Annotated in this window: 91 protein-coding genes (1 of these 91 running past the window's edge); 38 read left to right on the forward strand and 53 right to left on the reverse strand. The window is 68.6% G+C overall.

The genetic code is table 11. The features are described from left to right. The 9 genes from AC0I8G_RS15765 to AC0I8G_RS15805 form a co-directional block, all read left to right on the forward strand. A protein-coding gene (locus AC0I8G_RS15765; protein ID WP_471730767.1) for an ATP-binding protein crosses the window boundary here: on the forward strand, positions 1-2766 show its 3' portion. 303 nt of this gene lie to the left of the window's left edge; only the last 2766 of its 3069 coding nucleotides appear in the window; the start codon falls outside the window, past its left edge; the stop codon is at positions 2764-2766. A 68-nt stretch (positions 2767-2834) separates the two neighbouring features. Continuing rightward, positions 2835-5069 carry a hypothetical protein gene (locus AC0I8G_RS15770; RefSeq protein ID WP_471730768.1) on the forward strand — a complete coding sequence of 745 codons (2235 nt, stop codon included), beginning with the start codon at positions 2835-2837 and terminating at the stop codon, positions 5067-5069. A gap of 3 nt (positions 5070-5072) precedes the next feature. After that, complete coding sequence (locus AC0I8G_RS15775; RefSeq protein ID WP_471730769.1) at positions 5073-6338, forward strand: C40 family peptidase; 1266 nt, start codon at positions 5073-5075, stop codon at positions 6336-6338. A gap of 283 nt (positions 6339-6621) precedes the next feature. After that, a complete protein-coding gene (locus AC0I8G_RS15780) occupies positions 6622-7605 on the forward strand; it encodes a hypothetical protein (protein WP_471730770.1) in 984 nt (327 codons plus the stop codon). Between the two features lie 139 nt (positions 7606-7744). After that, positions 7745-8335, forward strand: a complete 591-nt coding sequence (locus AC0I8G_RS15785; RefSeq protein WP_471730771.1) for a hypothetical protein — start codon at positions 7745-7747, stop codon at positions 8333-8335. A gap of 337 nt (positions 8336-8672) precedes the next feature. After that, positions 8673-10493 carry a UDP-glucose 4-epimerase gene (locus AC0I8G_RS15790; RefSeq protein WP_471730772.1) on the forward strand — a complete coding sequence of 607 codons (1821 nt, stop codon included), beginning with the start codon at positions 8673-8675 and terminating at the stop codon, positions 10491-10493. Positions 10494-10876: 383 nt separating this feature from the next. Beyond that, positions 10877-13678, forward strand: a complete 2802-nt coding sequence (locus AC0I8G_RS15795; RefSeq protein ID WP_471730773.1) for a P-loop NTPase family protein — start codon at positions 10877-10879, stop codon at positions 13676-13678. Between the two features lie 79 nt (positions 13679-13757). Beyond that, positions 13758-14084 carry a hypothetical protein gene (locus AC0I8G_RS15800; RefSeq protein WP_471730774.1) on the forward strand — a complete coding sequence of 109 codons (327 nt, stop codon included), beginning with the start codon at positions 13758-13760 and terminating at the stop codon, positions 14082-14084. A gap of 241 nt (positions 14085-14325) precedes the next feature. Continuing rightward, on the forward strand, positions 14326-16326 hold the full coding sequence (locus AC0I8G_RS15805) for a hypothetical protein (RefSeq protein ID WP_471730775.1): 2001 nt from the start codon (positions 14326-14328) through the stop codon (positions 16324-16326). A gap of 93 nt (positions 16327-16419) precedes the next feature. On the opposite strand, the gene AC0I8G_RS15810 is transcribed toward AC0I8G_RS15805, so the two are convergent. The 3 genes from AC0I8G_RS15810 to AC0I8G_RS15820 form a co-directional block, all read right to left on the reverse strand. After that, the gene (locus tag AC0I8G_RS15810) at positions 16420-16992 is read right to left on the reverse strand and encodes a hypothetical protein (RefSeq protein WP_471730776.1); all 573 of its coding nucleotides are present in this window, start codon (positions 16990-16992) and stop codon (positions 16420-16422) included. A gap of 1168 nt (positions 16993-18160) precedes the next feature. Beyond that, entirely contained in the window at positions 18161-18853 is a 693-nt protein-coding gene (locus tag AC0I8G_RS15815) for a hypothetical protein (protein WP_471730777.1), read from the reverse strand. 207 nt (positions 18854-19060) lie between these two features. Then, on the reverse strand, positions 19061-19531 hold the full coding sequence (locus AC0I8G_RS15820; protein WP_471730778.1) for a hypothetical protein: 471 nt from the start codon (positions 19529-19531) through the stop codon (positions 19061-19063). A 440-nt stretch (positions 19532-19971) separates the two neighbouring features. Here AC0I8G_RS15820 and AC0I8G_RS15825 point away from each other — a divergent pair, with 440 nt between their 5' ends. Continuing rightward, positions 19972-22356, forward strand: coding sequence for a chromosome partitioning ATPase (locus tag AC0I8G_RS15825; RefSeq protein ID WP_471730779.1), 2385 nt, complete (start codon positions 19972-19974; stop codon positions 22354-22356). A 747-nt stretch (positions 22357-23103) separates the two neighbouring features. Here the strand turns inward: AC0I8G_RS15825 and AC0I8G_RS15830 are convergent. The 4 genes from AC0I8G_RS15830 to AC0I8G_RS15845 form a co-directional block, all read right to left on the reverse strand. After that, positions 23104-23463 carry an oxygenase MpaB family protein gene (locus tag AC0I8G_RS15830; RefSeq protein ID WP_471730780.1) on the reverse strand — a complete coding sequence of 120 codons (360 nt, stop codon included), beginning with the start codon at positions 23461-23463 and terminating at the stop codon, positions 23104-23106. A 27-nt stretch (positions 23464-23490) separates the two neighbouring features. After that, positions 23491-23676, reverse strand: coding sequence for a hypothetical protein (locus AC0I8G_RS15835; RefSeq protein WP_471730781.1), 186 nt, complete (start codon positions 23674-23676; stop codon positions 23491-23493). Positions 23677-23906: 230 nt separating this feature from the next. Beyond that, on the reverse strand, positions 23907-25322 hold the full coding sequence (locus tag AC0I8G_RS15840; RefSeq protein ID WP_471730782.1) for a DUF6545 domain-containing protein: 1416 nt from the start codon (positions 25320-25322) through the stop codon (positions 23907-23909). Then, positions 25315-25962, reverse strand: coding sequence for a hypothetical protein (locus AC0I8G_RS15845; protein ID WP_471730783.1), 648 nt, complete (start codon positions 25960-25962; stop codon positions 25315-25317). Before AC0I8G_RS15845 ends, AC0I8G_RS15840 begins: the two co-directional genes overlap by 8 nt. A gap of 590 nt (positions 25963-26552) precedes the next feature. On the opposite strand from AC0I8G_RS15845, the gene AC0I8G_RS15850 reads away from it, so the two are divergent. From AC0I8G_RS15850 to AC0I8G_RS15885, 8 genes are all read left to right on the forward strand, one after another. After that, a complete protein-coding gene (locus tag AC0I8G_RS15850) occupies positions 26553-27287 on the forward strand; it encodes a helix-turn-helix domain-containing protein (RefSeq protein ID WP_471730784.1) in 735 nt (244 codons plus the stop codon). A gap of 173 nt (positions 27288-27460) precedes the next feature. Beyond that, positions 27461-28075 carry a hypothetical protein gene (locus AC0I8G_RS15855; protein WP_471730785.1) on the forward strand — a complete coding sequence of 205 codons (615 nt, stop codon included), beginning with the start codon at positions 27461-27463 and terminating at the stop codon, positions 28073-28075. Continuing rightward, positions 28059-29528 carry a hypothetical protein gene (locus AC0I8G_RS15860; RefSeq protein ID WP_471730786.1) on the forward strand — a complete coding sequence of 490 codons (1470 nt, stop codon included), beginning with the start codon at positions 28059-28061 and terminating at the stop codon, positions 29526-29528. Before AC0I8G_RS15855 ends, AC0I8G_RS15860 begins: the two co-directional genes overlap by 17 nt. Positions 29529-29600: 72 nt before the next feature. Further along, positions 29601-31109 (forward strand): NAD(P)/FAD-dependent oxidoreductase, encoded by a 1509-nt coding sequence (locus tag AC0I8G_RS15865; RefSeq protein WP_471730787.1) that lies wholly within the window; start codon positions 29601-29603, stop codon positions 31107-31109. A gap of 483 nt (positions 31110-31592) precedes the next feature. Further along, positions 31593-32267: a hypothetical protein gene (locus tag AC0I8G_RS15870; RefSeq protein WP_471730788.1), complete on the forward strand. Its 675-nt coding sequence runs from the start codon at positions 31593-31595 to the stop codon at positions 32265-32267. Positions 32268-32534: 267 nt separating this feature from the next. Next, positions 32535-33290 carry a hypothetical protein gene (locus AC0I8G_RS15875; RefSeq protein WP_471730789.1) on the forward strand — a complete coding sequence of 252 codons (756 nt, stop codon included), beginning with the start codon at positions 32535-32537 and terminating at the stop codon, positions 33288-33290. A 217-nt stretch (positions 33291-33507) separates the two neighbouring features. Beyond that, positions 33508-34197 (forward strand): hypothetical protein, encoded by a 690-nt coding sequence (locus tag AC0I8G_RS15880; protein WP_471730790.1) that lies wholly within the window; start codon positions 33508-33510, stop codon positions 34195-34197. Positions 34198-34719: 522 nt separating this feature from the next. Then, positions 34720-36108: a hypothetical protein gene (locus AC0I8G_RS15885; RefSeq protein WP_471730791.1), complete on the forward strand. Its 1389-nt coding sequence runs from the start codon at positions 34720-34722 to the stop codon at positions 36106-36108. A 216-nt stretch (positions 36109-36324) separates the two neighbouring features. Here AC0I8G_RS15885 and AC0I8G_RS15890 read toward each other — a convergent pair whose 3' ends face one another. Continuing rightward, complete coding sequence (locus tag AC0I8G_RS15890; protein ID WP_471730792.1) at positions 36325-37035, reverse strand: hypothetical protein; 711 nt, start codon at positions 37033-37035, stop codon at positions 36325-36327. A gap of 191 nt (positions 37036-37226) precedes the next feature. Here AC0I8G_RS15890 and AC0I8G_RS15895 point away from each other — a divergent pair, with 191 nt between their 5' ends. Continuing rightward, entirely contained in the window at positions 37227-37439 is a 213-nt protein-coding gene (locus AC0I8G_RS15895) for a hypothetical protein (protein ID WP_471730793.1), read from the forward strand. Between the two features lie 113 nt (positions 37440-37552). Here the strand turns inward: AC0I8G_RS15895 and AC0I8G_RS15900 are convergent, their stop codons facing one another. The 5 genes from AC0I8G_RS15900 to AC0I8G_RS15920 all read right to left on the reverse strand — a co-directional run bounded on the left by AC0I8G_RS15900 (position 37553) and on the right by AC0I8G_RS15920 (position 40246). Next, on the reverse strand, positions 37553-37960 hold the full coding sequence (locus AC0I8G_RS15900) for a hypothetical protein (protein WP_471730794.1): 408 nt from the start codon (positions 37958-37960) through the stop codon (positions 37553-37555). A gap of 264 nt (positions 37961-38224) precedes the next feature. Continuing rightward, positions 38225-38542: a transcriptional regulator gene (locus AC0I8G_RS15905; RefSeq protein ID WP_471730795.1), complete on the reverse strand. Its 318-nt coding sequence runs from the start codon at positions 38540-38542 to the stop codon at positions 38225-38227. 47 nt (positions 38543-38589) lie between these two features. After that, a complete protein-coding gene (locus AC0I8G_RS15910; protein ID WP_471730796.1) occupies positions 38590-39021 on the reverse strand; it encodes a hypothetical protein in 432 nt (143 codons plus the stop codon). Positions 39022-39048: 27 nt separating this feature from the next. Then, positions 39049-39510, reverse strand: a complete 462-nt coding sequence (locus AC0I8G_RS15915; protein ID WP_471730797.1) for a hypothetical protein — start codon at positions 39508-39510, stop codon at positions 39049-39051. A gap of 199 nt (positions 39511-39709) precedes the next feature. After that, positions 39710-40246 (reverse strand): GNAT family N-acetyltransferase, encoded by a 537-nt coding sequence (locus AC0I8G_RS15920; protein ID WP_471730798.1) that lies wholly within the window; start codon positions 40244-40246, stop codon positions 39710-39712. 335 nt (positions 40247-40581) lie between these two features. Between AC0I8G_RS15920 and AC0I8G_RS15925 the strand changes: the two genes are divergently transcribed. The 5 genes from AC0I8G_RS15925 (at position 40582) to AC0I8G_RS15945 (ending at position 47584) form a co-directional block, all read left to right on the forward strand. Next, positions 40582-41181 carry a hypothetical protein gene (locus AC0I8G_RS15925; RefSeq protein ID WP_471730799.1) on the forward strand — a complete coding sequence of 200 codons (600 nt, stop codon included), beginning with the start codon at positions 40582-40584 and terminating at the stop codon, positions 41179-41181. Between the two features lie 6 nt (positions 41182-41187). Continuing rightward, entirely contained in the window at positions 41188-45150 is a 3963-nt protein-coding gene (locus tag AC0I8G_RS15930; RefSeq protein ID WP_471730800.1) for a PHP domain-containing protein, read from the forward strand. A gap of 140 nt (positions 45151-45290) precedes the next feature. Beyond that, complete coding sequence (locus tag AC0I8G_RS15935) at positions 45291-46106, forward strand: hypothetical protein (RefSeq protein WP_471730801.1); 816 nt, start codon at positions 45291-45293, stop codon at positions 46104-46106. A 31-nt stretch (positions 46107-46137) separates the two neighbouring features. Beyond that, positions 46138-47052 (forward strand): hypothetical protein, encoded by a 915-nt coding sequence (locus tag AC0I8G_RS15940; protein ID WP_471730802.1) that lies wholly within the window; start codon positions 46138-46140, stop codon positions 47050-47052. Between the two features lie 232 nt (positions 47053-47284). Beyond that, on the forward strand, positions 47285-47584 hold the full coding sequence (locus tag AC0I8G_RS15945) for a hypothetical protein (protein ID WP_471730803.1): 300 nt from the start codon (positions 47285-47287) through the stop codon (positions 47582-47584). Between the two features lie 418 nt (positions 47585-48002). Here AC0I8G_RS15945 and AC0I8G_RS15950 read toward each other — a convergent pair whose 3' ends face one another. Further along, positions 48003-48401: a hypothetical protein gene (locus AC0I8G_RS15950; RefSeq protein ID WP_471730804.1), complete on the reverse strand. Its 399-nt coding sequence runs from the start codon at positions 48399-48401 to the stop codon at positions 48003-48005. Positions 48402-48463: 62 nt separating this feature from the next. Continuing rightward, the gene (locus tag AC0I8G_RS15955; protein ID WP_471730805.1) at positions 48464-48745 is read right to left on the reverse strand and encodes a hypothetical protein; all 282 of its coding nucleotides are present in this window, start codon (positions 48743-48745) and stop codon (positions 48464-48466) included. 271 nt (positions 48746-49016) lie between these two features. On the opposite strand from AC0I8G_RS15955, the gene AC0I8G_RS15960 reads away from it, so the two are divergent. Then, entirely contained in the window at positions 49017-49361 is a 345-nt protein-coding gene (locus AC0I8G_RS15960) for a hypothetical protein (protein ID WP_471730806.1), read from the forward strand. A 79-nt stretch (positions 49362-49440) separates the two neighbouring features. Beyond that, positions 49441-49668: a transposase gene (locus tag AC0I8G_RS15965; RefSeq protein WP_471730856.1), complete on the forward strand. Its 228-nt coding sequence runs from the start codon at positions 49441-49443 to the stop codon at positions 49666-49668. 91 nt (positions 49669-49759) lie between these two features. On the opposite strand, the gene AC0I8G_RS15970 is transcribed toward AC0I8G_RS15965, so the two are convergent. Together AC0I8G_RS15970 and AC0I8G_RS15975 are read right to left on the reverse strand one after the other, a co-directional pair. Beyond that, positions 49760-50056, reverse strand: coding sequence for a hypothetical protein (locus AC0I8G_RS15970; protein WP_471730807.1), 297 nt, complete (start codon positions 50054-50056; stop codon positions 49760-49762). Positions 50057-50223: 167 nt separating this feature from the next. Next, the gene (locus AC0I8G_RS15975; RefSeq protein WP_471730808.1) at positions 50224-50940 is read right to left on the reverse strand and encodes an SOS response-associated peptidase; all 717 of its coding nucleotides are present in this window, start codon (positions 50938-50940) and stop codon (positions 50224-50226) included. Between the two features lie 141 nt (positions 50941-51081). On the opposite strand from AC0I8G_RS15975, the gene AC0I8G_RS15980 reads away from it, so the two are divergent. Both AC0I8G_RS15980 and AC0I8G_RS15985 read left to right on the forward strand, forming a co-directional pair. Beyond that, the gene (locus AC0I8G_RS15980; RefSeq protein WP_471730809.1) at positions 51082-51318 is read left to right on the forward strand and encodes a hypothetical protein; all 237 of its coding nucleotides are present in this window, start codon (positions 51082-51084) and stop codon (positions 51316-51318) included. Positions 51319-51393: 75 nt separating this feature from the next. Continuing rightward, complete coding sequence (locus tag AC0I8G_RS15985; RefSeq protein WP_471730810.1) at positions 51394-51732, forward strand: hypothetical protein; 339 nt, start codon at positions 51394-51396, stop codon at positions 51730-51732. 55 nt (positions 51733-51787) lie between these two features. On the opposite strand, the gene AC0I8G_RS15990 is transcribed toward AC0I8G_RS15985, so the two are convergent. From AC0I8G_RS15990 to AC0I8G_RS16000, 3 genes are all read right to left on the reverse strand, one after another. Continuing rightward, a complete protein-coding gene (locus AC0I8G_RS15990) occupies positions 51788-53446 on the reverse strand; it encodes a TerD family protein (RefSeq protein WP_471730811.1) in 1659 nt (552 codons plus the stop codon). A gap of 92 nt (positions 53447-53538) precedes the next feature. Beyond that, a complete protein-coding gene (locus AC0I8G_RS15995; protein ID WP_471730812.1) occupies positions 53539-53706 on the reverse strand; it encodes a hypothetical protein in 168 nt (55 codons plus the stop codon). 78 nt (positions 53707-53784) lie between these two features. Continuing rightward, complete coding sequence (locus tag AC0I8G_RS16000) at positions 53785-54048, reverse strand: hypothetical protein (RefSeq protein WP_471730813.1); 264 nt, start codon at positions 54046-54048, stop codon at positions 53785-53787. Positions 54049-54145: 97 nt separating this feature from the next. Here AC0I8G_RS16000 and AC0I8G_RS16005 point away from each other — a divergent pair, with 97 nt between their 5' ends. Then, complete coding sequence (locus AC0I8G_RS16005; RefSeq protein ID WP_471730814.1) at positions 54146-54514, forward strand: hypothetical protein; 369 nt, start codon at positions 54146-54148, stop codon at positions 54512-54514. Positions 54515-55149: 635 nt separating this feature from the next. Here AC0I8G_RS16005 and AC0I8G_RS16010 read toward each other — a convergent pair. The 6 genes from AC0I8G_RS16010 to AC0I8G_RS16035 form a co-directional block, all read right to left on the reverse strand. Then, on the reverse strand, positions 55150-55737 hold the full coding sequence (locus AC0I8G_RS16010) for an HNH endonuclease family protein (protein ID WP_471730815.1): 588 nt from the start codon (positions 55735-55737) through the stop codon (positions 55150-55152). 251 nt (positions 55738-55988) lie between these two features. Beyond that, the gene (locus AC0I8G_RS16015; RefSeq protein WP_471730816.1) at positions 55989-56684 is read right to left on the reverse strand and encodes an HD domain-containing protein; all 696 of its coding nucleotides are present in this window, start codon (positions 56682-56684) and stop codon (positions 55989-55991) included. Between the two features lie 116 nt (positions 56685-56800). Beyond that, the gene (locus AC0I8G_RS16020; protein WP_471730817.1) at positions 56801-57388 is read right to left on the reverse strand and encodes a hypothetical protein; all 588 of its coding nucleotides are present in this window, start codon (positions 57386-57388) and stop codon (positions 56801-56803) included. Between the two features lie 97 nt (positions 57389-57485). Then, entirely contained in the window at positions 57486-58370 is an 885-nt protein-coding gene (locus AC0I8G_RS16025) for a hypothetical protein (protein WP_471730818.1), read from the reverse strand. Then, positions 58367-58978: a hypothetical protein gene (locus tag AC0I8G_RS16030; RefSeq protein ID WP_471730819.1), complete on the reverse strand. Its 612-nt coding sequence runs from the start codon at positions 58976-58978 to the stop codon at positions 58367-58369. Before AC0I8G_RS16030 ends, AC0I8G_RS16025 begins: the two co-directional genes overlap by 4 nt. A 462-nt stretch (positions 58979-59440) precedes the next feature. Then, a complete protein-coding gene (locus AC0I8G_RS16035) occupies positions 59441-60643 on the reverse strand; it encodes a DNA polymerase III subunit beta family protein (protein ID WP_471730820.1) in 1203 nt (400 codons plus the stop codon). A gap of 272 nt (positions 60644-60915) precedes the next feature. On the opposite strand from AC0I8G_RS16035, the gene AC0I8G_RS16040 reads away from it, so the two are divergent. After that, positions 60916-62109 carry a hypothetical protein gene (locus AC0I8G_RS16040; RefSeq protein WP_471730821.1) on the forward strand — a complete coding sequence of 398 codons (1194 nt, stop codon included), beginning with the start codon at positions 60916-60918 and terminating at the stop codon, positions 62107-62109. A gap of 145 nt (positions 62110-62254) precedes the next feature. Here the strand turns inward: AC0I8G_RS16040 and ligA are convergent, their stop codons facing one another. The 3 genes from ligA to AC0I8G_RS16055 form a co-directional block, all read right to left on the reverse strand. Further along, positions 62255-64372: an NAD-dependent DNA ligase LigA gene (gene ligA, locus AC0I8G_RS16045; protein ID WP_471730822.1), complete on the reverse strand. Its 2118-nt coding sequence runs from the start codon at positions 64370-64372 to the stop codon at positions 62255-62257. 117 nt (positions 64373-64489) lie between these two features. Then, positions 64490-65242, reverse strand: coding sequence for a hypothetical protein (locus tag AC0I8G_RS16050; protein ID WP_471730823.1), 753 nt, complete (start codon positions 65240-65242; stop codon positions 64490-64492). A 119-nt stretch (positions 65243-65361) separates the two neighbouring features. Then, entirely contained in the window at positions 65362-66744 is a 1383-nt protein-coding gene (locus tag AC0I8G_RS16055; protein ID WP_471730824.1) for an AAA family ATPase, read from the reverse strand. 337 nt (positions 66745-67081) lie between these two features. Between AC0I8G_RS16055 and AC0I8G_RS16060 the strand changes: the two genes are divergently transcribed. Continuing rightward, positions 67082-68131 carry an SMEK domain-containing protein gene (locus AC0I8G_RS16060; protein ID WP_471730825.1) on the forward strand — a complete coding sequence of 350 codons (1050 nt, stop codon included), beginning with the start codon at positions 67082-67084 and terminating at the stop codon, positions 68129-68131. Positions 68132-68222: 91 nt separating this feature from the next. Here AC0I8G_RS16060 and AC0I8G_RS16065 read toward each other — a convergent pair whose 3' ends face one another. The 6 genes from AC0I8G_RS16065 to AC0I8G_RS16090 form a co-directional block, all read right to left on the reverse strand. After that, a complete protein-coding gene (locus AC0I8G_RS16065) occupies positions 68223-69635 on the reverse strand; it encodes a hypothetical protein (RefSeq protein WP_471730826.1) in 1413 nt (470 codons plus the stop codon). Then, the gene (locus AC0I8G_RS16070) at positions 69632-70021 is read right to left on the reverse strand and encodes a hypothetical protein (protein WP_471730827.1); all 390 of its coding nucleotides are present in this window, start codon (positions 70019-70021) and stop codon (positions 69632-69634) included. The genes AC0I8G_RS16065 and AC0I8G_RS16070 overlap by 4 nt, the downstream gene beginning before the upstream one ends. A 64-nt stretch (positions 70022-70085) precedes the next feature. Then, entirely contained in the window at positions 70086-71636 is a 1551-nt protein-coding gene (locus AC0I8G_RS16075; protein ID WP_471730828.1) for a vWA domain-containing protein, read from the reverse strand. After that, positions 71633-72862: an AAA family ATPase gene (locus tag AC0I8G_RS16080; protein ID WP_471730829.1), complete on the reverse strand. Its 1230-nt coding sequence runs from the start codon at positions 72860-72862 to the stop codon at positions 71633-71635. The genes AC0I8G_RS16075 and AC0I8G_RS16080 overlap by 4 nt, the downstream gene beginning before the upstream one ends. 115 nt (positions 72863-72977) lie before the next feature. Next, positions 72978-73220, reverse strand: coding sequence for a hypothetical protein (locus AC0I8G_RS16085; protein ID WP_471730830.1), 243 nt, complete (start codon positions 73218-73220; stop codon positions 72978-72980). A 90-nt stretch (positions 73221-73310) separates the two neighbouring features. Next, complete coding sequence (locus AC0I8G_RS16090; protein WP_471730831.1) at positions 73311-73508, reverse strand: hypothetical protein; 198 nt, start codon at positions 73506-73508, stop codon at positions 73311-73313. Between the two features lie 324 nt (positions 73509-73832). Here AC0I8G_RS16090 and AC0I8G_RS16095 point away from each other — a divergent pair, with 324 nt between their 5' ends. Continuing rightward, positions 73833-74684, forward strand: coding sequence for a hypothetical protein (locus AC0I8G_RS16095; protein ID WP_471730832.1), 852 nt, complete (start codon positions 73833-73835; stop codon positions 74682-74684). A 532-nt stretch (positions 74685-75216) separates the two neighbouring features. Here AC0I8G_RS16095 and AC0I8G_RS16100 read toward each other — a convergent pair. The 5 genes from AC0I8G_RS16100 to AC0I8G_RS16120 form a co-directional block, all read right to left on the reverse strand. Continuing rightward, positions 75217-76275: a PDDEXK nuclease domain-containing protein gene (locus AC0I8G_RS16100; protein WP_471730833.1), complete on the reverse strand. Its 1059-nt coding sequence runs from the start codon at positions 76273-76275 to the stop codon at positions 75217-75219. Positions 76276-76524: 249 nt separating this feature from the next. Then, positions 76525-76752, reverse strand: a complete 228-nt coding sequence (locus AC0I8G_RS16105) for a DUF4193 family protein (protein WP_471730857.1) — start codon at positions 76750-76752, stop codon at positions 76525-76527. Positions 76753-76897: 145 nt separating this feature from the next. Continuing rightward, positions 76898-77653 (reverse strand): hypothetical protein, encoded by a 756-nt coding sequence (locus tag AC0I8G_RS16110; protein ID WP_471730834.1) that lies wholly within the window; start codon positions 77651-77653, stop codon positions 76898-76900. Continuing rightward, positions 77646-79325 carry a hypothetical protein gene (locus AC0I8G_RS16115; protein WP_471730835.1) on the reverse strand — a complete coding sequence of 560 codons (1680 nt, stop codon included), beginning with the start codon at positions 79323-79325 and terminating at the stop codon, positions 77646-77648. The genes AC0I8G_RS16110 and AC0I8G_RS16115 overlap by 8 nt, the downstream gene beginning before the upstream one ends. Next, positions 79322-79987 carry a hypothetical protein gene (locus AC0I8G_RS16120; protein WP_471730836.1) on the reverse strand — a complete coding sequence of 222 codons (666 nt, stop codon included), beginning with the start codon at positions 79985-79987 and terminating at the stop codon, positions 79322-79324. The genes AC0I8G_RS16115 and AC0I8G_RS16120 overlap by 4 nt, the downstream gene beginning before the upstream one ends. Before the next feature lie 543 nt (positions 79988-80530). On the opposite strand from AC0I8G_RS16120, the gene AC0I8G_RS16125 reads away from it, so the two are divergent. Then, the gene (locus AC0I8G_RS16125; protein WP_471730837.1) at positions 80531-80905 is read left to right on the forward strand and encodes an OB-fold nucleic acid binding domain-containing protein; all 375 of its coding nucleotides are present in this window, start codon (positions 80531-80533) and stop codon (positions 80903-80905) included. Positions 80906-80942: 37 nt separating this feature from the next. Here AC0I8G_RS16125 and AC0I8G_RS16130 read toward each other — a convergent pair whose 3' ends face one another. Together AC0I8G_RS16130 and AC0I8G_RS16135 are read right to left on the reverse strand one after the other, a co-directional pair. Next, entirely contained in the window at positions 80943-81509 is a 567-nt protein-coding gene (locus AC0I8G_RS16130; RefSeq protein ID WP_471730838.1) for an HAD domain-containing protein, read from the reverse strand. Between the two features lie 642 nt (positions 81510-82151). Further along, positions 82152-82460 carry a DUF4193 domain-containing protein gene (locus AC0I8G_RS16135; protein ID WP_471730839.1) on the reverse strand — a complete coding sequence of 103 codons (309 nt, stop codon included), beginning with the start codon at positions 82458-82460 and terminating at the stop codon, positions 82152-82154. Between the two features lie 328 nt (positions 82461-82788). Between AC0I8G_RS16135 and AC0I8G_RS16140 the strand changes: the two genes are divergently transcribed. Further along, positions 82789-83847, forward strand: a complete 1059-nt coding sequence (locus AC0I8G_RS16140) for a hypothetical protein (protein ID WP_471730840.1) — start codon at positions 82789-82791, stop codon at positions 83845-83847. Next, positions 83844-85589: a hypothetical protein gene (locus AC0I8G_RS16145; protein WP_471730841.1), complete on the forward strand. Its 1746-nt coding sequence runs from the start codon at positions 83844-83846 to the stop codon at positions 85587-85589. Before AC0I8G_RS16140 ends, AC0I8G_RS16145 begins: the two co-directional genes overlap by 4 nt. Positions 85590-85898: 309 nt before the next feature. Here the strand turns inward: AC0I8G_RS16145 and AC0I8G_RS16150 are convergent, their stop codons facing one another. The 7 genes from AC0I8G_RS16150 to AC0I8G_RS16180 form a co-directional block, all read right to left on the reverse strand. After that, positions 85899-86873, reverse strand: coding sequence for a DUF732 domain-containing protein (locus AC0I8G_RS16150; RefSeq protein WP_471730842.1), 975 nt, complete (start codon positions 86871-86873; stop codon positions 85899-85901). Between the two features lie 445 nt (positions 86874-87318). Beyond that, positions 87319-88410, reverse strand: a complete 1092-nt coding sequence (locus AC0I8G_RS16155) for an ABC transporter ATP-binding protein (protein WP_471730843.1) — start codon at positions 88408-88410, stop codon at positions 87319-87321. Then, a complete protein-coding gene (locus AC0I8G_RS16160; protein ID WP_471730844.1) occupies positions 88403-89221 on the reverse strand; it encodes an ABC transporter permease in 819 nt (272 codons plus the stop codon). The genes AC0I8G_RS16155 and AC0I8G_RS16160 overlap by 8 nt, the downstream gene beginning before the upstream one ends. Beyond that, a complete protein-coding gene (locus AC0I8G_RS16165) occupies positions 89218-90183 on the reverse strand; it encodes an ABC transporter permease (RefSeq protein WP_471730845.1) in 966 nt (321 codons plus the stop codon). Before AC0I8G_RS16165 ends, AC0I8G_RS16160 begins: the two co-directional genes overlap by 4 nt. Further along, positions 90183-91337, reverse strand: a complete 1155-nt coding sequence (locus AC0I8G_RS16170) for an ABC transporter substrate-binding protein (RefSeq protein WP_471730858.1) — start codon at positions 91335-91337, stop codon at positions 90183-90185. Before AC0I8G_RS16170 ends, AC0I8G_RS16165 begins: the two co-directional genes overlap by 1 nt. Next, positions 91334-92284, reverse strand: coding sequence for a sugar phosphate isomerase/epimerase family protein (locus AC0I8G_RS16175; protein WP_471730846.1), 951 nt, complete (start codon positions 92282-92284; stop codon positions 91334-91336). The genes AC0I8G_RS16170 and AC0I8G_RS16175 overlap by 4 nt, the downstream gene beginning before the upstream one ends. Beyond that, positions 92281-93399 (reverse strand): Gfo/Idh/MocA family protein, encoded by a 1119-nt coding sequence (locus tag AC0I8G_RS16180; RefSeq protein WP_471730847.1) that lies wholly within the window; start codon positions 93397-93399, stop codon positions 92281-92283. The genes AC0I8G_RS16175 and AC0I8G_RS16180 overlap by 4 nt, the downstream gene beginning before the upstream one ends. A 186-nt stretch (positions 93400-93585) precedes the next feature. Between AC0I8G_RS16180 and AC0I8G_RS16185 the strand changes: the two genes are divergently transcribed. After that, positions 93586-94740 (forward strand): ROK family protein, encoded by a 1155-nt coding sequence (locus AC0I8G_RS16185; RefSeq protein WP_471730848.1) that lies wholly within the window; start codon positions 93586-93588, stop codon positions 94738-94740. 70 nt (positions 94741-94810) lie between these two features. On the opposite strand, the gene AC0I8G_RS16190 is transcribed toward AC0I8G_RS16185, so the two are convergent. From AC0I8G_RS16190 to AC0I8G_RS16205, 4 genes are read right to left on the reverse strand one after another with little or no spacing between them, the layout of a single operon-like run. Next, the gene (locus tag AC0I8G_RS16190) at positions 94811-95401 is read right to left on the reverse strand and encodes a hypothetical protein (protein WP_471730849.1); all 591 of its coding nucleotides are present in this window, start codon (positions 95399-95401) and stop codon (positions 94811-94813) included. A gap of 9 nt (positions 95402-95410) precedes the next feature. Beyond that, on the reverse strand, positions 95411-97435 hold the full coding sequence (locus tag AC0I8G_RS16195; protein ID WP_471730850.1) for a primary-amine oxidase: 2025 nt from the start codon (positions 97433-97435) through the stop codon (positions 95411-95413). Further along, positions 97432-99096, reverse strand: a complete 1665-nt coding sequence (locus tag AC0I8G_RS16200; protein WP_471730851.1) for an amidohydrolase — start codon at positions 99094-99096, stop codon at positions 97432-97434. The genes AC0I8G_RS16195 and AC0I8G_RS16200 overlap by 4 nt, the downstream gene beginning before the upstream one ends. Before the next feature lie 23 nt (positions 99097-99119). Then, positions 99120-100613, reverse strand: a complete 1494-nt coding sequence (locus AC0I8G_RS16205) for an aldehyde dehydrogenase (protein ID WP_471730852.1) — start codon at positions 100611-100613, stop codon at positions 99120-99122. 276 nt (positions 100614-100889) lie between these two features. Here AC0I8G_RS16205 and AC0I8G_RS16210 point away from each other — a divergent pair, with 276 nt between their 5' ends. Together AC0I8G_RS16210 and AC0I8G_RS16215 are read left to right on the forward strand one after the other, a co-directional pair. Continuing rightward, complete coding sequence (locus AC0I8G_RS16210; RefSeq protein ID WP_471730853.1) at positions 100890-101816, forward strand: LysR substrate-binding domain-containing protein; 927 nt, start codon at positions 100890-100892, stop codon at positions 101814-101816. Positions 101817-101975: 159 nt separating this feature from the next. After that, positions 101976-103417, forward strand: a 1442-nt coding sequence (locus tag AC0I8G_RS16215; protein WP_471730854.1) for a purine-cytosine permease family protein, incomplete at its 3' end; no start/stop codon positions are given.

The following is a 103417-nucleotide window of genomic DNA, read 5'->3' on the forward strand; positions in this document are numbered from 1 at the left end:
AGCGACCTGCCGCTGTCTGAACGCACCTACTGGCTCAGCGTTCCGTTGCGTAACACCGGCGCCAGCCGCCTGGGTGAACCTCTGCGCGCCGGCACCACCTCCCTGCTGAACAAGCTCGGAGCCCCCCGTGGAATCCCGGCCACCGCGGTCCTCGCTGACCGCATGCAACATGCCGCGGAGATCCAGGCGCTGATCCCCGGCCCCTTCAACGCTCGACCAGCCAGTGCAGCGGAGACCGTGTGGCTCTACCGCCACGCCCAGACGCGCGGGCTGGCCCAGCACGACGCCTGGCTGCCCTCTGCGCCCAGCCTCGAAGAGCTCAAGGCCGCAGCTGACATGACCGAGCACGAGCTCGGGGCGGTGCAGCACATGCAATCTCCAGGACGCATCGGACGTCTCATCCTCGACGAGGCCGCCGTTAGTGACGTCCCCGCTGACGGCTGGAGGAAGGGGTTCCGCGCACGGCTGCGGCGTCTGCTGCCCTCCCAGCGCAAGGTCCTCAAGATCGTCGACACCGACGACGACACGCTGGTGTCCTACCAGTCCCTGGCCGTGCTCGCCGGGACACCGTCCGCCGGTGCGGTCTTCCCTGGTACGGAGTGGCTGGGCAAGGCCGAAGACAGCGGCGTCCCAGTCGACTGGGCGGTGCGGATGCGCAACACCGCACGAGAAGAAGTCCTCTCCCGCAACCAACGCGCCGTGAAGAACCTCAACGACCAGTACATGCAGCGCGAAGGGGAGATTTCCACCGGTAGTCACGAGCTGGACGCCGTCGCGGCCGCCCTGACCGAGTACCAGGCACTGCTGGCCAAGGACAAGCTCGAGGTCGAGCTGCAGACCATCACCTTCTTCGCCACCAGCGCCCCCACCCGGGAGCAGGCCCTGGCCAACGGCGCGACCCTGGCCCGCTTCTACAGCTCCTTCGACCACCCACTCGAGCGGCCGCTGGGGGAGCAGCAGGACGCCTGGTGGGCGATGTTGCCCGGCACCGCCTGGCCCAAGAAGTTCAACGACCTGACCCAGATCTCCCTCTCAGAAGGGTTCTCGGCCGCCGTCCCCAACGTCTCCAGCGCCCTGGGCGATGGACGCGGAGCCCTGTGGGCGGTCAACGAGACCACCCTGGCGACCTCAGTGGTCATGATCGACCTCTTCGCCACCATCTTGGCCAACTTCTCCGCAGCAATCGCCGTCGCCGGTGAGCTCGGCAGCGGAAAGTCCTACGCCTTGAAATCGCTGGCCGGGGCCCTGGCCGACCGCGGCGCCCGCCTGGCCGCCATCGACCGCTCCTCCACCGCCGAGTACGTCCCATTCGGCCGCTCGCTGGGCTCGTGCACCGTCGCCGCCGTCCTGGCCAACCCGGACGCCGGCGTGGAGCTGGAGTGGAGCCTGGACCCGCTGCGCATGTTCCCCGGAGACGAGGGCTCCCGGCTGGCCCAGCGCCTCCTGACTCCGCTGCTCTCGATCGTTCCCGACAGCGACGTCGAGCTGGCCCTGACCTACACCACCGATGCCTCCTACCGGGCCAAGCACGGCATCGACAGCCTGCTGACCCTGACCGAGCACCTGCTCGACGATGCCCGTCATGACCTGCCCGGCGCGAATGAGCTGGGTCGCAAGCTGCGTGGCCTGCGCACCAAGAGCTACGCCCGGGTCCTGTTCGACCAGACGCTGCCTGCCCTGGATCTGTGGTCCTCCCGGGCCCTGATCTTCCCCACCCACGGACTGCAGCTGCCCACTCGCGCCGAGCTCCTCAACGAGCACCTGTTCCGCAAGATGGACCCCGAGAAGCACTTCGGGCGAGCCATGTACGCGCTGCTGATGTCCCTGGCCCGCGCGGTGGCTTTCGCCGACCCCGACGAGCTCGTCGTCTTTGTCTGCGACGAGTGCCACCACATCACCGCCTCCATCGAAGGCGAGCAAGAGCTGGAGATCTTCGTTCGGGAGGGCCGCAAGGTCGGCGCCGCGGCCGCCCTGGGCTCACAGGACTGCGAGAACGACTTCGGCTCCCCGACCCTGCGCGGCTTGATCCCTTACCGCCTCGTCATGCGCCTGACCGATGAGAACCTCGCCCGCAAGGCCCTGGAGTGGATCGGCCTGGAGCCCACGCCGGAGCACCTGGACGAGATCACCGGTGATCTGTCCCCGCGGGACCCCGCCGACCCCGACGGCAAGGTCGCCCCCGAACGACGCGGGGAGGGGATCTTCCGCGACTCCTACCGCCGCATCGGTCGGGTCCGCATCCTCGGCCCCGCTCTGGAAGCGCGCCGCATCGCCTACTCGACGACTCCCCGCACTGGCAGCCCGAGGCTGGTCAAGCAGCCCAGCACCAGCCCCTCGACCGCTACCTCCAGCCGCCCCGCGACCCGCAGCGACGCGACACGACCTGCGACTTCTCCTGAACCAGGAACGCGCCCCGTACGCACCAAGACGCGCGCCACGGCCCCGGCGACGGGCCCCGCCGAACCTGCCCGAAACCCTCGGCGCACCAAGAACGTGGACCACCTCACAACTCCGGCACCGGCCACGACCACCGCTGGCCCCAGCTCGGCTGCCGTCCTGGAGAAGCCCTCACGCGTACGCAGCGCCAAGCAGACCGCGAACGTCATCACGGCCGCAGCCTCCGACGTCGCTGATGCAGCTGTACCCACACCCACACCCATCAACGCAGCCGGTGCGGCCCTACCACCCAGCCGGCGCAGGAAGCCCAGCCCTCGACCCGACCCCGCTGCAACCACCCAGCAGCCCCAGAACCAGGACCAGGGATGAGTGCTCTTCAGCCCGCGCGCCCTCGCGGCACCGCCCGCCGTGCGCGGTGGGCGCTCGGTGGTGTGCTGGTGTGCCTGCTGGTGTGCGTGCTGGCAGGAGTGCAGCTGCTCAACTCTGGTTCGGCCTGGGCCGGCGTACCCGCCAGGACCTCCGCTGCGGCCCTCGCCGGTCAGGTCTCACCAAACGCGCCCGGCTACGGCATCACTACCGGCGCCACGGAGCAGAAGGACGATCCGTTCGCGCAAACCGAGCGGGAACGCCCCACACGCCCCGCCCCGGAGCAGGCAGCCGCCGCCAACCCCTCCACCGACACGGTGAATCTCGGGACTGCCGCTGGCGGCGCTGCCACGGCATCGACCCCAGCGACGCCCGTTGCGCCGACTCCGTCCGCGAGCGCCGGCAGCGTCGGTACCGCGGCGGGCGGTGGCTCGACCTCATCCAGTGGCCCGCTGGCACCGTTGGACGCGGCTGACACCCACGGTCTCTCGATCGGGAAGTACCAGCTCAGCGTGGACACCGGCGGGGTCACCAACGCGATGAAGCTCATCACCAACGGGGTCCTGCTGTCGGGGATGTGGGAGGCCTACCGCTGGACGGTGGGCGCGGCTGTCGCCATGATCAACCTCGCCCTGCAGATGGAGTGGGTGCAGTGGCTGGTCGATGCGATCAACCCGGTGGCCCTCACCCTGCAGAACGACGTCATCGCCAAGCTGGGCCTGCGGGGACTGGCGCTGAGCGTCATGGGCCTCTGGGTCGCGTGCATCATTGCCAGCGGCCGTTTCGCCAAGGGCTTGGTGCAGTTGCTGGTCTCGACGACCATCGCGGTTCTGGCGGCCGGGGCTCTGGCCAACCCTGTCGCGCTCATCACCGGGCACGACGGGTTGCTCTACGCCGCTCGCGACGCGGGTCAGGGCGTGGCCACCGTCATCACCAGCGACGGTAAGAGCGCTACTCCCGACCCGGGCCTGGTCCAGCAGAAGACCGGCGGGGCCATGGTCGACACCTTCGTCCGCCTGCCGCACCAGATGATCAACTACGGCCGCGTCATCGACGGCACCTCCTGCCAGAGCGCCTACGACAAGGCCCTGACCGGCGGGCCCTACGACTCCGATGACGACTCCGCGCGCTCGGCGGTCGGCGACTGTGACGAGAAGCTGAAGGACTGGGCCGACGACCCCGGTTGGACCGGGGTGGGAGCCATCGCGATCCTCACCCCCGCCGGCGGCGCCCTCGCGGTCTTGGGGGTCGTGCTGGTCGTCCTGATCTTCCTGGCGACCCTCATGGTCATCTTCTTCGCGGTGAAGCTGATCATCGACGTGATCCTGGCGATCCTGCCCGGTGAACGCAGCGGCATGTGGAGCTCGGTGGCCGGCCTGCTCGGGTCCCTGCTCACCGTCGCCGGGCTGATCATCCTGCTCGCGCTCTACTGCGTCTTCCTGCGCGGAGTCCTGACCACCAAGACCAACACCGACATGCTGGTGCGCTTCTTCATCGTCGACGCGATGGTCATCTCCTTCATCGTCGTGACCGTCGTCGCGCGCAAGCGCATCAGCGAGCGGGCCCGGCGGATGGCTGAGAAGGCGGCTGCCTTCACCGGCGGCGGTAAGGCGCAACCGGCTCAGATGCCGAAGCTGTCGCAGGCGCGTCAGGCCGTCGGCCAAGCCGCAGCCATGCGCGCCGCCGGCGGCCGCGCGCTCGGGGGTTCCGGCGCCGCGATCGGTGGCGCCACGGCAGCGGCGGGGGGTGGAAACGCCGCCCAGCGCGTCCTGCAGCGCGTCGCCAGCAACCGCTTCGTCAAGGCCGGAGTCACCGCAGCGAGCCTGGCCGGAGGTGTGGCCGGTGTGGCTGCCAAGGCCACCATCGGTGCTCCCGTGTACGTCCCGCGGGCCACCCGCATCGTCAAGGCTGCTGCCCGCTCCCGCGCGGCCGCTGCTCGCGGAGTCGTGCAGCGCAAGGTGGGGCAGGGCAAGGCGTTCGCAGGGGAGTACCGCGACGGCCTGGCCGCGGCGGCACGTCCTGCGGTGGCAGTCGGCAAGGCCGCTGGTCGTAGGGCTGCGCCGGCCGTGACCGCTGCCGCCATCGGGCTGTCCACCCCCAAGGGTCGCGGGTCCAGCGCGGGCCCGACCGCGGGCATGAGCTCCACCCGTACCGGCACCCGCCCCGGTGCATCACCTCGTCGCACCGCCGCGGCGGCGCGCGCCCGGCAAGCCGGGCGGAGTGAAGCGGCTCGGGCGACAGCCGTGCCGAAGCCGGCGGCCGGTTCTCGCATGCCCCGCTTCCGCTTCGGCAAGAAGTCGGTCTGAGTCGTGGCGATCATCACGACCCTGCGGCCTGGATCGGGTGCAGGCGTCAACGGCAAGGGCAACGGCAAGGGTGCGGGTACGGGTAATGGCAAGGGGGGTGGCGCTGGCAGCGGTCAGGGCGGCGGCCCCCTGAAGTGGATCCTCGGAGCCGCGGCCGGACTGGTTCTGGCGGTGATCGCCGGAGTCGCGGTCCTGGTCCTGCTGGTGGTCTCCGCGCTCAGCGGCGGAGGCGGCGGTGTCTCAGGGGTGGCCCCGTCCTCGGTGCCGGGAATCAACGCCGTGCTGCTGGACGCCTTCGGCAAGGCTGCCGCAGCCACCCCGACCGTGGCCCCGCAGTGCACCGGCATGCGCTGGTCGATCCTCGCCGGCATCGCCCAGGTGGAGTCCAACCTCGCCGCCGGGCATCAGATCAGCCCCACCGGCGACATCACCCCGCACATCATCGGCCCAGCGCTGAACGGCTCCGGCGTCGGCGGCAACCGCACCGCCATCCGCGACACCGACGGCGGTCGCTGGGACGGCGACACCGTCTACGACCGCGCCGTGGGCGCGGTGCAGTTCATCCCCACCAGCTGGGTCGCCTACGGCCGAGACGGCAACGGCGACGGCGTCGCGGACCCGCACAACGCCTACGACGTCACCCTCGGCGCGGTGGTCCACCTCTGCGGAACCAGCGCCAAGGACCTCTCCAACCGCGAGCAGCTGCGGGCAGCCCTCTACGGCTACAACCACTCGCAGACCTACGTCGACAAGGTCCTGGCCAACATCGACACCTTCGATCAGATCGGCGTGGCCGCCGGCGGCGCTGCCGTTCCCGAAGCCAGCGGCCGAGCCGCCGTCATCATCGCCGCAGCCCGCCAGTGGACCGGTACCCCCTACGCCTGGGGTGGAGGAAGGGGACGACCCGGCCCAGGCGGCACCGTCATCGGCGGACCCTCCGAAGGGTTCGCTCAAGGCAAGGGAACGATCGGCTTCGACTGCTCCGGCCTGACCCAGTACGCCTACGCCGCCGCCGGGATCCAGCTGTCACGAGTCTCCTCTCAGCAGGCCCTGCAGGGCACACGGATCCCGCGCTCAGCCGGCCTGGAAGCCGTCGCCCCCGGAGACCTGATCTTCTTCGGCTCCAACCCCGCTGCCGGCACCGGCATCTATCACGTGGCCATCTACCTCGGCGGAGGACAGATGATCGATGCCCCCCGCACCGGCACCTTCGTGCGTGAGGAAGCCGTGTGGATGAGCTCCTACGCCGGTGCCGTCCACTTCCCCTGAACGCCGGCCGACAACGACGTCCGGGCCGACGTCTGGGCCGACGTCCAGATCCACGTCCAGGTCAACACCTGAACGGCGCGCAGCGCCTCCCGCACGGGAAGTCAGCAGCCACCGACACTCGGCAAGCCTCGACGTCGATGAAGTACGTCCACGCCGGCAAGGACTCAGATCCGACCCTTGCTCGCTGTCCCAACCGCACCCCCACCAGCACCTACCTCTCTGAAGGAGCAGGCCGAGCTGACCGCGAGCGCCGTGCCCAAGACCCGACGGAACAGGAGCCCCGATGATGCAGCCGATCACCGGCCGCGCAGCGCGCCGCCGCACCAGCCCGCTGGCCTCGAGCGATCCCACAACCGATGCCCTCCCCGACGCGTTCTCCTCTGACGTGTCCCCGCCGGTCCTGTCCGACTCCAACGCACGCCGCCTGGAGACGCACGACCCACTGGCAAGGCTGCTCGAGGACGACCTCAGCGATGAAGACGACGAGGACGACGAAGACAACGAAGACGACGGCGGCGAAGAGGATGCCGTCGAAGGTGCAGGACACCCCGCCAGTGCTCGGAGCGTGCTGCTGCCGCTGGCTGTCGCGGTGGTGCTGGCAGCAGTCGGGGCAGCCTGCTTGCTGCCTGTTCGCTTGCCGTGGGAGGCGTCGACGCCTCCTCCCGTCTCCACGACCGCCGCACCACCTCAGGCCCTCATGACCCCATCAGGTACCGGTGGAAGTGGCAGCGCGTCATCCGCGACGTCGCCGGCGCTCGCGGGGGCGGCTTCGCCTCCCGCGTCTGCATCCACCGCACCCACCGCCGTGAGCGTTGCCCCTTCGACGTCCATGGTCGGGACGGAAGCCGCGGCGGGAGCGGATACATCCGCGATCCCGACGCCTGAAGACACCTTGGCTGGGCCGGTCAGCGATCAGGTGCTGCAGGACCTCCTCATCAGCTCGCTACCGCCAGAGCGCACCATCACCGACCCCGCTCTCGTCGGCTCGGCCGATGGAGGGGCGCTGCTCGAGGCTGGTTGGCAGGCCCTTGCCGCTGACGTCGAAGCCGGCGGGTGGACGCAGCCACGCCAGCAGGCTCACGCAGTTCTGCGCACCGGCCGCGACGACACCCAGGCCTTGCCGATCGTCGTCGACGTCGTCTTCATGTGGGCGGCCCTCGACGGTCAGGGGGAGCCCACCGAACGCGAGCTATCGACGGTGCGCGTCACCAAGGGCGACGGCTCCTGGGTCGCCGGGAAGATCACGACTGCCTCCGACGGGAACTGACGTGACCCGTGGACCCCGCCCCGACACCAGTAGTGACATGTCACAGCCACATGGCTCCGCTGTGGCATGTCACTACTCGCCCCGACGCCGAGGAGCGGGTCGTTGACCTTGAACCCGAAGACCTCGCAGCCCCACCGCGATGACCACCGCGATGACCACGGCGGCCGCGCTGGCTACCTTGCCGATTCGCCTGGGGCTCCGCCGCCGAACGGCAAGGGGGCAGAAGTCGCCAACGAGCTGCTCGACGCCTCAGCCGAACCCCTTGCCGAACAACCCCTTGCGGAGGCACGCCGCGGTGGGCGCTACAGCGCCAACCGTTCGACTGGGCTGCGCCCACAGCCACTACACCCCGAACGAGCTCGAAGAGCGGGCCAAGAACGCCTGGTACTGGACCCAGCTGGAGGTGGACGGCTTCAACACCAAGTCTGAGCTGGTCATCGCCGGCATGACGTTGATGTGCGAGCTGCTGGAGGAGCAGTACAACGACGGCCAGGTCTTTCCTCCTGCGCCCGAACAGACCCGGCGGGGACCCAGCCCGGCCGGTACCGCCCGACAGAGCCAGGCGATGCGCGCGTACTGGAGTCGCCGCCGAACTCCTGATGAAGGGTCCGCGCCTGGTGGCGATTCAGTGACTACCGCAAGCGCCGGGAAGGGAGAACCCACATCGCCGCTCTGGGGGCCTGAACCTCAAGGGGAAGAACCCCGTACCGATCCCTCGCCGTCGTTGTGACACCCGAGGAGGTGTGTGACATGTGTGAGCGACTGTTGGGGATCGCTCAAGTCCGAGGGCTGCGCCGGGAACCTCTGCTTGAGCGTACCCCTACTGTCAAGCGAGCGGAAAGGGGTGAGGAGGACTCGGCGTGTTGAGCTCGCCGGGTCCGCACTCCGGGCGGCCGTTGACGTCTCATCGCGAGCAGGCAGGCTCGGGGGTCTGCTCAGCGCCCGCCTGTTCTCATCCCTGAAGCCACGCACTTCGCGGCCGCAGCGATGTCCACCTCGTCGCGGCAGTGCACTCAGTGCCGGCGTTCGCGAGACGGATCAACGAACAGGCGGCAGGATCCCTGGGCATGGCCGATCCGAAGGGCAGTGTCGGTAAGCCGGCCAAGAAGTCTCTACCGATCGCAGACCGCGGCCCGGACCGAACTGGTCAGGCCAGCAACGGCTCCTCGACGAACACCACAGGCGGACTGCCGCCCCGGCTGATCTGGCTCATCGTCGGCATCATCGTGATCGCCGTCGCGGTCATCGTCGGCATCTGGGTGTTCCTGCCCGACCTGTTCGTCCCCGACAACGTGCAGCCGACGCCAGCCGACCCCAACGCTCGCGTCACCGCGGAGATCTCCGCCCGGTCACCGCTCGGCGTGCTGTCGGGAGCAGTGATGGCTGCCGCAGCCGCCGGCATCGGCGTCGTCGTCAGCCACCACACCGCCAGCCTGACCCGAGCCAGCCTCGAAGAGACCCGCCGGTCCAACGACCTGACTGACCAACGCGACGTCACCAGCGCCCGCGACGACCGGTTCACCAAGGCGGTCGAGCAGCTCGGCCATGCCGCCGCGGCCGTACGGCTCGGCGGCATGCACAGCTTGTTCCGCCTCGCCGCCGAGGACCGTGACCGCGTGCCGACGGTGGTCGACATCCTCTGCGCCTACCTGCGGCAGCCGTTTCACCATCCCGACCACGACGCCCCCCCACCCGCCGACTCCAGCGAGGCGACGGACGATGGCGAAGCAACCGCGAGCGCGGCCCAGGCCGGTATTCACCAGGCGCGTCCTCGCGCCTGGAAGCCTGCTGACGAGGCAGCCCGTGATCTTCGAGACGCCGAAGCCGAAGTCCGCCGCACCGCCCAACGTCTGATCACCGCAGTGCTCCCCCTCCTCGACGAGAACACCCCATCGATCGGGGTCAACCTGCGGGGCGCCCAACTGCTGGACGACTTCACCCTCACCGGACAGCACGTCGGAAAGATCGACCTCACCAACTCCTACCTCGCGGGCAACCTCACACTCCTCCAGGGCGCTCACGTCGGCGGCGACCTCGCGCTGGATCAGGATGTTCACGTCGGCGGCGACCTCGCGCTGGATCAGGACGTTTACGTCGGCGGCGACCTCGCGCTGGATCAGGACGTTTACGTCGTCGGCGACCTTGCGCTGGGGAAGGGCGTTCACGTCGTCGGCGACCTTGCGCTGGGGAAGGGCGTTCACGTCGGCGGCGACCTCGTGCTGGCGGAGGGCGTTCACGTCGGCGGCGACCTCGCGCTGGGGCAGGCCGTTCACGTCGGCGGCGACCTCCTGCTGGGGCAGGCCGTTCACGTCGGCGGCGACCTCCTGCTGGGGCAGGCCGTTCACGTCGGCGGCAACCTCCTGCTGGGGCAGGCCGTTCACGTCGGCGGCAACCTCCTGCTGGGGCAGGCCGTTCACGTCGGCGGCGGCCTCCTGCTGGGGCAGGCCGTTCACATCGGCGGCGGCCTCCTGCTGAGGCAGGCCGTTCACATCGGCGGCTACCTCATCCTGGATCAGGCCGTTCACATCGGCGGCTACCTCATCCTGGATGAGGGCGCTCACATCGGCGGCGGCCTCCTGCTGGATCAGGGCGCTCACATCGGCGGCGGCCTCCTGCTGGATCAGGGCGCTCACATCGGCGGCACGCTCGCACTGGGGCAGGACGCTCGCATCGACGGCTACCTCTGGCTGAGGCCGGACGCCCACATCGGTGGGCGAAGTGCTGCCGGAGCGGACGAAGCCATTCAGGTCGCTCCGGGTGGCTCGATCGGCGGTCGAACTCAGCCGCCTTGGGTAGTCGTGTCCGATCTCCAGGCTGAGGTGGTCTCTCCCGAGAGCGAGCGACCACAGGCGCCCGCAGTCGCCGCTTCGGAAGATGCCACCGAGTAGGTCGGGCACCTCAAACAGCCACCGACAGCGCTGAGGACCGCAGGCCGTCGCTTGCGGATCTCAGCACCATCAACCCGACGCGCAAGGGCGCTCGCTCGTCGACACGACCGCGACGGCGTCGGTCAGTCGCCTACGACCGCCCGATCCACTGAAGGAGCCCACCCAGTCCACCGGCCATGTCCAAGCCGACGACTGAGACACCCCCGCAGAGCGACACCACCCTCCAGGACCGGCGAGCGCCGCAAGCCCACCTCCACAGCCGACGCTGTATCGCGACGCGCGTGGAGAAAGTTCTTCCCCACCTGTCACACCTTGCGCGACTGAGGCACCTACCGGAGTGAACCGGCCCCCCAAGGGGCAACTCACCCCGACAGGAGAACGGCATGCCCTCCCTCGCGCAAGCCGCCGCCGCGACACAGGAACGCTCACCCTCCCTAGGAGCCACCGACCCCGGAGGCCAGGGACTGCTCAGCGAGCCGGGCACGACGATGCTCACCCGAACCGCAGCGCTGCCTCCTCGACCCACGACCTGGCCCGCCCGCTCACTGGCGTGCGTGGCCGGCGCCGTGGCCGGCTACGCCGCAGCCCCCGAAATCGGCTACCCCAAGCTCTCGACCCTCGCGGCCGTCCTCGGTGGAGCAGCGTCCCTGCATGAGGCCGTCAGCGGTGTCCGCAGCGCACGGCGCGCGGCGCTCGCCGACGACCTGACCGAGGCACTGACTCCGCTGCTGGGTCTGCGCAAGCCTTCGCGCCGTCACGTCGAGGTCAAGCGATGGAAGCCGGAACGCCGTGAGAAGGGGCAGGCAGGGGAGAGCGGCGGGGGAGTCGCGGCCTCCCGCTGGAACGGATGGTGGGTCGGGACGCCGTTGCGTCTGAAGCTCGCCTACGCCCGAGGTGTGGTCAACGCGGAGCACCCCAAGTGGAAGACGTCCGTGCTCGACACCGTGTCGCGCTTGCTGGGCTGCGACTACGTGATCGTGCGCCACGACAACCGCAAGGGGGTCGTGCACCTGCGGAGGGAGTACCGCGATGCCTCTCTGGCTCCCTACCTGGAGCTCGAGGTCCTCCGAGCTGAACGTCTCGTGCGCTCCCTGCTGGGACCTGGGGCCCGCCTCACTCCGGAGTTCGACGAGCTGCAGGCCTCCCTCGAAGCCGACGACCTCGATCAGGTCATCACCTCGGGAGCCTCCTCAACCTCCGGGGAGGGGGTGGTCACCCGGCAGATCGTCGCTCTCAACGTCCACCACCAGGCTGGCACTCGCGTCGCCACACCTGCGCAACGCGCTCGAGTCGAGCGCAGCCTGTCCGCGATGATGGCGGGCCGCTGGCGAGCGCGCTTTCAGTTGCACCAGGACTTCGTCCGCTTCGAGCTGCGTCCCACCCTCCCCACGCGAGTGCCGTCTCCGGTTCCGCGCGAGCACGACATCGACCCGCTGCTGAACTACGACCGGGTCGAGATTCCCTTCGCCGTCGACGAGGACGGGGCCACCATCGCCTGGCGTCCAGCCATCGACCCGATGCTCATGGTCGTGGGGCCCACCGGTACAGGGAAGACGGTGCTGCTGCACAACATCGTCGCCCGCTTCGCGAAGTGGGGATGGCCTGTCCACATCGTCGACGGCAAGGGCATCGAGTTCCTCGGGTTCCGGGAGTGGCCCAACGTCCAGACGGTCGCCACCTACGTCGATGAGCAGGTCGCCCTCATCCACGCCGTGTGGCAGATCATGGAGGACCGTTACGCCGCTGTCATCGCCGGCGAAGCCACCGAAACCGACTTCGAGCCGGTCGTGCTCATCCTGGATGAGTTCCGCGACTTCTACGGCAACGTCCTGCCGTGGTACGCCGACATCCGCGTCACCGGCCGTGGGGGGGATCCCAGCAAACCGCCCGTGCTGGAGGCGGTGAAGTCCATTGCCCGTAAGGGCCGCAGCTCCCGCGTTCACCTGGTCCTGGGAACCCAGCGCCCCGACGCGGACTTCCTCAGCGGTGAGGCTCGAGACAACTTCCGTGCCCGCGTTGCCTTGGGGCGCCTCTCCCCGCAAGGCGCGAACATGATGTGGGACAGCTACACCGCTGGTGTGAGCGTCCCCCGGATCCGCGGCCGCGGCACCACGCTGGGACCCGGTGGCAACGTCATCGAGGTCCAGACGTTCTGGACCCCCGATCCCCGCAAGGTCCGCGAAGGTCAGCACGACGACCTGGACATCCTCCGTGCCCTCAGGCCCAGCGAGGCCTCCCACGAGCGCCTGGTCATCGTTCCGCCCGAACCGCGCCGGCCCAAGGGCGACAAGAACGACAAGAGCGAGGAAGAAGAGGTGCGGTACGCGCAGTGGTCGCGTCCCTACTTCCAGCCGTCCCTGACCGCCGGCGTCGGAGCCCGACCCAGCGAGCACCTACGAGACGTCGCGCGCATCATCCCGCTCCAACTACGTCCAGACCTGGCGACACGGTCCCTACTGTCCCCGGCCCTGGCCGCGGAATGGCTCCCGGCAGACATCGCCGCGGAGCGCGACCCAGCGGACGTCGACGACATCGTGTTCGTCGAGCGCGACCCGCGAGCCGGTGGGTTCGTAGCGATCGAGCCGACCGGTCGCGTCTCGCGCGGATCTTCGGCCGGCGGCGCCGCCGACCTTCTGGCACGGGACAACGTCGATGCGGACGGCGATGAGGGCCCCAGCGAGTTGGAGGAGTTCGACGAGTCAGCCGGCGACCCCTTCGACGGCTACGGCGATGCAGTCGATCTCGACGTCGACGAACTGGCGGCGGGATACCTCGTCCTCGTCGATGACGGAACTGATCACTGGGCTGTCTTGGAGGGCGACCCCGAAGACGACTTCGACGAACCTGACCTGCGCCGGTTGGAGTGGCGCGACGATCAGGACGACGCAGCGTCTCTGACGGTTGATGCCGGCACTCTCATCACCGCCCGGATTCCCCGCGACGATGACCTCGACACGGAGGCGTCCTCGTCGCGTCCCGAGCCGCCGCGTGCGAGCTCGAGCCGCAGCGGCGGCTCACGCGCCGCTTCCAAGGTGGCCGCACCCCGTGGAGTAGAGGCCACGCCTCGCCCGAGCCGGCCCCAACGCGTTCGAGCGGGCAGCCGCCGCCCTCCCACTGCCCCGGCAGTGACCGGTCCTGTGCCCGGCGAGGCAGGGGAGCGCACGCACCTGCACGTCGTGCGGTGACGACACCGACCACCGCCAAGCGGTCGCGCTGCAGGAGCGCGCCGCGTCCACCATCACCCGGCCAGTCTCAGGAGACACCATGGAACGCCCCGCCCAGAACACGACTCCTTCCTCCAGCGACGACGACCGCGCTCAGCTCTTCCTGATCGCCGCAGCCTTCGTGGCCTTCGGTGGGATCGGCATCGCCTGGAGCCGCGTCAGCGTCTGGCTGCTCGAGCACCGCGTCACTCTCCCCGCAGGGTCTGACCTCGTCGTGACCTTGCCTGCCAGCGGCGGCGCAGGACTGGACCTGACGCGGCTCCTGGTCGGGGTCGCTGCGGGTCTACTGCTGCTTGCCCTGGCCGTCAGTGCGGTGGCCAAGCGCCGGGCCCGTCGAGCTCATGAGGAGCAGGGGCAGGTGCGTTGAGGTGCAGGGGCTGCCCTGGGGCCCTCCATCGCGGCCTGTTGGAACAACGAGCCCCGACCGCTACCCTGCGCGGGTAATGAGTCACTACCCGCTGAGGGTAATGGGGAGTGGTGCCCTCAGTGTTCACGTCTTTCCTGACCTTCCGTCCAGTTCACGTCTCAAGGAGCTCTTGGTGTTCACACCGCCCCGCACGACGCGTTCCGCTAGATGCCGCCCCACAAGCCTGGCGGCAGCTGCCGCCATGACCGGCCTTCTCGTGCTGTCCCAGCCGGGCCTGGCCCACGCCGCGTCCACCGCCACCGGCGAGGTCAAGACCACCGTCCTGCACCCCACGATCACCGGGACCGATGGAGCGGTGCGGTACTCCGTCTCCAGCCTCGCCGGCGGCGGTGTGCAGCTCTCGTTCGTCTACGTCCCCGACGAGGCGGCCGGTGAGACCTCCGGACGCAAGACGGTGCAGTCGAAGGAGTTCACGGTCAACGTGGACGCCAAGGCCGTTGCCACCCAGACCGTGACCGACGACGGCGGCACCGTCGTCCCCGCCGCTGAGGACAGCAACAAGGACAGCAGCAAGGACGCCTCCGACGAGAAGGACGCCGACGCCGAGGACAGCTCGACGGCGGAGCCCACCTCCAAGCCGTCGTCGAAGCCCACCGCCCTCGGGGGGATCGTCAAGCAGGACACCGCGCAGGACTCCACCAAGGTCACGTTGAAGGCCACGACCGAGGGGATGGCGACGGTCTGGGTCCTGCCGCAGCAGGCCCCCGCCGCGGCCGACCCCGACGACCAGAGCTGGGTGAGCCGGACCTGGCACTCGCTCCTCGACAAGATCACCGGCGCCGACGACGACTCGAGCGACACCGGGTCCGGCCAGGACCAGGACAACGACGACACGGCCACGGCAGCCCCAACGGCCGCGCCGAGCAGCTCCCCGTCGTCGACTCCGACCAGTTCCTCCTCGTCGACCTCGTCCTCGAGTTCGTCGAGCGCCACGACTGGCACCGGCGATAGCGCCGGCAACAGCACCGGTGACGACGAGAGCGATGACGAGGGTGACAAGGCCGGTGACGACACCTGCGTGGTCACGCAGGGCCAGCTCACCACCACCCTCGCCGACGACGGCACCGTGAACGCCCCGCTGGAGGACGGCCCCTCAGCCGCGCCGACGTTCAGCGACGATGTCCGCAAGAAGGCCGCCGAGCAGGCATCGGACTGCGGCGAAGGCCGGGGCTCGGGCACGGGCAGCGACGTGAAGGAGGACCAGGGCGACGACGAGCAGGGCGGGGACGACGCCACGGACACCTCCACCGACGCCCCGGCCGCGGCCAGCAGCGGCAAGACCAAGGTAGACGTCGCCTCCGGTGACTGGCTCTCGGGCATCTCCGGTGAGCCCGGTGACCGGGCCGCGGTGGAGAAGCTGCGCGGCGTTCCGGCCGAGGTCGCCACGACGTGGACTGACTACTCCGGCAACGCCGATCAGCTCAACCCGGGCGCAGAGTTCGGCTCGGACACCTGGGACAAGTCGCTCATCATCGCGATGCCGCCGTTCCCGGAGGGGTCCTCGTGGGAGGCGACTGCGAACGGGGACAACGACGAGTACCTGCGTCACGCGTTCTCCACCCTGAAGTCGAAGTGGGGTGATCGTGCTGGGCAGGCGTTCATCGAGTTCGGCTACGAAGCCAATGGCTACTGGATGAGCTGGGCGGTCAAGGCTGGACAGGAGGACGCCTGGACCAAGGCGTTCGCGCGGGCCCGTTCGATCCAGCAGAAGGAGTTCCCTAACGCCCTGCTGGGCGTGCGCTTCAACCACGAAAGCAACGGCTACGACGGCGACAGCCATGAACTGCTCCAGGCGATCAAGGGCAGCATCGACTTCATGGGCACCAGCTACTACAACGCCTATCCGCCGGTCAGCACGCAGGCTGAGTTCGACGAGCGCGCACAGATGCTCGACGGCGGCGGGGGCCCGAAGGGCATCGACACCTGGCTGGCGGCGGCGAAGGCGGCCGGGGTGCCCATCGAGTTCGCGGAGTGGGCGGAGAGCGCGAAGGACGGGGACTCCCCGGCTTTCATCGACGGGATGCACCAGACCTTCCAGGACCATGCAGGGCCCGGCGCGGGTCAGGTGTTTGCGGAGAGCTACTTCCAGATCAACAAGGATGACGACAACTGGCGGATCAACTCCGGCAGGGTCCCGAAGTCCGCGCAGGAGTACAGCGAGAAGTTCAGCGACGTTGGCTGATCCTGGCTACAGGATGTGAGGCGCACTACCTTCCCGACCGAGGCGGCAGATCACCGAGAGGTGTTCTGCCGCTTCGGTTTGATCGGGGCAGTTCTAATGAGTTCCGCTGCCTGAGTCGGCTGCGAGGTTGATGGTCGTGTCTCGGCCGCCTGAGCGCTCTTCCTCGACGAGTCGGGTGATGGTGCCCCGCGCGACGTCGGTTTCCATGTTCAGCTGCGCCAACCTGCCCTTGGCTCGCTTCCAGGCGTTGCGCGGGGTTCGCAAGATGCCCTGCTGAGCGGCGAGACCGGCGACGATGATCTCCAACAGTTGCTCCTCGTGGGCCAGCTGTCGACGGAACCGGCCGCGGCGGGCGCCGTGCTCAACGTCGGAATCGGTCCCGAGACGCGGCGCGAAAGCGGCCCCCTGGGCCCGCGTCTGACGAACAGTGCGCAGCGACTTCGCCGCCAGCAGTGGCGTGCGGTAGGCGGCCTGCTGGACTCGGTCCTCGTGCGAGATGGGGTGTTGCTCGCTTCCTGTTGGATCGACCGCCCCCGCCATCCACCACAGGTGATCGGCCAGATCGGCCGCGAAAACGCGGTTGCTCTGCGCCGCCAACTGTTCTACCTCGAGCGCCACCTGCTCCGGGGTGATCTCGGGTGGGCTCACCTGCGCCGCGCTGTCCACGCCTGAGGTCGACGGTCGCCCTGCGGCCCGCGGGGCGGAGACGCCGGCGGTACCCGGTGCGAGGGGATCAGCTGATCCGGGCCCCTCAGGGGTGGGTGAGGAGTGCGGGGTCACCAGGTCCTCCTGGGTTCAAGCTCGTCGGATCGATCGGCAGTGATGATGGTGGGGCCGACGGGGGTGCGGACGCGGATCAAAACGGCCAGCGACTGCCACGTCCCCGCATCAGCTGACAGCACCTCATCGGATGCTGCGCTTCGCCCGTCCTCGAGGCCAACCAGTAAGCCATCGAGCACCGACTCGCACCCCCGCCGGTCCCACCATCACCATCGCCGATCTTAGGGGCCAGCAGGACCGGCGGAGCGCAGGCCACCAGCCGCCATGGCCCGTCCCCGCCCGTCCCCGACGCCTTGCCCCACAGCCGACCCGAGCGGGTCGGCGACCACCTGCCACCAACCGTGTGCGTCGACGTCGACGAGCACCACGGCCCCCGTGCGCCCGTGCAGCTGCTCGTGACCAGCCTGTCGTGCCTGGTGCAGAGCCAAGCTGTAGGCCGACGTGTCCACCCCAACCCGAGGGTCAGCCAGCCAGCACGCCCCCACGGGCTCCACGGGCTGACCGATGGACCACAGTCCTCGCTCAGCGCCAGGCAGTACCAGGGGCAGGAGTGCGTGGTCGAGCATGGAGCCGCGAGCGCCGGCTTCGCGCAAGCAGCGTGCTGCAAGGTCGAGCTGACGGGGGGAGGGGCGCAGTCGCGCGTAGCGGTCGCTGCTCATGCTCGGTTCCAGTAGGGAACGCAAGGCGCTGGTGCCTTCAGGGAGGTAGACGATGAGGTCCACTGCCTGAGCGACGGCGGCCGTCAGCAGTCGCAGCTGGTGGGCTCGCCACTGCGCATCCCCGGTCGTGGTGGCTGGCGCGGGCTCCGCATGGCTGATCGCGCTCGAAGGCGTCGCAGTGACCAGCAAGCGGGAGACGCGCTGCTGGCTCGCATTGTCGCCGTGATCGAGGTCGAGTCGGACCGACCCTGGCGGCAGGTCGCTCGCGCATCGGTGTTTCACCACTACCCGGCTCAGCAGCTCAGACAGGACCGCCTCGAGGTCGACCGCGTGTTCTGCTGCTCCTGGTGGAGACGACGGTGATGATGCTGGGCGTCCGTGCCAGGCCGTCACCATCACTGCGAGAGCTCCAGAACGCTCAGTACGAAGTCGCGGCGTGCGATCGGGTCTGACAGCTGGGCTCCATCGTGAGCAGCGCGGCGGGGCAGAAGGGTGGAGAGGAGGTCGGCGACCGGCTTGGGGTGATCGACCGTGAGGCCCCAGGGAGTGGTGAGCAGGCCACCGGTGCCACTGAACCCGAACGCCTGCGCGCAGTGCAGCAGATCGCGGCGGTAGCTCGGGCTGAGGGCGCGGTGCAGCTGGGCGCTGCCGGCGTCGTACTGCACCAGGGCGGGAACCGGCCAGTACCCGTCACGGGTGGGCAGTGCCAGCAAACTCTCCTGCGCTATCCATCGGCCGAGTGCGGGGTGGAAATCCGCGCCGTGGAACAGGGAGCAGGTGGCGGAGACGGCGGAGACGGTAGGGCCGTCGGTCCATCCGACGCGAACGTGAGCGCACTCTGGTTCCGCAGTGCCCAGCTCACGGCGTTGCTTGGTGCTCAGCTTGCGACGCAACGCTTCTCGCACGGTGATCGTTGAGGTGGTGGCGTTGACCAGGAACGAGGTCTCGGGCCACTGCGCGGTGAGGTGGCGGTAGGTCAGGCGTGCGGTGTCGTGAGTTGTGACCAGGAGGGGTCGACGACTCGAAGGTGCCTGCTGTCCTGCGCCGAGGGCCAGGGCGCGCGGGGAGTTGTGAGGGTCGGTGGGCATGGTCGATGCCTCTCGCGAGTGACTGGTGGGTCACCGTTCTCCCGGGTCGCTGTCCGGTCGAAGGGTGAGTTCACTCTAGGTCGCGAGCGCAGATGGAGTTCGAGGTCGCCGCGTCTTGTGGACAACGCTGCGGTGGTCGAGAGGGAGCGTTGGCGATGGGTCGAGAGATGGACCGCGACGGTGGAGCCGGTTGAAGGGGGAGCGGGTCTACTCGTCGGGAGTTTCGCGGAGCATGTCTTCGATGATGGCCGCCAGGTTCTCTTTGGCGGGAGCAGTGAGGTCGGCGGCTCGGAGAAACAGGGAGCGGGCTTCGTGGTCGTCGAGCACGGCTTGCAGCTTCATGTCGGCGCGGAAGTCGTCGGGGCTGCGCTGGGAGGCGAAGAAGTTGAGGTTCACGCCGTAGATGTCGGCCAGTAGTTGCAGTACGTGCACGCTGGGGACTCCGCGGGCAGCTGAGCGCAGTCCGAGGACGTAGCTGGTGCTGAGGCTTTGGTTGTGCTGTTGAGCGCGAGCTGTGACTTCCTTGCCCTGCAGCACGGTGCCGGTCTCGGGGTGAGGACTGTTCAAGAGTTGGCTGATCCGCTGGATGATGAGGTCGTTGCGTCGGCCCGCTGAGCGGTCCTCGGTGGGTGCCGGCTGTGCGGCGGGTCCGTCAGGCGTCACGGCTTCCTCGCTCATGTACGCCCCCCGGGTTGTGATCGTCAGCCGTCGTTCGTTGTCTCGTTGCTCGCTCTGTGTCCTCGTGCGCCGGAGTGAGGGTATCGGGTGAGGGTGTCCGCGGTCCGCTGCCGTACTCACAACGTGACCTGCTGACTTCTTCGTCTACGCCCCCGCGGCACTTCTGCGCGCTTCGTGATGGGTCGGGGTCGCTGTGTCGTCGAGGGTCTGGGAGGTGAGCGCTGAAGGGCAGCGTGCAGAGCCGTGGTGGCCGGCGGTCGGGGGTGGGGGCCGCTGTCGTGGGGGCTGTGCACAGCCTCATGTGCCGAAGGACGCTTCCCATTACACTGTGGGGGTAATGGTGGCTGTGTCCGCGTCAACCCTGATGTACCTAGCGTGACTGTCACCGTCTGTGCTGCACACGATCTGCTCCGGTCGCCGTCTCTGAAGCGAAGGTCACCATGAACCACTCGAGCAACGTCACCACCGAGATCGACCCGATCACCGTCACCGTCGCTGAACAGCGAACGCCAGCACGGGTGCGCCCTGAGCGTCCGGTCCGACGTCTCCGACGCGGCACGTCGCTGCGTCCAGTGGCGAGCCAGGACGGGGCAAGCCCGGGGGAGACGGCTGGCAAGCCAGGCGCCGACGCTGCGTCGGGGGCACCCGAGGCCACGACCGGTGTCGCGTTGCCGATGGAGGAGGCCTTGCCGCAGCCGTCACGGTCCTTCGCTGAGGCATGGAGGGCGTCCGACGCCGGGCACGATGAGTACGACGAGCTGCTCGCCTCGGTGCTCAGTGACGACGAGGGTCAGCCCGACAGATCCCATGACCCCGCCGCCGATGATCATGCTTCCGGCGTCATCACCAGCCGCGACGAGTCCCCGGCGGTCACGGTGGAAGCAGTTGCTTCGACCCACGCCGCCGCAGGCTCTGGCGCCCTGCCTCCGACGGAGGACGACCTCATGGTGGTGAAGGTCAACGACGAGGTCGAGGTCTCGGACGGTGCATCCAGCCAGGAGTCCGCCCCCGCCGCCGGGACACGAGGCTCTGACCCCACTGAAGAGACCAGCGCCTCACCGCGCGACGAGCTGGACTCCCCCCACTCGCCTGAGCTGTTGCTCGAGGCGGCGGATGGTGCGCAGGACGAGGCGAGCACTCTCGCCGCGGAAAGCCTGCCCGTCTCCCGGACACGAGCGCGACGAGGTCGGGCACCTGTCGCCTCCGCAGCCACCCTCCCGGAGCAGCCCATCGCATCCCCGCTCGCGCCCTTGGAGAGCGAGATGGCGGAGCCGGCCCCCCTCCCGCCGGCCCCCCTCTATGTCTGGCAGGGGACGACGCTGATGCCGGCTCAGGCGCGCACACAGCCCACCTCTGCCCCCACCTCACCCATCTCGGGTCCTGCCCGCGACGTCGAAGAGCCCACGGAGACCGCCCCGGCCGCACCGGCTGAGAGTTCTGCCGCTCCCCAGGTCACGGATGCAGCCGGCGCCCCCATGCTCTCGACACCTTCCCTCGACCTACCGAAGACCCACGATGGGGTGAGTGCGACCCCGTCCATGCCCGCCACCGATGAGCCGGAGGGGAGTGCTGCACCCGCCGTGGCCACGGAGGTGATGGCCAGCGAGACAACGATCAGCGCCGCGGGTCGTGAGGTCACAGCACTTCAGCACTTGGTTCCCGGGGCTGCTCTCGACACCGCCACCTTCGTGCGGCAGGTCCGCGACGCTGAGCTGCGTGACGCGGCGCCCGTCCTCTCTCCGGTGCACGCCGTCCCTGATGGGGGATGGCGCAGTGCAGTCCTGAAGTTGACCCTCGGGCGAGTCCAGCCGTCTCCGAGCGCGCGCCAGGCCGAACGCGACCACGAGATCTACCGAGTCCGGACTCCGCTGAACGGCAACCGGCACATCGTCGTCCTGGCGTACGGGACGGGAGTGGGTAAGACCTTGACCACCGGTGCCATCGGCTTGCAGTTCGCCGAGCACCGGGACGACCGCGTCGCGGTCATCGACGCCGACCAGACGGCCGGCAACTTGGCGGACCGCTTCGCCACCCCCGCCGACCGGTTCCTGCAGGACTTGCTGGACAACCACCAGCACAGTGCCGTGGACTCCGTCGTCGAACTGCGCCGCTACGCCCGCAGCGCCAAGCGGCTGGACATCTACAGCGCCGACCACGCCCGGACGTACACCGCCCAGCAGCACCACGACGCCCTCGAACTCCTCAGCAAGTTCCACGATGTCGTCATCACCGACCTGGGCAGCTCCGGCTTGCGCGACATGCCGGAGGTGTTGCAGACCGCAACCGACGTCGTGGTGGTCACTGGAACCAGCATGGACGCCGTCGACCGCAGCCGGAAGGTCTTGGACCGGTTGGAGGAACTGGGCCACGAGCGGCTCGCCCGCGAAGCCGTCGTCGCCGTGGTCACCCGTACGACCAAGGACGGGGCACTGGCGAAGGTGGTCCGTAACGGGGGAGTGCACGTCGAAACTCTCATTAGCCACTTCCAGAAACGCTGCCGGGCGACGGTTCTCATTCCGTACTCGGCGCGTCTCGCTGACGGCGTGCACGTCGACTACGAAACCCTGGACAGCGACGTGAACGAGGCGTACCGGCGCATCGCCGGCTTCCTGGCCAACGGATTCCGGCCCGCACTCGACCGGCAGAAGACGCCGGAAGGCGCAGGGGCGGACGGTCGTGCGCCGCTTTCGACGATCAACACGGCTGCCACGCTAACGACGCCCGCGGTGTCCGCCAAGATCAAGCGCGGTCGAGGACGGCGCAACGGTGTAGAGGCCCCGGCACCATCCGCCTTCGCTGAACTCCCGCACTACCAAGGCAGCTGAAGCTCACCGAGCATCTACCTCAGCCTGCGCCCCGCCCACCACCTCGGTGAGCGGGGCGCACTGGCGTCATCCGCAGGTTTCGTTCGCGTTCGGCGGCCTGGTGACGGGACCGCGCCGGTCCCGGCGATCCGCAGGACTCTCACATCGAAGCCGCACACCACACCCCAGTCGGTGAGCCGGCGTAGAGACCCGAGCAGTCAGTGGAGCGTTGCCTCGACCCCGACGATGTTCAGGCTGCCCGGTCTGAACCAGCTCGTTCAGGGCGGGGACGCACAACTGCCCGCTGCTCTGCCCCTGCACGACTTTACGGATCATGCGGGGGGGGTGGCCGAGCTTATGCGCGATCTCGCTGACGCTGAGTCCGTAGGCGTGCAGATCGGCGATCAGGTTCGCCGCGGTGGGAGTCGAGGAGTCAGGCACCCGCCACCTCCGCGCAACCGGGGCCACGGCCGTGTCATCTCCGAGCCGGCGCTCACCCAAAGCCACACCCCTGACATGCTCAATTTGTATTGTTAGGGGACGGGCGTGTCAGGGGTGACAAATTGTCACCCCTGATGTCGAGAACCGGGTCTCCCTCGTGTCGTACGGCGAGGTGGGGCGACGGGTGCCAGGTCCCGGGGCTTGCGCGTCGGGATCATTTCTCGCGTGGTCCCAGGTCGTCGAGTTCGTACCGTTGCGGGCAAACGCTGGTCGCTGCCCCGGCACGAACCAGCTTGGAGGTGTCGACTGCCGCCGCCGACGCAGTGCTCACCACCGGAACAGTGCCTGCACCCCCATCGCCACGATGGGCCCCGGTGCGAAGAACCCCAGTGATGACCGGACCGGTTCTTCCAGCAGCACCGCCGTAGCCCGGATCGCCAAGGGACGTAGCGGTCGCGGCACGGGGTCGAAGACGGTGTCGAGGGTGGCGGTGATGAGTCGTCGGCCGGCGGGGGATAAGCGCAGCTGCGTCTGCTCGTAGTCGCTGAACCAGCGGTCGAACTCCTCGAACGTCGTCGGGATGTCGGACAGGCCCATGCGAGCGCCGAGTTCGCGGTACCAGTCCATGCTGGCCTCTACCTCCGCGCTACTCAGCTCCCGCCACCCGAAGCGGCGGATCGTGCGCACCCCGAGGACCACGAAGGTCCCCAGGATTCAGAGGTAGTCGTCGTTGCGGATGGAGAAGCGGTGGTGCATCGCGTTGAGCCGTCGCACCACCTCCTCGCCCACCTCGCTGCCCAGGCCGTGGTGGATCAGCTCGTACATGAAGAGGCCGGTGTCGCTGCCTCGGCGCCGCGGTTCCTCCTGCATCTGCCCGGTGTGGCTGAGCAAGCCGGCCACGCGCGGGGACGCGAAGGTGCGCAGGTAGGCCAGGTGGAAGCCGATGCGGCTCTGTGCGGCGAACTCCGCGAGCGCCAGGTGGCGCTAGACCTCGTTGACTTCGGCGAGTCGCTGCGGGCTCAGCACCTGCGGGGATGAGGTGGCGGCGGGTTGCCGATCGCTCGGCGGGGTTGGAGTGCTCTCGGGGGGAGGTGGTTGCGGGGACATCGGAGTGGGGGGCTGAGACGTGTTCACGCTCGTGACCTCGCGGATCTGATCAGCGCGTTGTCGTGCAGGACGTGGAGGAGTTGCTCGCGCAGCGGGTGTACGCCGTGTAGGGCCTGACTGAGCATGGTGGTGGCTTCAGCCAGGCTGGCCCCGCGCGGGACGGGCACATCGAGGGGAAGGCTCTTGCGTGGTGCGTGGGCGCGGTACCGCTCGAGGCCGAGGAGCATGCAGGCCTGCCAGATGACGGTGTCGAGCTGGGGGCCGGTGCGTAGGCCGTGGGTGAGAGCCAGTGAGCGGATCTGTTCTTGGTCCTCGTGGTCGACGTAGGCCACCGCGATCCGTTCGATGTCGTGGATCTCCGACATCATGCGCCGACGCTGGAAGCCGGCGTCGGTGGCGTTCTTCGGCGCGGCTGCGGTCTGCTGGGGGAAGTGGACCAGCTGCGGCATCGACCGCGCCAGCGCCGACCACCACGGGCGTACGTCTTCCAGCTCGAGCAGTAGTTGTTGGTGGAGGCGCTCTTGGTGACGCCGGCCTAGGAGCAGTCGTGGGTGCTCGAGGAGCTGGCGTCGGCGGTGGCCTTGACCGGCTCGTCCTCGCCTGGGGTCTTGTTTCCGGCGGAGCATGCGCTGCAGAAGACGGTCGAGGCTGGTCCACACGAGACCGGTGACGATGACGACCTCGGCGAGCTGCTGCAGCGTCACGTCCAGACCTCTGCCGTGGGCGAGGGGTGGCGTTTCGCCGGTGATGACGGTGTAGGCCAGCAGGATCAGGCAGGTCGCGACGTAGCCCAGACCAATCAGGCAACCGACGGCGACCAGGCGCATGCCGACCCCGGCGGCGCGGGCCTCGGCTTGCGCGGCGATGGCGAAGCACGCGATGGACGTTGCGCCCAAGGACCAGGACAGCAGGCCCAGTGAGGCGAGCCAGTGCACGAGCGCGGCCCAGGTGGGCTCGAACAGGTGCGGTGTCCGTGGAGGGTCGAGCACGAGGGGTGTGACCACCAGCAGGGCAGTGATGACCATGGCGCCGTTCAGCCAGCGACGACGCCGGGGGCACAGCCCCAGCAGGAGACGCAGCAGCTGCAGGAGGCATCCAGCGGCCAGCGCGCCGAAGAGGTGCAGGACGGCCTTGCTCCACCCGGGATGGGCGCGATCGATGAGGGTGCTGACCGGAGCGGTCTGGGCGAGGGCTCCCAACGTCAGGCAACCCACGGTCCACCAGAGCATGTGCCGGGCTTGGCGGTCATCGGTGTCGGGCTGCTTCTCAGGACGAGGGTGGCCGCGGTACTCCTCGCCCGCTGGTTGGGCACGGCGGCGCTGTTCTCGGATGCCCTGGGTGCGCGCGCGATAGGTGTCGGCGCACAGCCAGGTGGCAAGAGCCGTGACCGCCAGGATCGAGACGGTCCCGGTCAGGCTGACTCCGCTCAGGTCACCCACGCAGCAGCCGGGTGAAGTTGCCGGCCACGCCGTCACGGTCGAGTTCGTCGCGTTCACGCAGATCGATCACGCGCCGACGAGCGGTCGTGGTCGCCTGCGCTTCGATGCGTTCAGCGAGCAGGGTGCCGAAGTATTCGGCTGCAGCTTCGTCGGCGTTGTCGGCGACGCTCACGCCGATCTGGCAGCGGCTGTACTGCGCCTTCCTGGCCAGGTGGTTGCACATCAGGTGACCCAGTTCGTGACCCACGCACAGGGCTGTCCACCAGGGGTGGGTCTTCTCGTAGTCCTGGGGCCAGCTCACGATGATCAGGCCGGACTTCTTCTGGGCGATGAGTCCTGAGACTTCGGGGTCGGTGAGGGACTGCTGGTGCGCGCGGATGCGCACGCCGAGCTGGGCGGCCACGGACTGGATGAGGTTGCGCATCGTCAGCGGCCGAGGGAGCTGGATGGAGGCGACCATCTGCCGGCACTGCTGGGCCACACCGCTGTCGAGGGTGAACTCGCCCGGTCCCGTCTCGCTGTCCTGGGGAGCGAGGAGCTGGAGGGGGCCCAGGATCCTCGACCCTGCAGTCGCGGTCTCTGGAGTCGTCTTGTCTGCCGGCGTCGTCGAAGGGTGGGGCAACGCCGTGGGCAGCGACACGATGCTGTGCTCCTTCCTGACGTTCCCGCTTGAGCTTTTGGTCGTGCGGGTAGGCAACGTGGTGTCGTGCCGGTCAGTCTCAGGTCGGTCAGTCTCAGGTCGGGTTGCCTGGCTCATCGAGTGGTCAAGTACGCAACTACCGGTACTAGCTCATGGACCGTGAAGGTCCTGGATCGATACCTGGCGTCCCAGTACCGCGGCTCACGGCGCTATGAAAGCATGCCTCGGAGCACACGCCTAGCCCGACTGTCCGCACTGCGAACGTCACGAGAGGAGTCGACCGATGCTGTCGCTACAGTCGCCCGACCTCCCGGATCGCCGGGTGGGCCGCCGTACCCGCCTCGCTCGAGGTGACCAGGCGAGGCGGTGGGTGCGGACCGGGCCCGGCCCGGATGGTGTCGTGGAGGCAGGATCTAGGCCGCAGGAACGGATGCCGCTGGTAGTGGGTGCCGGTGGGGGAGTCGTGATGGTGGGGGAGAGCAGTGGAACAACGCGGGGATGACCAAGACCGACCAACGATTGCTCGTGCCCTAGACCATCTTCTGCGTACGCACCGTGATGGGGAGGGAAATCCGGTCACTGTCGAGCGCGTGGCGGCTGAGATCAACACCAAGGGCGTAAGTGCCGCCTACATCAACGCCTTGCGCATCGGCACGAAAAGGAATCCGAGTGCTGACACTCTGCGAACCCTCGCGGCCTTCTTCGGCGTCAAGGCTGGATTCTTCTTCGACCCCCTTCCCGAAGGAAATGCAGTGACGAGCAGCAGTGCGCCAGTCGAGTCGTCCGAAGAGCCCTTCGCTGGCGTGGGTGGAGAATCCCTAGCGACAGTGGGTCATGGGTCTGTCGATGATGATTCGCTGAACCTGCAGAGGTCCTCGGAGCGCGCGCACCCTCAGGACGCGATGGTCGATCTCGCGGCCCGCCTGGAGTACCTGTTCAACCTCCGTGTGCGCGACGACGGGCAGCCTTGGAGCATGCGGCAGGTCAGTGCCGCCGCGAAAGCTCAAGGCGTTCCCCTTTCGGTCGGCTTCCTGCATGATTTACGGCGCGGGATCAAGGATAATCCAACAAAGCAGCAGCTCGAGTGTCTAGCGCGAATCTTCAGGGTCTGGCCCGGATACTTCTTCGAAAGTGACGAGGAACTGGAGCGCATCAACCGTAAGCTGCACGCCGTTGATGCTCTGGATAATGAACGTATCGCCAGCCTGGCCATGCGAGCGCGAAACCTCAGCGCCCGTGAGTTGAACATGATCAACGCGTTGATCGACGGGGCCCTTCGGGATGAGGGTGATGCGCTTCCGGATCCGGGCGCTGCGCCGAGATAGTTCGGCGTAGCACGTCCCGGCACCTGATTGATGATTGAAGTTCTAGAGCTGTTCTGCTCACGCAACGGTGCAAGGATGTGCCCGCGCAAAGACGGAGTGAGCACGGGCACCTCGACGCGAAGTGGTCGTTGCACGACACGGCATGACGTGGCGTGGCTGGAGGTCTGGGAGGGATGAAGGTCGTGAACGAGCTGATGAGCCAGGAGCCGCAACGGTCTACCTCCGCGCTGCGGGAGAGGACCGACGTCAGCGACACCGCGCGCGTTCAGCGCTGTGTCGAACGCCTGGAACGCTTGGGCATCCGGCCCGGCACCTCCCTGCGCCGCCTGCTGATCGTCCTGCGCAAGCAGGAGGGACGCCCCATCAAGATCACTCAGCGGGGTCGTCACGGCCGTCTTCTGCACATGCCCGCAGAGGTGTCGGCCTGGGTCGACCGCGCGCCGGCCCGGCGCAGCATCCTGATCCTGCTCGCCGAGGACCACAAGAAGTCCATGCGCGGGCGGCGCCTCCTCCTTCACGAGCTGGGGCACCTGATCGTGCGGCCCCACCACCAACTCAGCGTCCAGGCGCGTCTGATCTCACCTGGGCCCGATGGTCTCGAGCACGCCGGGGGTTACCAGCAGTTCCGCTGCAACGTGGACGATGAGGAAGAGCGCGAAGTCGAACTGACCGCCGGCCTGCTCCAGCACTACATGGCTCCGTGGATGCAGCAGAAGGAACTGCCACCGGCCTCCGGTCTGGGTTTGGTCCTGGCTCGACGAGGAACAACGCATGAGCCGACTAGCTGAAGTCATCGGCTGGGCTCCCGCTGCCACCTGTCTGCTGGGCGCGGTGGCTGCCTTCGCTCTGCGAGACCTGCTCACCGGCAACCTGACCCCTGCGCAGCTGCGGGCCCTGCGCCTGGCCCAGCCCAGCCCCAGTGCCGCTCGCAGCACAGACGACCTCGCCGCGATCGGGCGCAAGGCCCAGCGCGCTCAGTGGTTCGCCGTCGTCGGCCTGACGGTGGCAGCGTTCTTCAGCATCAGGCCCCTCGTGTGGTGGCTCGAAGGCGTCACCGCCCCGGGAGTGCCCTGGATCATCGGGACCGTCGTGCTCATGTGGGCCGGCATGAACGCCGCCGACGCGATCATCCACACCGTCCAACCACCTCAGCGCACCGGTCGGTGGACCGCCCGCCTCCTCTTCGCCAACCATGGCGCCTTCGCGGCCTGCTCGTTGCTCACCATCGCGCCGTGGTTCTTCCAGGCCCCGGTGCCGCGCACCGGCGCCCTCGATGAGTACGTCACCTACTACTCCCCCCACGTCGCCGGATTCATCGCCGCCCTCGGAGCCCAGATCTACGGCCCGTTCGTGGGCGCCCTCCTCTCCGTACTGTGCTGGCGGGAGGCGCGACGCGAGCGTGAACCCGCCGTCCGGTTGAGTCTTCGCCTCGTGGCGACCGGAGCGGTCATCGCTCAAGGCACCGTCTTGATCCAGAGCGTGCAGGCGTTCACCTGGATGCGCGGGAAACCGATGTGGACCGAGCAGGAAGCAGCCATCGCCCAGCTCGCCTGCCAGGTGCTCACACCCACCCTGCTCATCCTCGGCTGCTGCGTCGCCCCGATCGTCGACACCGTCCGCGCTCGCAGCACCCGCGTGTTCATGCAGTTGTGGCGTGAGGACGTCATCGCGCTACGCGCTCCCTGGCGGCTGCTGCAGGGCGTGTACCGCACCGCCTACGAGCCGGAGGCCGATCAGAGGACCCAGTCCGAGCGCGATGAGCTGTACGCGCAGCGAGCCCGGATGGCCAGCGAGATCATGGACGCTCTGGTCCAGGCCGCCGACGACCTCAGCCCCACGGCACGCAGCCGCGTCGAGCAACTACTGCGACTGGAGCAGCCGTCCTTCCTGCGTCGGCGCCTGGGTCGTCCTGCCGCCAGCCTTGCTCGGGCTGTCCTGTCGGTGGTGGGCGGTTTCGCCCCCTCCTCGGCTGGGCGGTGGTGGCGGCGGATCACCGAAGGCCCGTTGCAGTCCACGGCGCGAGCTGATGCTGCCTGCGCCAGTGCGGCGATTCAGCTCCACCTCGATCGCCTGGCCAGTGGAGACGAGGGCGCGCGCCCCCGGTCGGTGACCCCGATCTTGACCGTCAGCCCGCGCGATGTCGACGAAGCCGTGGCCTACTTGCGTCTGCTGTGGCGGGCTCTGCGTAGCCCCGAGGTCCAGGAAGCTGGAACCGCAGGCTTCGTGGCGATGATCGAGTGAGATCGAACGAGAACGAGTGAGAACGCGCACGCACAGAAACGACCGCCTACTCACCAGAATCGATGGGGACCAGTGAACAAGGTCAAGCCTCTGAACGTCAGCGTCATCGGTGCCAGCTTCGCCGGCTTGTTCGCTGCCGCTGCCGCCGCCGCCTCGGGGCACCACGTCACGATCATCGAACGTGACGGCATCCCGACCACACCCCAACCGCGCGGAGGCGTTCCGCAGAGCGATCAGACCCATATCCTCCTGCACCGCGGTCTGGTCTCAGCCGAACATCTCCTCCCCGGCCTGCATGACGAGCTCATCCAGCGCGGCGCCCCGGAGTTCAAGGTCGGGCTCATGGCCCTGCTCAGCGCCGACGGCTGGGCGCCCCGCGGGGACTACGGGTTTCCCCTGGTCTGTTCCTCCAGGACGCTGCTGGAACACGTGATCAGGAAGCGAGTTCTGGCCCTGCCCAACGTGCAGGTGCTTCAGCAACGGCGTGTGCAGGCGCTGCGCCAGAACTCCTCGGGCACCTGGACTCTGCAGTTGCAGTCGACCGATAACGCCTCGACGGACAGTCCCTTGACGCCGGACAACGCCTCGACGACGCAGGACGACCACTCCAGCGACCACTCCGACGCCCTCGTCGCCGACCTGGTCATCGACGCCTCGGGGCGCTCCTCCCGACTCCCCACGTGGCTGAAGCAACTGGGTGTGCCGCCGGTAGCGACGACCACGATCGATGCCCGTGTCGGCTACGCGACCCGGCGCTTCACCAGCTCTCGTCCTCCCGGCCCCGGCGTGCTCATGCTGGTTTCGGCGAAGCAGAGTCGCGGGTGCATCGTGAGTCCTATCGAGGACGGGTACTGGCAGGTCACCTCGGTGGGACGAGGTGACCATCGCCCGGGCCGCGATGGCGATGAGTTCATGGAGCACCTGGCCAAGCTGCCGGACCCGATGGCGCTGGACATGGTCAAGGACATGACTCCCGTCAGCGATGTGGTCGTCCACCGCCAGACCGCCAACGTCCGCCACCACTATGGCCGCGGCCGGCGCTGGCCTAGCGGGCTCATCGTCGTCGGGGACGCCTTGTGCGCGCTGAACCCCGTCTACGGCAGCGGTATCACCGTGGCCGCTTGCCAGGGGCGGCTGCTGGAGCGAGCCTTCAAGAAGGCACAACACGGCAACCTGAACACCCCTCGCCTGCAGCGAAGCCTCGCGCGTTCGGCGAATCTGCCCTGGACGATGGCCACCTCCCAGGACCGTCAACTGCTCACCACCCCGCAACGAGCGCGACCCGTCGAGGCAGTCGTTGGCTGGTGGGGGGCGGAGGTCGCTCGCCTGGCCGGCGCCGGCGACGCGCGGGCAGCAGACGTTCTGCAGGCCGTCACGCACCTGATGTCGCACCCGATCGTGCTGTTCACCCCACCCCTTCTGGTGGCCTCACTGCGCTCACGTCTGCGCCCACGCCGCATGCAGGCGCCCACGACGACCCCCACGCTCAGCTCTTACCCCATCGTCAGCGACCACACCGCCCATCGGGATCTCGACTCCTCAGCGCGGGCGGGCGGCGTCAAGGCAGGGAGCGGGGCGTGATGGGGTCTGCGGATCTAACGGTGGGAAGGCTGGACTGACCTTCGATCGACGAATCAGGCCCGCCGCGAGGTCATCCGCTCGCACAACTGACCTGTGACGCTCTGCTGCCCACAGGAAGCGACTCGGCAACCATGGCCACCTCCCAAGACCGCCAGTTCCTGCAAGGACCGGACCGAACCAGGCCGACGGAGGTCGTCGTCAGTGCATGGGGCACCGAAGTGGCCAGGCTGGCAATGCACGACGACATGCACGCCGCGGACGTTATTCAAGCCGTAACCACCTCATGACCCCGGCCAGTGATGCTGTTGCATCCCAACCTGATCGGGGCCTCGGTGGGTTCACGTCCAAGCAGGCGCGACCTACGAGCAGACCAGGCTGCCGGGTGGGCGTCGGCTACCGTCCCTGTCGACGCTCCATAGACACGACACCCCACACACCCACCTCACGGGTAAACAGGCACGAGCGGATGATGACGGTGACGACATGACTCCCACGACATGGGCGGCCTTGCCCTCCGGTACCTGGGACCTGACCAGGCCTACGGTCCTCACCAAGTGGGAGACGCTGCAGGTCCGGGAATCGGACCTGGCGCGCTTGGACTTCGACTCCATCACCGCTGATCTCCACGAGCGGGCGATCCCGGAAATCGCCGAACTGCGTGTGGATCACCGCCCCGACGATCCCGAATCCATGACCCTGTTCAAGACGTCCTCGGGTCGTCGTGTCCCCATCGACGCCCTGGGCTTCCTGCAGATGCCGGTTCCCGCACGACCTGGTGGCACCCGGTGGGCTGTCCACGCGTCCCTGCAGGCACCGCTGTCGGTGCCGGGCGGTAGCTGGAGTGAGTTTCAGCGCCAAACCCGGGCGTTCGGGGGTGTCAATCTGATCAGTGGCGATTTGGATTGGTTTCAGGTCGCCGCAGCAGCAGGGGAGCAGCCCAGTCTCAGCCACGTCGCTGTCGGTCAGGCCTGGATTGGCTGGGTACCTCTGGGCGACTACCAGACTGCGCTCGCCGCCGAAGCTACTCATCCGTTGCGGCGGACCCTGCGCTACAACTTCAGTCGGCTGCGTGAGCGAGTGTCCGCAGCACGCCACACCGCTCGTAGCACCCCAGCTGACTCAACTGCACCCGGCGCCACCCCGGCGCGGCCTTTCTGAAGTGGTCCTGACCGTCGAAGGTGGACCTGGACCAACCGCACGTGCCAGACCCGTGTCCTCACGATCCGTCGAAGGTGTCGGAGCCTCTCAAGACTGCGTGGGTGAGTCTGGTGCACCACCGGTGGTCACAACTCGACGGATCTTGCCTACCTGCACCTGACAGCACCCGGTCGCAGTCGAGGAACAGGAGCGTCATGACCAGGGCCAAGCCGCTGGTGCCGCTGAAAGAGCACCCCCCCCCGCACCCGGCTGCGACATGCTGGCGCGATGAGGTGGCCACGCCGACACACCCAACCCCTCGAGACGACCACGCTGCCCGCCGGCGTAGTCCAGCTCGCCCGCCGGCTACCGAACCCGCAGGAGCTGCGCCAGCACTGCCGGGGCCTAGCAATGCTGGACGCGATCCAGGCCGAGGACCCCACCGACCGCTACTACTCCTTCGACGCCTCTTGGAGCCCCATAGAGCAACTGGCGTCGATGGACGACGGCTCTGGTAACTCCTGGTCGATCACCTTCACCCCCGACGGGGCGTGGTTGCGCGGCTTCGATCACGAGAGCCCGATGAGCCCTTACGGCGAACCCTTCGACCTCGACTGGCTCGCCGCTGTCCCTCGGCCGCTGCGCGGTGCCGCTGCTGAAGTGGCCTTCACCGATGGGGAGCTACCGCTGCTCACCCTGGCCTGCTGGTGGCTGCACCTCGCACCGGACGCGGAGAGGGGCCCTTACCTGGGAGGCGAGCAGCGCTGGCACCCGGTGCAGCTGCGCAGCAGTGTCCCCGCCGACCTCGACGACGGCAGCGGGTGGCTGCTGGCTGAGTTCGACGCCGACCCCGGCACCTCCCCTGAGGCTTACCGCAGCTTCGCTGCGGACTACTACGAGACCGAACTCGAGGGTGACGACATCGCTCACGTCCTCGCGCTGCAGCCACTGAGCGAGGAGCTGGTGAGCCGGCTCAATCCCCAGCGGACGCTGGCGCAGCTCGGCGAGGACATCGTCTCGATTGGCTACCCGAGGCCCACCTGATCCGCACCGAAACGTCCGGTCATCCCGCCGAGGCCTCCGGCCAGGGCGCCCTCCACGATCGTGATCGATGACGATGGGCGTCTCCTGCCGACGTCGTCCGATCGGGGGCATCACCACCCCGACCACCGCCCCGCAGTGAGATCATGGAACCGCTCACGGCGCATCTGAGCCTGCCGCAGGTGCTGCACCGACCGAGGTGGAGGTCACACAGACCAGGGTGGAGATCGACATGGCCGATCCTGCTGCAGCAGAACGCACTCAGCGCACCACCGCCCGCGTCCAACCCGTCCCACGCATCCCGCGGATGTTCTACGCCAAGGGCATCGTGCTGTGGTTGGCGGGGACAGCGTTCCTGGGCCTTGGCGCGGGCACGCTGACCCTGAGTCTCGACGACGACCTCCGCACCCGTGGCGTGACGACTTCTGCCGTGGTCACCGATGTCACCTGCGGCCCTCTGGACGGCAGGTCCGCATCCTTCGACGTGCGCGCCGACGTCGGCGACCTGCTCTTCCTGGACTGTCCGCCACGCACAGAACACCTGCGGGTCGGGCAGGTCGTGCAGGTCACCTACGACCCCCTCGACGTCACCAACGTGCGCTTGGCCGGCTACACCGACCGGTCGCTGGGCCTGGCCTTGACTCTCCTGGGATCCGCAGCGGCGCTGACGTTGACGGGCTGGACCGTTCTGGACCTCCGCCGGGGCTTTCGCTCTGCGGCCGAGGACGCCGCACTACGCGCCGTGAAGCAGCAGGAGGCGATCGCGAGGGCAGCCGCCACGAAGCGCAAAGCTGAGCGTCGTGCAGCCACTCGTCGTGGTGACTGGCTGAGGCAGCTCAAGCCTGCGGCTCGCTCATTCCGCAAGCGCACGGACTGGCCTGCGGACTACCGGGGTCGTCACCGCACCTGACCGCACCTGACAGGCCGGGATCGGCGAGGCGGAAACCGTTGATCACGCGCCCGCCCGATGGGGGAGGAGATGGCTGTGGTGTCGATGCAGACCCGCATGCCGCGGCAGCTGTCAGCACGTCTTGCGGTGCGCGCTAAGGGCACGGTCATCCCGCGGTGCGCGGTCGGCAGCGGCCGACAACTTCACGCTCTTGGCGATCTCCGCAAGATCGTTGATCCCTGCCAAGGCCTGCCTGATACGGCTTCGCCCGCTACGTTGCGGCCATGAGCCCAGCCGACTCGACGTCCATCGCCCGCGGCTGCATCCGCCGCGGCGACGTGTTTGACGACAGCAACGCCGTCGGCCACCTGGGCTTGTGAAGGGAGAGCAATGCGTCGAGGCGAGGCCGGGGAAGCGCGAATGACAAAGTCATCCAGAGGTTCTGCCGCCAGGATGAAACTACCTGACTGGGCATGGAACGGTGACCCCGGAAAGCTGTTAGAGGTGGCTGGCTTGCGTGGGAAGCGAACTAGCGAACCGAACGTGTGGAACGTTCGCGCGAGTGAAAGCTACAACAACATCCGCCCCTCGCTTATTCAACTTGTTCACTTGACAGGGGGCGGCACGAACAATGACAGGTTTTCCTGGGTCAACAGGCTGCGTTCCCCGAACTTCTGGCGTGAACCTCCCCTAGGCAATGTAGCCGAGCTCATAGGTAAACGGCGCATTGAGGCTGCAAATGAAGATTTGGTAGAGAATCTACACCTGTGGATGCTAGAGACCACAGCATCCTCGCCCGAGGATCTTCCTGGCACTATCGAACGCGTTCACCAGGCCATCGTGGAGGCTCAAACTAGCGACGGACAGCGGCCATTTGCCGCGAGTGGGGTATCCGTAATCTCCGGCTCACCTGAGCTAGGAATGCGGATGAAGCTTGCGTCGGTATCGCTGCGCATGGAACGTGACTTAGATGGCGCTCAACGTCTAAAAGCTGAGCACGCAGCGGGGGATTCTATTTTTGCCTCTTCCGCAGGGCTGACGAACGGCTCAATTCTGCTCGACGCCTACTTGGGTCCGCTGCTGGGATGTTTGTCCCCGTATATTTGGGCAACGTACGCCCCACGCGTCACGGGCACAATCGTTTACGACCTTGGCGCAGCAATCGCGGACGGGGCTGGATCAAGGTCTCAGCTGCTACAGCTACTGCCGACTCAAGGCGCAGAGAGAGCCGTAGGCCGACCCTCGATCTCTTCGAATGCTGGGCGCAGTGCCCTTGCTTGGTGGTCAGATAAAATCAATCTACTGCTTGGAACTTTAAGTAATCCGGCATCGTTCACTGACGAGAATGGCGACTATGCGGCTATTCGTCAGGTGCATTACGTGTCATCTGTCGAGCAGTTCTTCAGGCGGGTTGCGTCAATTCAGGCGAATCACTTGGACGCGAACGCCCGGCGAGTTCTCCTCTACACAACTCTTGATACTTTTGAGAGGCTCGCAAGAGTTAATATTGACAATTCGTGCCAGCTCACGCATGCAAAAGATACACTAGAAAGATTGAAAGGTCAGCTACCCAGCGAGGCGGCGGAGGTTTTGCTGCCGGGCGCGGAACGCGGAGTGGCGGCACTGAAGGAACTGCAGAGCGGTTTCTTTCTTCAGCGCAAACAAGCTAATCCAGGGGTCACCTTTGAACGTAACGGCCGACTTCAAACCATTACACTGGAGGAGGCCGCGGCTCAATACGTCAAAGTGTTGCGAAATGCTACGCACGGGCACGGCAGTAATGATAGTAAGAACGTCAACCGGTCCAATGCTTTGTTGACCGAACATAATGGCGAACTACCGCACGACCTGCCTCTACTTGCATACCTGTACCTCTTGGACTTTTTAGCAAATATGGACCGCTTCAAGCGGATACTGTTATCGGAAACCTAACCGACCGCAGGCTAGTCAGTAATAGATAGGAAAAGCGCCGGCAAAGGATGCGTGGCCCTGCGTGAGCACCACTGTCCCGATGCGTCACAGAACGCGCCCACGACGGGCATGAGAGATCACCAGCTGAAGACTTCACGGTCAACCCGCGGTGTGCGTGGTCTGAAGCGGCTGGCGACGCCGCGGTCTTGGCGAGGAGCGAGTGGTCAGCCGGTGGCTTCAGTCCTGGCTTAGCTCGGGGTCCACGTCCCGCTCGGCGAGGATGGTGAGCACCGCCTGCACGTCCTCCACCGTGGAGCGCCCACCTGCCTGCTGCATCCAGTCCGCGGCGTTCTCATCTGCACCCGCCAGGTCGCGCAACAACCGCGCGCACTCGTGCTCGTCCCCGCGCAGGAGCGCCAGGACGACGTCAGCAGCCAGCGCGACCTCACCTTCCACGCCGCGCCGGAGGTCGGCGACCTGCTCGACGACCGCGGTGGGCAGGCCCGGGTGGCAGCAAGCGATGAGGGCCAGCAGGGGAACGCGCAGGTACGCAGGAGCGGCGGTGAGGAACGTGCCCCAGGTGCTGACCCCCTCGGTCACCGCCTCCCGGCACAACGCGGGCAAGTCCGCCTCACCCGGCCCATCGGGGACGTAGCTGTCGGGCGCGGCGATGGAGGCCAGCAGCCCGGCCACCCCGACCCGCGTCGTTGGCGCAGTGGAGCGCGCGGTGAGGACGCGCATCAGGAACGGCGCAACCACAGGCGTGACCGAATACACGGTGCCCTGGTGCCAGACGGTGCCGTACAGCTGGAACAGCGCTTCGCCGCGGACCTGCTCCTCTTCGTCCAGCAGGCCCCGCAGCAGCGTGGGCACGTCCTCGGCCGACGCGTAGGCGTGGTGCAGCCCCGCCCAGTCCAGGTCATCCGCGCCCGCCAGCAGCTCTGCCATGCCGACAGCATCCCCGATGCCTACCTACACGCCCCCGCGACTGCTGGGCGCATGTGCCCGCTCATCCCGCGGTGCGCGCGGAGCGCACGGTCATCCCGCTGGCCAGGACGTCGCGGCGCCTGCACCCGCCAGGGATCAGTTGCAGTGGGGAGACCACCAACATCCCAGCCTGCAGCCGAGAGACTGTCGGGATGGCACGTTGGAAGCATGACCGGGTCACGAAGTACGAAGGCGTCAACGCCATCGCCTGCTTCGTGGTCGGTCTCGTCTTGGTGGTTCTAGCCATCGCCCCGGTCGACTCAGAACCAGTGTCGTCAGTGATCGCAGCGATGGTCGCCCTCGGGTTCCTCGGCTTGGGCTTCCACTACGCATCGGTCTGGCGGGAGAAGCGCTCGACTCGTTGAACTTCACGGTCATCCCGCTGACCAGGAGATCATCGACATCGCGGTCATACCGCCGACCAAGAGGTCATCGACATCGCAATCATGGTGAAGAGCCCGTGCCAGCTGAGCGGATCTCAGGCCGCGACGTAGACGACGCGCACGTCGCCCCCGCACTTGCCCACCCGATCGGCCACCGCGTCACCGAAGTAGGAGCGAGGATCGGGAATCTCCCCTCCGCCACCTCCGGTCACCTGATCACCCACCGCTAACCGCTGCCCCGAAGGCAAGACGACTTCGCTGCTGTCCTCATCCCACGTGGTTCCCTCGCCCCAAACCACGACCTGGTCCCCGATCACGAGGCAACCGTCCTTCTCCTCGACCACCGCTCCTTCCATGCCCGCCGCTGGGGTGTCTCCCGGAGCCTCCACCGCAGCGATGACCGGCGAGGAGTCCTCGAGTGCTTCCCCAGCGTCGCCGCAGCCACCAACCGGGATGAGCACACAGAAGATCAGCGCCGTTGCTGCAATGCGTTCTCGCGCCATCTCATGACCTCACCTGTAGACGCCTAAGCACGATTCGTGACTCCCAACCTACTCGGAGGCATCGGTTTTCGTGAGCCGCCGCGAAGTCTCGAGACGTCACAACCCACTCGCCGCTTCGTCCCTCACAGCCCGCGCTTCCGGGCGAAAAGACAGGGTGCGCGCAGCGCAGCCGTTTTCACTTCGGCCGTCGTTCGACTTCACGATCATCCCGCGTTGTGCGCACGGAGACAGCCCGGCGTCGCTGCTACGTCGTCGATCGGGGCGTCAATTGGTGGGCTGTTGGGCGCGGGCGGTGGCGACGATGTCCTGCAGGGCCGCGACGTGGGACTGCAGGGCGCCCTGCCCCGTCGCGGTCAGTCGGAGTCGGGTCTTGGTGTAGCGACCGGAGGCGACCTTGCGGATCTCGACGTAGCCGCGCTCAGCCAGCACGGTGAGGTTCTTCGACAGGTTTGGCTGGCTCAGGTCGCAGAACTCCTGCACGGCCTTGAAGTCCGCTTCGTCGCAGCCGGAGAGGTAGGCGCAGATGCGCAGCCGTACCGCGGAGCTGAGGGTGTCATCCAGCGCGGGCTCAGGCGGGGGCATGGTCTCGCCCACGGGTGCCGTCGCCGCCGGGGACGTGGTTCTTGCCATCAGGAGCGAGCCCGGCCGCCGGCGATGAGCACCCCGCGCAGCATCGCGTACCAAGCCACGGCGGCGACAACCCCGAGGCCGGCGAAGATCCACGCCAGCTCCCGACCCCCGGCCCAGCCGCTGATCAGGAGGGAGACCGCGACCAGCAGGAAGGTGGTGTTCTCCATCCGGCTCCAGCCGCGGTAGCCGTGCAGGCCGCGCCGGCGACGCGCCGAGGTGGGAACCAGGTGGGCAGCGGCGAAGAGCAGCACCGCGGTAGCGGCGAAGAACAGGTGCGGCCAGCCGGGCCCGCCCTGGGCCGCGAGGACGACCCCGGCGCCGGCGCACAGGGCGGAGAGGGCGGACGTGGCGCGCGGCAGGGTGGGGCGGCTGGCGGCGAGGTAGGCGCGACGTACCTCGTCGGCCTGCGCCTGAGCGGTGTCGTAGTCCATGGATCGAGCGTGACATCCACATGCTAATTAGGCAAGTAGATGAGTGATTGGGTTGTTTGCGGTCATCCCGCGTTGTGCGCGGTCCTGAGCTGCCAGCGACGTCGCGATCGTGGCGAAGTGCGGATGAGTCCTGGTGCGCGGTGCCGCTGTCAGGATCATGCGATGGACGGTGATGACGAGCTGGAAAACGCCGCCGCCGAAGGCAGGAACCTGGTTGAGGCCCTCGACGCTCTCCGCGCGTGGCTGCTCCTGGAGGACTCCTACGCCCGAGGTGGCGTACCCGATGAGGTCCTGCACTTCATCCACGACCACATCAGCCGCCTCCTCGGCCCGCAGGCCCACACGGTGGCCGGGGACGTCCTGCGCACGCACGTCGAGGCCGGCGGGGACCTGGCGGACCTGGCACGCGACCGATCCGCCCTGCTCGACCTCCTCACCGCGATCGAGGGTGAGCAGCCACCAGCCACTACACACCGCTGGACCGCTCACGCACCGCTCAGCGGGCAGGCGATGTCCTCTGAGCGGACGTCAGCGGCGCAGGACGTGGAAGACGGGAGCTCGGAGCCGTGACAACTTCGTGGTCATCCCGCGGTGCGCGCGAAGCGCACGGTCATCCCGCGGTGCGCGCGGAACCCACGGTCACCCTGCAGTGCGTGCGAAGTGGCCTCCTCAATGCGCGGTCGATCCATCACAGGGAGCGCGTGACGAACACCGTGTCGCCGTAAACCTCATCGCGTTCGAGCCGGTCCGCCTCTACGAACCCGACCTTCGCCAAGACCCGCCGCGAGGCGGTGTTCCACTCCCGGACGCTCGCCCACAAACGCTCATGCCCAGAGGACCCGGCCCACTCCAGGACTGCCGCAGCAGCCTCGGTGGCGAAGCCCTGGCCCCATACGCAGCGCAGCAGTTCGAACGCGATCTCCGGTTCCCCCGCGGGCACACGTTCGCCGACGATCAGGCCGCAGTGGCCCACGACGTCACCTTCGAGCCTGCGCTCCATCGCGAGCCAGCCCAGCGTCGCGGGGCGCTGAGCGCGGACCCACTGCTTGAGGTCGTCGATCGTCGGGTGCCCGTCGGCGTCCAGTCGTCGGTGTGGCGGTACCCGGGGGTCACGCTCCTGCCAGAGCCGTCGGATCACGGCGGCCTCGCTCACCCGCCAGGGCCGCAGCTGAAGGCGATCCGTCGTCAAGACCACCTCGTCATCACCCACCACGTCGTGCGCCATGGCGGTGACGCTCCCACGCAACGCTGCAGATGCGGGGATCCAGAGCGACGACAGTTCACCGTCATCCCGTGATGGGCGCGCTGTTGTCGGCGGCTGGCACCTGCTCAGACCTACGACGGTCACCGAAGTCTTGACTCATCGACTCTCACCAAGTCCTGAGACATCACAGCTGTGCGCGACGACACCGCCGAGTCCGTCAGCGACTCAGAGCTCCAGACGACGGCGCTGCCGATGAAGCGTTAGCCCACCTGCGCCACGCCGGTTCGACGCAGACCACAGTCCACCCCCTACAGTGCTGATCGAACAAGTGTTCGACCTAGGCCGAAGGGAGGCTCATGGCCGCCACCATCGGCGAGCACGCCCCCGACGGCGACACCGGGGGAGAACGTCTCGACCAACTCTCCGCGAGCGCCGCTGAAGACGTGTTCGTGGTGGTTGACGCTGGCCGTCCCACTGCCGTGCGCTGGCGCGGCATGCTGCTGCCGATCACCCACGCAGTGCGCTGGCACGAGCGGCCCGTCATCCCCTGGTGGCGCTCGCAGCGTCGCCTCGATCTCGACCAGGCCCTAGCCCTGGTCGACCAGGAACGCTGGCGGCTGCAGGCCGAGGTCCCGCCGCCGGCGCCTACCTTGCGCGCCGTCCCCACGTACCCGCGTCAGGGAGGGGATCTCTCGCGCAGCGCGGACCGACACGACGGACTCGGGGCTGACCTCGAGGAGGGTTTCGCGGACGACTTCGGCTGCGGCGACGAAGGCGACTACAACGACGACCACAACGACGACCACAACGACGACCACAACGGCGACTTCGACGAGGGATCCCAAGACCTCCAGGACCTCGCGGGGGAACAGCCTCGGTCCGAGTCGGTCACCATCAGCGTCGAGGTCCTGCGCGCCGGCGACGACTGGCATGTCCTGCGCGTCGAGGAACCGTGAACCGTCGTGAGCACCCCGTTCACCCACCTGCACGTCGCCAGCGGGCACTCCCACCATCACGGCACCACTGACCCCGCCACCCTGGTCGCGGCCGCCGCGAGCGCCGGATCTCCCGCGTTGGCCCTGACCGACCGCGGTCAGATGGCTGGGCTGATCCAGCACGTCAGTGCTTGCCGGTCTGTCGGCATCGATCCCATCGCCGGTGTCGATGTCGCTCTGCGCCCGGGTCAGTCGAGCAGGCACCGTGGGGCTACCCAGACCTTCACCCAGACCTTCACCCACCCGCCGGCGCCGGTCGGTGCCGCAGTAGGTGCCGTAGGCGGTGCCGCGGTAGGTGCCGGTCCCGGACCGGGAGCTGGGCGCATCGTGGTCCTCGCTCACGGCCGCACCCACGGGGCCGGCTGGGCCGCGCTGTGCCGAGCCACCACCACCGCTCACCGCGCCAACACCACCAGTTCTGGTGCCAGCCCCAGCGCCGCAACAGCCGCCCTCACCCCTCACGCCCTGGCCACCGCCCTGGCCCCCGCCACCGGCAACGAACACGCCACCACCGTCCTCCTCGGCCCCGGCACCGACCTGGGCCGCGCCCTTGCCACCGGACGCCTCCGCGACGTCATCGACGCCTGGGAAACCTGGACCCGCCTCCTACCCGCCACGGCGCTCGCGGTGGAGGTCGTGTGTCACCTCACCCGCGACGGGCACCCCGCCTCGGTCGGCACCGCTGCCCGGATGCTGCGGGCCGCGTCCGCCGTCGGCATCCCCACCGTGCTGACCAACGCCGTCCGGCTTCTGCACCCGGGTGACGTCCCCACCGCTGACGTCGGCGACGCGGTCGCCGCGTTGCGCGGCCTGGAGGAGCTACACGCCGCACATGCCCTGTCGCCCAACGCCCAGGCCTGGCTGAAACCCCCGCAGCTGATGGAGGACCTGGCCCGTGAGATCGCCACCGCCGCCGGCTTGGAGCACCGCGGCCGCGACCACGCCGGCGGCCTGCTGGAACGCACCGCCGCCCTGGCCGAGCGGTGCCGGCTGGAGCCGGAGACCGACCTGGGTTGGGGGAGAGCTCGGGTGCCGGAACCGGCCATCCTGGGGATCGACGCCGCGGCCACGTTTAGCGACGACCCGCACGGTTACGCCGCCGCGCTGGGCATGCTGCGCGCCCGCGCTGATGCCGGCATCGGCCGTCGCTACCCCGGAGCAAGCCCCGCCAGGGTGCGGGCGGTGCAGGAGCGGGTGCAGGCTGAACTCGCCGTCGTCGACCGCCTCAACTACGCCACCTACTTCCTCGCCGTCGACGAATCCGTCCGCCTCATCCACGGTTTGGGCGTGCGCGCCACCGCCCGCGGGTCCGGCGTGGGCAGTGTTCTGCTGTGGCTGCTCGGGGTCAGCAACGTGGACCCCCTCGACCAGGGCCTCCTCTTCGAGAGGTTTATTTCTGATCGCAGGGAAACTCTTCCCGACATCGACCTGGACGTGGAGTCCGCCCGCCGCCATGACATCTACCGCGCCATCCGTGACCGCTTCGGGCCCGAACGCGTAACCCTGATGGCCACTACCCAGGCCTACCGCGCCCGCGGCGCGGTCCGTGCCGCCGGCCTGGCCCTGGGGGTGGAACCCGAGGTCGTCGACGAGGTCGCGGCCAGCCTGCGCGGGGTGTCGGCATCCCGGGTGCGGGAGGCAATGGCGGAGCTGCCGGAACTGCGTGAGCTCGCTGAGCTGGTGCGCAGCCACCGGCAGCTGGACCTGCTCGTCGACGTCACCGCCACCCTGGACCGTCTGCCCCGGCACCTGTCGATGCACCCGTGCGGGGTGATTCTCTCCGATGCTTCCCTGCTGGCCCGGACTCCCGTGCAGGCGTGCGGGATCGAGGGCATGGCCATGAGCCAGTTCGACAAGGACGACATCGACCCGATGGGCTGGCTCAAACTCGACGTCCTCGGTGTGCGGATGCAGTCGGCCATCGCCTACACCCTCACCGAGATCGAACGCACCGCAGCCACGCCAGAGAACTCGAACCTGAAGGACATGAACCGGGAGAACAGCCCTGCGGCGACCCGGGTTCCTGAGGTGGCGCACCTCGTTCCCAACTACCGCGCCGCGGCCGCGGATGGTTCGCAGTTCCCGGTCTACGAACCCACCCCTGCCGCTCCACGCAGGGAAACGTCCCCGGTCGGTGGCTCCACTGCTGGCCTTGCATCAGAGCTGGTGCCGGACTTGGACACCATCCCGCTGAATGACCCCCCCACGTTCGAGCTGATCCGCTCTACCCACACCCTCGGGGTGTTCCAGATCGAGTCCCCTGGCCAGCGTGAACTGCTGGGCAAGTTCCAGCCCCGCGCGTTCTCCGACCTCGTCATCGACGTCGCCTTATTCCGCCCCGGGCCGATGGCCGGGGACATGATCTCCCCGTTCCTGGAGGGCCATCACGGCTGGGTCGCTACCGGCGGTCCCCGCCGCCTGCCGCACCCAGACCTGACCCCGATCCTGTCCGAGACCCACGGCGTGGTCATCTTCCACGAGCAGGTCATGCGCATCCTCGACGTCTTCGCCGGTTGCGGCCTGGCTCGCGCCGACGTGTGGCGCCGGCACCTGTCCGATCCGGACGCCCGCGTCGAGGTGGAGGCGGACTTCCGCGCCGCCGCCAGCGCCCGCGGCTACACCCGCGATGTCGTGGATGCGGTGTGGAAGCTGGTGGCCGCCCACGGCGGGTTCGGGTTCGCGCGGGCCCACGCCGCCGCGTTCGCCGCGATCACCTACCAGAGTGCCTGGTTGAAGGCGCACTACCCGGTGCAGTTCCTCACCGGACTGCTCGAGCACGACCCCGGTATGTACCCCCGCCGGCTCCTCGTGGCGGAGGCCCGGCGTCTGGGCATCGCGATCCTGCCCGTCGACGTCCAGACCTCCACCGACGTCTGGCGCAGCGAGCCGCCGGCCTCTGCTGGTCCAGCAACCGGCGGGGAGAGGCGGTGGGGGATCAGGCCCCCGCTGACCGTGGTCAAGGACCTGCACGCCGTCGAGGTGGAACGCATCGTGGCTGCGCAGCCCTTCGCCGACGTCGGCGACTTCCGCGACCGGGCCCGACCCCGGCGCCCCACCCTCCTGCGCCTGGCTCGCCTCGGAGCCCTCGACGACCTCGCCGGCCTGGATCCGGTACTGGGCGCCTCGCTGCGGCCGGGGACCACCTACCGCGCGAGCCAGGGCAGTGGGCATGGGAGTGGGCGGGTGCTGACCCGCGGAGACCTGCTGGCGCACCTGCAGCAGATCAGCACCCGATCGACGGCAGGACGCGCCCCCGGCGCCGGGGGCGGGGCCAGGACCGGGGTCAGTACCGATGTCGGGACCGGGCCCGTGCCGCAGCCGCGGGCATCCGCAGTCCCCTCCGCACCCGGTGCCGCTGCCCCGAGCCGTCACCGCCCCGTGCTGACCTCAACCAGGACCGCGACGCCGACCCCGCCGCCAGCGGTGGTGCCCTCAGCGGGGCGGCCGGCGGGGCGCTTCGCCGGCTGGCACTCCGGCCAGCTGGCGCTTCCCCTGGGCGACCTCGACCTGGCCAGCGCCTCCGTCGGTCACCTGGCCCCGACCCCAGAGCAGCAGGTGAGCACCGAACTGGCCAGCACCGGGATGGACCTGCAGCAGCACCTCCTCACCCCACACCTGCCTGAACTGCGCCGGCGAGGCTTCACCCCGGCACAGCGACTGCTGGAGGTTCGCACCGACGTTGACGTCCTCGTCGCCGGAGTGCGCGTGGCGACCCAGACTCCGCCGGTGCGCTCAGGACGCCGGGTCGTGTTCCTGACCCTGGACGACGGCACCGGCTGCGTCGACGTCACCGTCTTCGCCGACGTACAGGAGAGCACCAGCCACCACCTGCTGTACCGGGCCTCCCTACTACTGGTCACCGGCCAGGTACGTCGCACCGGCCCGCGCGGGGTCAGCGTCCGCGCTGAGCACCTCGCTGCCCTGTCCTGAGACACCGCAGCAACGGCGAAGGCAGGTGCAGAGCGGCCGCCGCCGTACCGGCGGGCCGTTTCGGCTGAGCCTTCGCATGACCACCGCTGATCGAGGAGAACTCCAGCTTTCTGATCCAGATGCCGTTTAGGCTCATGGCCATGAAGCAGAGCGACTTCGCGTCGGAGTTCGATCCATCGGACCTTGAGGTCGATCTCGGAGCGCCGATGACCAACGCGGTACTGGCGGCGCAGATTGAGGCGAAGGGGGCGGCCTTCCGGGTAGAGGAGGCGCTGGGGAACCTCCTGACGAACGCGGTGTCCCCTTACTACTTCGCCAAGCGGGTCTGCCCGGCGCTAGATGAGTTGTCAGACGGGCAGAACACCCAACTTGCCGAAAGCTTCCGGCAGGTGCGCAACAGCCTGCTCAAGACTGCCGTGATCGGCATCGCCACCACCATCGACGCGGTGGACAGATCAGAGGGGCGCACCCGTTCAATCTGGCACGCGCTGCACGCGTTGAAGAGAGACCTGACGACCAGTCAGGCGCTGCAATCCAATAAGAATGTCGACGCCGCGCTGGAACTGCTCGACGACCTCCTGAAGCGAACTAGCGCCAACGACGTGATCTCACTGAAGTACGTACGGCATCTTCGCAACAAGTGGGCCGGTCACTCCTCCTTGGATCTGACGATTGACGGGTGGGCTGACGCGAACAAGCACATCAGCCTGCCTATTCTCGAAGATGCCCTGGTCCGGATGGTCAACGTCTTCCAGGACTTCTCTGAACTCGTTTCGATCAGCGAAGAACTGGTGCAGCTCGAGGCGGGAATGAACCCCCCTGAGACGCTGCCTGACGGAATCATCAGGATTAAAATGAAACTTGCTTGGTCCGGCGCGAACTCTCTCTCCGGAGTCATGCGCTTCGGGGCTCAGAAACAGGCAGATGCGTTCATTGAGGCTCTACGTCCCAGGTAACGGCGCGAGCGCCGAGCCGTACTGTGTGGTTGTGGATGAGAAGCCGGTAGCCGAAGGGGACTTCGGCGTCTTCGCCCGCCAACTGGTGGCGTATGTCGAAGCTAGCGCCCGCCAGCAGGGCAGGGCGTTGGCCCCCATGTCTCGAGTGGCGCGCGAGATCGCCGAGCATCCTGAGCTCCCGATGCGCGAGGCGTGGGTGCATCCATCCATGATTTTGACCGCAGCAGACGATCACTTGCGTGCGCTAGCGGCGGCCATCGACGCACCGAACGTTGCCCTCAGCATCATGGCGATCAGTCGGCTCGCCACTGAGCTGTCGTCCCTGGGCTACTGGTTGCTGGAGCCAACCCTCACACCTCGCAAGCGCGCGGCGCGTTTCTTCGCCCACCGCCTAGACGACGCCGGCCGCCACGCGTCGTCGATCACGCGCAACGCTGAGCTCTTCGGAGATGAAGCCGTCCGATGGGCGAGCAAGGAGCTGAACGACGTCCAGCTCCAGATCACGGCGGCTGGGCTCACGGTGGGGAAAAAGGGAAAGTCCAAGACCGTCGAGGGCGAGAGGCTGCCTGACCCCACCGAACGAGCTGGTGTCGCCTTGGGTGAGGACGCGGTCTTGGGTGAGATCCTCTACGACCAGGCCTCCGGTCTCGTTCACGGGCGCGAAACAGCCATCCGGTCCTTCTTCGTACCCTCGGGCCGTCCGTCCACTCAGGAGGGCGTGAGCCACGCAGCCCTACAGATCGACTCCCAACGCATAGCGCTGGCGGTATCTGCCGCCTGTCTGCCTCACCATCAAGCGCTGAGCTTCCTCATCGATGCCCGCGGGCAGCTGGTCGAGCCGTCCTGGGAGGAGAGCTTCCAGAGCATGTACTGGACCACGATGCGACCGTTCCTCACCAACATGCCGGTTGATGCCACGCGGGGACGCTTGAAGGGCCCCCGCTGAGGTGGCGTGTCGTCGGGCGCGGCCGCTGCAGGTCAGTTGCCCCTCGCCGCTGCTCTGAGCTTCTGAGGAAGACTCCTGAGTTTTCGCTGCGAACAACGAGGTGGTTTGACGGCTAGTTTCTTCGAGAGTTTTACGCTGCGTTCGGTGACGAGTTCCTCATCGTACTTCGCGTCTGTGGGCGATCAGGTCACAGGTCTAGCGCCAGAGCTGGAGTGTCGGTGACACTCCGAACATGATCCTCATGTTCGAGACCGCGACCTACCAGGTTCCGAAGTCCCATGAGCAGTGGCGAAAGCTCACCGCGGCGGCCCCGCGTGGTCGCTATCCCTGGACCACGCGCGAAGAAGGCGAGTTGTTGAAGTGCCGGCACAGCGAGGACGTCGGGGAGTTCGCCATGCGAGAGGGCAGGACCTTCCAGGCGGTCTACAGCCGTTGGCGCATGGCCGTCCGAGGGGGACAGGCGATGAGTGAGCCCGCTCCCTGGATCGAGCTCGCGTGCAGCCCGGCGCCGGTGACTGCGAGTGGTCAGTAGCGGCCGTGCACGTCGACGGGCAGGGACCGCAAGGTGCCAGGGATCGCGTACTCCTTCGGCTGCCCGTCGATTGGGGAGGGGGCGAGGGGATCATGGTCACCCCGACCTTTGCTCTCAGGGAAGTGAGCTGGCTGGGATGAGACGTCTGGCCCGACCCTGACGTAGTCCCTGCCGACGGCGGCGTGGAGTTGAGCCTTTCACTGGAAACGGGCCGTCACCACGACCGAGATGCTGGCACCGACCGAAGGCGGCGGCACCGCCGCACTCCTACGCCCGGGGTCGCCGGTCGGGGCGAGGTGCGGGTAGTCGAGGGCATCGTGGGGTTCGGTCGGGTGGCCCGTTCGCTGGGGCCGTGCACCATTCTGCCGCGTCCTGGGGGCCGGTCCAGTCACTCGCTGGCCGAACCGTGACCGGTGGGTCAGTCGTTCTCGGGGCCGCCGTTGGTGCCTGTCTCCGTGTCAGTGCGACGGGCGGATACGCGTGCTTCGAGTTTGCGCAGGTCGAGTGTCGGAGGCTGATCGTCGCCTGCCTCGTCGCGTAGCTCCTGCGTCCAATCGGCGAGCCTCTCGGCGCGTGGCGGGCGCTGCCGTTCGCGGATGAACTCGGTCGTGCCCCAGAGGACCATGCCGACGAGCGTCACGGCGACACCGACCAACCCGGCGATGTACGAGACGCCGAAGATGGTGACAGCGGTCTTCGTGGTGTCGCTGCGGAAGTCCACCCCGCCCAGCAGTTCGTCGATCCGTTCCTGACTGAACCCGTTGTCCTTCAACTGTTGCGTCAACTGCAAGGCCTCCCGAAGTTTGGCGGGGTCCATCAGGTCGGTTCGGTAGGTGTCGAGCCAGTCGCCGACAAAGAAGTCGGCCGCGCCCGTGAAGACTATGACGGCCCACCACCGACCATGAGGCGGAAGCCCCAACGTCTCGCCACAGTCAACCGTGAGTTCCCGTCCTCGCGGGCGAGTAACAGCCGGTCGACCTGCCCCTCAGCAAGGGACGCGACCTTCGTGCGGAGCGTCACCGGCCACGTCTCAGCGGCTCCCAGTAGTTCCAGGTCCCCCTTCAAGCGTGCCCGGCGGCTCCTGGCGTCGAGCCTGGTGACGATGAACGCGACGGCGCCGCCGAGGGCCGTGAGGAGAGCGACGATGTTCAGGGGCTCCATCGGTGCAGTCTCGCGGCCCTGGCGCTGGGAGGCGAGGGGGCCGGGCCGTGTCAGGTGCGGGATCGGCGGGCGCGGACCTTCCGGTACGCGTCGTCGGCGGCGCGGACCGCGCGGTGCGCGTCCTCGCGGGCGTCGGCGGCGTCTGGTTGCCGCGTCCACACGTCGAGGAGGTCCCGGGCGGTCTCGATCGACTCCCGCAGGCGTACGACGGCGAGGGCGGGTCGCGTTCGTGTGCTCCGGTCGGGGGCGTCGCGTGCCGATGCCTACAGGCATGTGGGCTCTCGTCGTCGGCGCGTTCGTCACGTTCGTCGCCGAGGGTCTCCTCAACGGGCCGACCCACGACGACCCGTCGTGGGGTGCGGTGGGGTTCGGTGCCGTCGCGGCGGTCCTCGTCCTCCTCCTCGAACACTCGGATAGCCCACGCACGCCGACACCGGACCGTCCCGACCTGCGGGTGCCGGACTCGTACCGCCCGACGCTGCCGACGCGCGCACGACGCGGGGCCGCGCCGGGGGCGACGGTGCTCCCCGCTCGGCGGTCACGGCGCGCGGGGCGTGCCGTGACGGTGGCCGTCGTAGTGGTCGGTGTCGTCGCAGGCGTGCGGGTGTTCGGCTAGGGCGTGTCTGACGGCTCGTTGAGGTCAGGACGGTCAGGATGATCACGTGCCCGAGTGCTTGTTCGCTCTGACTGATTCGATGTGGGAACGAATCGCACCCCACTTGCCCACCCGCAGCCGCGGGCGTGACGCGGGCCGTGGGGGTCTGCGGAGCGATCACCGCCTTGCGGTTGAAGGCATCCTGTGGCGCTTTCGGCCCGGCTCTCCGTGGCGGGACCTACCCACCGAATACGGTGCCTGGCAGACGATCTACTGGCGGTTCAACATCTGGTCCAAGAACGGCACCTTCAACACCATCCTGGCCTAACTGCAGGCCGATGCCCACGCTGAGGGCGACCTGGAATGGGTGGTCTCGATCGACTCCAGCAACGCCCGTGCCCACAAACACGCCGCGGGCGCTACAGGCGGGGCACGAACAGTTCCCCGCTCATCGCGCGGTGGAGGAGGTCTGCGCCCTGGGCCCGATCCCGAAGACTGCGCCCGATCCCAGCCAACCCCTGCAGTCGGGCTTCGCGCTGCTCAGGGTCGGGCACCTCGTCGGCGGCTCGCAGCGCCCGCCAGCTCTCCCGCGCGGCAGCCAGGTCGGCCGCGGTCAGTTGGCGGAACCACCAGGCCATGAAGGGCGGGTGGTTGCGCAACGTCTCGTACCCCTCCAGTCGCCACTGCGCTGGGCCGTAGTCGAGCATCCATGCCACAGCGCTCTCCTCCCAGCCCTCAACGGCAGGGGGGAGAACCTCAGGCGGCCAGCCTGGCGGGACGTAACCGGTGCGTGCCGGGGAGGCGGGATCGCTGACCTGCCGGGCCCGCCCCAGACGTCGCCCCTGCTGGTGTCCGTCGTGGTGTCCCGGTGAGCTGGCGGGGCTCACGCCAGGGCAGCGGTGAGGTCGGCGGAGTTGTTGCGGGGAGAGTTCACCGCGGTGGAGACCTCGTGACTGCTCAACGTGGGCTCCGGCACGGCGTCCAGGACCTGGCGTACCAGGTCCAGGTCGGTCAGGTGCGGGTCGAGCCAGTCATCGAGCATGTCGGGTGGGACGATGACCGGGGTGCGGTCGTGGATGTGGCCCAGGGCGTCGGTGGCCTGGGTGGTCAGGATGGTGAACGACCACAACCACCGGTCTGGATCGTCCTGGTCCTTGGTCGGGTCTGGCCACAGTTCGTAGAGGCCGGCGAAGGCGAGGACCTCGTCGTGGGGATCGTGCAGGAAGTGCGGCACCTTGGTCCGTCCCTCGCGCTTCTCCCACTCGTAGTACCCGTCGGCAGGACAGATCAGGCGTCTCTTGGCAGCAGCACGCTTGAACGCGGGTTTCTCGGTAATCGTCTCCATACGGGCATTGATCATCCGGGATCCGATCTTGAGGTCCTTGGACCAAGAGGGGATCAGGCCCCAGCGCAGGGTCCTCAGTTGACGGGTGGCCTCACCGTCGGGGTCTTCGTGCGGTGTCCGGTCGAGGACGACTCGGGCGTTCTGGGTGGGGGCGATGTTGTAGGACGGTGGTAATGCCTCACCGACGACGTCGCGGACGTGGAAGACGTCGACGAGTTCGGTCTCGGGGCGGGAGCGAGCGTAGCGACCACACACAGGAGAAGTCTGTCCTAGCTCCTCAGGACTCGCCTGATCCGGTGCCTGATCGGTGGTGGTGTCGGCGCCGGCTCTCCGGTGCGCGACTTCCCCACATCACCCGTGCCGCTGCACGCGCCCCTACGACAGCGAGCGCCGGTAGTGGGCGCCGGGCCGGTCCTGCTCGACGTCGTCCTGGACCTGCAGGAGGTGGCCGTCTTGTGGGGCGCGGATCCGAGCCCGCGTGGGCAGGCCTGCTACCGCAAGCACCGCTTCGCCCCCGACGGTCATAGTCAGACGGTCGACGGGTGCGCGGGAGATGCGATGGGTCTGACCCCGCAGCAGGCGGTAGGAGCTGCTCAGGTGGGGTTGCCTCAGGCGTCCTGGGCAGGATCGTGAGTAGGCGGGGTAGTCGCCGTAGGTGCGAAAGAGGGACGACTGCTCAGGGCTCACCCAGATCACGCCGATTACCGGGTGGTGAACGAACTGCGACGCCAGGACCTGCTGGCGCAGATCCGCGCTGCGCGGGCCTCGGAGTCACTGCAGCCGGGACAACTGGAGTTCCTGCAGTGGCAGCTGATGCAGACGTCTGAGGCTGGAAGCGTCCGTCAGCGTGTGGTCTACGTCGAGCGTTCCAGCGGCAGCCTTCTGGTCAAGGTCGCGGCCGCGGCCATCATCTTGTTCGTCTCGCTGGCTCTGATGCTCGGTGTGGTGGCGATCCAGGCCAAGCGGGCAGAGCAGAAGGAAACTCAGGCCAGACTGCAGTGCACGTTGGAGCACGGGCTGCAGGATCCCAGCACCTACTACTGCTGATCCCGCCGACTGATCCCGCCGATCGGTAACGCAGGTCGCCATCGTCGCGGCCTCGTCAGATCCGTGCGCCCTTCTCCTGGTTGCAGCGCCGGCACAGCAGTCGCAGGTTCTCCTCGCTGGTGGCCCCACCCAGGCTCCAGGGGATGTCGTGGTCGTACTCCAGGTACTCACTACGTCCGCACTGCACGCACTTGCCGCCATCACGCTGGAAGACCGCGACCTTCACCGCGTGCGGGATGCGGCGGGAGTCACGCTGGCCGGGGGCGATGACCAGGCGCTTGGCGATGCGCAGCGCCCCTTCAGCGGTGGCGGCGACGATGTCGGCGTCCACGACGCGGTAGACGTACTCCCCACCGGCGCGGGTGGTCTGGATGTGGACGTCGGGGCCGAAGGCGTCGACCCGCAGCACCTGCTTGTAGGTGTACTGGTGCCCGCTGACCCCACTGAAGGCCAGGCCGCGGCTGGTGATGAGCAGCTGGCCGGAGTGCAGGCGCTCGCTGGAGGCGTTGCGTTTGACGTAGGTGGCCGGGGCTTGCAGATGGGGGGTCTCATCAGCTTGCAGGTGCAGGCCGTAGACGTTCACCCGGGGCAGGACTCCGGAGCGGATGAGGCTCAGTTGCTGCCCGCGCAGCAGCTGGTTCCTCAGCACCGTGACCTGGGGGTGATCTTGCAGGGAGAGGGCCGCGACCCAGGCGTCGAAGTCGTCGATCTCGTGCTGTTCGATGATGGAGTCGGCGAAGGCGACGTGGACGACGGTCTGCAGGTGCGCCAGCGCGACCGGTTCGATGTCCGGGCGCATCCGCGGGTAGGTCAGGCCCAGCTCGTGCAGGCGCCGCCAGTGCTGGTCCAGGCCGGCAGGTGGTGAGGTGGCCAGGATGCGCTCAAGGTCGCGCAGCCACTCCTGACGCAGCGGCGTGCAGGTGGGGCAGGGGCTGAAGGAGAGCAGCTTGCGGGGCAGTTTGGTGCTGCAGTGGGGGCAGTAGCCGCGCTGGCCCTGTCGGGCGGGGTCGGGGCGAAGCGGTGCCGGCGAGGGAGGACCACCGTGAGGTGCAGGTGCAGGTGCAGGCCTGGGCGGGGTACTCGAGGGCCCGCTCGAAGGACCGCTTGAGGCTGGCCGTGCGGAGCGGGACCCGGCCGGTGGAGTCGAGGCTGGTGCCGGAGGTGGCGGTGGTGTCGGAGCAGCTGCACGAGGCACGATCGGGTCGTGGGTCGGGACTGCGTTCTCGGTCCCGTCGTCATCAACGGTGATCCCGTGATCGCGTAGGAGTCCGACGAGGCCGTTGGCGTAGCCGGCGCCGACGGAACTGACCCGCCACGCGCCTTGGTGGCGGTAGACCTCGCCCAGGATCACGACGGTCTCGACGCTGAGGTGGTCGGCCTGCAGGAGTACCTGGGAGCCGTCGTCGCTGCCGAGGGTGGTGCGTAGGGATCCCAGGTCGGCGAAGGGGGCACCGTCGCGGGAGGCGGCCAGGATGATGCGCTCGATCGAGGCCGGGACCCGGGTCAAGACCAGCTGCAGGCGCCCGGAGCTGAGCAGGCGGACACCGTGGCGGTCGTCGGGGGCGTTCCAGAAGATCAGGTCTGCATCGGAGGCGGCTTGGCGGCGTTCGTCGACGAGCAGGGCTAGCAGGTCCAGTCGATCCTCGAGGTGGGTGGCGACCGTCAGTCGTTGACCGGTGAGGGGGGTGCGAGCGCCGCTGAGCAAGGTGAGCACCGGCACTCCAGAAGGTCGACTGAGCTGGTCCTCATCGTAGAACGGGTGGCTACGCAGCGTCAGTTGATGCGGTGATCCCTCGCGTCCGTGCCTCAGGCGGCAGGTGCTTGGCGGTCGGTGAGGCGGATGTAGAGGATGAGGTGATCGGTCGGGATCTGTGTCCTGACTTGCTCGATGGCGGCGGCGCTGGTGTCGGCTTCGATGAGCACCATCGTTGCTTCGGCGGCGTCGGCTGTCCGGTGCGCAAGTTCCCACATCACCCGTGCAGCTTCACGCGCCCCTCCGACAGCGAGCACCGGCGGTCAGTGCCAGGCCAGGGGGTCTGGCAGTCGGGAAGGTCAGGAGTGGGTGATGTCCGCGCTGGGGCCGTAGCGCCATGGGGAGGTGCGCACGTAGCCGTAGCGGGCCAGGGCGTCGTCGAGTTCTTGGTGCGACCAGAGCAACCGGAGGGGAACGGCGTCGGCCTCGAGCAGTTCGAGGGCTTCGGCGGCGTCCATGCTGTCGTCGACGGGCAGGCGGCTGTGCTCGGTGCCGTTGAGCATGCGCAGCACCAGCTCGTCCTCGTGCAGGGTGCACGTCAGCCGTAGGGGTGGAAACGCCACGACCTGACGGTAGCGATGGTGCGGCTGCCGGGCCGAACGGTCAGCCTCTATCGTCACAGCCAGCAAGCTCGTCCGCTTCTTGCTGGGAGGTCTTCTTGTGACCATCGCTCTGGGTGTCCGCATCGAGTTCTACTTCAACGACACGCTGCACAGCGCCTACCTGCGTGAGGATCTGCAGGCTGCGGCCGCTCCCCGCGTGGGGGAGTCCTTTGCTCCGCATGCCCTGGGGACAGCCGCCAGTCCGGTCATCGGTGCGATGCCGACGGTGGTCGCCGTCGAGCACTTCCCTGTCGGCCCGCAGGGCGCAGGTACCTCGGGTTTGTCTACCTACACGGGTGACCCGCTCGTCATGGCCGTCGTGCGGTGTGACGACGTCCCAGTTGAGCGAGCCCGAGAGCTCGAGGCGGCGATGCGGGCTGAAGGCTGGAAGCCGTCGTTCAACCTCAGCGGCTGGCGAGTCAGCTAGCCGTCTCAGTAGCCGGGGTGAGGCCGGGGTTATCGGCAGGCTGCGGTGAGATCTTGAGCGACTTCACCCGTTTGGCTGAACGATCACGGTGAGTCCGCCTAGCGTCACCAGTGCACGCACCATCCGCCGCTGCTGGGAGGAACCACCATGAAGAACCGTCTGCGCCTGGCCGCCATCACCGTCGTGACCTCCAGCGCGCTGGTCTGGGCCGCCACCGCGGCTGAGGCCAGCGTCAAGTGGAAGTGAGCCGGCGATGAACCGCAGGAACCGTCTCCGCCTCGCCCTGGTCGGCGCTCTGTCGTCGTCGTTCGTGCTGCTCGGCATCGACGCCGCGCACGCCGGCCTGCGCATCAACAACTGACCCCCCTCCGCTGAAGGAACGCCACCATGTCGGTCAAGAACCGCGTCCGCGTCGCCGCCGTCACCCTCCTCTCCTCCTCCCTCGTCCTGCTGGGCGTGGAAGCAGCCCAGGCCGGGTTCCGACACTGACCCACGACGACGAAGCCCCCGCACCCAAGTTCGGGTACGGGGGCTTCGTCGCGTGATCTGATCGCGTGACCTGGTGGCGTGATCTGCAGGTCACCGTCGCCGCTCTCGCCGCTCTCAGCGCTCACGGATCCGGTCCTCGATTTCTCTCACCCGCCGGCGCTCGCGGGCGAGTCCGCGGGCACGAGCTCGTCCGGGCACGTGGCCAAGACACCGGCGATGGCGTCACGCTCGGCCGCGGTGACCCACAAGCCCCAGGTGGCCTTCAGCCCGACCTGGCGGGCGACGTAGGCGCAGCGGTACGCCTTGTTCGGCGGCAGCCACGTCGCGGCGTCGCCGTCGCTCTTCTGACCGTTCAACGGCCCGTCCACCGCGAGCAACTCCAGGCCGTCGTTGGCGAACGCGACTCGCTTCGCGGCGTCCCACTGCTGAGCGCCTTTCTGCCAGGCGTCGGACAGCGCGACGACGTGATCGATCTGCACCGCGCTCGAGGTGCTCTGCCCCCGGGTGAAAGCGATGGTCTTGCCGCTGTAGGGATCCGCGAGAGTGCCCGAAGCGACGACGCAGTCGAGGGCGCCGGGCTTGAACGTCTCGCCGGTCAGGTCACGGGCCAGGACGTCGTTGCGGGTATCGCAGCCGTTGCGGTCGACATCGACCCACCCGTCGCCGAACTGCTCACGGCTGTAACCGGTCTTCGGTGCCCGGCCCTTCACCTCCAGCCCCGCCAGCACCGCCACCGCCGTCTGCCCCGACTCATCGCCACCGGCCGGGGTTTCCGCGGCACTCGCGGGCGGCTCAGCGGCGCTGGAGGTGGGCGAGTCGGAGGCCGGCGTGCTCGAGCTGGTCGTGGCCGGCGCGCTCGAGATGGCGGTGGCAGAGGTCGGACCGGCGGCCGGCGCGGTACTCGGGGTGCACCCGGCGAGCGCGAGTGCCGCCGCTGCGCTGACAGCGGTCACGACACCCCAGCGGAGCGTCCTTGGCCACATCGTCACGGGTCCACTGTCGCAGCTGATGCGACATCGGTCGGGTCACGATGGACAGGGCGCCCAAGCGAGGAGCTCTGAGAAGCCCGCGCGGCGCGGGCGTCGTCGAGGCGGCTCGCGGCTGCCCACGCGGCCTGGGCGACGCTGCCCATGCAGTGGCTCACGAGGTGTTCGGGCCCGTAGCGTTGGATGACATCTGCGAGGCGTTCGTCGATGGTGAGGGGCGTCCCGTCTGGGCCGCTGGTGGCGTCGGCGACCCCCAGCACGTCTCGCACCAGCCCCGGGGAGTCGACGTAGGCGGCGAGCGCCGTGGCGTGCCCGAGGTGGCCGGCTTCGAGGTCGGCGAGGGAGTGGTGGGCGACGAGTCCGGTGAGGGCCGGTGGCCAGCCGAGTTCGTCGAGCAAGGTGGCGCCGTCGAGGGGGTGGAAGCCGGTGACGACGACGGTGGGGGTGTAACCGATGTCGTGCACCCAGGCCGCGGCAACGGCCAGGTCCGCGTCGGCGCTGTTGACGGGTAGGCCCTCGAGAAGGGCTGCGGCGGTGGCCGCAACCCGCAGGGTGTGCGCCCAGCGTCGCGGCAGGGTCGGGCACAGCAGGTCGTGGGCGGCGCTCGCCGCGGCCGCCACCAGGTGGGAGGAGAAGTGATCAGACGGGCACGTCGCGGTGGGGACCAGTTCGGCACCCGGGATGGGGATTGTCACGGTGAGGTTTCTGCTTTCGCTGGTAGGTCGATCGTCCCTCTGCAGTTGCGCTGCCTGCAGGCGGTGCGGTCCTTCCTCGCTGGGTCGGTGGAAGGCGGGGGATGCGCTGTGGGCCACTACATCCACGTCGCCCCTTCGTAGCGGTCGAGGTCGCGCCGTAGGCTCTCCGGTGACGGGTCGGGGACCGGTCGCCGCTGATTCCAGGCCCGCAGTACCGGTTCGCGTGCGTTCCACAGGATGAGAACGATGACGGCAGTGGCGATCAACCACAGGCCCGTTCGGGGGCGCAACACGTGGAAGGAGAAGGCCAGGCACGCGGCGGCCAGCACGATGGCCGTTGCGCTCGTGACGTTCCTGCGCAGCTGGTGACGCATCCCCTTCCACTGGTCACGTTCGTGGAGGAGACCGGCCTCACGTTGGCGATCCTGGAGGAGGGCGTTCAAGGTTTCTACGACCTGTCCGGCCTCGGCCTGATTGAGATCCTGCTGGGTGGCGCCGGCAACTGTCCGCAGTTCCTGCTCTGCCACCCGGGCCAGGTCGCGTTCACTCGCGTCCAGCCACTCCTCCTGGGTGATGAGGTACTCGAGCGCGTCGTGCAGCTGCTCGCGCTCGCGGTCGGTGCGCAGGCGAGCCAGCGCAGGTTCGTAGTACGCGTGCAGAGTTTCCAACGCGTCACGTCGGTCGGTGTCGTGTGCATCGTGCATGTGGACTCCCGCGGGTGGTGGATCGGTCGGTGGTCTCGCTGGGCCTGGTGCTAGAACCGTTCGTGTGCAGCGCTTCTGAGGGCCGCCGCGGCGTTGTTCAGCAGCGGTACGCGTGAGGGCGCAGGGCCTGCAGCTGCAGTTGGTCGTCACGGGTGAGGTGCGCACTGTTGGGGTCGGGGGTCCACACCGCCTGAGCCTTCATGGGCTGGCCATGAAGGTCGGAGCAGACCGCGCGACCCTGGACGTGAGAACTGACCTCGACGCCGATGATGCTGGACCACATCGTGTAGGACTCCTGGAAGTTCGCCGGCCCGATCCACATGCGCTGGCCGAAGTGGTGCAGCAGGGGGATACCTACGGAGGTGGCCCGCGTGGTCCGCACCGCGAGGTGGATCCGTGCGCAGCGTCCTCGGCACAGCAAGTCCTCGACGGCTTCCCGCGGCGCGAAACTGAGCGCACGACTGGCGGGTGGGCCGACCGCCTTGGGGGTCCTGGTCGTGGTGGCTTCATGGCTTCGCTCGCACCAGCCGTCGAAGTCGGGGTGGTCATCGATGGCCAGCAGGATGGGGACAAAGTCGTTCATCCGGGCCGTGCCGGTCTCGATGTCACGGTGGCGGCGCTGCATCTCCACGTGCAGTGCCTTGATGATGGAGATGGCCGCGTCCATATCGCCCTGCCCGGCAACCGAGTGGACGTTGGGCCAGTTCCGCAGTCCCTCCAGGCGACGGTGGTAGGGGTCGATGAGGTGCGCGACGCCGCCGCCCGCGGTCCAGGCGAGAACCGCAGTCCGTAGCGCAGCGGTGCCACCCGCACCGGCGCGGGCGCCGATGAGGAGGTGAGCCTCCGCCTCCGGGCGCCAGGTGAGCCATGCGCCGTCGTCGGAGCGGGCCAGCACGACGGTCGGGACGCGGTCGGTGTGGGCTGTCGTGGTGGCGATGGTGGGGTTGCGGACCAGTACGTGAGGCCCGGCGAGGGTGGTCACGACATCGGCCCAACGGGGGGCACAACCGTAGAGGGGGCATGGGCGGTGTCCGCGGTCGCGCCGAGCGCAGCCGGGTCGTGGTCCTCGGCGCTGGGGTAGGACCTCGCTGCCCACGGCGCTCCGAGGCTCCTCGAGGCCCTCTCGACTCGGCCCTGGCCGCTGAGGATGTAGAGATCGTGGTCAACCATTTCCCATCCCCCCAGGTGACCGTGGGCCCGGAGCCAGTCGCACAACGCGTGGACGCTCTGGGCACCATCGGGTCCGGACAGGTACTCGACGATGGCGGTGCGTCGCTCGTCAGACCGGGAAGAGGGGAACAGCTCCTCCTCGGCGTCGACGCCGAACCGGTAAGCGAAGCCGGCGCACGACTTGCAGTGCTTCTTCGCGCGGACGATGCGGTAGCCGGAAGCCGCGATGTCCTTCTCGGTGCTGTCCTGCCCGGTTGTGTCCCCCTCGAGGAAGTTGAGGCGGTAGCGGCCACCGGCGCACCGGGAGCGAGGACCCAGTTCGGGAGAGACGTGGTAGGTGCCGTGGTCGACGAGATGACGGGTGGCGCCGTGCCCTGAACTCCAGGTCGATGCACGGACGACGTCGATGGTGCGGCTCATCGCTGCCCCCTCGAACAGGACGGAGATCTCTGGGGACGACGTCGACGGGCTCGAACGCAAGACCGTCGCGGTGCGGTGTCTGCATGGTCATGACTCCTTCGGAACTTGATGGGCAGAGGGGCCGCTAGTCGCGGCGAGCGCCGAGGTGGGGCCGGTGGTGACGTCAGGTCGCCGACGGCGAGGCGTCAACCGCAAGGGCGGTGCAGGCCCCCGGGCCTGCGCTTGTTCTGACACGTCACCTCTCCTCTCCTCTGTTCCCGGTCACACCGGTAGGTGTTCTGGGCGGGTGAGGTGTGACAGCTGCGTGCACATCGGCTGGTGACGTTCACGTCACTGGCCCAGGTCGCGAGGTCGCGAGTGTCGAGCCTGGAGCGGCCGCGCTCGCGTAGCTCGGCTCTGCGGCGGGACCGTGCGCGGTGCCGGGCCGGGCGCCTACCGGGAAGGTCGGCGCCCGGCGCGAAATCAGTGGTCCTGCTCGCTCATCCGGTAGGCCATGACGTAGCTGCGGTGTGCGCCGTCCTGATCGCTGATGACCCACCCGCCGCTCGCGCGGGTACCGGCCACCGTGACGGTGCCGGGGAAGTGAGCGGCAGCCTCAGCCAGGTACTTCGGGGTGAATCCGACACCCTGCGGCGGCAGGCTGTCGAAGTCCTGTCGGTGCCCGACTCGTTCGCGGGTGCTGGCGTCGAGGGTGCCCAGGTAGACGCCCCGCTCGTCGACTTCCAGGCGGACGGCGCCGTTGCGTTCGATCAGCCCGCTCAGCCGCTTCGCGGTCGCGGCGAGGGTGGCCGCGTCCACCTGCACGCTGTGGCTCGTCTCAGCCGGCCACAGTGCCTCGACCCGCGGGTACTCCGCCTCGACGCGGCGCAGGGACAGGTCCGCGGTGTCAGTGCCCACGTGCAGCCACTCCTGCTCGACGCGGACGCTGACTCGGGCGTGACGGTCCAGACGCTTCAACGCGGCGGCCGCCGCCTTGAACGGCTTGGCCAGCACCAACACGCTCACGTCGTCACCGCCCCAGGTGCCCGGGGCGCTCCACTCGGCCAGACGGTGGCGGTCGGTGGCGTTGAGTACCGGCGCCTGCCCGGTGCGCAGCCGCAGCTGCACGCTGCACAGCACCGGCAACGTCAGGTCCGTGTAGGCGGCGAGCGCCACCGGGGACAGGCCCTCGACCAGCTCGGCGGCGCTCACGCTGAACACGAGCTCCCCGCGCGGGGTCGGCGGCTGCAGGTACTCCGACACCTCCCCCAGTGCGGGCAGGTGCGTCGCCCCGGTGGAGGTGAGGACCTCGACCCCGTCGTTACTGATCGACACGGTCACCGCCGTGCGCTGGCCCAGAACCTTCAAGGTGTCGCGCAAAGCGATGAACGGGACGACGGCAGTGGCCTCGACCGCGGGGGAGCTGTCGCTTACGGCCGCGGTGCGGGGAGTGCCCGTAGCGTCCACGACGGCCACGTGGGTGCGAGCGGCGACGTCCCCATCGAACGTCGACACGCTCAAGCCCTCGGCGCTCGCGGCCAGCAGCACCCCGCCGAGGATGGGTAGCGGCGGTCGGCGGTTCACGGCCGGCGCGACGAGGTGGGCCGCGCTCAGCAGCTCGGCGGCGGACACCGTCAGCGGGGCGGCCCCGTCTGCGGACGCGATGGGGGAGGTGGTGATGGTCACGAGAACTCCTCGAGGTGGTACGGCTGGTTGAGTGCTGGCGGGTCGCTGTCCACCAACACGTGAACCATAGCACACTATGTACACACGACCGAGCCTGTCGGCGTTCTGTTTGGGCGCAATCCCTCGGCTCCAGTGAAACGTCTCCGATGCCGTCGCGTGATCACGTAGAGTCCAGCAATGACTACGAAGAGTGGGGGTGAATCCGTGGATTTCGTCCTTTGCTAGGTAAGTCGATGACCCTAGAACCAAATTGACCACAAGAGGGAGCAGTCATGACGAAAGACGAGTACCCGCGAGCGCAAGGACCCGACGAACACTGGCATCTACTTGTCGATCCCGCCGACGGTCCTTCCCCGGCGGGGCGGGGAGGATCCACGCTTTTAGATACTAACGTAGTGCGCAATATCTATGACTTTTCGAGAAACCCCGGTAAATCACGACCAGACAAACATCTACTCAAGAAATTGCACCAAGAGCGAACCGAACTTGGTCAAATAAACCATCTATGGGGTGTGGCCGAATTCGCATGGCAGAGACATACCAGCGACTGGAATCATGAAAAATTTCTGATGAGTGCACGAGCGGTTAGAAGATTCTTTGCCGCAACCGACATTGAGGCGGTTGAGATGACGGACCCTGAGCCTGAGTCCGAGGAACATTTAGCTGAACTTTCTGTACTAGTTGCAGGCCTGTTTGCGGCGAATAATGATCTTCTCGGCGCAAACTTCAATTTCTCGTCTGGAGAGAATCTAACTACCTGCCTCTTAGAACTTCTTTTTAGCCAGGTCATTCGGGACGAAATCGTTCCGAACTTCACTATTCTGCTCAAGGTTATCGATGAAGCGCAGAAACCTCGTACTGATCGCTTAGCTCAAGATTTCCTTGACTGGCTATCGCACGAGATGGACTATGCCCCCATATTCGAAGCGGTACTCGGGGTCGCGCTCCTGGCTCCAGGCAAGTCCCTCTCCCCGCACGGACGTGACGTTAAGCGTATGGCCGACAAAATCCTAAAGCCGAACGTAACGGGACCAAAAGCTGCGCAATCTGCTTGGGGTGCGGCGTGGGATATGGCTTTCTTGCGGGTGCGCCACAGGATGGAGACCGTGTCTCCCGGTCTTTTCGACACGCCGCCCAAGAACCCCGCTCCGCCGTTTAGATTGTTTACTAACGAGGAGATACTAGTTGACGCTTTCAATCATTTCATTCTAATTCCTCGCCTGGGTGACATTGTTGAATTGAAGGAGGACGTGAGTGCGGGGATTGAGGTGTATTCGTCAGCCCCTCTCTTCAAAGACGAGTCCACCGGTCTGGGGAAGAGAATGAAAGATCTCCATCTTGAGCGCGCCCACTCCATGATGCAGAGAGGATCCCTTAAAGGTTCTCCCGAAAGTCGAAAAAAACTAAATGATGCAAGAGTTGTGTTGCAGGCGAAATTCGAGGATTACAGGCCGACTACTGATTGAGTATTTTCCATCCTGGGGCAGCCAGAGAGGATGAGGGTCTGCACCGCGGCCACGAGCGCGCTCGCCCGTGAGGGTTGCTCTCGTGTCTATTCGGTCGCTGCCGGCTGCGCCGGCCCGAGTTGGAGGTCCGGGCCGGCTCGCGTCCTCAGGCCAACGTTTCGGCGAAGGCGCCCGGGTCGATGATGGGGATGCCCAGCTGGGCGGCCTTGCGGGCCTTGGCGGTGTCGGTCTCAGCAGTGACCAGGGCGGTGGTCTTGGCCGAGACGCTGCTGCTGGCGGTGCCGCCGAGAGCCTCGATGCGCTCGGCGATGGTGGTGCGGGTGTACCCGGGCACCGCGCCGGAGACCACGTAGGTCTTACCCGCGAGTGGCTTGGCCGCGCCGTCGTCGGGGACGGCCATCGTCAGGCCGTGCGCCGCGAGGCGGTCGATGACCGGGCTGAGGCGGGCCAGCCCGTCGGCGATGTGCTGGGCCTTGATGGTGCCGAGCTTGTTGATCGCGGCCAGCTCCTCCACGCTGGCCGCCCGCAGGGCGTCCATGGACTCGAAGCGGGCGGCCAGCCAGCGTCCGACGGAGCGGCCGCTCATGCGGATGCCCAAGCCGGTGATGACGCGGTTCAGCGGCTGGGCTTTGCTGGCCGCCAAGCCGTCGACGATCTTGGCGGCGTTCAGCTCCCCGAGCATCCGGGTCGCGCCCGTCTCGGTGACCCCGAGAGGCAGGGTCGCCCACTGGGTGAGGGTGAGGTCGTACAGGTCGGCGACGCTGGTGGCCAGGCCGGTCTCGGCCAGCGCCTCGCAGACCACGGTGCCGATGCCGTCGATGTCCAGTGCGTTGCTGCTGGCCCAGTAGTCCAGCGCCCCGGCGATGGAGCAGGAGGGAGTGTGGCAGCGCCACAGCAGGGACGTGGTGTCCAGTTCCTCCCCGCACTGCGGGCAGTGCGTCGGCGCGACCCACGGCTGCGCGTTCATGCTGCGAGCGCCGAGGTTCGCACTCGTCACCCGCGGGATCACGTCCCCCGCGCGGTAGACCCACACCTCATCGCCGACGCGCAGGTCACGCTCGATGATCCAGGGGGCGTTGTGCATGGTGACGTAGGTGATGGTCGTGCCCCCGACGGCGACGGGGTCCAGGACAGCGCGAAAGCCCAGGCGGCCGGTGCGTCCGACGCTGATCTCGATGTCGTGCAGGGTGGTGACGGCGGTGTCGGGGGCGTACTTGTAGGCGAGCGCCCAGCGGGGGGAGCCGGTGCGCTGGCCGAGGCGGTGGCGGGTGGCGAGGGAGTCGATCTTCAGGACCGAGCCATCGATGGGGAAGCCGAGGCTCGGGCGCAGCGCCTCGATGGCCTCGATGGCGGCGAGCACGTCTTCGACGCCTTCGTGTGGGGCGCGCAGCGCCTCGGGCAGCAGGTGGCGGGCGGTGGCGAAGCCGATCGCCTGCGCGGTGTCCAGGCTCTGGCTGTACGTCGCTGGCTCGCCGTCAGCATCACTCCCGCTGCCGTTTTGGCTGGGAAGAAGGTCGTAGGCGGCGAAACTCATCGGCACGTCGTAGGTGCGGTCGATGTTGCGCAGGGAGCCGCTGACGGCGTTGCGGGGGTTGGCGAAGGCGGGACGGCCGGCGGCTACGCGCAGTTCGTTGGCGGCGTCGAAGTTGGTCTCGCTCATGTAGACCTCCCCGCGCACTTCCCCGGACCAGCTCTTGCCCGCGCTGGTGGTGAGGCGGGCGGGGAGGCCGGTCACGCCTGCGCCGCGGGTGATCTGGCTGGTGATGTCTTCCCCGCTGGTCCCGTCCCCGCGCTGAGCAGCGAGGACGAGGGCGCCGTCCTCGTAGCGGGCGGCGATGGCGCAGCCGTCCATCTTCACCTCGACCACGAGCGGGCCGGGAGCCTGGCTGTCGACGGTGAGGCCGGCGATGAAGGCGCGGACCTCCTCGGCGGTGGTGGCCTTGGCCAGGCTGAGCATGGGGCTGCTGTGGCGCACGTCCCCGCCGACGCTGGCGCCGGAGGCGACCTGGGTGGTGACGCCTTCGTCGTTCCAGTCCGCGTGCTCGGCCTTGGTGGCGGCGACGCGGTCTTTGAGGGCGTCGAAGGCGGAGTCGGGCATGAGGGGCTGGTTCAGGCGGTAGGCCACCTCGGCTTCCTGCACCTGGGCGACGGCGGCGGTGAAGGAGGCCTGATCCGTGAAGGCCTCGCTGCCCGCGTCACCGGTAAGGGCGCTGGGCTGGGGCCCGTTCTCGGTCGGAGTGCTGGTGTGGGTGGTCTGGTTCATCGTGAAGTTCCTCGGGTTGTCGTGTGTGGCCGGGTCGCTGTCCGGCTCACACAACAAACCATAGCACACTATGCTTTGTTGTGGCGTCTCGTCCTCGACTAGCCATTTCCCTCACGCTCATTCCTTTCCGCGCTTCGACTTCGAGCGGTATCCAGGGTTCAGGATCTGCCAGACCTGCGCCTGCGTCAGTCCCGTGGCGGCCTGTAGGGCCGGCTGGTTGAGGGGATCGGGGTACAGCCGCCGGATCAGGGTGTCGCGCACGCGCCGGGCCGCGACCCACCGCGCCTGCACCGCAAGAATCCGGTCTACCTCCGCCGGCAACTGCGCGCGCGCCTGGGGCTGTTGAGCCAGGCCGACGGAGGCGGCATGTTCCGCGAGCGCCGCCGGGGTCGCCGTGTCCAGCCAGGTGTCGGTGACCTCGAGGCGGGCGGTGATACGTCGTCGCCAGGCGGTCTGGTGGATGCCGAGGGTGCGGTGCAGGCCGGGGGTGGCTTCGTAGGCGAGCAGCGATAGGGCCTGCTCGATGACCTCGGTGTTGGTGCTCTTCTCCTGTGTCTGGTGGGTGCGGGTGAGGGTGGCGGAGGCGCGTAGTCGCTCGGTGAGCTCCTCGAGCGTTCCTGTTGTAGCGGCGTGGATCAGGGCCGGGGGTGTGTCGCTGCCGCGGTAGGCGGAGGTGAGGGTGCCGATGAGCGTGTCTGCGGTCTCGGGGGTGTCGACGTCGCTAAGCAGGCCCAGCCCCCGGTAGGCGTCGGTGATGGCTGCGCGGCGGACGCGGTCGCGGTGCTCGTCGGTGAGCGGAGGCAGGGACAGCGACGGGGAAGCGGAAGGCGGCGCGGTGGCGCTCGCAGAGCGGGGAAGGCGGGAGGCCATGTAGCGCCTTTCTGGCTTGTCCCGCCGACTGGCGCGGCAGGGGTGTCGTTGCGGGGGTGTAGAAGAGCTTTCGCAGTCGCCGTTGAGGGTGCTGGGCTAGGAGCGATGGTCTCGCGCGGTCAGCGGCCGAGCCCAGCCAGGACGTGCAGTTGGGCGCTGAGGTGGGTGTTGTGGGGGTCCTCGCGCAGCGCCTTGGTCAGCAGCGGGCGGGTGTTGGGGTCGCACAGGACCGTGGCGTGCGCGCGGTGGCGAGACAGCGCGACGCACAGGCGTCCGGGGTCGGTGGCGAACTCGGGGGTCGATCGGTAGCCCGCGAGGGGGTGCAGGACCACGACCGCTTCACGCTCCAAGCCCTGGGCCGCGTTGGCGGTGCTGATCAGCACGCCGGGCAGGTCAGCCAGGTGAGCGGCGACGGCGGAAGCCTGGCCCACGTGCGGGGTGATGACGGCGACGTCGTGGGCGGTGAGCCGACGACCCGCCCCGTCCTGCGGTGCCTGGACCGTGGTGTGCAGCAGGTCGCGCACGCGGGCAGCGGCGGCGGCGGGCAGCGCGGCGTCGTGGTGGCCAGCGGTGGTCGTCACGGTCAGGGTGTCCAGTTCGGGCAACCGCTGCCCGGTGGGGATTTCCAGCCAGCGGTCGGGGCGGGCTGAGGTGAAGGGCAGGTCGGCGTAGAAGACCGGCTGCAGCAGGGCGGTCGTCTGCGGTCCCAGCCGCCAGGTCTGCGGGAGGCGCTGGTGGGTGACTTCGTCGCCGTAGACGGCGCTCAGAGCGTCCGGGGCGGGGGTGTGAGGTCCGGCGTCCCAGGTGTCCCACCGTCGGGTGGATCCGGTGACGACGGGGCTGATCTGGCCGGGGTCGCCCACGCAAACGATCTGCGGGGCCAGCGGTCCCAGGGCCAGCAGGTCGGAGTAGGTCAGCTGCCAGGCTTCATCAATCAGCAGCACGTCGGCCGTCCAGGCGCGGCTGTCGGTCCACTGCCAGCGGGCGGTGGTGGCCACCACGATGCCGGTGTGGTTGCGCAGACCCGACGCCGTGATGTGGCTTGCCTCGGGGGCCAGGTCCAGGGGGCGGATCGTGCCCTTGCCCAGCAGGGACACCGATGAAACCGAGGTGGTAGCCAAGTTGGACAGCGGGGACCACGACGTTCCCAGGGCTGCTGCCGAGACCGCGGCGGCGCGGTTGGCTACGTCGAGGGCCTGCGCTCGCGTCTGCGCCGCGACGGCGACGTTGAGGCCGGCGCGTCGGTGCAGCTGGTCCGCGAGGTGGGTGATGAGGCGCGTCTTGCCCGCCCCGGGCGGGGAGGCCACGCATACGAAGCGGTCACCGGACCAGGCGGCGAACAGGGCCGCGGCCAACTGAGGGTCACTGTCGTGCGCGGCGGCGACGGGGATCGTGGTCAGAGGTGCAGTCGGGGTCGTCATCGGCTCCCCGTTCACGTCCGTGGCGGCGCTCGCGGGCTGCGCGGTGGCCGTCGTGCCGATCTGGCGGGGAAGCGTCCTCATGGGAAAAACACTAGCGCATAGAAGCCATGGTGAATTGTGCAGCGCGCGAGATGTGGACACCTGTTGTTGTGAGTTCTAGTGCACCCTGCCGTCTCCGGGCCTACGGGTTCTGCAGCAGGTCAGCGGCGCCGGGTGCCGTGGCTGGGGGTCCTACTCATCCATGGATGCGGCACCGGCCATCGCAGTCATCGTGGCTCCAGCGGCGCGAAGTTGATCCTGCTCAAACGAAGAGGCGCGCCCGTGCGCCCTTGTCCCGTACGTTTGTTCGCAGGCAGGACCAAGCCGGCCCTGTCCGTGCGCTGCACGGCGCATGTTGGACAGACGAAAAGAGTTTAAGTTGAGTAGTTCGCGCGGATTTTTCGTCGGTCAGCTGATCGACGATCTTGCTTCCATCTCGCACCAAGTTGAGACCCGCTGTCGTCTAGGTTTTACGGATCTCAACAGTATGCTGGAGGAGTTCTTCTGCAACGTTCTGAACACCCTGCAGGGTCTTCAACTGAGAAATCTTAACGAGACGCGGGCAAATGAGCCAGGTCTGGACCTTGGTGACGAGATCGCTAAAATTGCTTTTCAGGTCACTTCGACTGCTACTGCCGCCAAGGTCAACAATACCTTAGAGAAGATTACAGCGGATCAAGCAGGCAAGTTTGATAAGTTTCGAGTTCTCATCATCGGCGCTAAGCAGAAGAGCTACAGCCTCGATCCCAAACTCTGCGCTAAGTACAACTTCGGCGAAGAGGACATTTGGGACATTACGCATCTCGCCCGTAAGGCCCTCACTCTGCCAATTACCGACCTGCAGGACCTTCATCGCATGGTTGCTAAGGAGGTGGCCCGCGTTCGGGTCGAGCTAGAACTGCCCGCTCCGGACGGCACGTACCCGACTGGCCTGGACGACTACATAGAGGCGGTCGGTAAGCCGACACGATCGGACGGGTCCGTCCTGACTGCAGCTTATTCGGCGGGAAACATGGAACAAGTCAAGGCACAGGCGCTGCTTAACGTCCTGGCAAACAAGCTGGCCGACCTGCCACGCATCTCTCGAGAGTTCTACGCTTTCCTGTTTGCTCGACGAGAGATGGACGCGTCGGGACGCAATCCACGCGTCAATGGCGATCTAGTGCCCCGGCTTTCAAGCTACCCTGATACCGAAGGTGAGCTGCGCTTCCTGCAGGATCGTGGTTTTATTAGTTTTATGGATCCGCGGGAGAATATTTATGGGACTTTGGGGTCCCCTTACTGGCAAATCTTGCTTCCAGGCTGGGGCAGCGACGAGTCTGATGCCTTCTTCTACTTTCTTGACGACCCAGAGGGCGCCCACGTCGACCTGAGACGGGTGATCGTTTCGCTGGACTTCTCAGCCTTCGGTCCTTTGCCTACTACTTAACTGGACGACGAAGCCCGCGACCTAGACTGTTGATCGGCCTCGCATGAGTCCGTTTAACCTCTTGAGGTTGCTGAGACTGCGGGTTGCTGGGTCAGTCGGTGGCTGCTGCGACGATGACGTCCCACGGCACGTCACGGCGTGTCGGTGCGGGCGTCGCCGCGCGGACCAGCCAGTTCGCCCCGCCCGTGTAGCGGAAGCGCCGGTTGCTGCGCGACTGCTGCTGCTGGGAGGCGAGAACGCGCTGCCGGCGCAACTCCACGGGTTGCCCGACCGCGAGCGCCGAGGGGGTGGGGGCGTTCTTCTTGCTGCGGCTGCCACCTCGCACGGTGAGGTCGTCCAGGGTGATGACGAGTTCTCCGGTGCTGCTCATGCGGGTGTCGCTGACGGTGGCGCGGAAGCCGGTCGCGGTGGCGTCGGTGGTGCTGCCTTCGATGCTGCTCCGGGCGCGCAGTCGGCAGGGGAGGCGGTCGGCGGTCAGTTCGACGCTGCGGTTGTTGATCCAGGTGAGGGTGCCGGTGACGATCGTTCCGTCGAAGCGTGCCCGGTCAGCGACCAGGGGGTCATCGAGGCGCTGGGAGTCGTAGAGCTCGGTGGCGTCGCATCGGGTGGCCAGTCCCAGGGCTGCCTCGGTGCGGGTGTCGGACCTGCGAAAGTTCCAGCCGCCGCCGAGGCGGTCGAGGTGGTACTTCCATGACCGTTCGTCGCCGCTGGCGGTCGGTTCCAGACCGGGTAGCGGGGTTCCGTTGGTGGCCAGATCAGCGAGGTCGAGTAGGTCTGCACCCGTGGCGCTGCCGAGGGCGGGGTTGGGGGCCGTCAGGTGGTGCCAGGCGAGCCAGGTCTCGGGGTGACGCTCGGCACGGGGAACGTCGCCGGTGTACCAGCGCGCGGTGCAGGTTGCGACGACGTTGAGGACGGCTGCGCTGCCGGGGTGCTCGGCGCGTTGCAACCACCAGGCCAGGACAGCGGCCTGCGCGTCCCATCGACTGCCGCGCGGAGTGTGGGCCAGGACAGTGTGCAAACGCTGCAGGGTGGCGGCGTCAGCGACGACGAGGGTGCGGAACGGTTCGCTGGGGGCGTCGGGGTCCGCTTCGGCGCTCGGCCCCGCGTTCGGCCCGGCGTTCGCTGCGGGGCTGCTGCTGGCGCTCGCGGCATGGGTGGGGCCGGCGGGAGTCGGTCCCGTCGGGATCGTCGCCGTCGTCGGGGGCGTCGTGAGAGTTGGCGGGATGGTGATGGTGGTTCCGACGCCAAGGGCCGCGAGCGCCGAGAGGGCGTCGCGTCCGTAGCCGGTGGCGGTACGCACGGAGGTGAGGTGACCGTCGGGGGCGCTACGGGGGTGGGCGCGTTCGGTGGCGGTCAGTGCCCAGCGTCCATCGGGGTGGGGCATGAGGGTGATCGCGAGGGGTTCGCGGGGGACGAGGGCGGGCGCGTACTGCGAGCGATTGACGAGGTGTCCGGTGGTGGCCGCGCGCAGGCGGGCGGCGAGGTCGTAGTGCTCGGTGCTCACTGGTCGTCTCCGTCCGTTCCGGTGGTGCTGGTAGCGCTGGGTTCGGTGCTCGGATCGGGCAAGGTCAGCTGTGTCGGGCCGGTGGGGGAGGCATGGCGGGCGGCGGCCGACCATCCTGCCCACAGTGCCGACGCCAGGTCACCGTTGCAGTCGCCGTCGAGTTTCTGGGGAGGCTGGGGGCCTGTCTGGGGGGCGGTGTAGGGACCGGTTAGGGGGAAACTCAGGATGGTCTCGAGGTCGATGCCGGTTCCGGACAGGAGGTCTTCGGCGTAGTCGCGAAGGGTTGCAGGCAGATGGTTCTGCGCCAGAGGTTCCGTGGCGGGTCCTGTGGTGGGCTCCGTGGTGGGCTCGGCGGTGGGGTGCGATGCGCCAACGGGGTTTCTCATGCGAGAAACACTAGCGCATCGCACCGATACGACCGCGAGTTTTCCACACCCGGGCCGGATGGGCTTACGACTCCCCGGGGATCGCCACCGTGTGAGCCCACGACGGAACCGTCGCGAGAACGCCGTCCCCTTGCGCCGAACCGAGGACGCCGACGATCAGACGTGACCGGGTGGGCTCGGCGGGCCAGGGCGTGTAGCCGTCGGTGAGAACTACGATTGCGTCCGGACGGGGCCGCAACTGCTGCGCCGCAGCGATACCGACGCGCATGTCCGTTCCGCCGCCACCGGATAGGTCCACGTCCTCGACCACCGTGCTGGCCCGCCGAACGCGGGTGGTCGCGGCCACGTCAGCGTCCACGGCCAGCACGCTCAGGCCCCGCTCGGGAACGCCGGTGGCCTTCACGATGCCGCCGATCTCCCCCAGGGCGGTGCGCAGCAGCTGCGCTCCCACCGACGCTGAGGTGTCCACCACAACCGCGACGGTGACCTGCGGGCGGCGAGCGCCGGGGGTGAGGATGCCGGGCAGGCGGTGACGCGGCAGCCGCGTGTAGGTGGGGGAGGTGGACCCGGCGCGGTACTGCACCGCGCGGCGGATCGTTGCGGCGAGCGCCCGACGCCAGTCGATGGTCGGTTCGGCCAGGGTGCTTTCGGCCCAGCGCCGCAAACCGGCAGGGACGCTCCCGCGCCCGCGGCCACCGGGGTTGGCAGCGGCGTGCTCGCGCACGGCGTGGGCGACGGCGCGGCGGACGAGGTGCGCGCGGGCGGGGCTGAGTCCGTTGGTGAGGTCGTCGGTGTCGGTCAGTTCGGCGTCGGTGGAATTGTTGGCGTCGCGCGAGGTGCGGGTGCTGCCGGGGGCGGGAAGCTCCCAGGATGCGGGCACGTCGCCTGCGCCGGAACCGCATCCGATGCCGTTGTCCCCGTTCCCGTCCCCGTTCCCGTCCCCGTCCCCGGCGTTCTCGCCCTGGTGTCCGCCGTCGCCGTGCTCGGAGTCATCGAGGGAATCGTCGGGGTGCTGGTCCGCGAGCGCCCGGTAGTAGCTCTCCTCGATGCCTTCCAGGGGCAGGCCGAGGGCGGCGGGGGTGATCGCACCCTCGGGCAGCGCGATGGAGGCGGCGAGCAGGTCGTCGTTGATCGCGGCGTCGGTGGCGTAGTTCCACAGGAGGTGGTTGCGGTGCGGTCCCAGCGCCTCGGCGCGGCGGGCGTGGTCGCGCAGCAGGTGACCGACCTCGTGGTTGAGGACACCGGCTGCCTGTTGCGGTCCCCAAGCCGCCAGGGTGGCCGGGTCGAGGTAGAGCCGCCAGGAGGCGTCCACGGCGAAGGTGCCCAGCCCCTCGGCGGCGACGGGGGAGACGCTGAACAGGGCGTGGGCGAAGTAGGGGCAGTCCTGCAGAGCGCGCAGGCGCGCGGCGGTCAGGCTCTGGTGCTCCGCGGCGCTCAGGGGCCGCAGCTGCGGCGCTGTGGGTGAGGGGGCCGGCTCGCTGCCCTGCGGACTCGTGGTGGCGGCAGAGGGGCCGCGAGCGCCTTCGTGGCCGGGGCCGGCGGTGACGGCGTGCAGCGCCGGTCGCTGAGTCGATCGCGATGCGGGGTGCGGGCTGGGGGTGGTGTGGGTGCTCACGCGGCGTCTCCGGTTTGTGCGGTGCCCGCGAGGTCGGGGCTGGTGGCGGGGCTGACGGCGGGGCTGGTGGTCGCGCTGGTGGGGGCGAGCAGGCCAGCGGCGGCGAGGACGGCGGTGAAGTCCTTCACCGCGCGCGGCGGGGTGGCCGAGGTGGGGCGAGCGCGCATCAACGCGGCGGCGTGGGCGGCGGCGACGTCGCCGCGTCCGCACTTGGCGGCGTGGGAGAGCGGACCCCATGCCTCGCGCCAGGCCGCAGCGGTCTTGCGTCCGGTGCACAGCGCCACGACCCCGGCCAGGATCGCCCAGGCGCGGGAGGGGTCGGTGTTGTGCCAGTCCACGTCGCCGGGGGCCGCGAGCACGTCCACGGGGTCGGGAAGGTCGTTCAAGCGGCGCCAGGACAGGAACTCCGCGCCCGCCCCTTCCCCGACCAGGCCGCTGACCGCGAGGAACTCGGCGTTCTCCCCGGTGGGGTCGCTGGTGCAGGGCGTCAGCGCCGAGAGCACGTCGGCGGTCATGGCCCACGTCCGGCGCGACGGCCAGGGGCCAGCGGCGCTCGCGGCGTCGGTGGGTAGGCGGTGCAGCAGTTCAGGGCGGTGACGGATGAACGCCGCGACCTGCGCGCGCATGATCGCTCGGCGCTCGCGGGTGGGTTCGACCACGCCGCCGAGGGCGGGCATGTGCCACCCAGAGGTCATGCCCTCGATCCACGCCTCCACGCCGGGGGCGTAGGTCAGGTGCAGGAATCGGTTGGCCAGCGGGGCGTCGAGGTCGTCGCCGTCCACGGCGATGTTGGAGGGGTTGGCGGCGGCGAGGATGCGCACGGAGTCGGGCAGGTGCAGGTCGCCCACGGTTCGGTCCAGGACGACGCCGAGCATCGCCTTGCGGACGTGGGCCGGGACGGTGGTGACCTCATCCAGCAGCAGGTGCGTGCTCTCCCCGCTGGCCAGTCGCTTGGCCCAGGCGGGGGGTTCCAGGAACACGCCGTCGGGGCCGACGACGGGTAGGCCGTTGAAGTCGCTGGCTTCGCGCAGCGAGCCCAGGACGGTCTCGCAGCGCCCGCCTGCGGCGGTGGCCAGGGTGTTGGCCAGGGAGGACTTCCCGACGCCGGGGTCGGCCATGAGCAGTGGGACGACGTGGGCGCGGGTGGCGGCGTCGATGACCCGCAGCAGGGTCGTGTCGTCGGCGGCGACAGAACCCGATGCGGGGGCGGCGGTGCTGGTGCTCATGGGTGGGTTCTCCTGAACGATCAGAGGGGGCGGCGGTCGGCCGCGTGGGATGCGCTGCGAGGGGGGCGGGGGGCGAATCACCCGCCCCCCTCGCAGTCTGTGGGGCTACTCGGGGTCAGAGGTCGAGGTCGAAGGGGTCGAGGTCGTCGGGGGAGCCATCGGCGTCTCGTTCGGTTTCGTTGGTCTCGCCGCATCCGGTGCAGTGCCAGGTGCCGATCACGTTGCCGTCGGGGTAGGTCACGTCTGCGTCGCCTTCCCAGCCGCAGTCGTCGCTGTCGCAGGTGACGGCTTCGACCTGGGTGTCGTCGAAGACGCGCGAGCCGACCCAAGCGGTGGGGCTGAGGAATCCGAGTGCCATGACGTTGCTCCCGTCTGCTTCCCCTGTGGAGGGGTACTGGTTTGAGTGTTGGCCGGGTCGCTGTCCGACCAACACTCAAACCATAGCACACTATGTGTGCGAGGTATCAAGCCAGGGGGAGTTCACCCAGCCCCCGGCCATGGCGGCGTCCATCGCGGCAGCGGCGGGGGACAGGGGTGGTTCGTACGCCTCGGCCCAGGTGGGGCGGTCGTCGGCGGGATCACCGGGGAAGTCGTCGCCCAGGTCGAGCGCGTCGTAGTCGGATGCGTCGTAGCCGAAGTGGTCCATGGTGGAGCCCCTATCGCGAGTGCCTACTGGTTGGTGTTGGGCGGGTCGCTATCCGACCAACACCCAAAGCATAGCACACTATGTATGTCTCTGCGAGGCAGTTCCGATTGGCGGTCGCGGGGACCCATGAGTACTTGAATGGGAGGTTCCACACCCCGTTCTAGTTCCATAGGGTGCGTACTGTGCGCAGACGGAAGACGCGAGATCGGGCAGGCGGTTGCGTGCCTTGGTCTACAGCAGGAGCTGCGGCGAGAAGATGCGCGCCTTCGTGGTTGACCCAATTCAGGTGCTGCGAGAACTGGAGCTGCCTGGCAATATGGCCTCATGGCTGAAGCCTCTGGCTACCCGACGGTCCTCTGGCACTACACGAGCACGAACGCTCTGAACCTCATACTGGAGGGGCGGGTGGCCGGCAGCGACGTTCGGACACCGAACGTTCGGATGGGGCACACCGACCTCCTGAACGATCCACGGGAGCGCCGCTTGGTCTACGAGACCTACGAGGAGTTGCTTCAAGAGCGAGCCCCGAAGGAGTACGTAGCGCGACGGCGGGCCGAGGGGCTACCGTTGGGCTTCGATGTGGATGACCCGGTGATGTACGCCTACGCCCCGTTCTCGCTGTCCTTGAGCAAGAACCCCGACAACCTCTTGCTTTGGCTTCAGTACGCAGACGGCCTCAGGGGAGTGGCCATCGGGTTTCGAACGACCACGTTCGGTCAAGGTCCGCACCCCGAACGGGAGTTCGCTCCATCGACAGTGGGCTACCGCGTCGAGGACATCAAGATGACCGTCGAGGGAGACGTCATCCGGCCGAGGCTGAAGATGTCTCACCTGGGTAGAGCGATCGACTTTGCCGACGGCTTGGCGTTGTCCCGACTAGGTTGGCACGCAGCTAATTTTAAGACCAAGGGATGGCGGCAGGAGGAAGAAGTTCGTTTCACGAGTAGACCTGTCGTCCCAGAAGACTTTGGAACTCCTGAGGCAGTTGCTAGCGCGAAAAGTCGGTGGCAGTGGGATGGGTCGAAGCCGTACCTGGTCTTGCCCTTCGACCCCGCCGCGGCCATCGAAAACCTCCGAGTGGGGCCCCTGGGGGACGTCGCGATGGTGGAGCGTATCCTGGATCGCTGGGGTCTCTCGGTGCCCGTTGAGAAGTCTCCAACCCTGTATCGCCGTTGACCAGGTCGCCCGACGCGTCGGTCTCGCGGACCTGAGGTGTGGGAGAAGCCGTCACGGCGGCGGGGGTGACGAACGACGGTGGTCAGACGCCGGTCGGTGCACTCGGGGATGAAGCACTCCAGGTGTTCCTTCGCCCACGCCTTCAACGCCCGCGCGTCACCGTCGGCGAGGCAATACAGCTCCCCTCCGTCCTTGTACCGGGCCCACACCAGGCAACGCTCACCGTCCTGAAAAGCAGCGAGCTCTCGATGGTCATGGCGGGCTGAAGACACCTTTGATCACTCGGCGCTCGCCGTGCCCTCTTAAGCGTCCGCAACATCCCTGCAACATCCCCGCGACGGCCCCGAGTACTGGGGACTAGGCTCCATGCCGCTCGGCGAGGCTGGCAGCCCCCGCTGGGGGATCTGTGAGCCCTGCCAGATGGCGGCGCCCAGCATGAAGCTCAGCGGGACACAGCAACGCTGGCACAGGTAGTCCGAGAGGGAGCCGTCTCTTCCTGACCCTTACGGAACCGGCTCCTGGTCCCGAAGTCTCACTCCGCACGCTCCGAGGCAATGGCCGCGGTCAGGGTGGCCGCGTCGGGCAACGCGGCGCGTTCCTCAGGAGGCAAGCGGTCGTAGGTGTAACTGGCCACCGCGACGGGGGCGGCAGTGCTGGCCAGGGCGTAGCGCACCGCCTGCTCACGCGGGGCCTTCGTGCACAGCAGGATCCCCACGGTGGGGGCATGCCGGTCAGGGCGACGCAACCGCTCATCGACCAAGGCAACGTAGGCACCGAGCTGACCGGTGTAGGAGGGGGAGAAGGCGCCCACCTTCAACTCGATGACGACGTAGCGGACCTGCTCAACGGAGAAGAACAGCAAGTCGATGATCATCTCGCTGTCATCGACGGAGAAGTGAACCTGGCGGCCAACGAAAGCCATCCCATGGCCGAACTCGGTCAAGGTCTCCTGCAGCCGGTCCATCAAGGACTGCTCGACTTCACGCTCAGCCGCCGGTCGGGTCAACGCCAGGTGCTCGAAGACGTAAGGGTCGCGGGTCAGTTGCTGGGCCAGGTCGGAGTCTGCCGCCGGCAGCTGCGCGGCGAAGTTGGAGACCGCCTCCCCCTCACGCCGGTGCAGGCCGGTAGCGACGTGATGCTCCAGCACGTTGCGAGACCAGCCGTACTGCACGGCGCTCGCGGCGTAGTAGTCCCGGAGGGGCTGGGTGTCGAGGCGGTCCAGCAGGAGCCGGACGTGGCCCCAGGGAAGTTGTCCCACAGCTTGTGGGACGAATGCGTTCTCCACGGGCCAGGCCGCGGCGAAGGAGCGCATGTAGTGCAGGTTTGAGCGTGACCAGCCGCTTTGGTCGGGGAAAGCGGCGCGCAGGTCTTTTGCGAGGCGGTCGATGACCTTGCCGCCCCAGCCGGCGTGCTCTTGGCGCTCGAGGATGTCGCGGCCGATGGACCAGTACAGCCGCAGCAACTCGGTATTGGCGGCGCGAGCGGCGCGGACTTGGGTGGCGCGGACCCGCTCCTTCAGCGCCTCCAGCAGCTGGGCATAGCCACTGGGCTCGAGCCCGCCGTCAGAGCTTGGGGTCCGCGCGCTGGTCATGCCCTGATCTTGACGTACGGGTCCGACGCAGACCGTAGGGGCTTTAGGGGCTTCGGGTTGTCGTTGACGCCGAGGGCGAACTGCGCCGCCTACGCCCCGCTCCAGTGAGCGCACGTGGCGACGACGGTGTCTCTGGTCACGACGGTGTCCCTGGTGACGACGGTGTCCCTGGTGACGACGACCGTCGGATTGTGGTCAGCCGGGCGAGGAGCGCTGGTCCAGTCAGTCGGCACAGTCGGGGCAGATCAGCTAACCGTCACTGTTGCTCTGCGCGGCGTGCAGCTGGCTACGGTGCTTGACCAGGAAGCAATTGGTGCAGGTGAACTCGTCCTGCCGACGCGGCAGGACCTGCACCGACAGTTCCTCACCGGAGAGGTCCGCATCGGGCAGCTCGAAGCCCTCGACGGCGTCGGTCTCGTCCTCATCGACGCGGGAGAACGACGTCTTCTCTGTGCGTCGGGTCTTCAGTTCCTCGATCGAGTCGGTCTCGAGGTCCTCGTCGGTCTTGCGTGGTGCGTCAGGTCCAAGCCTCTCGGCTGTCGGGCATGCCCTCCGGTCGACTCAGTGAATCGCGGCAAGGCTGCAGATGCGTCTCCGCAGTGACCCGAATTCGGTGCGGCGATCAGTAGATCGTTGCCTCCACCCCGACGATGTTCAGGTTCTCCCGGGCGAGTGCCTTCTGCAGGTATTGCCGGTCGGCGACCTCCCCGGCCAGCCAGGCGAACGGGTCGTCACCCTCACTGCGCGAACGCGCCAGGGCCTTGGAGACGGCGTAGCCGCCCTTGGCGCCGACCTCGACGGTCGTCCCGTTCTGCAGGGTCACGCGGAAGCGGACGTTCTTGCGGCCCCCGCGCTGGCTGCGCGCGGCGCGGCGCAACGCTCCCAGCAGGCCCTGGCGAGCCCGCTCCCGACCGCTGCCTTCACTGCGTGGTGCCGTCACCGTGTGCTGACGCACCCCGCCCGGCAGGTAGGTCGTGCTGTCGCTGAACCCACTGCCCCGCCCTGCTCGTCCGCCTGAAGCGGGGGAGGGCTGGCCGCCGCCGGCGGGCGACTGCGGCTGTCCAGCGGCCTCGGCTTGCTGAGATCCCGCACCTTCTTCAGGGCGGCGGGTCGACTCGGAGGCTCCTCGCGGTGCACGTACCCGCATGAGCTCACCGTCGCGTCCGCGCCGGCGCGCGGGCGGCGCCTGAGTCCGCCCGGTCTGAACCAGTTCGTTCAGGGCGGTGACGTAGAGCTGCCCGCTGCTCTGCCCCTGCACGACCTTGCGGATCATGCGGGGAGAACGGCCGAGCTCACGCGCGATCTCGCTGACGCTGAGGCCGTAGGCCCGCAGATCGGCGATCAGGTCCGCCGCGCTGGGAGTCGAGGAATCAGGCACCCGCCACCTCCACGCTGACCGCGTCAGCCGCGTCGACCGCGACATCGGAAGACGGCGTCGACCATGCTGAACCAGTCCCCGCCGCCTCGGCGCGCTGGCGCAACCGGTTGCGTTCAGCGGCGGTGGTCGGCAGCTTCACTGCGGGCAGCCACCCCTGCAGGCGCATCCGCCCGACGTCACCGTCGTCACCGCCACCGGTGGCGATCGGTAGCGACCACCCCGGGACCTCGGTGGTGTAGATCGCGTCGCCGTTGACCGCTAGCAACGTCGCCGGGTCGACCTCCAACGCACCTCCCAAGCTGGCCAGGCCCACCCCGGGCAGGCGCGTCGACAGGGCCGTGGGGCACTCCAGCACCCGAGCCCGACCCCGCGACCACACCTGCGCGGCCAGTTCCGGGCGGTACAACGCCGCCGCCTGACCCTGCGGGCGCGCAGCGCGGGTGCGGAACACGAACGCCTCTCCGTAGCGCACCAACGTGGACGCGGCCGCGGGTGGCACATCACGCGCCGACCACACGACCTGCGTGGTCTCCCGTCCCCGGGAGGCGAACGCGCCGATCCCTTGGATGAGGATCGCGCGCATCGCGCTGACCGCGGCGGCGCGCACCGTCGGGGGCAGGTCCTGAGCCCCGGCCAGGCGCTCGCGGGCGCGGCGGAGCCGGTCGGCCCAGGTGTCCAGGACGCGGGCCTTGGTGAACTCGATCCCGTCCAGGAACTCGATGCCCCAGCCGTGGTCCAGGGCGAGTTTGAGTTCCACCCCGTCGACCCAGGTCTCACCGTGAGCCCCGGGGACGTTGGGGTAGTGCCAGCCGTCGTCGGCGTCGTGGTGGGCGAGGGGGAGCACACCGAGGGTGTCCCAGCCGTCGGGGACGGTGAAGCGGACGTGGAAGCGGGCGCGGGCGTAAGGGTTGGACGCCAGGAGCTCCTCGGCCTGCTCCCCGGTCAGTCGACGTGCGGGGCCAGTGCCGAGTTCGCGGCACAGGGCGGCGTACATGAAGCGGCCGTCGACATAGGCGAACCCGCCCCGGGGTTGTTCGCCCACGTCGACCAGCGGTCGGCAGGACCCGCACGCGCAGGCGCCGGCGCCGGTGGTGAGGTGTTCGATGCGGTGCTGCCCGGCGGTGCGGTGCAACAACTCGGCAGTCTCGGGGTCGAGGGGTTCGGGGTCGAGGGTGCGGGGTAGGGACTGCGCCCACAACTGCGTTCCCGTCGCGGCCGGGGACTTCAGCAGTTCCGCGTCGCGGGCGACGGACTTGAGCGCCTCCGAGGTGGCGACCCAGGCCTGGCGGGCTTCGTCGGGGGTGAGGGAGGCGTCGGGGGAGGTGAACCACTCCGAGGCCAGGCGGACCTCCAGCTTGCGGCCGGTGATGTCGTGGGTGAAGCGGCCGGTGGGGGGACTGGAGAGCCAGTGCCCTCCGGCGCTCCAGCCGGGGGTTTCGGTGATGAGCCAGTGCTGCTCGCCCAGGCCCTGCTGGGGGATCTTCCCGGTCAGCATGATCCGCTCGGCGGAGAGGTTGTGGGCGGTGTCGAGCAGGTCGACCAGGACAGGTCGCTTGCGGCGTCCGGTGATCTTGGGGGTGACGCGGGCACCGCTGTCGGTGACGCCGATGCCGGTGACGTAGTCCAGCCACACGGTCGCGACGGGGCGGACCTTCCAGGGGGCGGGTCTCATCGGAGGACTCCTGTCGATCGTGATGCCGTCGTGGTGAGTCTTGAGGCCGTCCTGGTGGTCGTCCCGACCGCGGTCGCTGTCGGTGTCAGGCCCAGGGGTTGAACGGCTGCTCCCTGCGCGGCGCGGAAGCGTCGCCCGGCGTAGCGCGCCCGCACCTGTTTCGTCGCCCGGCTCACCTCGAAACGCACCCGCCCGTCCTCAGCCAGGCGGAATCCGCGGATGGCGGCCACCGCGACGACGAAGCCGCACACATCACCGACTAAGGCGGCCCCGAGGTAGCGCTCAGGGCGACAGATCCACCACCCCGCCCAGGCGTCCTCACGCTCAGCTGCGCTCAGCCCGTGACTGTGGGCGAAGGCGTGCCACCCCTGGTACCTGCGTCCGCCGCGGTGCAGGGGATCCGGGGTCAGGGGAGCGAGGTGGACGGCAAGGTCGGGGGAGGGGCTGGGCAGGTCCACCCAGGGGCGGGTGGCGAGTTCGCGCACGCGGGCCTCGTCGTAGCGCCAGTGCCCGCCCTCGGTCTGCATCGTGCGCAGGGTTTCCTCGTCGCCCAGCAGACCCACCTCGCGCAGGCGGTTCAACTGGGCGGGATTCACCCCCAACAGGGCTTGCGCGCGGGTTCCCCCGATGGGGGGTTCGGTGATCGTGGCTTGCTGGGGCATGGCTCGTCTCCGGGTCGGCGGTGACGCCACGCTATACCCCCTGACATGTCTAATCCGTCTTGTCAGGGATGTGTCTCGCGTCGCCTCGGAACACGACCGGTGGGGATCGAATCCTCGGTCACCCTGTTCCGGATCGTTCCCTGGGGGTCTACCGCTGAAACCGTGGCAGCGGTCAGGACAGGGAGGTAGAAAGCAGGCGGGTGCTGACGCGGGGGAGCCGGCTGACCCACCTGGAGCGAACCAGCGCCCGATCCAGACCGGGGACACCCATGGCTGGGCCGAGTCTTGGCGACGGGCCGAGCGGGGGCGGTGTCGGAACCAGCAAGCTCCGCAGCGCCGTCACCGCCTCCCGCGGCCACTTCTCCCAACCTCTTGTAACACTGAGACCCAGCATGACGAGACCGCAGCGCTCTGCGCCGCCCGCTCCACGCACCGCAGCGCCGGTCCCGCTCTCGGTACTCCGGCCAGCTTGCGTTGCCGCTGGGGGATCTCGACCTGGCTAGCGCCGCCGCCGGGCATCTGGCGCCGACCCCGGAGCAGCAGGTGAGCACCGAGCTGGCCAGCACGGGGATGGACCTGCAGCAGCACGTCCTCACCCCGCACCTGCCTGAACTGCGCCGGCGAGGCTTCACCCCGGCGCAGCGACTGCTGGAGGTGCGCACCGACGTCGACGTCCTGGACGCCGGAGTGCGCGTGGCGACCCAGACTCCGCCGGTGCGCTCAGGACGCCGGGTCGTGTTCCTGACCCTGGAGGACGGCACCGGCTGCGTCGACGTCACCATCTTCGCCGACGTCCAGGCAACCACCAGTCACCACCTGCTGTACCGGGCCTCGCTGCTGCTGGTCACCGGCCGCGTGCGCCGCACCGGTCCTCGAGGGGTCAGCGTCCTCGCGGTACAGCTGCACGCGTTGACCTGACGCACCCGACCGGCGCACATCATCTGCGATGGCTGCGTCAGCGACTGCTTCCTGGCGCGTGATCGCGGCGGGCTGAGGAAACGGCAACGGCTGCGGCAACGGCGGTGGCGACGGAGTCGAGGAAGACGTCGATGGCGTCCAGGTCACCCGGCTGCAGACCTCGAGCGGGCGTCGGACGGAGCAGCAGCGCCGGTCCCGCGCTCAACAGCTCCTCGCGCACCGGACCGTCCAAGGGAACTTCGGTGTCGTCAGTCCACACCAGCGCCCGCCCAGAGGCCAGCACCTCCCGCGCCGCCGCCAGCTTCGCCGTGGCGGCCTCCTGATCGAACAACGGCGTCGACCACGCGCGCGGCAGGCAGGGAAGCCCGAAGAGTGCCTCCAACTGGTCGGCGTCTGGACACCACGTCGTGCACCAGTGGATCTCCACCCGGCCCGAGAGGTGCAGAGCCCGGACACGGTCCAGTAGCGCCGGGGACCAGCGGATGCGGTACCCCACCCCGTTGGAGGTGGCGTTGCGGGTTCGAGGCGGGCCACCCCAACCAGGGCGGGAGGCGTTGAGCACGCCGTCGACGTCCAAGAGCCAGACCGGCAGTGCTGCGTCCACCGTCCTCACCTCTTCCCTCGATTCGCGCTGCACGACCTACGAAGTACGCGCTTGTCCACCATCTAGCGTCCCGGGGTAGGTTCTTCAACCGCGCCGCTGGGTAGGAGTTCCTCCGTCACCGCGGTCGTGCGGCGCACCAGGTGCCAGGTGGCGGATGGGCCACCCGAGCGGGCCTCCTCCAGCGCAACCACAGCGTCTTCGTAGGTGCGCCCGCGCTGGAACAACGTCCACCGGCCTCCGCGCTCACCCACGACGTCGTACTCCACCTCAGACGTGAGAACGGGAGTGAAGATGAAATCGGTGATCGCCACCCGCGCTCCCTCTCACCGGACCCTGCCCTGAAGATCGACAACTCACGACGCTACCAACCGCTACCGACAGAAGAACCCCGTTCGTCTCGCCTGGGGAAACTCACGGTGCGGCAGTGCGGCAGTGCGGCAGGGCGGCGGTGCGGCAGTGCGGCAGTGCGGCAGGGCGGCGGTGCGGCAGGGCGGCGGTGCGGCGGCAGTGCGCACCACGCACCCTTCGAACAGGAGGGCTCGAGCGGACCGGGGCCCCGCTCATCGCCGCAGCCGTGCCGCCGTCCGCGTGGCGGACGGGGATCGACGGGAGCCCGCGGGGCGAGCCGGCTACGAGGACGCGTCAGTCGGCGCAGTCGTTGCAGATCAGCTGACCGTCGCTGCTGCTCTGGGCGGCGTGCAGCTGGCTGCGGTGCTTGACCAGGAAGCAGCTGGTGCAAGTGAACTCGTCCTGCTGACGCGGCAGGACTTGCACTGTCAGCTCCTCACCGGAGAGGTCCGCACCGGGCAGCTCGAAGCCCTCGGCGGCGTCGGTCTCGTCCTCATCGACGCGGGAGGACGAGGTCTTGTCGGTGCGGTGGGTCTTCAGTTCCTCGATGGAGTCGGTGTCGTCGTCGTCGGTCTTGCGTGGTGCGTCGTAGTCGGTTGCCATCAGTTCTTCTCCCCGTGTGGTGCGTCGTCTGCCCGGTGCCCTGACGGTCTGTCTGGGTACGAGGGCGCGGTACTCAACCACGCCGAGACCGCGCGCATGCCCGCGCCGCGCCTCGCCGGACTGTGGCCCGCACCACGCTCACGACGCTCACCGTGGAGCTCTGCAGACTCGCGGACGAGGTGCGTCGCGTCCTGTCCGCTCACGTGTAGGTGACCCTCTGTGCCGAATCGGTGGCAGCGTGTCGTAGGGGCGGGGCATGCTGGATCCAGCCCGGTCCAGACCGCTGCACCAGGGCACTAGAGCACGCGCACTGGGTCAGGGGGACGTCGTGGGCATCGCCTGGGTCGAGGCTGTCCGGTTGGGACGAGCCAACCGCAGCCAGCAGGAGGAGCTCGAGGACCGCCACGCCGCCCTACTCAAGCGCGCAGAGCGCGAACGCCTGGCGCAGGAGCAACGCCGCCAGGAGATCTACGACCACGTCCTGGTTCCCTTCCGCGACGTCTTCGCCCGGCTGAAAAACGTCGACCTCGCTGAGCTGGCCAGCATCGACCTACCCACCGCCGGGCACGTCCCGCAGGTGGAGGTCACCCAGGTGCGTCTGAGCGCCCTGCACACCGTCGGAGCGCTCGCCGGCGGCTTGGGCGTAGGCGCCGGCGCCGGGGTCGGGGCGTTCGCCACGGTGGGTGCGTTCGCCGCGGCCTCCACCGGCACCGCCATCTCCGGTCTCTCCGGGGCCGCGGCCACCAGCGCCACCCTGGCCGCCCTCGGTGGGGGCTCCCTGGCCGCCGGCGGCGGTGGGGTCGCAGCTGGCACGCTCGTGCTGGGCAGCTTGGTCGCCGCGCCAGCCGTGCTGGCCACCGTGGGAGTGGTGATCTGGCAGGGACGACGTCAACGCCGCCGTCAGCAGGCCGGCGCCGAGGCGCTCGCAGTCTCTGAGACGGACCTGCAGCGGGCGGAGGAAATCACCGCTGCGGTCATCCACCGCAGCCGGCAGGTCCGCACCCTGCTCAGCGACCTGCAGGCTGAAGCCGGAATCCACCTCGAGTACCTGCGTCTCCTCGTCGACGCCGAGACCGACTACGCCGCCTACACCCCGGCGCAGCGCGCGCAGGTTGCGACGACGGTGTCGTTGATGACGACGACGATCTCGGTGATGGCCACCCCGCTGGCGGATGAGGAAGGGGTGGTGAGCGATTTGTCGGGTCAGGTCGTCGACGATGCCCGCGAGCGCCTGCATGACCTCGCCGATGAGCGTGCTGCCGCCGCAGACCCTGCTGCCGGCAAGACCGGGGCGAACGACGAGGCGGGTAGTGAGGCGGGTGCTGAGACGGGAACCGGGACGGCTGCTGAGGCGGAGGAATCGGCGAGCGCGGGGGCGGCCTCGTGATCGAGGGCACGGCTGAGGGATCCGAAGAGTTTGTCGAGGCCTCACGTGGTGTCGATGACCCCGCGCCCGGCGGGCTTGATGCACCCGATGAGCTTGATGCCCCCGAGGAGGCGGGCGGCCCTGAGGAGCCCGACGCTTCGAGTCCTCGCGCTCGCCGGGTCTGGCGTGCTGGAGGGCGAGCCGGAGCTGCCCGAGCGGGGGCAGCGGTTGCTGCGGGAGCGGCTGCTGGAGCCGCAGCGAAGGTGGGAGCGCAGGCCGCAGCGTGGGCGCTGGTGAACGCCGGCACCCGCCGCCAAGTCGTCCGGGCGGCTCAGACCGCAGAAGCCTTGCAGATCCGTGAACTCGCGCAGGAAGTCGCTCATCGCTACCGCAACCTCGGGAACCCCCAGCGCGCCGGGCACCTCTTCGAGGTCATGCACCAGGCGACGTTCAACCACGACGCCATCGCCAAGGGTTCGAGGATCCGTGCTTCCACCACCGAGTGGGTCAAGGGGGGCTCGCAGAGCGCACCGGCGGACCTGCACCTCACCGATGGTCCGGCAGCGGAGGGTGGGCGGCTGTTGGCCGCGGCGCAGGCGAAACTGATGGGAAAGGCGACGACCGCCGCCAGCGGTATCTCCCAGGAGCGTTACGAGGGAATGCAACGCCTTATCGGCGCCGACAAGCTCGCCCGAGTGGAGAGCCTGCTCGACCGGCGGCTGCGGATGAACCCCGAGGGGCTGAAGTTCGACGACTACGCCGACGCCCGCGCCTACGTCAGCGACACCTTGCACATCGACACCACCGACGCGGCCGGGCACGTCACCACCGTGCGCAGCCGTCCGGTGTCCACCGAAGCGGCCCACCACGCCGCCGGTAACTCCTCCCGCTGGGGCGATAAGCACGCTGCTTCTGTCGCCGGCCGTGAGGTTGGTGCGGCGATGGCGGTCGGGGCCGCGACCGGTGCCGTCGTGGCGGGGTTGATGGAAGCCGCGAGTCAGGCCGCGCGGGTCCGTGCGGGGGAGACCTCCGCGGCTGCGGCTGCCGCGACTGCCGCGGGGGCGGCGGCGATGGGGGCGGTGCGCTCGGCCTCTGGTGCCGGGTTGGGTAAGGCCATCGGCATCGCCGCCCAGGCCGGCGCTCTGCCTGCCGCGTTCGGGCAGGGTTCTGCACCCTCGGCGATGGCCGGCGCGGTCGTGGACATCACCGTCGCCGGCGTCGCCTTTGCCCGGGGGGACATCGACTCCGCCGAACTCGCTGCCCGCTGTTGTGACTCTGCGCTGCGCGCGACGCTAGTGGGGGTGTGTAGTGGGCTGGGGCAGACGGTGATCCCGGTTCCGGTCGTCGGCGGCCTCGTCGGTGCGGTGGTGGGTCAGGCCGCGGCGACGCTGATCAGCCAGGGTCTGCGCGCCGCGGCTACCGCGGTCCGCGCCGAGTTCGCCGCCGGGCAGGACGTCGATGAGGCGCTCCTCGTCGCCCTGGAGGACGAGACCGCTTCCGCTCTTGCCACCACGATCCTGCTGGGGGAGGCGGAGCGGGCGCTAGGGGAGGAACGCAACGCCTACGTCAGTGCCACCGTCGGACCGCTGTTGGACGACGCGCTGATCGCGGTCACCAGCGCCGACCCGCAGGAGGTGCTCAAACGACTCGCCGAGGTCGCGCGCTGCTTCAACGGGCAGCCGCTGTTCGTGACCGTCGATGAGTTCGACGCCTGGATGGCGGATCCGATGACGTTGCTGACGCTGAACCCCAACTGGACCTGAAACTCCACTGGCTCAGGCCAGGGGGGTGTGGGTGATCGGGTCGGGCGGACGAGCACGCTCTAACTGCGCCAGCGCGGTTGCTTGCAGCATGGCTGCAAGGGTCCGCGGGACGGTTGGCAGTTGACCACCCCAGCCGCGGACACCTGCCGGCGCTATCGCCGGGTCGTGTCTGGCTCGGAGATAGGCCGCCGGCGCGCGTGCGCACCCGTTGCAGCGTGTGCTGATGTACGCGAAGACGCTCCCGTATGGGCGGCAGTGCAAGAAACTCGGCGTCTCGCCGCGTTGAGCAGGTGAGCACCTGCTCTGTGCTCAGCAGAGATGCGCCACCGCTGCGTGGGCCACGTCCGTGGCTACGGCGGGGTCCAGGTAGTTCTGGCCAGCCAGCTCCGTCGCAGCATCGCTCTCGGAGACACCCTGGTCGACGTAGGAGCAGATGCCGTAGCCGATTCCGACGACGTCCACTTCGGCGGTGAAGTCGGCCGCGATCAGGGCGGCGCGGTCTGAGTCGACGTCGGCGAGGAACTGCTGCTCGGCCGGTGTCAGTTCACCCATCGCCAGACGCTGGTCACGCGCGACTTCCTGCGGGTCCTCGGCCTCTATCGGTCCGGCAGGGGGAGTGATCGAGGCCGGCGGTGACCACGGTGTAGCTGGCGCTGCTGCTGCTGCTGCTGCCGCCGCGGTCGAGTCGTGGTTCAGTCCGAGCAACGCGGCGCCGGTCCCAGAGACTACTAGGGCGACCAGGATGGGAAACCAGGCTAGGGAGATGGCGTTGATCAACACCCCGGCCTTGGCCCGCGACCGCGTCAGGGGATGTTCGCCACGGCCTCTGCCCACCAGAGCGAGGATCAGGCCCAGGATCGACAGCCACCCCAAGACGGGGAGGAAGGACAGTACCCCCAGCACCACCGAGGCCGTCGCGCTCCCAGTCTCATGGCTCTCGATGGCTCTACCAACCATCAGCATCGGCACTCGCGCGCCGGTACCTGACCGATCACAGTGCGATGCGTCCAGGACGGTTCCGGCAAGGCATCCATCAACGGCGTACCCGTGCGCACCTGCGACACCCATGCCCGTTCTGAGCTCAGATGGCGGCCAGACCGGCGCGGCGTAGGCGTGCTCGAGCGTCACGGGCGGCTCGGCGAGTGCTAGTGGTTTTACCAACGGCAGTCGGAGCCAGGTGGGATCGCTGGGGTGGACCAAGCAGCTGTCCTTGGTCTCCACGATCCGCCACTCAGTTGCGCGCACGGCCTCCAGAAGCTGCAGGTGCTCGCAGCGGTACTTCACCGCCGAAGCTTCACCGCCCAACGCGGGCACGCATCCGACCTGCGACCGGGCCCTGACCGGTGTGAGCGGACTGCCTTTGGGAGGGGACGCCGGAACCATGGGGGGTAAACAGCTCAGTGATGGCCTGCTCACGCGGGTGGTGCACCACCCGAAGCGTGTGCTGGCGAACCGCGAAGACGCCTCCAGCGGGACAGAAGCGCAGAAACTCTGACGCGCACCCGTCGAGCAGGTCGTTAAGGCCGGCCAGGTCCGGCCCGGAGGCTGAGCAGGCCAGTGCCGGTCCGAGTCAGCTTCGAACCTCCTGCTGCGCGGTGACGAGGAACAAGTGCCCGTGCCGGCCTTGAGGTTGATCAGCAACGTCTCGACAACGCTGATGATCACCTCAAGGCCGTCTCGCTGTCCACCTTCGACTTCTCGACAGAGAGTTGGAGGTAAAATGTCAAGCTTAGTTCCGCGCGGGCAACGGCGTGCTGCTCGCTGAGGACTCGCTGGGGAATATGTGCACGCCCTCGGGCGCGATCGTGAACCAGACTTCAGCGCCGGTGGTGAGGTGTTCGGAATCCTGCGACAGCATGGTCACGGGAATTGTGGTCCCGCCCGTGTCGATCTCCGTCCGGGCGATCGGGCCGAAGAAATCAACAGGTCCTAGTCGCCCGATCGACGCGTCGGCCGTGGCGGTGGGGAAGACTCGCACCTTCTCCGACATCACCAGCACGTCCACGGCGCTGCCCGTGACCAGGTCGGGGCGGGCGCTGGGCAGGACTAGACCGCCGAGGTCGACGTGGGTCTGCAGGCCGTCGGTGTGGACGGTTCCGCGGCCGACGTGGTGGGCGCCGAGGAACTGGGCGACGAAACGGTTACGCGGCGCGCGGTAGAGCGCCTCGGGGACCTCGTTCTGCTGGACGTGGCCCTGGTCCAGTAGGAGGACTTTGTCGCCGAGGTCGATCGCCTCCTCCTGGTCGTGCGTGACCATGATGGTGGTCAGGCCCGTCTCGTGGTGGATGCGCTTGATCTCACGCTGCATGTCACCGCGGATCTTGCGGTCCAACGCGGACAGCGGTTCGTCGAGCAGCAGCAGGTCGGGCTCGGTGACCAGCGCGCGAGCCAGGGCCACGCGCTGCTGCTGGCCGCCGGACAACTGCCGGGGGGAGCGGTCGCCGTACCCCTTCAGGCCGACCAGCGTGAGCATGTCCTCGGCCCGCCGGTTGGCCTCGGCGCCGCGGATCCGCTGCGCCTTCAGCCCGTACGTCACGTTGGCCCGTACGCTCAGATGCGGAAAGAGAGCGTAATTCTGGAAGACGAAGCCGATGTTCCGCTTTTCCACGGGCGTGCGGGTGACGTCGCGGCCGCCGATGCGCACCGCCCCGCCGTCGGGGACCTCCAGGCCCGCCACGATGCGCAGCAGCGTCGACTTGCCCGACCCTGAGGAGCCGAGCATGGCGCAGAAGCTGCCGTCTGGGACCTGCAGGTCCAGCGGGTGCAGGACCGTCGTGCCGTGGAAGGACTTCGAGACGCCCGAGATCGTCAGCTCAGCCATCGTTCTCCTCGCTGTTCTTGGAGGTCGAGAGGAACCGGGCCGCGTTGCCCGAGAGCCAGGTGATGACCACCACGAGGGCGACGGTGGCCAGGATGATGAGAGTGGCGAGGGCGTTCACGTCGGGGGTGACGCCGAGCCGGACCATCGAGTAGATCTGCACAGGCAGGGTGGAGATCCCGATGGGCGAGAGGAACAGTTGGATGGCGAAGTTGTTGAACGTCGTCAAGAACGCCAGCATCGCGCCCGCCACGATGGCCGGTCCGACCAGAGGCACGGTCACGGTGGTGAACACCCGCACCGGCCCCGCGCCCAGCGACCGCGCGGCCTGGGCGAGGTTCGGGTCCAGGTCGCGCAGTCGGCCGCCGACGATGAGGACGACGAAGGGCAGCGACGTCACGACCGAGGCCAGCACCAGCGACGTAGAGCTTGAGCCCAGCCCGATCCAGTCGAACACGATGACGAAACCCGCGGCCAGTACCAAGGCCGGTACGGTCAGCAGTGCCAGCAGGAGCCCGTTGACCGGCAGGTTGACGGCTTTGCCGCTGCGCACCAGGGCCAGGCTGAGCAGGGTGCCGACGATCGTGGCGAACGCCATCGCCTGGAACGCCAGGTTCAGGCTGGTGACCAGCGCCTGCACGAGACTGGAGTTCGACGCCAGCGCCTCGTACCAGCGTGTGCTGAAGGAGAACGGCAGCGTTCCGTAGGACGACTTGTTCAGCGAGAGGGCCATGACGCTGACCAGTGGCAGCGCCATGACGACCAGGACGACGACGAGGTAGGCCTTGAGCAGGCGGGGGACGGGCTGGTTCAACGGAGCATTCCTTCCGTGGCCGGAGCCGGGGCCTCGGCGAGGCGCTCGACGCCCGAGGAGGCCGCCGGCATGGCGAGGGTGCGCGCGTTCGACCCGCCCTGCCGAGTCCGCTGCCAGCCAAGGAGGCCGCTCACCAGGCCGACGACGACGAGGCTGGCCAACAGCATCACCAGGGACAGGGCGATGGCGAACTCGCGGTGGACGCCCTGCTGCAGCTGCGCGGCGATGGTGTTGCCGTACATCTGCCCGCTCGGGCCGCCGACGATGGCGGGTTCGGCGAACGCGCCGACGGTCTGGACGAACGTCAACGCGAAGTTCACCCCCACCATCGACGAGCAGACCGGCCAGACGACCCGCATGAACGTCGTGAACCGGCCGGCGCCCAGCGTCCGCGACGCCTCGAGCAGCGAACTCTCGACCTGCTCCGAGGCCGAGTACAGGACGAGCATCGCCGTCGGGAGGCTCTCGACGACCAGCACGACGAACGTCGCCGTCGGGGTGTACATCAGCGACGCCTGCGAGGAGGTCAGCCCGGCCGACGACAGCAGCCACATGATCGGCCCACCGGCCTGCAGCAGGACGACGAAACCGTAGATGGTCAGCAGCTGGGAGGTGATGAACGGGATGACGACAAGCCTGAGCACGGTGGGCCGGTGCTTCGGCGTCACGTACCGGGCCAGCGCCCAGGCCGCAGGCCACCCGACGGCGATACTGATCACCGTGACGGCGAAGGCGATGAGCAGCGTCTTGACCAGCAGCGGGACGTACGTCGAGGAGCCCAGCACCTGGCCGAAGTTGTCGAACCCGAGGCCGTCGCCGGTGCTGAACCCGATGAAGAGCAACGCCACCAGCGGCAGCGCGGCGAAGAGCACGAGCAAGATCCCGCCGGGGGCCAGCAACAGCGCCGTCGCCCCCGTCCGTTGCAGCGCGGGGGAGCCCCCCGCGCCCCTGGCCGGACTCATCAGGAGGCCTTGACCTGGGTCCAGGCGTCGGTCCACGACTGCAGCACGTCGTCCGGCTGCGGCAACTGCAGCGCTAGGGCGGAAATCCTGTCCGGCTGGGCCTGCAGGCGGGTCAGCGTGTCGGCGTCCAGGGAACCGACGACGGCCTCGTTCGCGGGGGCCGGTGAGGCATCCTCCGGGGTCTCCGCCCACTTCTTCAGATAGTCCGAGCTGGTCATGTAGTTCAGCCACTCGTAGGCCAGGTCGAGCTTGGTGCTACTGGCCGCGATGGTCCAGTTGTCGATCCAGCCCACGGCGCCCTCTTTCGCGACGACGTACACGAGGTCCGACGCGCCGGGTTCGCCGGAGGCGATGAGCCCGCCGATACCGTCGGAGTTCGCGATGCCTGCGACGACGGCGCCGCTGGCGACGGCCTTGGCCAGGTCGTCCGTAGAGGAGTACGTCAGCTTCGCGTTGTCCTTCAGCTGCTGCAAGGCCGGGGTCACCGTGGCCATGTCGGGGTTCTGCGGGTCCTGCCCGAGGTAGAGCGCGGTGATGGGGACGAGCACGTTCGCGTCGTCGATGAGGGCGGTGCGCCCGGCGTAGGCCGGGTCCCACAAGATCGCAAGCGAGTCCGGCGCCGGCGTGACCTGGCTTCCGTTGAAGAACAGACCGGTGCTACCCCACGTCCACGGGATGCCGTAGAGGGTCTCGCCCTTGCGGATCTCCGCCCGCTCGGCGAACTCGGGGTAGATCTCGGCGTAGTTCGCCAACTTGCTGGTGTCGAGTTCATGGAAGAGGCCCTGGTCGATACCGGCACCGATGTACTGGATGTTGGGCAGCGCGACGTCGATCGCCCCGTCGGCTTTGGCCAGCAGCTGCAGCAGGCTGGCCAGAGAGTCGATGTACTGGAACTTCAGCGTCGCCCCGGTCTTCGCCTTGAACGCCTCCGCGACCCACGGCAGGTCGGCGCCGTAGCCCTTCCAGATGGCGACCGTGAGCGTTTTCTCACTCGAGTCGGTGCCCGCGTTGGAGTCCAGCGAGCAGGAGGACAGGCACCGGCGCCGGCGATCGTGGTTGCGGAGCCCGCCATCATCCGCAGGGCGGACTTGCGAGTCATCAGGTTCTGGGTCACGGGGTTCACGGGCCTTCTCCTTCGAGGGGTGTGAAGTCAGAGGATGGTGCGGGTGACGTTCTCGAGGAACTCGCGGGCCTGGGTCAGCTGGCCGACCGGGTCGGCGGCCACGTCGAGTTCCAGCAGTACACCGCCGGAGTACCCGATGTCGCGCAGCAGGCGCGCCCAGGCGAACCAGTCCATGACGCCCCGACCGGCGGGGCGGAAGTAAGGCTGGTGCTTGGCGAACACGGTGTCGTCGACCTGCACGCTTTCGCGCATGGCCCCGCTGGCGTCTTTCCAGTGCGCCAGTGCGATGCGGTCGCGGTGGCGCGCCGCGACCTGGACCGGGTCGCTGCCGGAGAGCAAGAGGTGACCGGTGTCGGGGCAGAAGGAGACCAGCAGCGGGTCGGTCAGCAGGAGGAACAGGTCGACGTCGCGGGCGTTCCAGAACACCGAGTGGCTCTCGGTGTGCAACGCCAGCGTGACGCCGTGGCGGGCGGTGATCGCGCCGACGGCGTGCAGCAGGTCGGCGATCGGCAGCGCGGTGGCCATGTCCACCGGTAGGAGCCCGGAGCCGCTGGGGTCGTTGCGGCGCATAGGCAGTCCGGCGACGAGGTGCTTCGCGCCGAGCGCGGCGAGGAATTCCGCCTCGGTGTCAGCGGCCTGCAGGATTGCTTCGCGGACAGCCGGGTCGGTGATGTCCGTAGCGTGCTCGATGTCGCCGAAGTAGCTGCTGACGACGCTCAGCCCGCGTCGGTCGAGTTCGGCGCGGAACGCCGGGGCGGAGCCGAACGCGGCGAGGGCGCTTTTGCGGTCGGCGGGGGCGAACGTCATCTCAAGTTCGCGGACCCCGGCGGCCTGCAAGCCGTCGAAGACGCCGTTCCAGAACTTCACCGGCTCCAGGGCCGCGGGGTCGCTCAGCTGGGTGCGGTCGGAGAGGCCCCAGAAGTTGTGGTGGAAGAAGGTGATGAGGTCGACGCCGAAGGTGCGCGGGGAGGTGCTCACTGGGTCCAGGTCTCCTTCGACGGTTCCGGGCGGGTGCAGGTGGTGCTCAGGTCGCGGCGGAGTCCGTCGGTGCCCAGGGCCAGGGCGTCGAGGGTCTCCAGGACGTGCAGGGCGAAGTCGGCGCCGACGCGCAGGCTGGAGCCGTGCAGGGACTCGGCGAGGTCGGCAACCCCGGGCCCACGCAGCGGCAGGTCCGCCGCCGCGGTGGCGGCGGTGAAGGCGGAGATGACCGGCGCCAGGTCCAGCCAGGACTCCGCGCCGTGCGGGCGGATCCGGACGGTGCCGTCGTAGTCGTTGGGGTCGGGCAGGCTGAGGGTGCCGCGGGTGCCGTAGAGCTCCAGGAACGGCAGCTCGTGGTCCCACACGTCGAAGCTGGCCATCACCGTGCCCAGCACGCCGGAGGCGAACTCCAGCACGGCCGAGGAGTGGGTGGGGATGGTGACCTCGACGTGCTCGACCATGCGCCCTGGCGCGGTGACCGGGCGGAGGGTGGTCCCGGTGCGGGCTGTGGCGTACACCGAGGCGACGGGGCCGAGCAGGTTGACCAGAGCGGCGAGGTAGTAGGGACCCATGTCCAGGGCCGGGCCGCCACCGCGGGTGAACAGGAAGCCGGGGTTGGGGTGCCAGAGTTCGGCCTTGCTGTGCGTGACGAACGCGGTGACCCCGATGACGTCACCGATGAGCCCGTCGTCCACGACGGCGCGGGCGGTCTGGCCCGCCGAGCCGAGGAACGTGTCGGGCGCCGAGGCCAGTGACACCCCGGCCTCGCGGGCCGCGGCCACGAGCGGGGCCGCGGTGGCGAAGGAGGCGGTCAGCGGTTTCTCGGTGAAGACGTGCTTGCCTGTCGCGATGAGGTTCGCGATCACGCTCTCGTGGGCCAGTGGGGGCGTGAGGTTGACGAGGACGTCCACGTCATCGCGAGCCCCCAGTTCCTCGATGGAGGCGACGAAGGGGACGCCGTAGCGCTCCTGCGCTGCACGGCCGAGGTCGGCGTCGAGGTCGGTGCAGGCGACGACACGTAGGCCGGCGAACCGCTGCAGGCCGCGGAAGTACGCGCCGGAGATGTTGCCGCAGCCGACGATGGCGATGCCGGTGACGGTACCGGTGGAAATCATGGGGTCACCGCTTCCCTTGCAGAGAGACGCTGTGGTCGCCGCCCGTCGCGACGGGGGTCCGAGCCACTGGAACGACGTCCTGGAGGCTTGCGGAGGACGTCGTGGAAACGACGCTACTGCTTTGTGCGCGGTGATAGCAATACTCTTCCTGTAACCGGTATGTTTCCAGATGGAGAGGAGCTGTTCATGGATCACCTTGCGATGCGCCAGCACAACGCCGCGTCGACGCTGGACGCCCTGTACCGGAGTAGTCCGGCCACGATGGCCGACCTACAACGGGAACTGCGGCTGTCCCGCCGGACGCTGGAACTCATCCTCGACGACCTCATGGCCCTTGGGCAGGTGATCGAACTCGCGCCGCCGACGTCCGGGCGGCCCAAGGGCCGCCCGGCGCGGGTGTTCGCGTTCCGCTACGACGCCGGGAACCTGTTGGCGATCCAGCTGGACGCCGGGCAGATCACCGCCACGCTCACCGACCTCGCCGCGGACGTCGTCGCCGAGGCCGCCGAGCCGCTGCCGATGGCCACCAGTCGCACCGACCGACTGGGGCACCTGCGGGGGCTGGTCAGCGGGTTGCTGCGCTCGGCCGGGGTCGCCCCGGGCGACGTCGTCGCAACGACCGTCTCGACGCCGGGCATCGTGCACGACGACGGCACGGTCGACCTGCCGATGACCATGCCCGGCTGGACGGGATTCTCCCTGGCCGAGGAGATCGGGGAACTTGTCACCGGTCCGGTGCACGTCGAGAACGACGCCAAGCTCGCAGCGCTGGGGGAGAAGTGGTCACGCGCGGACGACGTCGAAGACTTCGCGTACCTGTTCTCCGACAGTGACCGCGTGGGCCTGGGCATCGTGCTGCGCGGAGAGGTGCACCGAGGGCTGGACGGAGCCGCGGGCGAGATCACCTGGGCGCCGGCCCTGGGGCTGGGGCCGCTGCGCAGCCCCCTGCTGCACGGGCTGTCCGACCAGGCCGGGAGCGATCACGACACCGCTACCGCGCTCGTCGCGGCCGCCCGCGCCGGGGACCCGGCCGCGCTGGCCGAGGTGGACCGGCTGGCCCACAGCCTGGTTCCCGCCGTGACGACGATCGCCTGGATGCTGGCGCCGGAGGAGATCATCCTCGGCGGAACTCTGGGCATGGTGCAGGACCTGCTCGTGCCCGCACTGGCGCAGGAGCTGGCCAGAAACGACCGACCACTGCGCACGCGCGTCGTGGGCTCGCGCTTCGGTGACCGCAGCGTGCTCGTCGGCTGCTTGCGGATGTGCGTGGAGACGATGCGGGCAGACTTCTACGCCGGCGCCCCGGAAATTCAACCGCAGGACCAGGCCGAGGAGGCCTGAGCGGTCAGGCCGGGCGTCGGGCGGGTTCGTCCACCTCCGGCGCACCGGAGGTCGCGAGGTCCTCGGGCGCTCAGCTACGACGTGCCGGTGGTCTCCTCCTGGGCGATCGCGGCGACGATTCCGGCTGCGGCGGCCACCTTGAGGTGCAGACCGGGGCGATCAGGGGGAACGGGGGACCGGGGGACCGGGGGACCGGCGTGACGTCGTAGGCGCGCAGGACCACGACGAGGCAGAGCACGGTCTGGACCGCCCCGGCCAGGGTGCCCACGGTTGCCAGGCTTTCCAGCGAGAAGGCCTGCAGCGGGGTCGAGGCGCTGTGGTGCCCGGTCCCGGGCAGTGGCAGGTGCTGGGTTGTACCGCCCGAGCCGGCGAGGGCGTCCAGCACGGGGGAGTGCACGCTCATGAGCGCGCCCAGCGCACCGGTGCTCCACCAGCCGTGGACGGTGGGAACCCGCCACAGATGAGCCAGGTGGAACAGGCAGAACACGGCCGCAGCGACCGTGAGGATCCCGACGGCCGGGTGGTCCACACCGTGCACCGGCGCCAGCACGAGGTGCGTGATCGAGCACACGACGCCGATCGGCACCACCAGCCGGTTCAGGGGACCCAGCCCAGCCGGGATCGTCGTGAGAGTCCCGGCCGGGACGGTCGTGGAAGTCATCGCCCGGGGTCAGCCGGCCGGGTGGCAGCAGGTGCCCCCACCCGCTGAATGCCCACCTGCCGAGTGCCCGTGCGTCGACTCACCGTGCGCCGAATCACTGTGCGTCGTCCGGCCGCGCGCCGGGTCGGGGGTGTCCAGCGCGGGGTTGCGGTCGAAGAACCCTTCGGGCTTGAGGACGAAACCCGTCGTGTCGATGGGCATGATCGGCCAGTCCTCGGGACGGGGGAAGTGCGTCAGCCCGAACGTGTGCCACAGCACGACGTCGGCCCCGTCGATCGAGCGGTCCTGCTGGATCCAGGTGTCGACGCCGTGCCCGCCTGCGCTCTGGTTCACGTAGTCGCCGGCGGGGAAGCGCTGCGTGTCGTCGTAGGCCGTGACCCACAGGTGCTTGGTCGTGAACGCGGCCCGGCGGGCGATCGAGGAGGCCTCGTCGGCGAGCAGGGTTGGCTGTCCCTCGGGGAACAGGACGTATTTCACGGGCTCGCCGACGGCGTTGCGAACGTCGGGGTTGCTGACCGCCCACACCCGCTGGACGCGGTTGTCCGCCTTGCGGACCCCCTCCAGTTCAGTGCGCAGCCGTCGGCTCTGCCGGGTGAAGCCGTTGCCGTAGGGGTTGCCCGGACCCATCGGGACCCGCTTAACCTCGAGTTCGTCGACGGCGTTTATGTTCCCGTCGACCTGCATGTCGAGGCGGGCCGAGAAGAGGTGCTGGTGGTAGGGGGCGGCGATGCCGGGAGCGATCTCGCTGGCCCACGGGTAGGTGCCGCGTTCGACGTCCTGGGGGTAGGCGGAGGCGAACACGACGCCGGTTGCCTTGCACTCCAGCTCGATCGTGCCGTCGAGGTAGAGGTACCAGTAGAAGCCGTAGTCGTAGTTGCCGACTGTGATGAAGAAGGAGACGACGAGGCGGCGCTGACGCCGGGTCGAGGAGGCCCCGCTGTAGCCGTCGGTGTGCTTCCACAGGAGGCCGTAGTCCTCCTCGTGCATGCAGATCGCGTTGGTGATGGTGCGGGCGTGGCCGTCGTCGTCGTGGATGACGCCGTCGAAGTAGCGGATCTCGCCGAGGCAGTCGCAGCCCAACGCCAGGGAGTTGCCTTCGCGGGAGAGGGAGTACTCGCCGGCGTCGAAGTAGTTCTGCCAGAAACGGACCGGGCTCGGGTCACCGTAGGGGACGACCATCTCGGCGATGGAGGCGCGGTAGATCACCGGGCGTAGTCGGTCGCCCTGCGAACGGTCCCGGAACCCGATCTGGTGCAGCACCAGGCCCTCGACCATGGTGTAGCCGAGGCGGAAGCGCCAACCCTCCCACTCCACGACGTCGCCCTCGACGGTGAAGCTCGGCCCTTCGGGCTGAGTGATGTGGATCGGCTTCTGGCTCGTGCGCTCGGTCTGCGGGAGGTGGAAGTCGTAGGCCTCGCGGGGCAGGTCGTAGTGGCGGTCGTCTTCGATGAGCTCCACGACCTCACGGGTGTTGAGGTCGACGTAGGCCACGACACCGTCGATGGGGTGAGCCCAGATGTTGTCGTCGTCGTTGAGCTGTAGGAACGCCAGACAACGTGTGAGGCGGCGCCCCTCTTCGCCGGGGATGTCGAAGGTCCCGGCGGACAGCGCGGAGATCCGGACCCGGCGGTGCTCGGTGATTCCCCGACGGCTCATGGCCGCGTTCCAGCCGTCGTGGGCCCAGAGGATCTCCTCGACGATGCCGAACTCCTCCAGCATGATCGGCGGCTGGCCTTCGGTGCGGACGTCGACGGCGCGGGTGCTCAGCACCGCCCGGTGCCCGAGGTCGACGAGGACCTCGGTGACGGCGTTGTCGGCCCGCTCGAGCAGGACGGTCTTGACCCGGCGCTCGACGGGGTCGCCGTCCTTCCAGGCCAGCACGTCGGCTTTGGAGGGTTCGGCCAGGGTGACGACGGGGAAGCGGGTCGTCGGGGTCACGAGGCCGGCGGCGAGGAGGATCTCGCGGTTGGCTGCGAACTCCTCCGCGGTGAGGCGGTCGAGCGGGTGGGGGGTCACGGGGGCTCCAGGGCTCATGCGGTCGGCGTGGGCGTGCGGTCCCACCCCTCGTGGACGAACTCGCCGGCGATCGCAGTGGCGCGCACGCGCAGCGACCCAAGTTCGGGGGTGGGCACGTCGAGGGGGTTGCGGTCCAGCACGACGAGGTCGGCGTCCAGTCCCGGGGTGAGCGTGCCGCTGACGTGGTCGAGCCGGTTGGCCCGGGCCGCCGCACGGGTGTAGCCCTGCAGGGCGGTGAGGATGGACAGCCGCTCCTGCGGCAGGAGCGGGTCCTGCTGAGACCGCTGGTCCAGGGCGTGCGGATCCCCCGCCGGGGCGGTGCGGTTGACGGCGGTGTGGATGCCCCACAACGGCGCCGGGTCCGAGACCGGCCAGTCCGAGCCCATCGCCAGGGTGACTCCTGCCCGGTGCAGCGCCCCAAAGACGAAGTGGTGGTGCTGGTGCCCTTCGTCGAGGTAGGGCAGCTTCGTCTCGACCAGCACCGGGTCCTGACGCGCCCACAACGGCTGAACGTTGGCGATGACCCCGAGCCGGGCCATCCGCTCGACGTCGGCGGGGTCGATGAGGTCGATGTGCGCGATCTGGTGCCGGACGTCCCTGACGTCGCGGCCCTCCAGCGTGGGTTCGACCGCGTCGAGGCACTCAGCGACCGCGCGGTCGCCGACGGCGTGCAGGTGCAGGTCGAAACCCGCAGCGACCAGGTGGCGCACGTTCTCCGCCAGCACCTCGGGGTCGAAGAAACTCAGCCCGGTTTCCTCCGGGTGACCCACGTAAGGGCGTTTTACCGCTGCGGTGAGGTTCTCGCACACCCCGTCCTGGACGATCTTGACCGCGGTCGCGGTGAACCGTCCTACCGCCGCGGCCCGGCGGGCGAGCAGTCGGGCCACCTCCTCGGCCCCCCCACCGCGCGGCCACCACAAGGCGCCGGTGACGCGGGAGCGCAGCCAGCCCTCCGCCGCCGCGGCGCGGTAGGTCTCGAAGTTGTCGGGCAGACCGAGCGCCTCACCGATGATGGCGTCCTGCCAGGCGGTGATACCCGCGGCGTGCAACGTCGACTGGGCCTGGCGCAGCGCCCGCTGCAGCCGTTCGGCATCGATGAGGGGACGCACGCGGTTGACGAGGTCGACGGCCCCCTCCAGGAGCAGGCCGGTGGGCCGCCCGGCCCCGTCGCGGACGATCCGTCCGTCCGCCGGGTCCGGGGTGCGCTCGTCCAGACCGGCCAGGTCCAAGGCCCGGGAGTTCACCCACAGGCCGTGGCAGTCGTGGCTGGCTAACGCCGCCGGGCGGTCGGGCACGAGGTCGTCGAGGAACTCTCGGGTGGGGAAACCCCCGGCGAAGACGTCGCCGTACCAGCCGGAGCCCTCGACCCACGGGCCCTCGTGGCGCGCCGCGAACGCGGCGATGACGCGCCGGTACTCCGCCGCGCCGTGCACCGCGGACAGGTCGCAGTCCAGCTGCTGCAGCCCCCCGGCGATCGCGTGGACGTGGGCGTCCTGGAAACCGGGGAGCACCGCCCCGCCGGCAAGGTCGACGACCTCGGTGCGCGGGCCGCGGGTGGCCAGCAGTTCCTCTCCACCGACGGCCTGGACCTTCCCCCCGGCGACGGCCAGGACGGACGCCGTGCGGTCGCCATCCATGGTCAGGACGGCGCCGCCGGTGAGGAGCAGGTCGGGACTCACGCGGTCGTCTCGCACATCGGGACTCACGCGGTCGTCCCGTAGGAGATCCACGTCGTCTTCAGCGCCGTGTACTCGTCGAAGGCGTGCAGCGACAGGTCGCGGCCGAAGCCGGACTGGTTGAAACCACCGAACGGGGTCGTGACGTCGAGCGCGTCGATGCAGTTCACCGACACTGTGCCGGCCCGCAGTTGGGAAGCGACCCGGTGGGCGCGCGAGAGGCTGTCGCTCCACACCGAGGCGGCCAGGCCGTAGGCCGTGTCGTGCGCCAGTTCCAGCGCCTGCGCCTCGGTGTCGAAGGTGAACGTCGCCAGCACGGGCCCGAACACCTCCTCGGTCGCCAGGCGCGAGCGCGGGTCGACGTCGGTGAAGACGGTGGGTTCCACGAACGTGGTCCGCGGGCCGGCGACCCCGCCGCCGGTGCGCAGGGTCGCACCGCTCTTCCCGTCGGCGATGAGGTCGAGGACCTTCTCGGCGTGCCGGTCGGAGACGAGCGGGCCCATGCCCGTCGCGGGGTCCAGCGGGTCGCCGGGACGGAAGTCCTCAGCCCGCTTGAGCACCAGGTCGAGCAGCTCGTCGGCGATGGAGCGCTCGACGATGAGGCGGGAGTTCGCCGAGCAGACCTCGCCGGCGTTGAAGAAGATGCCCTGGCACACGCCGTCGGCGACGGCCTGCAGGTCGGCGGCGTCGGCGAAGACGAGGTTGGGGCTCTTGCCGCCGCACTCCAGCTGCAGCCGGCGGATCCGCGTCTGGGCCGCGTAGCCCAGGAACATCCGCCCGACCTCGGTGGAGCCGGTGAACGCCACGGCGTCGACGTCGAGGTGGCGACCCAGGGCGCGTCCGACGACGGCGCCTTGACCGGGGACGACGTTGAGGACCCCGGCCGGCAAGCCGGCCTCGAGGGCGAGTTCGCCCAGGCGCAGGGCGGTGGAGGGGGATTCCTCGGCGGGCTTGAGGACGACGCTGTTGCCGGCGGCCAGCGCCGGGGCGAGCTTCCAGATCGCCGTCTCGAGGGGGTAGTTCCACGGGACGACGGCGGCAACGACGCCCACGGGTTCGCGGCTGATCACGGCCAGGTTCCCTGCGGCGGTAGGTGCGACCTCGCCGTAGACCTTGTCGATCGCCTCGGCGTACCAGGCGAGGATCGCCGCCGCGCCGGGAACGTCGATGGCGGAGGTGTCTGCGATGCGCTTGCCGGTGTCCAGGCTCTCCAGGACGGCGAGCTCGTCGGCGTGGGCGAGGATCAGCTCGCTCAGCCGCAGCAGGACGCGCTTGCGCTCGGCGGGGGACTGCCCACGCCACACGCCGCGGTCGAAGGCGTCGCGGGCCGCGCGCACGGAACGGTCGACGTCGGCCTCAGAACAGTCGGCGACCTGGGCGAGTTCGCGCCCGGTCGCCGGGTCGACGTCGGCCTGGGTGCGGCCGTCCTGCGCCGCGACGAGATCGCCGGCGATGACCGCCAGGGTCGGGTGGCTCACCTGCTCGGCGAGGTCGTGCCACTGCTGAGCGGTCTTCGTCATCTCGTTCTCCCACTCTCCGGCCGCGGATCTCGGCTCCACGCGGCGCGTCCCGATCGTCTGCGACCGTCCGGTGTCCCCGCTGCCTGGGAAGACTAGGCATCCCACGTCCAGCGCTCAACGCGGGTTTCCCGAAGCGCTGCATCGGAAATCCAGATGCAAAACCCGCCCGTAACAGGCAATGGATCGACCGGACCACGTCCTGCATCGATCCACCCGACGTTCGGCAACAGCTCTCCTGATCCAGCGGTAGCATCGCGGTGACCCGAGGAGGGGGACGTGGCACGCAAGCCCGACGTGACACTCACGCAGCTGCGGTACTTCATCGAGGCCGCCACCTGCCTGAGCATGACGGTCGCCGCCCAGCAGCTGCTGGTGGCGCAGTCGGCGGTGTCCGCCGCCGTGGCGCAGCTGGAAGCTCAGGTCGGCGCCCAGCTGTTCATCCGCCAGCGCTCCAAAGGACTGGCGCTCACCCCCGCCGGCCAGCAACTCCTCGGCGACGCGCGCGCGGTACTGGCCGGGCTCGACGAGGCCCTGGACGCGGCCCGCGGACTCGACAACCAGGTGCGCGGCACCATCCGCATCGCCTGCTTCGTGACGATGGCCCCGTTCCTGCTCGCCGATGTGCTCACCCTGGTGGAGGAGGAGCACCCGCACCTGGAGGTGCAGGTCCTCGAGGTCGACGCCCACGGCGCCCGGGACGCGCTGCGCTCCGGTCAGGCCGAGATGGTCATCAGCTACGACTTCGGCTACCCCGACGACGTGCGCCGCGAGACGATCGCGCAGGTGCCGGCCCACGTGGTGCTGCCGGCCGCCCACCCCCTCGCGGCCCGGGCCCGTATCCCGCTGCGGGAGCTGGCGCACGAACGGATGATCCTGCTCGACCTCCCGCACAGCCGCGAGTACTTCCTCTCCCTGCTGGCCACCGCCGGCGTCGAGCCGGTGATCCGCCACCGCTCACACGCCTACGAGACCGTGCGCTCGCTGGTGGCCAAGGGGCACGGCTACTCGATCCTCAACCTGCGCCCTCGCCACGACCAGACCTACGACGGGCGCGCAGTGGTCACCCGGGCCATCGCCGACGACGTCCCCGCGCTGCCCCTGGTCATCGCCTCCCTGGCCTCGATGCGCACCACGGCCCGCGCCCAGGCCGTCGCCGACGCCGTCAGGGTCGTGGTGGGACGCCAGCTCAGCCACCGCGATTGACCGCCTGCGTGTTTCGCACACGTTTCCGGTGGATGTCACCCGTGCTTCATCGTGAGAACAGATGCAGCGCAACTGAGACGGCTGTTTGGCGGGAGGGGCTGGGACGCGGATCCTGATCGCGCAGCGGCCGACGCGCCGCTCCGAGCGAAGGAGCCAGGTGTGAAGGACGACCGCACGGCGAACCTCGAGGGCACCCGTTCCAGCGGGGTCGAGGCCCGGACCATCGAGCACATCCCCGAGACCGAACGTCACGGCAAGACGCGGAACCTGTTCACCATCTGGTTTGGCGCGAACATCATGCTGCTGACCATGGCCAGCGGTGCCATCGCCACCGCCGTCTACGGCCTGCCGCTGTGGGCTGCGATCCTCGCCGTCGTCGTCGGCAACGTTGTCGGCGGCGTCGTCATGGCGCTGCACGCGGCCCAAGGCCCGCAGTTGGGCATCCCGCAGATGCTGCAGACCCGGGCGCAGTTCGGCTCCTTCGGCAGCCTGCTCGTCGTGGTGATCGTCGTCCTCATGTACACGGCGTTCTTCGCCTCCAACCTCGTCCTGGGCGGTCAGGCGCTGGCCGGACTGGTGCACCTGCCGACCAGCGCCGGCGTCGTCGCGATCGGCCTGGTCAGCGCTGTCGCGGCCATCGTCGGGTACCGCCTGCTGCACGCGCTCGGGACGATCATGTCCATCCTGGCCGGGGCCGCCTTCCTCGTGCTGATCGTGTGGTGGACCGCGGTGGACCCACTGCCGTCCTCGGTCCTCACCTCGGGCTCCTTCAGCGGGGTCGGGTTCATGGCCACCGTCTCCATCGCCGCGCTGTGGCAGATCGCCTACGCCCCCTACGTCTCGGACTACAGCCGCTACATGCCCAAGGACACCGGTGTCCGCCCGGCGTTCTGGGCGACCTACCTCGGCTGCGTCCTCGGGTCCATCTTCGGCATGGCCGTCGGAGCCGTGACGGGCGCGGCGCTGCCGGACCTGAGCACCCCCGACGCCCTGCGCGAGACCGCCCCCGGCATCTCCTCCGCGCTCATCGCGATCTTCGCCATCGGCCTGACCGTCTCCAACGGCGCGAACCTCTACTGCGGCAGCCTCGCCAGCATCACCGTGGGTCAGACCCTCTTCGACAACTGGCGTCCCGGGCCGCGGGCGCGGACGGTGGCGACGCTGGCGATCTACGTCGTCGCCCTCGTGCTGGCTATCGCGACGGCGGACAACTTCCTGGTCAACTTCTCCAACTTCATGATCCTGCTGTTGTGCGTCCTGATCCCCTGGACCGCGGTCAACCTCGTCGACTTCTACCTGTTGCGCCACGGTGAGTACCACCTGCCGTCGCTGTTCGAACGCAACGGTGGGATCTACGGACGGGTCAACGCGATCGCGGTGCTCTGCTACATCGTCGGGATCGCCGTCCAGCTGCCGTTCCTGGTCACGGCGTTCTTCACCGGGCCGATCGCGAACGCTCTCGGTGGTGTTGACGTCTCCTGGATCGTGGGCCTGGTCGTGATCTGTCCGCTGTACTACGTCCTGATGCGTCGCCGGCTCACCGCGCACCCCACCCCCCCCCCCACCCCCGTCGACCTGCTCGAGGCCTGCCTCGACGCGGG

It is taken from the genome of Kineococcus sp. AC630 (assembly GCF_979255925.1).

Bases quoted from the DNA above. Each gene is read 5' to 3' on its own strand.
- AC0I8G_RS15890 (WP_471730792.1), bottom strand. From the start codon at position 37,035: ATGGCAGAGCTGCTGGCGGGCGCGGATGACCTGGACTGGGCGGGGCTG.
- AC0I8G_RS15960 (WP_471730806.1), top strand. From the start codon at position 49,017: ATGTGGGCTCTCGTCGTCGGCGCGTTCGTCACGTTCGTCGCCGAGGGT.
- AC0I8G_RS16090 (WP_471730831.1), bottom strand. From the start codon at position 73,508: ATGGACCACTTCGGCTACGACGCATCCGACTACGACGCGCTCGACCTG.
- AC0I8G_RS16205 (WP_471730852.1), bottom strand. From the start codon at position 100,613: ATGACGAAGACCGCTCAGCAGTGGCACGACCTCGCCGAGCAGGTGAGC.
- AC0I8G_RS15945 (WP_471730803.1), top strand. From the start codon at position 47,285: ATGATCCTCATGTTCGAGACCGCGACCTACCAGGTTCCGAAGTCCCAT.
- AC0I8G_RS15805 (WP_471730775.1), top strand. From the start codon at position 14,326: ATGACCGGCCTTCTCGTGCTGTCCCAGCCGGGCCTGGCCCACGCCGCG.
- AC0I8G_RS15935 (WP_471730801.1), top strand. From the start codon at position 45,291: ATGAAGCAGAGCGACTTCGCGTCGGAGTTCGATCCATCGGACCTTGAG.
- AC0I8G_RS15900 (WP_471730794.1), bottom strand. From the start codon at position 37,960: ATGGCGCGAGAACGCATTGCAGCAACGGCGCTGATCTTCTGTGTGCTC.
- AC0I8G_RS15785 (WP_471730771.1), top strand. From the start codon at position 7,745: ATGACCACCGCGATGACCACGGCGGCCGCGCTGGCTACCTTGCCGATT.
- AC0I8G_RS16190 (WP_471730849.1), bottom strand. From the start codon at position 95,401: ATGACTTCCACGACCGTCCCGGCCGGGACTCTCACGACGATCCCGGCT.
- AC0I8G_RS15820 (WP_471730778.1), bottom strand. From the start codon at position 19,531: ATGAGCGAGGAAGCCGTGACGCCTGACGGACCCGCCGCACAGCCGGCA.
- AC0I8G_RS15875 (WP_471730789.1), top strand. From the start codon at position 32,535: ATGAGGTGGCCACGCCGACACACCCAACCCCTCGAGACGACCACGCTG.
- AC0I8G_RS15955 (WP_471730805.1), bottom strand. From the start codon at position 48,745: ATGGAGCCCCTGAACATCGTCGCTCTCCTCACGGCCCTCGGCGGCGCC.
- AC0I8G_RS16095 (WP_471730832.1), top strand. From the start codon at position 73,833: ATGGCTGAAGCCTCTGGCTACCCGACGGTCCTCTGGCACTACACGAGC.
- AC0I8G_RS15920 (WP_471730798.1), bottom strand. From the start codon at position 40,246: ATGGCGCACGACGTGGTGGGTGATGACGAGGTGGTCTTGACGACGGAT.
- AC0I8G_RS15905 (WP_471730795.1), bottom strand. From the start codon at position 38,542: ATGCCCCCGCCTGAGCCCGCGCTGGATGACACCCTCAGCTCCGCGGTA.
- AC0I8G_RS16185 (WP_471730848.1), top strand. From the start codon at position 93,586: ATGGATCACCTTGCGATGCGCCAGCACAACGCCGCGTCGACGCTGGAC.
- AC0I8G_RS16115 (WP_471730835.1), bottom strand. From the start codon at position 79,325: ATGAGACCCGCCCCCTGGAAGGTCCGCCCCGTCGCGACCGTGTGGCTG.
- AC0I8G_RS15860 (WP_471730786.1), top strand. From the start codon at position 28,059: ATGAGCCGACTAGCTGAAGTCATCGGCTGGGCTCCCGCTGCCACCTGT.
- AC0I8G_RS15780 (WP_471730770.1), top strand. From the start codon at position 6,622: ATGATGCAGCCGATCACCGGCCGCGCAGCGCGCCGCCGCACCAGCCCG.
- AC0I8G_RS16100 (WP_471730833.1), bottom strand. From the start codon at position 76,275: ATGACCAGCGCGCGGACCCCAAGCTCTGACGGCGGGCTCGAGCCCAGT.
- AC0I8G_RS16165 (WP_471730845.1), bottom strand. From the start codon at position 90,183: ATGAGTCCGGCCAGGGGCGCGGGGGGCTCCCCCGCGCTGCAACGGACG.
- AC0I8G_RS16195 (WP_471730850.1), bottom strand. From the start codon at position 97,435: ATGAGCCCTGGAGCCCCCGTGACCCCCCACCCGCTCGACCGCCTCACC.
- AC0I8G_RS15815 (WP_471730777.1), bottom strand. From the start codon at position 18,853: ATGCCCACCGACCCTCACAACTCCCCGCGCGCCCTGGCCCTCGGCGCA.
- AC0I8G_RS16135 (WP_471730839.1), bottom strand. From the start codon at position 82,460: ATGGCAACCGACTACGACGCACCACGCAAGACCGACGACGACGACACC.
- AC0I8G_RS15800 (WP_471730774.1), top strand. From the start codon at position 13,758: ATGGAACGCCCCGCCCAGAACACGACTCCTTCCTCCAGCGACGACGAC.
- AC0I8G_RS16030 (WP_471730819.1), bottom strand. From the start codon at position 58,978: ATGAGCCGCACCATCGACGTCGTCCGTGCATCGACCTGGAGTTCAGGG.
- AC0I8G_RS15870 (WP_471730788.1), top strand. From the start codon at position 31,593: ATGACTCCCACGACATGGGCGGCCTTGCCCTCCGGTACCTGGGACCTG.
- AC0I8G_RS15790 (WP_471730772.1), top strand. From the start codon at position 8,673: ATGGCCGATCCGAAGGGCAGTGTCGGTAAGCCGGCCAAGAAGTCTCTA.
- ligA (WP_471730822.1), bottom strand. From the start codon at position 64,372: ATGAACCAGACCACCCACACCAGCACTCCGACCGAGAACGGGCCCCAG.
- AC0I8G_RS15795 (WP_471730773.1), top strand. From the start codon at position 10,877: ATGCCCTCCCTCGCGCAAGCCGCCGCCGCGACACAGGAACGCTCACCC.
- AC0I8G_RS15965 (WP_471730856.1), top strand. From the start codon at position 49,441: ATGTGGGAACGAATCGCACCCCACTTGCCCACCCGCAGCCGCGGGCGT.
- AC0I8G_RS16120 (WP_471730836.1), bottom strand. From the start codon at position 79,987: ATGCCCCAGCAAGCCACGATCACCGAACCCCCCATCGGGGGAACCCGC.
- AC0I8G_RS15910 (WP_471730796.1), bottom strand. From the start codon at position 39,021: ATGGACTACGACACCGCTCAGGCGCAGGCCGACGAGGTACGTCGCGCC.
- AC0I8G_RS16040 (WP_471730821.1), top strand. From the start codon at position 60,916: ATGACGAAAGACGAGTACCCGCGAGCGCAAGGACCCGACGAACACTGG.
- AC0I8G_RS16070 (WP_471730827.1), bottom strand. From the start codon at position 70,021: ATGAGAAACCCCGTTGGCGCATCGCACCCCACCGCCGAGCCCACCACG.
- AC0I8G_RS15925 (WP_471730799.1), top strand. From the start codon at position 40,582: ATGGCCGCCACCATCGGCGAGCACGCCCCCGACGGCGACACCGGGGGA.
- AC0I8G_RS15825 (WP_471730779.1), top strand. From the start codon at position 19,972: ATGAACCACTCGAGCAACGTCACCACCGAGATCGACCCGATCACCGTC.
- AC0I8G_RS16020 (WP_471730817.1), bottom strand. From the start codon at position 57,388: ATGCACGATGCACACGACACCGACCGACGTGACGCGTTGGAAACTCTG.
- AC0I8G_RS16055 (WP_471730824.1), bottom strand. From the start codon at position 66,744: ATGAGGACGCTTCCCCGCCAGATCGGCACGACGGCCACCGCGCAGCCC.
- AC0I8G_RS15895 (WP_471730793.1), top strand. From the start codon at position 37,227: ATGGCACGTTGGAAGCATGACCGGGTCACGAAGTACGAAGGCGTCAAC.
- AC0I8G_RS16080 (WP_471730829.1), bottom strand. From the start codon at position 72,862: ATGAGCACCAGCACCGCCGCCCCCGCATCGGGTTCTGTCGCCGCCGAC.
- AC0I8G_RS16180 (WP_471730847.1), bottom strand. From the start codon at position 93,399: ATGATTTCCACCGGTACCGTCACCGGCATCGCCATCGTCGGCTGCGGC.
- AC0I8G_RS15855 (WP_471730785.1), top strand. From the start codon at position 27,461: ATGAAGGTCGTGAACGAGCTGATGAGCCAGGAGCCGCAACGGTCTACC.
- AC0I8G_RS16085 (WP_471730830.1), bottom strand. From the start codon at position 73,220: ATGGCACTCGGATTCCTCAGCCCCACCGCTTGGGTCGGCTCGCGCGTC.
- AC0I8G_RS16155 (WP_471730843.1), bottom strand. From the start codon at position 88,410: ATGGCTGAGCTGACGATCTCGGGCGTCTCGAAGTCCTTCCACGGCACG.
- AC0I8G_RS16050 (WP_471730823.1), bottom strand. From the start codon at position 65,242: ATGGCCTCCCGCCTTCCCCGCTCTGCGAGCGCCACCGCGCCGCCTTCC.
- AC0I8G_RS15950 (WP_471730804.1), bottom strand. From the start codon at position 48,401: ATGGACCCCGCCAAACTTCGGGAGGCCTTGCAGTTGACGCAACAGTTG.